Origin of the sequence: Kitasatospora sp. NPDC004669 (assembly GCF_040609455.1) — a bacterium.
In the GTDB taxonomy this organism is placed as follows: Bacteria; Actinomycetota; Actinomycetes; order Streptomycetales; family Streptomycetaceae; genus Kitasatospora.
This window is the reverse complement of the sequence record NZ_JBEXKB010000006.1, coordinates 93,573-205,405: the sequence shown is the minus strand read 5'-3', so window position 1 is coordinate 205,405 and position 111,833 is coordinate 93,573. Positions and strand designations below refer to the sequence as shown.

The 111,833-nt window shown below is 72.1% G+C and carries 107 protein-coding genes, 1 tRNA gene and 2 pseudogenes (1 of these 110 only partly in view); 59 read left to right on the top strand and 51 right to left on the bottom strand.

Going from position 1 to position 111,833, the window contains the following annotated elements; translation table 11 throughout:
* Window positions 1-99: 99 nt before the first annotated feature.
* The 3 genes and pseudogenes from ABZW30_RS07960 to ABZW30_RS07950 form a co-directional block, all read left to right on the top strand.
* On the top strand, window positions 100-1,530 hold the full coding sequence (locus tag ABZW30_RS07960; protein ID WP_355670164.1) for a CHAP domain-containing protein: 1,431 nt from the start codon (window positions 100-102) through the stop codon (window positions 1,528-1,530).
* A 187-nt stretch (window positions 1,531-1,717) separates the two neighbouring features.
* Complete coding sequence (locus ABZW30_RS07955) at window positions 1,718-3,013, top strand: transglycosylase family protein (protein WP_355670163.1); 1,296 nt, start codon at window positions 1,718-1,720, stop codon at window positions 3,011-3,013.
* 214 nt (window positions 3,014-3,227) lie between these two features.
* A pseudogene (locus ABZW30_RS07950) lies at window positions 3,228-3,389 on the top strand (dicarboxylate/amino acid:cation symporter); the annotation flags it as partial.
* A gap of 205 nt (window positions 3,390-3,594) precedes the next feature.
* Here ABZW30_RS07950 and ABZW30_RS07945 read toward each other — a convergent pair.
* On the bottom strand, window positions 3,595-3,798 hold the full coding sequence (locus tag ABZW30_RS07945) for a cold-shock protein (RefSeq protein WP_355670162.1): 204 nt from the start codon (window positions 3,796-3,798) through the stop codon (window positions 3,595-3,597).
* Window positions 3,799-4,173: 375 nt separating this feature from the next.
* Here ABZW30_RS07945 and ABZW30_RS07940 point away from each other — a divergent pair, with 375 nt between their 5' ends.
* The 7 genes from ABZW30_RS07940 to ABZW30_RS07910 all read left to right on the top strand — a co-directional run bounded on the left by ABZW30_RS07940 (window position 4,174) and on the right by ABZW30_RS07910 (window position 11,926).
* A complete protein-coding gene (locus ABZW30_RS07940) occupies window positions 4,174-5,076 on the top strand; it encodes a menaquinone biosynthesis protein (RefSeq protein WP_355670161.1) in 903 nt (300 codons plus the stop codon).
* 173 nt (window positions 5,077-5,249) lie between these two features.
* Window positions 5,250-6,947 (top strand): serine/threonine-protein kinase, encoded by a 1,698-nt coding sequence (locus ABZW30_RS07935; protein ID WP_355670160.1) that lies wholly within the window; start codon window positions 5,250-5,252, stop codon window positions 6,945-6,947.
* A 73-nt stretch (window positions 6,948-7,020) separates the two neighbouring features.
* Window positions 7,021-8,241: a cyclic dehypoxanthinyl futalosine synthase gene (mqnC, locus tag ABZW30_RS07930; RefSeq protein ID WP_355670159.1), complete on the top strand. Its 1,221-nt coding sequence runs from the start codon at window positions 7,021-7,023 to the stop codon at window positions 8,239-8,241.
* Window positions 8,242-8,251: 10 nt separating this feature from the next.
* A complete protein-coding gene (locus ABZW30_RS07925) occupies window positions 8,252-8,884 on the top strand; it encodes a hypothetical protein (RefSeq protein WP_355670158.1) in 633 nt (210 codons plus the stop codon).
* A 256-nt stretch (window positions 8,885-9,140) separates the two neighbouring features.
* Complete coding sequence (locus ABZW30_RS07920; protein ID WP_355670157.1) at window positions 9,141-9,728, top strand: hypothetical protein; 588 nt, start codon at window positions 9,141-9,143, stop codon at window positions 9,726-9,728.
* 67 nt (window positions 9,729-9,795) lie between these two features.
* Window positions 9,796-10,491, top strand: coding sequence for a demethylmenaquinone methyltransferase (locus ABZW30_RS07915; protein ID WP_355670156.1), 696 nt, complete (start codon window positions 9,796-9,798; stop codon window positions 10,489-10,491).
* A 145-nt stretch (window positions 10,492-10,636) separates the two neighbouring features.
* Window positions 10,637-11,926, top strand: coding sequence for a geranylgeranyl reductase family protein (locus ABZW30_RS07910; RefSeq protein ID WP_355670177.1), 1,290 nt, complete (start codon window positions 10,637-10,639; stop codon window positions 11,924-11,926).
* A gap of 68 nt (window positions 11,927-11,994) precedes the next feature.
* Here the strand turns inward: ABZW30_RS07910 and ABZW30_RS07905 are convergent, their stop codons facing one another.
* From ABZW30_RS07905 to ABZW30_RS07895, 3 genes are all read right to left on the bottom strand, one after another.
* Window positions 11,995-12,390, bottom strand: coding sequence for a MazG-like family protein (locus ABZW30_RS07905; protein WP_355670155.1), 396 nt, complete (start codon window positions 12,388-12,390; stop codon window positions 11,995-11,997).
* A gap of 64 nt (window positions 12,391-12,454) precedes the next feature.
* Window positions 12,455-13,165 carry a peptidylprolyl isomerase gene (locus ABZW30_RS07900; protein ID WP_355670154.1) on the bottom strand — a complete coding sequence of 237 codons (711 nt, stop codon included), beginning with the start codon at window positions 13,163-13,165 and terminating at the stop codon, window positions 12,455-12,457.
* An 84-nt stretch (window positions 13,166-13,249) separates the two neighbouring features.
* Complete coding sequence (locus ABZW30_RS07895; protein ID WP_355670153.1) at window positions 13,250-13,900, bottom strand: TetR/AcrR family transcriptional regulator; 651 nt, start codon at window positions 13,898-13,900, stop codon at window positions 13,250-13,252.
* A 94-nt stretch (window positions 13,901-13,994) separates the two neighbouring features.
* Here ABZW30_RS07895 and ABZW30_RS07890 point away from each other — a divergent pair, with 94 nt between their 5' ends.
* Complete coding sequence (locus ABZW30_RS07890) at window positions 13,995-14,660, top strand: CatB-related O-acetyltransferase (RefSeq protein ID WP_355670152.1); 666 nt, start codon at window positions 13,995-13,997, stop codon at window positions 14,658-14,660.
* A 193-nt stretch (window positions 14,661-14,853) separates the two neighbouring features.
* Window positions 14,854-15,849, top strand: coding sequence for a DMT family transporter (locus ABZW30_RS07885; protein WP_355670151.1), 996 nt, complete (start codon window positions 14,854-14,856; stop codon window positions 15,847-15,849).
* Window positions 15,850-15,862: 13 nt separating this feature from the next.
* Here ABZW30_RS07885 and ABZW30_RS07880 read toward each other — a convergent pair whose 3' ends face one another.
* Complete coding sequence (locus ABZW30_RS07880; protein ID WP_355670150.1) at window positions 15,863-16,456, bottom strand: hypothetical protein; 594 nt, start codon at window positions 16,454-16,456, stop codon at window positions 15,863-15,865.
* A 198-nt stretch (window positions 16,457-16,654) separates the two neighbouring features.
* Between ABZW30_RS07880 and ABZW30_RS07875 the strand changes: the two genes are divergently transcribed.
* The 20 genes from ABZW30_RS07875 (at window position 16,655) to ABZW30_RS07780 (ending at window position 40,689) form a co-directional block, all read left to right on the top strand.
* The gene (locus ABZW30_RS07875) at window positions 16,655-17,794 is read left to right on the top strand and encodes a histidine kinase (RefSeq protein WP_355670149.1); all 1,140 of its coding nucleotides are present in this window, start codon (window positions 16,655-16,657) and stop codon (window positions 17,792-17,794) included.
* Window positions 17,791-18,498, top strand: a complete 708-nt coding sequence (locus ABZW30_RS07870; protein WP_355670148.1) for a response regulator transcription factor — start codon at window positions 17,791-17,793, stop codon at window positions 18,496-18,498. Before ABZW30_RS07875 ends, ABZW30_RS07870 begins: the two co-directional genes overlap by 4 nt.
* Window positions 18,499-19,154: 656 nt before the next feature.
* Window positions 19,155-19,514 (top strand): NADH-quinone oxidoreductase subunit A, encoded by a 360-nt coding sequence (locus ABZW30_RS07865; RefSeq protein ID WP_030060100.1) that lies wholly within the window; start codon window positions 19,155-19,157, stop codon window positions 19,512-19,514.
* A 111-nt stretch (window positions 19,515-19,625) separates the two neighbouring features.
* Window positions 19,626-20,180, top strand: a complete 555-nt coding sequence (locus ABZW30_RS07860) for an NADH-quinone oxidoreductase subunit B (RefSeq protein ID WP_031079294.1) — start codon at window positions 19,626-19,628, stop codon at window positions 20,178-20,180.
* Window positions 20,177-20,917, top strand: coding sequence for an NADH-quinone oxidoreductase subunit C (locus tag ABZW30_RS07855; protein ID WP_355670147.1), 741 nt, complete (start codon window positions 20,177-20,179; stop codon window positions 20,915-20,917). The genes ABZW30_RS07860 and ABZW30_RS07855 overlap by 4 nt, the downstream gene beginning before the upstream one ends.
* Complete coding sequence (locus ABZW30_RS07850; protein ID WP_355670146.1) at window positions 20,917-22,281, top strand: NADH-quinone oxidoreductase subunit D; 1,365 nt, start codon at window positions 20,917-20,919, stop codon at window positions 22,279-22,281. The genes ABZW30_RS07855 and ABZW30_RS07850 overlap by 1 nt, the downstream gene beginning before the upstream one ends.
* Window positions 22,278-23,033 (top strand): NADH-quinone oxidoreductase subunit NuoE, encoded by a 756-nt coding sequence (gene nuoE / locus ABZW30_RS07845; protein WP_355670145.1) that lies wholly within the window; start codon window positions 22,278-22,280, stop codon window positions 23,031-23,033. Before ABZW30_RS07850 ends, nuoE begins: the two co-directional genes overlap by 4 nt.
* Complete coding sequence (nuoF, locus tag ABZW30_RS07840) at window positions 23,033-24,394, top strand: NADH-quinone oxidoreductase subunit NuoF (RefSeq protein ID WP_355670144.1); 1,362 nt, start codon at window positions 23,033-23,035, stop codon at window positions 24,392-24,394. Before nuoE ends, nuoF begins: the two co-directional genes overlap by 1 nt.
* Entirely contained in the window at window positions 24,391-26,895 is a 2,505-nt protein-coding gene (locus tag ABZW30_RS07835; protein ID WP_355670143.1) for an NADH-quinone oxidoreductase subunit G, read from the top strand. The genes nuoF and ABZW30_RS07835 overlap by 4 nt, the downstream gene beginning before the upstream one ends.
* Window positions 26,892-28,235, top strand: a complete 1,344-nt coding sequence (nuoH, locus tag ABZW30_RS07830) for an NADH-quinone oxidoreductase subunit NuoH (protein WP_355670142.1) — start codon at window positions 26,892-26,894, stop codon at window positions 28,233-28,235. The genes ABZW30_RS07835 and nuoH overlap by 4 nt, the downstream gene beginning before the upstream one ends.
* Window positions 28,236-28,241: 6 nt before the next feature.
* Window positions 28,242-28,844: an NADH-quinone oxidoreductase subunit NuoI gene (gene nuoI, locus ABZW30_RS07825; protein WP_355670141.1), complete on the top strand. Its 603-nt coding sequence runs from the start codon at window positions 28,242-28,244 to the stop codon at window positions 28,842-28,844.
* The gene (locus tag ABZW30_RS07820; protein WP_355670176.1) at window positions 28,844-29,782 is read left to right on the top strand and encodes an NADH-quinone oxidoreductase subunit J; all 939 of its coding nucleotides are present in this window, start codon (window positions 28,844-28,846) and stop codon (window positions 29,780-29,782) included. Before nuoI ends, ABZW30_RS07820 begins: the two co-directional genes overlap by 1 nt.
* Window positions 29,779-30,078, top strand: a complete 300-nt coding sequence (gene nuoK / locus ABZW30_RS07815) for an NADH-quinone oxidoreductase subunit NuoK (protein WP_188309222.1) — start codon at window positions 29,779-29,781, stop codon at window positions 30,076-30,078. Before ABZW30_RS07820 ends, nuoK begins: the two co-directional genes overlap by 4 nt.
* Before the next feature lie 14 nt (window positions 30,079-30,092).
* A complete protein-coding gene (gene nuoL / locus ABZW30_RS07810; RefSeq protein ID WP_355670140.1) occupies window positions 30,093-32,006 on the top strand; it encodes an NADH-quinone oxidoreductase subunit L in 1,914 nt (637 codons plus the stop codon).
* A 103-nt stretch (window positions 32,007-32,109) separates the two neighbouring features.
* Window positions 32,110-33,744 carry an NADH-quinone oxidoreductase subunit M gene (locus ABZW30_RS07805; protein ID WP_355670139.1) on the top strand — a complete coding sequence of 545 codons (1,635 nt, stop codon included), beginning with the start codon at window positions 32,110-32,112 and terminating at the stop codon, window positions 33,742-33,744.
* Window positions 33,741-35,378, top strand: a complete 1,638-nt coding sequence (gene nuoN / locus ABZW30_RS07800; protein WP_355670138.1) for an NADH-quinone oxidoreductase subunit NuoN — start codon at window positions 33,741-33,743, stop codon at window positions 35,376-35,378. The genes ABZW30_RS07805 and nuoN overlap by 4 nt, the downstream gene beginning before the upstream one ends.
* 252 nt (window positions 35,379-35,630) lie before the next feature.
* Window positions 35,631-36,641 carry a polyprenyl synthetase family protein gene (locus ABZW30_RS07795; protein WP_355670137.1) on the top strand — a complete coding sequence of 337 codons (1,011 nt, stop codon included), beginning with the start codon at window positions 35,631-35,633 and terminating at the stop codon, window positions 36,639-36,641.
* A gap of 116 nt (window positions 36,642-36,757) precedes the next feature.
* On the top strand, window positions 36,758-37,420 hold the full coding sequence (locus ABZW30_RS07790; RefSeq protein WP_355670136.1) for a response regulator transcription factor: 663 nt from the start codon (window positions 36,758-36,760) through the stop codon (window positions 37,418-37,420).
* Between the two features lie 219 nt (window positions 37,421-37,639).
* The gene (locus ABZW30_RS07785) at window positions 37,640-39,637 is read left to right on the top strand and encodes a 2-oxoacid:acceptor oxidoreductase subunit alpha (protein ID WP_355670135.1); all 1,998 of its coding nucleotides are present in this window, start codon (window positions 37,640-37,642) and stop codon (window positions 39,635-39,637) included.
* Window positions 39,634-40,689 carry a 2-oxoacid:ferredoxin oxidoreductase subunit beta gene (locus tag ABZW30_RS07780; RefSeq protein ID WP_355670134.1) on the top strand — a complete coding sequence of 352 codons (1,056 nt, stop codon included), beginning with the start codon at window positions 39,634-39,636 and terminating at the stop codon, window positions 40,687-40,689. The genes ABZW30_RS07785 and ABZW30_RS07780 overlap by 4 nt, the downstream gene beginning before the upstream one ends.
* 63 nt (window positions 40,690-40,752) lie before the next feature.
* Here the strand turns inward: ABZW30_RS07780 and ABZW30_RS07775 are convergent, their stop codons facing one another.
* From ABZW30_RS07775 to ABZW30_RS07765, 3 genes are all read right to left on the bottom strand, one after another.
* Window positions 40,753-41,133: a VOC family protein gene (locus ABZW30_RS07775; protein WP_355670133.1), complete on the bottom strand. Its 381-nt coding sequence runs from the start codon at window positions 41,131-41,133 to the stop codon at window positions 40,753-40,755.
* 156 nt (window positions 41,134-41,289) lie between these two features.
* Window positions 41,290-42,945 (bottom strand): LCP family protein, encoded by a 1,656-nt coding sequence (locus tag ABZW30_RS07770; protein ID WP_355670132.1) that lies wholly within the window; start codon window positions 42,943-42,945, stop codon window positions 41,290-41,292.
* Complete coding sequence (locus tag ABZW30_RS07765; RefSeq protein ID WP_355670131.1) at window positions 42,938-43,288, bottom strand: DUF6542 domain-containing protein; 351 nt, start codon at window positions 43,286-43,288, stop codon at window positions 42,938-42,940. The genes ABZW30_RS07770 and ABZW30_RS07765 overlap by 8 nt, the downstream gene beginning before the upstream one ends.
* 416 nt (window positions 43,289-43,704) lie before the next feature.
* Between ABZW30_RS07765 and ABZW30_RS07760 the strand changes: the two genes are divergently transcribed.
* Complete coding sequence (locus ABZW30_RS07760) at window positions 43,705-44,343, top strand: TetR/AcrR family transcriptional regulator (RefSeq protein WP_355670130.1); 639 nt, start codon at window positions 43,705-43,707, stop codon at window positions 44,341-44,343.
* Window positions 44,344-44,434: 91 nt separating this feature from the next.
* Here ABZW30_RS07760 and ABZW30_RS07755 read toward each other — a convergent pair whose 3' ends face one another.
* Window positions 44,435-45,142 (bottom strand): hypothetical protein, encoded by a 708-nt coding sequence (locus tag ABZW30_RS07755; protein ID WP_355670129.1) that lies wholly within the window; start codon window positions 45,140-45,142, stop codon window positions 44,435-44,437.
* A gap of 238 nt (window positions 45,143-45,380) precedes the next feature.
* On the opposite strand from ABZW30_RS07755, the gene ABZW30_RS07750 reads away from it, so the two are divergent.
* On the top strand, window positions 45,381-46,100 hold the full coding sequence (locus tag ABZW30_RS07750) for a nucleotidyltransferase domain-containing protein (protein WP_355670128.1): 720 nt from the start codon (window positions 45,381-45,383) through the stop codon (window positions 46,098-46,100).
* A 68-nt stretch (window positions 46,101-46,168) separates the two neighbouring features.
* Here ABZW30_RS07750 and ABZW30_RS07745 read toward each other — a convergent pair whose 3' ends face one another.
* The 3 genes from ABZW30_RS07745 to ABZW30_RS07735 all read right to left on the bottom strand — a co-directional run bounded on the left by ABZW30_RS07745 (window position 46,169) and on the right by ABZW30_RS07735 (window position 50,376).
* Window positions 46,169-46,732 (bottom strand): RICIN domain-containing protein, encoded by a 564-nt coding sequence (locus ABZW30_RS07745; protein ID WP_355670127.1) that lies wholly within the window; start codon window positions 46,730-46,732, stop codon window positions 46,169-46,171.
* A 73-nt stretch (window positions 46,733-46,805) separates the two neighbouring features.
* Complete coding sequence (locus tag ABZW30_RS07740; protein ID WP_355670126.1) at window positions 46,806-47,327, bottom strand: CAP domain-containing protein; 522 nt, start codon at window positions 47,325-47,327, stop codon at window positions 46,806-46,808.
* A gap of 118 nt (window positions 47,328-47,445) precedes the next feature.
* Window positions 47,446-50,376: a BTAD domain-containing putative transcriptional regulator gene (locus ABZW30_RS07735; protein ID WP_355670125.1), complete on the bottom strand. Its 2,931-nt coding sequence runs from the start codon at window positions 50,374-50,376 to the stop codon at window positions 47,446-47,448.
* Between the two features lie 128 nt (window positions 50,377-50,504).
* Between ABZW30_RS07735 and ABZW30_RS07730 the strand changes: the two genes are divergently transcribed.
* On the top strand, window positions 50,505-51,941 hold the full coding sequence (locus tag ABZW30_RS07730) for a BTAD domain-containing putative transcriptional regulator (protein WP_355670124.1): 1,437 nt from the start codon (window positions 50,505-50,507) through the stop codon (window positions 51,939-51,941).
* A gap of 25 nt (window positions 51,942-51,966) precedes the next feature.
* Here ABZW30_RS07730 and ABZW30_RS07725 read toward each other — a convergent pair whose 3' ends face one another.
* The 3 genes from ABZW30_RS07725 to ABZW30_RS07715 form a co-directional block, all read right to left on the bottom strand.
* The gene (locus ABZW30_RS07725; RefSeq protein WP_355670123.1) at window positions 51,967-52,449 is read right to left on the bottom strand and encodes a hypothetical protein; all 483 of its coding nucleotides are present in this window, start codon (window positions 52,447-52,449) and stop codon (window positions 51,967-51,969) included.
* A gap of 204 nt (window positions 52,450-52,653) precedes the next feature.
* Window positions 52,654-52,788 carry a hypothetical protein gene (locus tag ABZW30_RS07720; RefSeq protein ID WP_355670122.1) on the bottom strand — a complete coding sequence of 45 codons (135 nt, stop codon included), beginning with the start codon at window positions 52,786-52,788 and terminating at the stop codon, window positions 52,654-52,656.
* A gap of 47 nt (window positions 52,789-52,835) precedes the next feature.
* Entirely contained in the window at window positions 52,836-52,967 is a 132-nt protein-coding gene (locus tag ABZW30_RS07715; RefSeq protein WP_355670121.1) for a hypothetical protein, read from the bottom strand.
* Window positions 52,968-53,303: 336 nt separating this feature from the next.
* Here ABZW30_RS07715 and ABZW30_RS07710 point away from each other — a divergent pair, with 336 nt between their 5' ends.
* Together ABZW30_RS07710 and ABZW30_RS07705 are read left to right on the top strand one after the other, a co-directional pair.
* Window positions 53,304-53,759, top strand: a complete 456-nt coding sequence (locus ABZW30_RS07710) for a hypothetical protein (protein ID WP_355670120.1) — start codon at window positions 53,304-53,306, stop codon at window positions 53,757-53,759.
* A gap of 53 nt (window positions 53,760-53,812) precedes the next feature.
* Complete coding sequence (locus ABZW30_RS07705; RefSeq protein WP_355670119.1) at window positions 53,813-54,490, top strand: hypothetical protein; 678 nt, start codon at window positions 53,813-53,815, stop codon at window positions 54,488-54,490.
* Window positions 54,491-54,545: 55 nt separating this feature from the next.
* Here ABZW30_RS07705 and ABZW30_RS07700 read toward each other — a convergent pair whose 3' ends face one another.
* A complete protein-coding gene (locus ABZW30_RS07700) occupies window positions 54,546-55,217 on the bottom strand; it encodes a DsbA family oxidoreductase (RefSeq protein WP_355670118.1) in 672 nt (223 codons plus the stop codon).
* Window positions 55,218-55,390: 173 nt separating this feature from the next.
* Between ABZW30_RS07700 and ABZW30_RS07695 the strand changes: the two genes are divergently transcribed.
* Both ABZW30_RS07695 and ABZW30_RS07690 read left to right on the top strand, forming a co-directional pair.
* Window positions 55,391-55,750, top strand: a complete 360-nt coding sequence (locus tag ABZW30_RS07695) for a hypothetical protein (protein WP_355670117.1) — start codon at window positions 55,391-55,393, stop codon at window positions 55,748-55,750.
* Between the two features lie 125 nt (window positions 55,751-55,875).
* Complete coding sequence (locus tag ABZW30_RS07690; RefSeq protein ID WP_355670116.1) at window positions 55,876-57,090, top strand: serine hydrolase domain-containing protein; 1,215 nt, start codon at window positions 55,876-55,878, stop codon at window positions 57,088-57,090.
* Between the two features lie 80 nt (window positions 57,091-57,170).
* Here the strand turns inward: ABZW30_RS07690 and ABZW30_RS07685 are convergent, their stop codons facing one another.
* Together ABZW30_RS07685 and ABZW30_RS07680 are read right to left on the bottom strand one after the other, a co-directional pair.
* The gene (locus tag ABZW30_RS07685) at window positions 57,171-57,695 is read right to left on the bottom strand and encodes an ATP-binding protein (RefSeq protein ID WP_355670115.1); all 525 of its coding nucleotides are present in this window, start codon (window positions 57,693-57,695) and stop codon (window positions 57,171-57,173) included.
* A 130-nt stretch (window positions 57,696-57,825) separates the two neighbouring features.
* Complete coding sequence (locus ABZW30_RS07680) at window positions 57,826-58,548, bottom strand: chitinase (RefSeq protein ID WP_355670114.1); 723 nt, start codon at window positions 58,546-58,548, stop codon at window positions 57,826-57,828.
* A gap of 239 nt (window positions 58,549-58,787) precedes the next feature.
* On the opposite strand from ABZW30_RS07680, the gene ABZW30_RS07675 reads away from it, so the two are divergent.
* Window positions 58,788-60,710 (top strand): hypothetical protein, encoded by a 1,923-nt coding sequence (locus tag ABZW30_RS07675; protein ID WP_355670113.1) that lies wholly within the window; start codon window positions 58,788-58,790, stop codon window positions 60,708-60,710.
* A 9-nt stretch (window positions 60,711-60,719) separates the two neighbouring features.
* On the opposite strand, the gene ABZW30_RS07670 is transcribed toward ABZW30_RS07675, so the two are convergent.
* Window positions 60,720-60,914 carry a DUF6011 domain-containing protein gene (locus tag ABZW30_RS07670; RefSeq protein WP_355670112.1) on the bottom strand — a complete coding sequence of 65 codons (195 nt, stop codon included), beginning with the start codon at window positions 60,912-60,914 and terminating at the stop codon, window positions 60,720-60,722.
* A gap of 102 nt (window positions 60,915-61,016) precedes the next feature.
* Here ABZW30_RS07670 and ABZW30_RS07665 point away from each other — a divergent pair, with 102 nt between their 5' ends.
* Entirely contained in the window at window positions 61,017-61,784 is a 768-nt protein-coding gene (locus ABZW30_RS07665) for a TetR/AcrR family transcriptional regulator (protein WP_355670111.1), read from the top strand.
* Here ABZW30_RS07665 and ABZW30_RS07660 read toward each other — a convergent pair.
* Window positions 61,771-62,163: a helix-turn-helix domain-containing protein gene (locus ABZW30_RS07660; RefSeq protein ID WP_355670175.1), complete on the bottom strand. Its 393-nt coding sequence runs from the start codon at window positions 62,161-62,163 to the stop codon at window positions 61,771-61,773. The genes ABZW30_RS07665 and ABZW30_RS07660 overlap by 14 nt on opposite strands.
* 104 nt (window positions 62,164-62,267) lie before the next feature.
* On the opposite strand from ABZW30_RS07660, the gene ABZW30_RS07655 reads away from it, so the two are divergent.
* Complete coding sequence (locus ABZW30_RS07655) at window positions 62,268-63,116, top strand: NAD(P)H-binding protein (protein WP_355670110.1); 849 nt, start codon at window positions 62,268-62,270, stop codon at window positions 63,114-63,116.
* Window positions 63,117-63,294: 178 nt separating this feature from the next.
* Window positions 63,295-64,257, top strand: coding sequence for an EamA family transporter RarD (gene rarD, locus ABZW30_RS07650; protein ID WP_355670109.1), 963 nt, complete (start codon window positions 63,295-63,297; stop codon window positions 64,255-64,257).
* Window positions 64,258-64,280: 23 nt separating this feature from the next.
* Here the strand turns inward: rarD and ABZW30_RS07645 are convergent, their stop codons facing one another.
* The 3 genes from ABZW30_RS07645 to ABZW30_RS07635 form a co-directional block, all read right to left on the bottom strand.
* Window positions 64,281-65,156: an ABC transporter permease gene (locus ABZW30_RS07645; RefSeq protein WP_355670108.1), complete on the bottom strand. Its 876-nt coding sequence runs from the start codon at window positions 65,154-65,156 to the stop codon at window positions 64,281-64,283.
* Window positions 65,143-66,123, bottom strand: a complete 981-nt coding sequence (locus ABZW30_RS07640; protein WP_355670174.1) for an ABC transporter ATP-binding protein — start codon at window positions 66,121-66,123, stop codon at window positions 65,143-65,145. Before ABZW30_RS07640 ends, ABZW30_RS07645 begins: the two co-directional genes overlap by 14 nt.
* Window positions 66,124-66,186: 63 nt before the next feature.
* Entirely contained in the window at window positions 66,187-67,434 is a 1,248-nt protein-coding gene (locus ABZW30_RS07635) for a DUF2092 domain-containing protein (protein ID WP_355670107.1), read from the bottom strand.
* Window positions 67,435-67,616: 182 nt separating this feature from the next.
* Between ABZW30_RS07635 and ABZW30_RS07630 the strand changes: the two genes are divergently transcribed.
* Both ABZW30_RS07630 and ABZW30_RS07625 read left to right on the top strand, forming a co-directional pair.
* Window positions 67,617-70,223: a bifunctional FO biosynthesis protein CofGH gene (locus tag ABZW30_RS07630; protein WP_355670106.1), complete on the top strand. Its 2,607-nt coding sequence runs from the start codon at window positions 67,617-67,619 to the stop codon at window positions 70,221-70,223.
* Between the two features lie 232 nt (window positions 70,224-70,455).
* Window positions 70,456-71,571, top strand: a complete 1,116-nt coding sequence (locus tag ABZW30_RS07625; RefSeq protein WP_355670173.1) for an ADP-ribosylglycohydrolase family protein — start codon at window positions 70,456-70,458, stop codon at window positions 71,569-71,571.
* Between the two features lie 95 nt (window positions 71,572-71,666).
* Here the strand turns inward: ABZW30_RS07625 and ABZW30_RS07620 are convergent, their stop codons facing one another.
* The 3 genes from ABZW30_RS07620 to ABZW30_RS07610 all read right to left on the bottom strand — a co-directional run bounded on the left by ABZW30_RS07620 (window position 71,667) and on the right by ABZW30_RS07610 (window position 73,992).
* Window positions 71,667-71,876 (bottom strand): DUF397 domain-containing protein, encoded by a 210-nt coding sequence (locus ABZW30_RS07620; protein WP_355670105.1) that lies wholly within the window; start codon window positions 71,874-71,876, stop codon window positions 71,667-71,669.
* Entirely contained in the window at window positions 71,873-72,736 is an 864-nt protein-coding gene (locus tag ABZW30_RS07615; RefSeq protein WP_355670104.1) for a helix-turn-helix transcriptional regulator, read from the bottom strand. The genes ABZW30_RS07620 and ABZW30_RS07615 overlap by 4 nt, the downstream gene beginning before the upstream one ends.
* A 512-nt stretch (window positions 72,737-73,248) precedes the next feature.
* Entirely contained in the window at window positions 73,249-73,992 is a 744-nt protein-coding gene (locus ABZW30_RS07610; RefSeq protein WP_355670103.1) for a GPP34 family phosphoprotein, read from the bottom strand.
* 298 nt (window positions 73,993-74,290) lie between these two features.
* On the opposite strand from ABZW30_RS07610, the gene ABZW30_RS07605 reads away from it, so the two are divergent.
* Window positions 74,291-76,840 (top strand): hypothetical protein, encoded by a 2,550-nt coding sequence (locus ABZW30_RS07605; protein WP_355670102.1) that lies wholly within the window; start codon window positions 74,291-74,293, stop codon window positions 76,838-76,840.
* A 69-nt stretch (window positions 76,841-76,909) separates the two neighbouring features.
* Here ABZW30_RS07605 and ABZW30_RS07600 read toward each other — a convergent pair whose 3' ends face one another.
* Entirely contained in the window at window positions 76,910-78,460 is a 1,551-nt protein-coding gene (locus tag ABZW30_RS07600; RefSeq protein WP_355670101.1) for a glycosyltransferase family 39 protein, read from the bottom strand.
* Window positions 78,461-78,637: 177 nt separating this feature from the next.
* Between ABZW30_RS07600 and ABZW30_RS07595 the strand changes: the two genes are divergently transcribed.
* Window positions 78,638-78,710, top strand: a tRNA-Arg gene (locus ABZW30_RS07595).
* A gap of 73 nt (window positions 78,711-78,783) precedes the next feature.
* Here ABZW30_RS07595 and ABZW30_RS07590 read toward each other — a convergent pair.
* From ABZW30_RS07590 to ABZW30_RS07510, 17 genes are all read right to left on the bottom strand, one after another.
* The gene (locus tag ABZW30_RS07590; RefSeq protein ID WP_355670100.1) at window positions 78,784-79,950 is read right to left on the bottom strand and encodes a site-specific integrase; all 1,167 of its coding nucleotides are present in this window, start codon (window positions 79,948-79,950) and stop codon (window positions 78,784-78,786) included.
* Window positions 79,950-80,174 carry an excisionase family DNA-binding protein gene (locus ABZW30_RS07585; protein ID WP_355670172.1) on the bottom strand — a complete coding sequence of 75 codons (225 nt, stop codon included), beginning with the start codon at window positions 80,172-80,174 and terminating at the stop codon, window positions 79,950-79,952. The genes ABZW30_RS07590 and ABZW30_RS07585 overlap by 1 nt, the downstream gene beginning before the upstream one ends.
* Window positions 80,175-80,496: 322 nt before the next feature.
* Window positions 80,497-81,834 carry a DUF3987 domain-containing protein gene (locus ABZW30_RS07580; protein WP_355670099.1) on the bottom strand — a complete coding sequence of 446 codons (1,338 nt, stop codon included), beginning with the start codon at window positions 81,832-81,834 and terminating at the stop codon, window positions 80,497-80,499.
* A gap of 70 nt (window positions 81,835-81,904) precedes the next feature.
* A complete protein-coding gene (locus ABZW30_RS07575) occupies window positions 81,905-82,852 on the bottom strand; it encodes a bifunctional DNA primase/polymerase (RefSeq protein ID WP_355670098.1) in 948 nt (315 codons plus the stop codon).
* A 62-nt stretch (window positions 82,853-82,914) separates the two neighbouring features.
* Window positions 82,915-83,262 (bottom strand): hypothetical protein, encoded by a 348-nt coding sequence (locus ABZW30_RS07570; RefSeq protein WP_355670097.1) that lies wholly within the window; start codon window positions 83,260-83,262, stop codon window positions 82,915-82,917.
* 8 nt (window positions 83,263-83,270) lie between these two features.
* Window positions 83,271-84,143: a hypothetical protein gene (locus ABZW30_RS07565; protein ID WP_355670096.1), complete on the bottom strand. Its 873-nt coding sequence runs from the start codon at window positions 84,141-84,143 to the stop codon at window positions 83,271-83,273.
* A gap of 179 nt (window positions 84,144-84,322) precedes the next feature.
* Complete coding sequence (locus ABZW30_RS07560) at window positions 84,323-86,602, bottom strand: hypothetical protein (RefSeq protein WP_355670095.1); 2,280 nt, start codon at window positions 86,600-86,602, stop codon at window positions 84,323-84,325.
* Between the two features lie 5 nt (window positions 86,603-86,607).
* Entirely contained in the window at window positions 86,608-86,982 is a 375-nt protein-coding gene (locus tag ABZW30_RS07555) for a hypothetical protein (RefSeq protein WP_355670094.1), read from the bottom strand.
* Window position 86,983: 1 nt separating this feature from the next.
* Window positions 86,984-89,026 (bottom strand): hypothetical protein, encoded by a 2,043-nt coding sequence (locus ABZW30_RS07550; protein WP_355670093.1) that lies wholly within the window; start codon window positions 89,024-89,026, stop codon window positions 86,984-86,986.
* A 129-nt stretch (window positions 89,027-89,155) separates the two neighbouring features.
* A complete protein-coding gene (locus ABZW30_RS07545; protein WP_355670092.1) occupies window positions 89,156-89,713 on the bottom strand; it encodes a hypothetical protein in 558 nt (185 codons plus the stop codon).
* 49 nt (window positions 89,714-89,762) lie between these two features.
* The gene (locus ABZW30_RS07540; protein ID WP_355670091.1) at window positions 89,763-90,002 is read right to left on the bottom strand and encodes a hypothetical protein; all 240 of its coding nucleotides are present in this window, start codon (window positions 90,000-90,002) and stop codon (window positions 89,763-89,765) included.
* 18 nt (window positions 90,003-90,020) lie between these two features.
* Window positions 90,021-90,401, bottom strand: coding sequence for an RRQRL motif-containing zinc-binding protein (locus ABZW30_RS07535; protein ID WP_355670090.1), 381 nt, complete (start codon window positions 90,399-90,401; stop codon window positions 90,021-90,023).
* A complete protein-coding gene (locus tag ABZW30_RS07530; protein ID WP_355670089.1) occupies window positions 90,398-90,769 on the bottom strand; it encodes a hypothetical protein in 372 nt (123 codons plus the stop codon). Before ABZW30_RS07530 ends, ABZW30_RS07535 begins: the two co-directional genes overlap by 4 nt.
* Window positions 90,766-90,981 carry a hypothetical protein gene (locus tag ABZW30_RS07525; RefSeq protein ID WP_355670088.1) on the bottom strand — a complete coding sequence of 72 codons (216 nt, stop codon included), beginning with the start codon at window positions 90,979-90,981 and terminating at the stop codon, window positions 90,766-90,768. Before ABZW30_RS07525 ends, ABZW30_RS07530 begins: the two co-directional genes overlap by 4 nt.
* An 18-nt stretch (window positions 90,982-90,999) precedes the next feature.
* Window positions 91,000-92,064 carry a hypothetical protein gene (locus tag ABZW30_RS07520; protein WP_355670087.1) on the bottom strand — a complete coding sequence of 355 codons (1,065 nt, stop codon included), beginning with the start codon at window positions 92,062-92,064 and terminating at the stop codon, window positions 91,000-91,002.
* A complete protein-coding gene (locus ABZW30_RS07515; RefSeq protein ID WP_355670171.1) occupies window positions 92,061-92,441 on the bottom strand; it encodes a WhiB family transcriptional regulator in 381 nt (126 codons plus the stop codon). Before ABZW30_RS07515 ends, ABZW30_RS07520 begins: the two co-directional genes overlap by 4 nt.
* Complete coding sequence (locus tag ABZW30_RS07510) at window positions 92,441-92,707, bottom strand: hypothetical protein (RefSeq protein WP_355670086.1); 267 nt, start codon at window positions 92,705-92,707, stop codon at window positions 92,441-92,443. Before ABZW30_RS07510 ends, ABZW30_RS07515 begins: the two co-directional genes overlap by 1 nt.
* A 422-nt stretch (window positions 92,708-93,129) precedes the next feature.
* Here ABZW30_RS07510 and ABZW30_RS07505 point away from each other — a divergent pair, with 422 nt between their 5' ends.
* The gene (locus ABZW30_RS07505; protein ID WP_355670085.1) at window positions 93,130-93,975 is read left to right on the top strand and encodes a sigma factor-like helix-turn-helix DNA-binding protein; all 846 of its coding nucleotides are present in this window, start codon (window positions 93,130-93,132) and stop codon (window positions 93,973-93,975) included.
* Window positions 93,976-93,978: 3 nt separating this feature from the next.
* A complete protein-coding gene (locus ABZW30_RS07500) occupies window positions 93,979-94,788 on the top strand; it encodes a hypothetical protein (protein WP_355670084.1) in 810 nt (269 codons plus the stop codon).
* 254 nt (window positions 94,789-95,042) lie between these two features.
* Here the strand turns inward: ABZW30_RS07500 and ABZW30_RS07495 are convergent, their stop codons facing one another.
* Complete coding sequence (locus ABZW30_RS07495) at window positions 95,043-95,855, bottom strand: phosphatase PAP2 family protein (protein ID WP_355670083.1); 813 nt, start codon at window positions 95,853-95,855, stop codon at window positions 95,043-95,045.
* 433 nt (window positions 95,856-96,288) lie between these two features.
* On the opposite strand from ABZW30_RS07495, the gene ABZW30_RS07490 reads away from it, so the two are divergent.
* Complete coding sequence (locus ABZW30_RS07490) at window positions 96,289-97,260, top strand: sigma-70 family RNA polymerase sigma factor (protein ID WP_355670082.1); 972 nt, start codon at window positions 96,289-96,291, stop codon at window positions 97,258-97,260.
* A gap of 120 nt (window positions 97,261-97,380) precedes the next feature.
* Window positions 97,381-97,641, top strand: a complete 261-nt coding sequence (locus ABZW30_RS07485) for a hypothetical protein (RefSeq protein WP_355670081.1) — start codon at window positions 97,381-97,383, stop codon at window positions 97,639-97,641.
* 100 nt (window positions 97,642-97,741) lie between these two features.
* On the opposite strand, the pseudogene ABZW30_RS07480 reads toward ABZW30_RS07485, so the two are convergent.
* The 5 genes and pseudogenes from ABZW30_RS07480 to ABZW30_RS07460 all read right to left on the bottom strand — a co-directional run bounded on the left by ABZW30_RS07480 (window position 97,742) and on the right by ABZW30_RS07460 (window position 102,335).
* Window positions 97,742-98,072, bottom strand: a pseudogene (locus ABZW30_RS07480) (MscL family protein).
* A 30-nt stretch (window positions 98,073-98,102) separates the two neighbouring features.
* Window positions 98,103-98,375 carry a hypothetical protein gene (locus ABZW30_RS07475; protein WP_355670080.1) on the bottom strand — a complete coding sequence of 91 codons (273 nt, stop codon included), beginning with the start codon at window positions 98,373-98,375 and terminating at the stop codon, window positions 98,103-98,105.
* A 296-nt stretch (window positions 98,376-98,671) separates the two neighbouring features.
* A complete protein-coding gene (locus ABZW30_RS07470; RefSeq protein ID WP_355670079.1) occupies window positions 98,672-98,986 on the bottom strand; it encodes an FmdB family zinc ribbon protein in 315 nt (104 codons plus the stop codon).
* A 124-nt stretch (window positions 98,987-99,110) separates the two neighbouring features.
* Window positions 99,111-100,415 (bottom strand): MFS transporter, encoded by a 1,305-nt coding sequence (locus tag ABZW30_RS07465; RefSeq protein ID WP_355670170.1) that lies wholly within the window; start codon window positions 100,413-100,415, stop codon window positions 99,111-99,113.
* A 435-nt stretch (window positions 100,416-100,850) separates the two neighbouring features.
* On the bottom strand, window positions 100,851-102,335 hold the full coding sequence (locus tag ABZW30_RS07460; RefSeq protein WP_355670078.1) for a potassium/proton antiporter: 1,485 nt from the start codon (window positions 102,333-102,335) through the stop codon (window positions 100,851-100,853).
* A 273-nt stretch (window positions 102,336-102,608) separates the two neighbouring features.
* Here ABZW30_RS07460 and ABZW30_RS07455 point away from each other — a divergent pair, with 273 nt between their 5' ends.
* Window positions 102,609-105,329 (top strand): penicillin acylase family protein, encoded by a 2,721-nt coding sequence (locus ABZW30_RS07455; protein ID WP_355670077.1) that lies wholly within the window; start codon window positions 102,609-102,611, stop codon window positions 105,327-105,329.
* A 78-nt stretch (window positions 105,330-105,407) separates the two neighbouring features.
* On the opposite strand, the gene ABZW30_RS07450 is transcribed toward ABZW30_RS07455, so the two are convergent.
* On the bottom strand, window positions 105,408-105,983 hold the full coding sequence (locus ABZW30_RS07450) for a 5-formyltetrahydrofolate cyclo-ligase (protein WP_355670076.1): 576 nt from the start codon (window positions 105,981-105,983) through the stop codon (window positions 105,408-105,410).
* Between the two features lie 62 nt (window positions 105,984-106,045).
* On the opposite strand from ABZW30_RS07450, the gene ABZW30_RS07445 reads away from it, so the two are divergent.
* The 7 genes from ABZW30_RS07445 to ABZW30_RS07415 all read left to right on the top strand — a co-directional run.
* The gene (locus ABZW30_RS07445) at window positions 106,046-106,954 is read left to right on the top strand and encodes a diguanylate cyclase (RefSeq protein ID WP_355670075.1); all 909 of its coding nucleotides are present in this window, start codon (window positions 106,046-106,048) and stop codon (window positions 106,952-106,954) included.
* A 51-nt stretch (window positions 106,955-107,005) separates the two neighbouring features.
* Complete coding sequence (gene galU / locus ABZW30_RS07440) at window positions 107,006-107,923, top strand: UTP--glucose-1-phosphate uridylyltransferase GalU (RefSeq protein ID WP_355670074.1); 918 nt, start codon at window positions 107,006-107,008, stop codon at window positions 107,921-107,923.
* Between the two features lie 25 nt (window positions 107,924-107,948).
* A complete protein-coding gene (glp, locus tag ABZW30_RS07435; RefSeq protein ID WP_355670073.1) occupies window positions 107,949-109,286 on the top strand; it encodes a gephyrin-like molybdotransferase Glp in 1,338 nt (445 codons plus the stop codon).
* 192 nt (window positions 109,287-109,478) lie between these two features.
* The gene (gene moaC / locus ABZW30_RS07430; RefSeq protein ID WP_355670072.1) at window positions 109,479-109,979 is read left to right on the top strand and encodes a cyclic pyranopterin monophosphate synthase MoaC; all 501 of its coding nucleotides are present in this window, start codon (window positions 109,479-109,481) and stop codon (window positions 109,977-109,979) included.
* A 150-nt stretch (window positions 109,980-110,129) separates the two neighbouring features.
* On the top strand, window positions 110,130-110,633 hold the full coding sequence (locus ABZW30_RS07425) for a MogA/MoaB family molybdenum cofactor biosynthesis protein (RefSeq protein ID WP_355670071.1): 504 nt from the start codon (window positions 110,130-110,132) through the stop codon (window positions 110,631-110,633).
* Between the two features lie 14 nt (window positions 110,634-110,647).
* Complete coding sequence (locus ABZW30_RS07420; protein ID WP_355670070.1) at window positions 110,648-111,256, top strand: GNAT family protein; 609 nt, start codon at window positions 110,648-110,650, stop codon at window positions 111,254-111,256.
* Between the two features lie 149 nt (window positions 111,257-111,405).
* Window positions 111,406-111,833 carry the beginning of a hypothetical protein gene (locus ABZW30_RS07415; protein WP_355670069.1) on the top strand. Its footprint extends 574 nt past the window's final position, so the window shows 428 of its 1,002 coding nt (coding positions 1-428); its start codon is at window positions 111,406-111,408; its stop codon lies beyond the right edge, outside the window.

Genomic DNA, 111,833 nt, shown 5'->3' with positions numbered 1-111,833 from the left:
TCCTGCAGGGCAACCGTCCGATTCCGCCCGACTCATTCCTGCCGCGCATCGTGCTCGCGGCACTCACGTCCCGGCTCACACCGCCTCTGGAGATATGTCATGCCCAAGACGAACTTTCGTCGTGCCGCCGCGCTGAGCACCGCCGCCGCGTTCCTGCCCATCAGCCTCGCTCTGGGCGCCGCGCCCGCTTCCGCCAGCATCGGCTCCTCCATCGCCGTCACCGCGCAGGCCAACCTCGGCGACAAGAACTGCATGACCAACAGCGCGGGAGGGACGGGGTATTACAGCAGCTGCAACGGGGAAGCCTGGTGCGCGGACTTCGCCAAGTGGGTCTGGGCCCAGAACGGCGTCGACGTGAGCGGCCTCACCTCGGGCGCCGGCAGCTTCGGCCGCTACAACGGCGGACTGCACAGCACCCCGCACGTCGGCGACGCGATCCTCTTCAACTACAACGGCTACGACTACGCCGACCACGTCGCCCTCGTGACGGCCGTCGGCAACGGCACCGTCACCACCATCGGCGGCAACGAGCACGGCGTGCACGGCAACTGGTCCGCCACCTCCATCGTCCAGCAGTCCACCCACAGCTCGGCGATCGGCTACAGCTGGGGCGGCCAGCGCATCAGCGGCTACGTCTCGCCGATCGGCGGAACGGACTCCGGCGGAAGCGACGCCCCCGCCCCCGCCCTGCCGCCGGGCAACCACGTGTACGACAACATCCGCTTCGCCAACGGCACCTGGCAGGGCGCCGCGCTCGCCGACGGCGGCGCCGACGTCTCCCAGGTCACCACCGCCTCGCTGCCCAACGGCGACACCCACGTCCTCACCCTCGTCGGCGGCTCGGTGTACGACAACGTCCGCTTCGCCAACGGCACCTGGCAGGGCGCCGCGCTCGCCGACGGCGGCGGCCACATCGACCAGATCGCCGCGGTCGGCATGCCCAACGGCGACATGCACGTCGAGACCCTCTCCGGCGGCGTGGTCTACGACAACATCCGCTTCGCCAACGGCACCTGGCAGGGCGCCAAGATCGCCGACGGCGGCGGGTCGGTCGGCGCGGTGTCCGTCGCGGCCCTGCCCAACGGCGACATGCACCTGGTGACCCTCACCGGTGGCTCGGTGTACGACAACGTCCGCCACGCCGACGGCACCTGGCAGGGCGCCCAGGTCTTCGACAACGGTGGCTACGTCTCCTCCGTCGCCGCGGTCGGCATGCCCAACGGCGACGTGCACGTCGAGACCCTCAACAACGGCTCGGTGTACGACAACGTCCGCTTCGCCAACGGCACCTGGCAGGGCGCCCAGGTCGCCGACAACGGCGGCGGGGTCGGCGCGGTGTCCGTCGCGGCCCTGCCCAACGGCGACATGCACCTGGTGACCCTCACCGGCGGCTCGGTCTACGACAACGTCCGCCACGCCGACGGCACCTGGCAGGGCGCCGCGCTCGCCGACGGCGGCGGCCACGTCAACGCCATCTCCGCCAGCGGCATGCCCAACGGCGACATGCACCTGGAGACCCTCGCCAAGTAACGGGTCGCCGACGATCCAGAACCCGACCGCCCGGTCCCGCTCCAGGGGCCGGGCGGTCGCCCAGCCCGCACCACAGCCCTGACCGGCAACACCCCGCGGATACCGCCCGCCACCCCTTCCGGCCCGCGGCACCCGACCCGGCTGCCCACGCGACGCGCCCACCACCGCAGAATCCCAGGAGCCCACCATGCCCGCACGCACTCTCAAGGCCCCCGTCCTCCGCCGGATATCTGCCGCCGCCGTGCTGATGGCACTTTCCGTACCATTGCTCGCCCCGACGGAGGCCTCGGCCGCCTCGGTCGCCACCTGGGACAAGGTCGCGGCTTGCGAGAGCACCGGCAACTGGAGCATCAACACGAACAACGGCTACTACGGCGGCCTCCAGATCAGCCTCTACAACTGGCGCTACTACGGCGGTCTCAACTACGCCCCCCGCCCGGACCTGGCCACCAAGCAGCAGCAGATCCTCATCGCCGAGAAGCTCCTCGCCGACCAGGGCGCCCGCGCCTGGTCGTGCGCGCCGGGCACCGGCCTCGCCACCGACCACACGGACCCGTACCCCGCACCCGCCCCTGCCCCCGCGCCGAGCTGGAAGGCGCAGGTACTGGTGAACGGTGGCGGCGGAATCTTCCACGCGACCCGCGACGCGTCCGGCAACTGGTCGGGCTTCGCCAACGTCAACGCGCAGACCGGGGACATCGGCCTCGTCGGTTCGCTGGCCGACGCCGGAATCAACGGCGACACGCACGTGGTGGCGGTCGGCGGCAACGGCGACATCTACCACGTCGTCCGGTTCGCCGACGGCCAGTGGGGCGCCTTCGGCGACGTCAGCTCGCAGGCAGGGTCCCTGACGTCGGTGACCAAGGTGTCGGCGGCGTCGATCGGCCCGGAGCTGAACGTGCTGGCGGTCGCGAGCGGGCGGCTGTTCCACACCGTGCGGCACGCGGACGGGACATGGACCGCGTTCTCCGATGTCCAGTCGCAGGCGGGTCCGCTGCCGGCGGCCGTGACCAGCGCGTCCGAGGCTTCCGTGAACGGGCAGCTGCAGGTGGTGGCCGTCGCCGGCGGCCGCGTCTACCACTCGATCCGCGCCGCCGACGGCACGTGGAGTGCCTGGGGCGACGTGTACTCGATGGCCGGAGACGCGGGAGCGGCGACCGACGTCGCGATGACCGGGGCCGGTGCGGACATGCAGATCGTCATCGCGTCGAACGGGGGGACGAAGCAGTACCACGGTGCCCGGCTCGCCAGCGGCCAGTGGATGCCGCTGACCGATCTGACCCCGGTGGCGGGCTCGTTCACCACGACGTCAGTGAGCGCCGCAACGGTCGCCGGCGAGCTCCAGGCCACATTCGTCACGACGGACAACCGCATCCTGCATGCCATCCGCCACACCGACGGCACCTGGCAGAACGCCGCCGCAATCGACCTGACCGGCGTCTATGGCAACCACTACGCCGCCAGCATCACCGGGACTCTCTGAGCCTCGCCCAGTGCGTGGTGGGGTCCGCTCACGAACACTTCCCAGACGGTGAACGGCCTCGGGCTGGGAGGCAGGGAAAAGCCTGCCCCGCCGACACTCTCTCGTGCGGCACCACCACCCGGTCGGCTCCGCGGCGTGACCTGCGCTCTCAGGGGTCCTTCCGCGAAGCCCGCCGTGGAACTCCTGGGACAAGACCAGTGCAGCATCAGTTGTCAACGTCGCCGGTCAAGCGCTGGTGCCGGTGCTGGTCGCCGCGCGGGAGAAGATCCTGGACGTCGCCGCGTACAACAACCCCTCCGGTGACCTGTACGAGGAGGACGGGCCGAAGGCCGTCGTCCCGGCGCAGACCGGCGCGAAGGCTCCGGCCGCGGTCTGATCCGAGCGGTACGAAAGGGGCCGCCCTCGCACCACCTGGTGCGAGGGCGGCCCCTTCGCCGTGCTCTCCCCGAGGGGGAAAAGGCAGGGGGCCCGCCACGATGGGCAGGCCCCCTTGGGTGCTGCTCTTGTGCTCATGGTGACGGCTGTCGGGAGCCGTCGGCGGACCCGCGCGGGTCCCGAGCGATCAGAACATCAGAGGATGGTCAGACAGCGCTGACGTTCTCCGCCTGCGGACCCTTCGGGCCCTGGGTGACGTCGAAGGTGACCGCCTGGTTCTCCTCCAGCGAACGGAAGCCGTTCGCGTTGATGGCGGAGTAGTGGACGAAGACGTCGGGGCCGCCGCCATCCTGGGCGATGAATCCGAAGCCCTTCTCAGCGTTGAACCACTTGACGGTTCCCTGAGCCATGCCGTTCTCCTTGCGATGCGTGTCGGGGGCCACACCGCGTGGCACCCGGTCCGCTGCGCTGATCGCCCTGCCTCCGGACGAGTCCGAAGTTTTTCGATATTGCTGAAAAACTACAAAAAGCCCGCGGTTACATGCTCCGCAGGCTTCAAGTACTGCAAGGGGAATCAAACTGCAACTGAGGGCAACGCTAGCATGCGGTCGCTGTGACGACCAGGGGTCGCCTGAGGTGCGGACGGCGCGTGTCGTGAGGCCTGGGAGCGGGCGTGCGAAGGCCTGTTGAGGGCGCGCGTGCGCGTGTCGGGTGGCCGGTGCGACCCCTCGTGAACTGCGGGCATACGCTGCGGGGAGGCGCACGAACAGCAAGGGAGCGGCGCAGTGGCAGCGGACGTGCAAACGCGGGAGCCCCAGGAGAACACGCCGGTCAGGCCGCGGGTCGGCCATATTCAGTTCCTGAACTGCGTTCCCCTCTACTGGGGTCTCGCCAGGACCGGCAATCTGCTTGATCTCGACCTCACCAAGGACACCCCGGAGAAGCTGAGCGACCAGCTCGTCGGCGGTTCCCTGGACATCGGGCCGATCACCTGCGTGGAGTACCTGCGCAACGCCGACGACCTGCTGGTCCTGCCCGACATCGCGGTCGGCAGCGACGGCCCGGTGATGTCCTGCCTGATCGTCAGCAAGGTGCCGCTCGCCGACCTCGACGGCCGCCGGGTCGCCCTCGGCTCCACCAGCCGCACCTCGGTCCGGCTGGCCCGGCTGCTCCTGGAGGAGAGGGAGGGTGTGCGCCCCGACTACTTCAGCTGCCCGCCGGACCTCAGCGCGATGCTGGCCGAGGCCGACGCCGCCGTCCTGATCGGCGACCCGGCGCTGCGCGCCTACCTCGGGCAGGCCGCCGACCTCGGGCTGACCGTCCACGACCTGGGCGCGATGTGGAAGGAGTGGACCGGTCTGCCGTTCGTCTTCGCGGTCTGGGCCGTGCGCCGGGAGTTCGCCGAGCGCCGCCCCGAGCTGACCGCGGCCGTCCACCGGGCCTTCCTGGAGTCCCGCGACCTGTCGCTGGTGGAGGCCGCCAAGGTCGCCGAGCAGGCCGCCCGCTGGGAGGCCTTCGAGCCGGACGTGCTGGAGCGGTACTTCAGCGAGGCGCTGGACTTCTCGCTCGGCGAGCGGCAGCTGGCCGGGGTCGCCGAATTCGCCCGGCGGGTCGCGCACGACAGCGGGTTCGCGCCGGACGTGGCGGTGCGGCTGCTGGAGCCGGTGGCGCTGCCCGCCGGCCAGTAGGCCCAGGGCCCCGGGAAGTCGGCCCGGAGCCCCGGAAGTCGGCCCGGCCCGGTACGGTCTGCTCCCGAGGCGCGTCCGGCGGGTGGCCCCGCGGAGGCGCCCGGAAGCGGCGTACGCGGTCGGGCACCCGCCCGGGGGGCCGCGCGTGCGAGTGCGAGGGGAGCGTGCGGGGCATGCGGGCACTGGGGGCGGACGACCCGCGCCAGGTGGGCGCCTACCGGCTGCTGCGGCGGCTCGGTTCGGGCGGGATGGGCCGGGTCTACCTCGGCCGGACGGCCGGCGGGCGCACCGTCGCCGTCAAGGTGGTGCGCTCGGAGTTGGCGGACGACGCCGAGTTCCGCGCCCGGTTCCGGCAGGAGGTGGCCGCCGCACGGCGGGTCGGCGGCAGCTGGACGGCGCCCGTGCTGGACGCCGACACCGAGGGCGGGCAGCCCTGGGTCGCCACCGGCTACGTGGCGGGCCCCGCGCTCACCGTCGCCGTCCAGGAGTACGGGCCGCTGCCCGAGATGGCCGTCCGCGCGCTCGGGGTCGGGCTCGCCGAGGCGCTCACCCATGTGCACGGGCTCGGCCTGGTGCACCGCGACGTCAAGCCGTCCAATGTGCTGCTGACCCTGGACGGGCCGCGGCTGATCGACTTCGGGATCGCCCGGGCTCTGGACGCGACCAGCGGTTTCACTCGTTCAGGCTATGTGGTCGGCTCGCCGGGCTTCATGGCGCCCGAACAGGCGAACGGGCAGCCGGTCGGACCGGCCGGGGACGTCTTCTCGCTCGGCGCCGTGCTGGCCTTCGCCGCCACCGGCGTGCACCCCTTCGGCGAGGGGGTCAGCGCGGCCGTCCTGCTCTACCGGGTGCTGCACGAGGAGCCGGACGTCTCCGGGCTGGCCGAGCCGCTGCGGGCGATCGTCCTCGACTGCCTGGCCAAGGATCCGGGTGCCCGGCCCACCCCGCAGCAGCTGGCGGCCCGGTTGGACCCGGACGGCCTGGGCACCGCCCGGCTGTGGGGCTTCCTGCCGCCCGCGCTGGCGGCGGGGGTGGGGCGCAGCGCGGTGGAGCTGCTGAACCTGGAGGGGGAGCCGGAGGAACCGGGGGAGGCGGGGGCGGCGGCGGTTGCGGTTGCGGCGACTGCGTCCGCAGGGACGGAGGACGAGGACGGGGCCGAGGTGGTGGCGACGCCGACCATGCCCCCGTGCTACTACCCGCCAGGGGGATTCGGGCAGACCACGACGCCCGCCAAGCCGTGGTGGCGGCGGCGGGCCGGGGTCGTGACGACGGCGGTGCTGACGGCTGCGGTGCTCGGGGGTGTGGGGTACGGGCTGTACGAGCGGTTGCACCGCGACGATCCGGTGGTGCCGACGGTGCGGCCGATAGCGGTTCCGTCCGTCGACCCGAGTGACGCCATCGCCTCGCCCGGGGCCTTCGTGCCGGGCGGCACGGACACCCCGTCGGCGTCCGCGTCCGTCTCCGCGTCGGCCTCGGCGCCCGCGACGGGCGGGCCGAACGCGGTGCCGGCCGCGTTCCTGGGCACCTGGAGCGGGGACATGGTCACCGACAAGGGCCTGCCCGGCGGCACCACCACGCTCACCGTCCGCCCGGCCGCGATCGGTCAGGAGAGCACCACCAGCCGCAACGGTCTCTCAGGCCTGATCTCGATCAGCTGTGAGGGCGCCTGGACGCTCAAGTCGGTGTCCGACACCAAGCTGGTGTTCCAGTCCCGGCTGGTGCACTCCTCGATCCCCGGCGCCTGCACCGGCGGCGCCTTCGCGGAGACGCTCACCCTGCAGGCCGACGGAACGATCAAGTTCAGTTCCGCCGATCCGGCGGCCGGGAACCCGGTCGGGACGATGCGCAAGGTGAACGGGGCGGCGGGCTGAGGGTGCCCGAAAGGCCTGGCGTAGGCTGGTTCGGCCGTACCCGAGTAGCACTTGAGAGAGAGAAGGCCGCCAGGTGACCGAGCTCGCAGCGACCACCCTCGATGCGTCCAGCACCGACCTGCAGGCCGTGCTCGACCGGGCCGCCGCCGGCGGCCGGATCACTTCGGAGGAGGCGCTGGAGCTCTACCGCTCGGCGCCGCTGCACGCGCTCGGCTCCGCCGCCGACGCGGTGCGCCGCCGTCGCTACGCCGGTACCGAGCACATCGCGACGTACATCATCGAGCGCAACATCAACTACACCAACGTCTGCGTGACGGCGTGCAAGTTCTGCGCCTTCTACGTGCCGCCGAAGAGCGACAAGGGCTGGTCCCGCGAGCTCGACGAGATCCTGCGCCGCTGCGCCGAGACGGTCGAGCTGGGCGGCACCCAGATCATGTTCCAGGGCGGCCACCACCCGGACTACGGCGTGGAGTACTACGAGCGCGCGTTCTCGGCGATCAAGGCCGAGTTCCCGCAGCTGGTGATCCACTCGCTGGGCGCCTCCGAGGTCGAGCACATGTCCCGGATCTCGAGCGTCTCCGTCGAGGAGGCCATCACCCGGATCCACCGGGCCGGCCTGGACTCCTTCGCCGGCGCCGGCGCCGAGCTGCTGCCGGAGCGGCCGCGCAAGGCGATCGCCCCGCTGAAGGAGTCGGGCGAGCGCTGGCTGGAGATCATGGAGATCTCCCACGGCCTCGGCGTGGAGTCCACCTCCACCATGCTGATGGGCACCGGCGAGACCAACGCCGAGCGGATCGAGCACCTGCGGATGATCCGTGACGTGCAGGACCGCACCGGCGGCTTCCGGGCCTTCATCCCGTACACCTACCAGCCGCAGAACAACCACCTGAAGGGCTCGACCCAGGCCACCGTCTTCGAGTACCTGCGGATGATCGCGATCGCCCGCCTGTTCCTCGACAACGTCGCCCACATCCAGGGCTCCTGGCTCACCACCGGCAAGGAGGCGGGCCAGCTGTCGCTGCACTACGGCGCGGACGACCTCGGCTCGGTCATGCTGGAGGAGAACGTCGTCTCGGCGGCCGGTGCCAAGCACCGCTCCAACCTCACCGAGCTGATCCACCTGATCCGGGCCGCCGACCGCGTTCCGGCGCAGCGTTCGACCACGTACGAGCACCTGCGGGTGCTGGACGACCCGGCGAACGACCCGGTCGACCCGCGGGTCGCCTCGCACATCGCCTCCACGGCGATCGAGGGCGGCACCGCGCACCCCGAGTTGAAGATCCTGGACAACTGAGTCCGCGCCGGTGCTGACCCTGCACCGGGCGGCCCTCGTGCTGCCCGACCCGGCCGATCCCACCGCCCCGTCCTTCGCCGACGGGGCGGTGGTGGTGCGCGGCGAGCGGATCGAGGCCGTCGGGCCGTACCCGGAACTGGCGGCGGCGCACCCGGCGGCCCGGGTCCGGGACTGGGGCGCGGCCGTGCTCACGCCGGGGCTGCGCAACCCGTACGGGCAACGGGCGTTGGAGCGGGACTACCATCCGGATCCGCGGGAGGGGATCGGCGTCGATCCGCTCGTGGACGAACTGGTGGGCTGCGCCGACGAGACCCGGTGCGGGGCGAGCGCCCGGCGCGGGCTGCAGCGGATGCTCGGCTTCGGGGTGACGGCGGTGGCCGGGCCCTTCCAGCGGGCCTCGGTGCGGACGGCGGTGGCGCGTTCGGGGCTTGTGACGCTGCCGGGGCAGGCGGAGCCCGAGGCGGGGCCGCTGGACCCGCTGGCGGTGCTGCCGCTCGCGCGGGCCGTGCACGGGCGGGTGGCGGCCGGGGGTCGGGCGGACTTCGCGGTGTTCGCGGTTGAAACCGAGGGGAACTCCGGGCCGCTGCCGGGCGGCTGTCTGGCGACCGTGCTGGGCGGGCGGTTGGTGTACCGGCGGCGCTGACGCCCTCGGCGGATGCGGGCCGGTGTGACGTACTCGTCAGTAGTCGGATCGTCTTGCGGCGTACGGAACTTCCTTCGTGTGCACCCGAACTCCCGGGCCCACCCCGGGGGGTGATTGCCCCTTCGCCGTGACCTGAGGGCCCGCCAGCGGATACGATCCCGGACAGCTCACTCCGTACCCTCACCACACCACCGCCCGTGCCCGCGGGCGGCGGGGCCGTGTCCCAAGGCCCCGGAGGCAAGCCAGGACAGGAACCATGCGAACCGCGACCGTCCCCCCGCCGCGCACCCCGCGGTTGGGCCGTGGTTGGTACCTCGCCGCCGTGCTCAGCGCCGTGCTGGCCGTCGGCATGTGCCTGCTCGGTTGGCGCCAGGCCGACCAGGCCGACCGGATCGGGGCCCACCCGGTGAGAGTCGAGGGCGTCGTCACCCAGCTGCCGACCGGCGGCGGCACGTACAGCGCCGTCAGCTACAAGGTGAGCGGCCAGCCGCACACCGCGGCCGCGCTGCCGCTGGCCGACGGCGCCAAGCTCGGTGACCCGGTCTGCCTGGAGCACGCGGCCGACGACCCGGGCGCGGTGCGGATCTGCGGCGACACCTACCCCCAGCCGGTCGGCGTGGGGCTGGCCCGGTTCAGCGTGCCGGTGGCCGTGGCGCTCTTCGCGATCTGCGTGCTGCGCATCCGGCGGCACCGGCGGGCCGTCGCGGTCCGCGCAGGGCAGGGAAAGCTCGCCGCCAACCTCGCGCTGGCCACCGAGGCGCTCGCCGAGGGGATGCCCGCGATCACCCACGGCAAGCGCTCCCGGCGCCGGCGGCGCGCGGGCGGGCGGCGCGGGTCACACTGACGCCGCTGGACGGCGCCCGGTGTGCCCCGTTGGTCGGCGCGTCCGTTCCAGGGTGAAGAATGGGTTCGTGACCCGAGCCTCTCTGGACAAGCAGCCGCACGAAGTCGCCGCCATGTTCGACGACGTCGCGGCCAAGTACGACCTCACCAACGACGTGCTCTCCCTCGGCCAGGCCCGCGCCTGGCGCCGGGCGGTGGCCGAGGCGGTGGCCGCCGGACCGGGGGACCTCGTGCTCGACCTCGGGGCCGGCACCGGTACCTCCTCGCTGCCCTTCGCCGAGGCCGGGGCCAAGGTCGTCCCGTGCGACTTCTCGGTCGGCATGCTCGCCGAGGGCAAGCGCCGTCACCCCGAGCTGCCGCTCACCGCCGGCGACGCCACCCGGCTGCCGTTCGCGGACGACACCTTCGACTCGGTGACGATCTCCTTCGCGCTGCGCAACGTCCAGGAGACCGTGGCGGCGCTGCGCGAGATGCACCGGGTCACCAAGCCCGGCGGCAAGCTGGTGATCTGCGAGTTCTCCACGCCGACCTGGACGCCGTTCCGCACGGTCTACACCGAGTACCTGATGCGTGCGCTGCCGCCGGTGGCGACCGCCGTCAGCAGCAACGCGGACGCGTACGTCTACCTCGCCGAGTCCATCCGGGTCTGGCCGGACCAGCCCGCGCTGGCCACCAAGCTGCAGGAGAGCGGCTGGTCGAAGGTGGCCTGGCGCAACCTCACCGGCGGGGTCGTGGCGCTGCACCGGGGCTACAAGCTCGCGTAGCGGGTAGCGGGTAGCGGGTAGCGGGTGCGGTAGGGCGCGGGGGTCTCCGGCGGTGTGAGCGGAACTAGACTGCCGGAGACAAAAGCCGCCGTTCCCCCCGCCGCAGCTCCAGGAGTGTGTCCACGTGTCCGAGACCGCAGCCGATCTGACGAAGCCGGACAGCACGGTCGAGAGCACCGCCGACGTCATCGTGGTCGGCGCGGGCCCGGCCGGCTCCACCACCGCGTACTACCTGGCCCAGGCCGGACTGGACGTGCTGTTGCTGGAGAAGACCGCCTTCCCGCGCGAGAAGGTCTGCGGCGACGGCCTGACCCCGCGCGCCACCAAGCAACTCGTGGACATGGGCATCGACGTCTCCACCGAGAACGGCTGGCTGCACAACAAGGGCCTGCGCATCATCGGCGGCGGCGTCCGACTGGAGCTGGACTGGCCCGAGCTGTCCTCGTTCCCGGACTACGGCCTGGTCCGCAAGCGCGCCGACTTCGACGAGCTGCTGGCCCGTCAGGCAGAGAAGGCCGGCGCCCGGCTCTACGAACGCTGCAACGTCAGCGGGCCGGTCCTGGACGACCGGACCGGCCGGATCGTCGGCGTCACCGCCAAGCTCGGCGACGAGAAGCGGCCGGTCACCTTCCGTGCCCCGCTGGTGGTCGCCGCCGACGGCAACTCCACCCGGCTCTCGCTGGCCATGGGCCTGCACCGGCGCGAGGACCGCCCGATGGGCGTCGCCTACCGCACCTACTTCAACTCGCCGCGCCACGACGACGACTACCTGGAGTCCTGGCTGGAGCTGTGGGACACCCGCGGTGGCCAGCGCAAGCTGCTGCCCGGATACGGCTGGGTCTTCGGCATGGGCGACGGCACCTCCAACGTCGGCCTCGGGATCCTCAACTCCTCCTCCGCGTTCGGCGAGCTGGACTGGCGCGAGGTGCTCAAGGCCTGGTGCGCGAGCATGCCGGAGGAGTGGGGCTACACCCCCGAGAACATGACCGACCCGATCCGCGGTGCCGCGTTGCCGATGGCCTTCAACCGGCAGCCGCACTACACCCGCGGCCTGCTGCTGGTCGGCGACGCTGGCGGCATGGTCAACCCGTTCAACGGCGAGGGCATCGCCTACGCGATGGAATCCGGCCAGATCGCCGCCGGGGTCATCACCCAGGCCCTGGCCCGGGTCACGGTCGGCGGCCGGGAGCGGGCCCTGCAGGCCTACCCGCGCATCCTCAAGGACGTGTACGGCGGCTACTACACGCTGGGCCGCGCCTTCGTGAAGCTCATCGGCAACCCCAAGGTGATGCAGCTGGCCGCCCAGCACGGGCTGCCCCGGCCGCTGCTGATGCGCTTCACCCTCAAGCTGCTCGCCAACCTCACCGACCCGCAGGGCGGCGACGCGATGGACCGCGTGATCAACGGCCTGACCCGGGTCGCGCCCAACGCCTGACCCGGATCCGGTGCCCGACGAGGGTTCGGCGCCCAACGCGGGTTCGGCGTTGGGCGCGGATCCGGCGGCTAGCGCGGGTCCGGCGCTGCCGCCTCGGCAGTCTCCGTAGCCTCCGCCGCCGCAGTCTCCGCCGCCCCCAGGGTGTCGCGGGAGGCGGCGGAGCGCTGCTCGACGTAGGCGAGGCGCTCGGCGAACACCCGGGCCGCGTCCGGGGTGAGCGTCCGCAGGGCGACCAGGGCGCTGAAGACGACGTCGCAGAGCTCGTGCTGGACGTCCTCCCAGGTGTGGGTGACGCCCTTGCGCGGGTTCTGGCCGGTGGCGCCGATCACCGCCGCGCCGACCTCGCCCACCTCCTCGGAGAGCTTGAGCAGCCGCAGCAGGCGCTCCTCCTGCGGCGACTGGGTGCTGTGCTCGTCCAGCCATGCGACCAGGTGGTCGACGCTCTCCCAGATCCGGCTGTCCATGCGGTGCTGCTCCCCTGCGGTGTGGTCGGTACTGCCACCGTACGGGAGCGGTGCGACGCCGGGCTCAGCGCTTGCTGATCTTCACATGGCGGATGTTCACCGGGACGTTGGGGAAGCCGTCGCCCGGGTTGTTCTGGTCGTCCTCGCCGGCGGCGGCGATCTTCTGCAGGACGTCCAGACCCGAGGTGATCCGGCCGAACGGGGTGTAGGCGGGGGAGAGCTTGGTGTCCTTCCAGACGAAGAAGAACTGGCTGCCGTTGGTGTTCGGGCCGGCATTGGCCATGGCCACGGTGCCGGCCGGGTAGGTGGCCCCGCTGAGGTTCTCGTCCGGGAAGGAGTAGCCGGGGCCGCCGCTGCCGGTGCCGGTCGGGTCGCCGCACTGCAGGACGTAGATCCGCTGGGTGGTGAGGCGGTGGCAGTGGGTGCGGTCGAAGTAGTCGTGCTCGGCGAGGAAGCGGAACGAGAAGGAGGTGCAGGGTGCCTTGTCGGTCAGCGCCTCGAAGGTGATCGGGCCCTGGTTGGTCCGCAGCGTCGCGTGGTAAGGCTGGGACGCCTTCTTGGCGTCGAAGACCGGGATGCCCTTGAAGTTGTCGGCCGGTACGGCGGGTGTGTAGGTGCAGGTCGCGCCCGGGGCGGGGGTGGCGTCCGCGGGGGCGGCGACGGCGGTCCCGGTGCTCGCCGCGAGCGGGAGGGCGGTGGCGGCGGCGACCAGCGCCCAGTGCTTGCGCTTCACGTGACGGGCCTTCCGTGGGGTGGTGGACGGCATGCTTGTCATGGAGGCATCATCCACGGCCGGGTGGGTCTCCGGTAGGGGGCGGGACGGACGGGGCCGGTTCGGTCGCGATGTGTCGATTGTGCGTCAGTTGCCTTCCGGGTCAGCCTGGATGGTGGTGAACAGCCCGGCGCGGGCGGCCAGGGCGGCGGCGTCGGCGGCTCGTTCGGCGGTGCGGGCGTCCAGTGGCTCGCCGGTGACGAACAGCCGGAAGTAGAGCGGGGCGGTGGCCGCCCGGACCACCTCGGCGCCGTCCGTCCCGGCGGGCAGGTCACCCCGGGTGGCAGCCCGTTCGGCCACCTCGGCGGCCTGGCGGTGGCGGGCCGCGAAGAAGGCGCGCAGGGCGGCGGCGCCGACATCGGAGCGCTGGGCAGCGGAGATCAATGCGGTGGGCGTGGGGCCGAGTTCGGGGTCGGTGAAGACGTCGAACACCTCCCGGGTGATCCGGCGGAGGTCCTCCCGGAGGTCCCCGGTGTCGGGCAGCGGCCAGGGCTGGTCGGCAGAGGCGGCGAGGGCCTCCGCGACCAGGCCGTCCACCCCGCTCCAGCGGCGGTAGAGGGTCGCCTTGTGGACGCCGGAGCGGGTGGCGACCGCCTCCACGGTCAGTCCGTCGTACCCCTTCTCGGTGACCTCGGCGAGCGTGGCCGCGACCACGTCCGCTCGGACCCGGGCGCTGCGGCCGCCGGGGCGCGAGGCGGGGGTGTGGGGCGGCTGCTCGGGGTGAGTGGCTCCGGTCAAAGTCGACTCCAGTCGCATTAAGGCTTGCTGTGGGGCGGCGGTCGTGCCATGCTCATCGTAATGCGACCTAAGTCGCATTACGAGAGGAGCTTGTGTGACCGCCGCCGCCATTCCCGACCCCGCCGTGCTCCACCCGCTCGCCGGCCACGACCGGGTCGTCCTGCTGCGGCCGCTCGTCACCGACCCGCGGATCGAGGTCGGCGACTACACCTACTTCGACGACCTCGACGGCGCCACCCGCTTCGAGGAGCGCAACGTCCTCTACGCGTACGGCCCCGAGCGGCTGGTGATCGGCAAGTACTGTGCGATCGCCACCGGGACCCGCTTCCTGATGGCCGGTGCCGCCCACCCGACCATCGGCGTCTCCACCTTCCCCTTCACGATGTTCGGCGGCAGCTGGACCGAGCGGACCCTCGACATCGTCACCGGCCTGCCCAGCCGGGGCGACACCGTGATCGGCAACGACGTCTGGTTCGGCTTCGGGGCCACCGTCCTGCCCGGGGTCCGGATCGGCGACGGCGCGATCATCGCGGCCGGTGCGGTGGTCACCGCCGACGTCGAGCCCTACACGATCGTCGGCGGCAACCCCGCCCGTCCGATCCGGCGCCGCTTCGACGACGCCGACATCGAGCGCCTGCTCCGCGCCGCCTGGTGGGACTGGCCGGCTGAGCTCGTCACCGAGCACGTCCGCGTCATCATGTCCGGAACTCCGGCCGAGATCGAGGCGATCGCCGCGGTGAACGGGCTGCTCGACGGCTGACCGGACCGGCCAAGCCGACCATCCGGTGTCCGGAACGGCATTGATCGCCGACGGTTTGGTGCGCGAGGATGGCGCTCCCCCGCTCCACGCTGTGCCTCGTCCACCGCCGGGCCTTCCGCCCGGCCACTGGGTCCGTCCGACGCCGTACGGTACTCGCGCCCGCCGGTTCCGCTCGCTCGGAGGGATCTTCGTCATGCCTGCCTCCCCGTCCAAGGACTCGTCCTCGTCGGCCCTTCGTGATCTTCCGGTGCTGCTCGTGGCGGTGGTGTGGGGGTCGAGCTTCCTCGCCGTCCAGCGGGTCGCCGAGCCTGGGACGGTCGTGGCGATGCTCGTGCTGCGCTTCGGGCTGGTGCTGCCGCTGCTAGGGGCGGTCGCCTGGCGGGCCCTGCGGAGGCTGAGCCGGGCGGAGTGGCTCGGCGGCGCCGCACTGGGGCTGGTGCTCAGTGGGATCTTCCTGCTGGAGACCTTTGGTGCCGTGCACACCTCCGCGACCAACGCCGGGCTGATCATCAGCCTCGCGATGGTGCTCACCCCGCTCGGTGAGAGCGCCCTCGGCCGGACCGCGCCACCGCGGGCCTTCCTGGCGGCCGCCGCGCTGGCCGTTCTCGGCGTCGCCCTGCTCACCGGCGACGGCGGGCTGCGTGCTCCCTCGGTTGGCGACCTGCTGGTGCTGGGAGCGGCCTTCGTCCGCTCGGCGTACGTCCTCGCGATGGCCCGCACCCGGGCCGTCCGCGATACCGACATGCTCGCCGTGACCTGGGTCCAACTCGCTGTGGCCACCGGAGTATTCGCCGTCGTCGCGCTGTCCGTTGGGCCGGCGCCGTGGACCGTCGCCCGTTCGTACGGGGCCGGCCAGTGGGCCTGGTTGCTGCACCTGTCCTTGTTCTGCACGCTGTTCGCCTTCTTCGTCCAGATGTGGGCCGTGCGGGCCACCTCGCCCTCCCGAGTGAGCCTGCTGCTCGGTACCGAACCGCTGTGGGCCGCGGTGTTCGGCATCACCGTCGCCGGGAACCGGATGGGCCCGCTCGCCCTGCTCGGCGGAGCCCTGGTGCTGGTCGCGACCGAGTGGGGCCGCCGCACCGCCCCCGTGCCGCGCCCGACCGGGGGCGAGGACGGGACAGGTGCCGGGGCGGACGCGGGGACGGATACGGGGGCCGGGGAACAGCGGCGGGAGCCGGCCCCGGCGTGATCCGTCGTCGTGGTCACCGGCGCCGCCACAGCGTCCGGCGGGCGTAGTCGATGGTGACCGCGCCGAGCAGCGGGCCCCAGACGACCAGGGGCAGGTAGGCGAGGGTCATCACCAGGGCGCCGAAGCCGCGCGGCGAATCCGGCTCGGCCAGGTTGCGGGCCCAGCCGCCGAACAGGGAGAGCATTCCCACCTTGGTCAGGATGGCCGAGCCGATCAGGGCCGGGATGACAGCGGTCAACGGGCGCACCCTCCGATCTCCGATCAGTGGGATCCAGCGGGGCACCACCTGGCCCCAGGGCCGGACCAGACCGACGGTCAGGAAGGCCAGCGCCTCGGTCAGCGCGCTGAGCACCACGCAGTAGACGGTGCCCCAACCCGGCTGGTGCTCGCCGTACGCCGCAGCCGTTGCGCCGGTGAAGCCGACCGGGACGCCGAAGCCGAAGGCGATCCGCCACACCCCGGAGGAGACGGTGCTCAAGGCGGCGGCCTTGGCGGCCAGTTGGGCCCAGCGCGGTGCGGGCGGGACGTCCGGGGCGGCCGCGCTGGCCGCCCCGGACGCATGGGGACGGTGGGCGGTGGTGCGGGCGTTGATCACGAGCTTGGACACGGCGGGCTCCCTTCCGGTCCGGCCCCTCGGCCGGTGCGATGACTCAAGACTGGAGGTCCGACAGGGGGCCACGGCAGTGCCGATCGGGCTGTTCCAGCTGCTCAACCGGCCTGTGAAATATGCCGATCGGCACAGGCGTGCCTGCTGGGGCACGTCGTAATGTGACGACAGTTGAAGAGTCGAAGAGAGGCGGTGGCGATGACTCAGATCCTGTCCCTGGTTGTCCCGGCCCTGCTACTGCCGGCCTGGCGCCTTCGCGGGCGGCACGGATCGGCGGCGGCGACGACTGTGCTGGGCGCGGTGTCGGTGGCGGTCTCGATCGCCGTCTGGTTCACCGGCCACTGGACGGAGGCGGACCGCTGGACCGGGTTGGTCGGTCTGGCCGAACTGGCCGCCCTGCTGCTGGCGGTGGTCCTCAGCCTGCGCGCCGAGGACGGCCCACGGAGCGCGGCGGCCGCCTGGACGGCGTGCGGAGCGGTCGCGCTCTGGCCGTCCCGGTTCGACGGGCCGGTCGACGTGCTCACGCTCTTCGGGTTCGGATCGATACTGTCCCTGCCGACGGTGCTGATCGGGCTCTACCTGCGGGGCCTGGACGAGGGCCGGGCCCGCGCGGTGGCCGAGGCCAGACGGGTGCAGCGGCTCGAACTGGCCCACGATCTGCACGACTTCGTGGCGCATGACGTCAGCGGCATGGTCGCTCAGGCCCAGGCGGGGGCGTACCTGGCCTCCATCGACCCGGCGCGGGCGGCCGAGATGTTCGAGCGGATAGAGCAGGCTGGGCAGCGAGCCCTGGCCTCGCTGGACCGGACCGTACAGCTGCTGCGCAGCGAGGAGGCCGGTGGCCGCAGTCCGCAGCCGGGTCTCGCCGAACTGGCCCGAGTGGCCGAGCAGTTCACCGCTGCGGGGGGCATCGAGGTCCGGTTGGAGCTGCCGGAGGGGCCGGTGCCGCGCGAGGTGGAGGGCACCGTTCACCGGATCGCGGTCGAGTCCCTGACCAATGTCCGTCGGCACGCCCCGGCCGCGCGGATGGTCGAGGTCCGCGCCCGCCGCAGCGGCGGACGGCTGGAGTTGACCGTGACCGACGACGGCGGGGCGCCGGCCCCGGACGGGCGTCCACGTCGGGGCGGCGGGAGCGGGCTCCCGGGACTGGCGGCCCGGGTGGAGGCCCTCGGCGGCTCGCTGGAAGCCGGCCCGTACGAGCGGGAGGGTTGGCGGGTGACGGCGGTGCTGCCGCTGGACACGGCCGCCGGTGGGCCGGAACGATCCGGGCCGGAACGATTCGGGCCGGAACGATCGCAGAGGCCGACGCGGGTCGGTACGGGGGAGGTGCAGGGATGAGCAGTGGTACGGGGCCGGTTCGGATCCTGATCGCGGACGACCAGGCGGACGTCCGCAGTGCGTTCCGGATGATCCTGGACGTCCAACCGGACATGATGGTGGTGGCCGAGGCGGCGGACGGCGCCGTGGCGGTGGAGGAAGCACGGAGACTGCGGCCGGACGTGGTGCTCGCGGACATCCGGATGCCGAAGCTCGACGGCTTGGAGGTCACCCGGCAGTTGGCCGGCCAGTGCAAGGTGATCGTGGTGACCACCTTCGACCTGGACGAGTACGTGCATGCGGCATTGCGGCACGGTGCGGCGGGGTTCCTGTTGAAGCGCTCAGGGCCGGTGCTGCTGATCGAGGCGATCCGGGCGGCGATGGCCGGGGACGCGTTGATCAGCCCGCAGGTCACCGTACGGCTCCTGCGGCACATGGCACTTCCGGGAGCGGAGCCGAAGCCCGGGGCGGCCTCAGGGGCGGGGGGCAGTGCGGCGTCGGCGGCGCCGCTGATAGCCGGGCCGGTGGAGGAACTGACCGCGCGGGAAAGGGAGATCGCCGAGCAGGTGGCGGACGGGGCGACCAACGCCGAGATCGGTGCGGGGCTGTTCATCTCGCCGGGGACGGTGAAGAACCACCTCGCCAGCATCCAGCGCAAGCTCGGCGTCCGTAACCGGGTGGGCATCGCGGCCTGGGCGTGGGAGCAGGCGGCCAGCAACCGGTAACCGGCGCCTGGCCCGCAGGGCGAGGAGAGGCGACCCCCGGGGCGGCGGCCGCGCGAGAGCGGCCCCGACCTCGCTCCCCGGCATGCCCGCGGGCAGCGGGCAGCCGACAGCAGGCGGGCATGCCGGGCAGCGGGCAGCAGGCGGCGGCTGCGGGCGGTGGACGGCGGGTGGCGGAGAAACCGGGGGCGGGCGGGGGAGGGGGAGAGGAACCCACCGGACGACAACCTCGCGCGCTTGTGAACGAAGGGTCAAGCAGGCGTTCAAGCCCCCGCCACCCCTGCGAGTGAGTCGCCATAACACGTCAACATGACGCCAGGAAATTTGCTCAGCGCGACGCATAGTTGATATAGGAACGTGCCGCTGACCAGCTACTTCAAAGGTAAATGCGACTGGTTGTGACCATTTGACTCCTTTGCGTTGACGACTCTGGGCATGTTCACATTCGACACCATTCACATGGTGTCGTAGATCACAAAGATGACGGTGAACCGCGTGTCGCAGATCACAAGCCGACGGGCATAGGATGCGCTCACTCCAGGCCTTGTGAACTGCCTCACATGAGGTGGATCTCGGGAACTGGAGCGCGGGTTCACCTCAGCGTGACCCGCCGGTTCCGATCTGCAGTCAAGGACGACTGGACGGAGGGAGCGGGGGCTATGAATGCCTACGCGCCGATCCTCGTACTCGGTGCCATCGCGGCGGCGTTCGCGGTCGGCTCCGTCGTGATGGCCTCACTCACCGGCCCCAAGCGCTACAACCGGGCCAAGTTGGAGGCGTACGAGTGCGGCATCGAGCCGACCCCGCAGCCCGTGGGCGGCGGTCGGTTCCCGATCAAGTACTACCTGACGGCGATGCTCTTCATCGTCTTCGACATCGAGATCGTCTTCCTCTACCCCTGGGCGGTGACCTTCGACGCCCTGGGGATCTTCGGGTTGGTCGAGATGCTGCTGTTCATCGCCACCGTCTTCGTCGCGTACGCCTACGTGTGGCGCCGCGGTGGCCTGGAGTGGGACTGAGCGCGGGGTGGTAGCCACACCCGTCGGCCGGTGCGTGAACGCTTGTGAACGAGCGGACAAGCCGGAACCGGTCGACGTACCAGCGGACTTGAGGGCATTGAGAGGGATCTGATGGGAATCGAGGAGAAGCTGCCGAGCGGCTTTCTGCTCACGACCGTGGAGACGGCCGCCGGCTGGGTGCGCAAGGCGTCACTCTTCCCGGCCACCTTCGGTCTGGCCTGCTGCGCGATCGAGATGATGACCACCGGCGCCGGCCGCTACGACCTGGCCCGGTTCGGCATGGAGGTCTTCCGGGGATCCCCCCGGCAGGCCGATCTGATGATCGTCGCGGGCCGGGTGAGTCAGAAGATGGCCCCGGTGCTGCGCCAGGTGTACGACCAGATGGCCAACCCCAAGTGGGTCATCTCGATGGGCGTCTGCGCCTCCTCCGGCGGGATGTTCAACAACTACGCGATCGTCCAGGGCGTCGACCACATCGTCCCGGTGGACATCTACCTGCCCGGCTGCCCGCCCCGCCCGGAGATGCTGATGGACGCCATCCTGAAGCTGCACGACAAGATCCAGCACGAGCCGCTGGGCGTGAACCGGCGCCGCGCCGAGGAACTCGGTGAGGCCCTCGCCCTCAAGGCCACCCCGATCAGTGAGATGCGGGGGCAGCTGCGATGAGCGAACAGCTACCCGAGACCCGTCGAGACCAGCCGGTCCGCGAGCTCCCGGTCGAGGTGGTCGGCCGCCGCCAGGGCATGTTCGGCGCCCACGGCAGCGGCGACACCTCGGGCTTCGGTGGCCTGGCCGCCCCGATCGTGCTGCCCGGCCCGAGCGGACGCCCGTACGGAGGCCCACGCGGCGGAGCCGCGGGATACGGCGTTTTCGACGAGGTCGCCGACGAGCTGGAGGGGGCTCTGGAGGAACAGGGCCTGGACCCGGCCGAGGTGATCGAGAAGACCGTGGTCGACCGCGGTGAGCTCACCTTCCACATCGACCGGGACCACCTGCTGAGGACCGTCCGGATCCTGCGCGACGACCCGGCGCTGCGCTTCGAACTGTGCCTGGGCGTCAGCGGCGTGCACTACCCGGGCGACAAGGGCCGCGAGCTGCACGCGGTCTACCACCTGCGCTCGATCACCCACGGCCGGCTGATCCGGTTGGAGGTCACCGCGCCGGACGCCGACCCGCGGATCCCCTCCGTGGTGAGCGTCTACCCGACCAACGACTGGCACGAGCGCGAGGTCTACGACTTCTTCGGCCTGGTCTTCGACGGCCACCCGGCGCTCACCCGGATCATGATGCCGGACGACTGGCTGGGCCACCCGCAGCGCAAGGACTACCCGCTCGGCGGCATCCCCGTCGAGTACAAGGGCGCCCAGATCCCGGCACCCGACCAGCGGAGGTCGTACAGCTGATGAGCACTCAGCACTACGAAGAGGCCGACGAAGAGACCCGCGGCGAGACCGAGGAAGCGCAGGCCCGCGAGACCACCGAGGGCCGGGTCTTCACCGTCACCGGCGGCGACTGGGGCGAGGTGGTCGAGGCGGTCGGCCGGGCCGATGACGAACGCATCATCGTCAACATGGGCCCCCAGCACCCGTCCACCCACGGCGTGCTGCGGCTGATCCTGGAGATCGACGGCGAGACGGTGAAGGAGGCCCGCTGCGGCATCGGCTACCTCCACACCGGCATCGAGAAGAACATGGAGTTCCGCAGCTGGGTCCAGGGCACCACCTTCGTGACCCGCATGGACTACCTGACCCCGCTGTTCAACGAGACCGCCTACTGCCTGGCGGTCGAGAAACTGCTCGGCATCACCGAGGACATCCCGGAGCGGGCCGACGTCATCCGGGTGATGATGATGGAGCTCAACCGGATCTCCTCGCACCTGGTCTGCCTGGCCACCGGCGGCATGGAGATCGGCTCCACCACCCTGATGATCTACGGCTTCCGGGACCGCGAACTCATCCTGGACGTCTTCGAGCTGGTCACCGGCCTGCGCATGAACCACGCGTACGTGCGCCCCGGCGGCCTCGCCCAGGACCTGCCGCCCGGCGCCGTCGACCAGATCCGTGAGGCGGTCAAGGTCTTCCGCTCCCGGATGCACGAGTACGACAAACTCGCCACCGGCAACCCGGTGTTCAAGGCCCGACTGGTCGACGTCGGCTTCCTCGACCTGCCCGGCTGCCTGGCCCTCGGCGCCACCGGCCCGATCCTGCGCGCCACCGGCCTGCCGCACGACCTGCGCAAGACCGACCCGTACTGCGGCTACGAGAACTACGAGTTCGAGGTCGCCACGGCGGACACCGCCGACTCCTACGGCCGCTTCCTGATCCGGCTGGAGGAGATGAAGCAGTCGCTGCGGATCGTCGAGCAGTGCCTGGACCGGCTGCGGCCGGGCCCGGTCATGGTGGCCGACAAGAAGATCGCCTGGCCCGCCCAACTGGCCGTCGGCCCCGACGGGATGGGCAATTCGCTCGACCACATCCGCAAGATCATGGGCACCTCGATGGAGGCCCTGATCCACCACTTCAAGCTGGTCACCGAGGGCTTCCGGGTCCCGGTCGGCCAGGCGTACGCGGCGGTCGAGTCGCCCAAGGGCGAGCTGGGCGTGCACGTGGTCAGCGACGGCGGGACGCGCCCGTACCGGGTCCATTTCCGTGATCCGTCGTTCACCAATCTGCAGTCGATGGCGGCGATGTGCGAGGGCGGCCAGGTGGCCGACGTGATCGTCGCGGTGGCCGGGATCGACCCGGTGATGGGAGGCGTGGACCGGTGACCAACGTCGAACTCGGACTGCCGGCGCTGCCGGCCCCGCCGTACCCCGAGGAGGTGCACACCCGGCTGGCCGCCGACGCCGCCGAGCTGATCGGCCGCTACCCGCAGGCCCGCTCGGCACTGCTGCCGCTGCTGCACCTGGTGCAGGCCGAGGAGGGCTTCGTCAGCCCGACCGGGATCCGCTTCTGCGCCGAGCAGTTGGACCTCACCACCGCCGAGGTCACCGCCGTCGCCACCTTCTACACCATGTACCGGCGGCGCCCGGCCGGGACGTACCACGTCGGGGTCTGCACCAACACCCTGTGCGCGGTGCTCGGCGGCGACCAGATCTTCGCCGAGCTCCAGCAGCACCTGGGCATCCGCAACAACGAGACCACCGAGGACGGTGAGGTCTCGATCGAGCACATCGAGTGCAACGCCGCCTGCGACTACGCCCCCGTGGTGATGGTCAACTGGGAGTTCTTCGACAACCAGACCCCGGAGAGCGCCAGGCAGCTGGTCGACGACCTGCGGGCCGGCCGGGAGGTGCGGCCCACCCGCGGCGCCCGGCTGTGCGGCTTCAAGGAGACCGCCCGGATCCTGGCCGGCTTCCCTGACGAGCGCCCCGGCGCCAACGACGAGTCCGGCGCCGGCGGCGCCCCCTCGCTGGCCGGCCTGCGGCTCTCCAGGGGCGAGGCCCTGCCCGGCACCGGCGGCACCAAGGTGGTCTCCCCGCGCCACGAGGAGCCCGGCCAGGAAGGGACCGAAGCGTGATGACCTCCGCCGAGCCGGCCGAGAAGCTGCTCACCCCCGTCCTGTCCGCCTCCTGGGACGACAGCCACCCCTGGACGCTCGCCACCTACCGCCGCCACCAGGGTTACGAGGGCCTCAAGGCGGCCCTGGCGATGCCCCCGGACGACGTGATCGCCCTGGTCAAGGACGCCGGCCTGCGCGGCCGCGGCGGCGCGGGCTTCCCCACCGGGATGAAGTGGCAGTTCATCCCGCAGAACGACGGCAAGCCGCACTACCTGGTGGTCAACGCGGACGAGTCCGAGCCGGGCACCTGCAAGGACATCCCGCTGCTGTTCGCCAACCCGCACGCGCTGATCGAAGGCATGATCATCGCCTCCTACGCGATCCGCTGCGACCACGCGTTCATCTACCTGCGCGGCGAGGTCGTCCCGGTGCTGCGCCGGCTGCACGCGGCCGTCGCCGAGGCGTACCAGGCAGGGCTGCTGGGCCGGAACATCCTCGGCTCCGGCGTCGACCTCGACATCACCGTGCACGCCGGAGCCGGCGCGTACATCTGCGGCGAGGAGACGGCGCTGCTGGACTCGCTGGAGGGCCGCCGCGGACAGCCGAGGCTGCGCCCGCCGTTCCCGGCGATCGCCGGCCTGTACGCCTGTCCGACGGTGGTCAACAACGTCGAGTCGATCGCCTCGGTGCCGCCGATCCTGGCCCGGGGCAAGGAGTGGTTCAAGGGCCTGGGCACCGAGAAGTCCCCCGGCTTCACGCTGTACTCGCTCTCCGGCCACGTCACCAACCCCGGCCAGTACGAGGCCCCGCTCGGCATCACCCTGCGCCAACTGCTGGACCTCAGCGGTGGCGTCCGCCCCGGCCACCGGCTGAAGTTCTGGACCCCGGGCGGCTCCTCCACCCCGATGTTCACCGACGAGCACCTCGACGTCCCGCTGGACTACGAGGGCGTCGGTGCGGCCGGCTCGATGCTCGGCACCAAGGCGCTGCAGGTCTTCGACGAGACCACCTGCGTGGTGCGGGCGGTCACCCGCTGGACCGAGTTCTACGCCCACGAGTCCTGCGGCAAGTGCACCCCGTGCCGCGAGGGCACCTACTGGCTGGTCCAGCTGCTCAAGCGGATCGAGGCGGGCGAGGGCGTCGAGGGGGACCTGGAGAAGCTCCTCGACATCGCCGACAACATCAACGGCAAGTCCTTCTGCGCGCTGGGCGACGGCGCGGCCAGCCCGATCGTCTCCTCGCTCCAGCACTTCCGGGCCGAGTACGAGCAGCACCTCGCCGAGCGCCGCTGCCCGTTCGACCCGGCCGCCTCCACCGTCTGGGCCGACGGCCCCCGCCCCGGCCACCAGTCCGCCACCGAAAGGGAGGTGCACGCGTGACGATCACAGAGCCAACCGCCTCCGAAACCGCAGTCGAACTGGTCACGCTCACCATCGACGGCGTCGAAGTGAAGGTCCCCAAGGGCACCTTGGTGATCCGGGCCGCCGAGACCATCGGCACCCAGATCCCGCGCTTCTGCGACCACCCGCTGCTGGACCCGGCCGGCGCCTGCCGGCAGTGCATCGTCGAGGTCGAGGGCCAGCGCAAGCCGGTCGCCTCCTGCACCATCCCGGTCGCCGAGGGCATGGTGGTGCGCACCCAGCTCAGCTCGCCGGTGGCCGAGAAGGCCCAGCGCGGCGTGATGGAGCTGCTGCTGATCAACCACCCGCTGGACTGCCCGATCTGCGACAAGGGCGGCGAGTGCCCGCTGCAGAACCAGGCGATGTCCACCGGCGGCGCGGACTCCCGCTTCGAGGGTATGAAGCGCACCTACGAGAAGCCGGTGCCGATCAGCAGCCAGGTGCTGCTGGACCGGGAGCGCTGCGTGCTGTGCGCCCGCTGCACCCGCTTCTCCCAGCAGATCGCCGGGGACCCGTTCATCGACCTGGTGGAGCGCGGGGCGCTGCAGCAGGTCGGCACCGGCGAGGGGGACGACTTCGAGTCCTACTTCTCCGGGAACACCATCCAGATCTGTCCGGTGGGCGCGCTGACGTCGGCGGCTTATCGTTTCCGCTCCCGCCCCTTCGACCTGGTCTCCTCGCCGAGCGTGTGCGAGCACTGCTCGGCGGGCTGCGCCCAGCGCACCGACCATCGGCGCGGCAAGGTGCTGCGCCGGCTGGCCGGCGAGGACCCGGCGGTGAACGAGGAGTGGAACTGCGACAAGGGGCGGTTCGCCTTCCGCTACGCCCAGCTGCGGGACCGGCTGACCACCCCGCTGGTGCGGGTGGACGGCGAACTGGTGCCCGCCTCCTGGCCGGAGGCGCTGGCCCGGGCGGCCGAGGGGCTGCGCGGGGCCCGTACCGGTGTGCTGGCCGGCGGCCGGGTGACGGTCGAGGACGCGTACGCCTACGCCAAGTTCGCCCGGGTGGTGCTGGGCACCAACGACGTGGACTTCCGGGCCCGGCCGCACAGCGGCGAGGAGGCGGACTTCCTGGCCGCGGCGGTCGCCGGGCACGGGGTGGACGTGGCCGGCGACGGGGTGACGTACGAGCGGCTGGAGCACGCCCCGGCGGTGCTGCTGGCGGGCTTCGAGCCGGAGGAGGAGTCGCCGATCGTCTTCCTGCGGCTGCGGAAGGCGGCCCGCGGCCGTGACCTGAAGGTGTACTCGGTGGCGGCCTTCGCCTCCCGGGGCCTGGCCAAGCTGCGCGGCGCGCTGCTGCCGGCCGCCCCCGGCACCGAGCCGGAGTGGTTCGCGGCGCTGGCGGCGGACGAACCGCTGAACGACGAGGCCGGGCAGGTGACCGAGCTGCTGCGCCGGCCGGGTGCGGTGATCCTGGCGGGCGAGCGGCTGGCCGCGATCCCGGGCGCGCTGACGGCGCTGCTGCGGCTGGCGCACGCGACCGGGGCCGAGCTGGCCTGGGTGCCGCGCCGGGCGGGCGAGCGCGGGGCGGTGGAGGCCGGCGCGCTGCCGGGCCTGCTGCCCGGCGGCCGGCCGGTGGCCGCTGCGGCGGCCCGGGCGGAGGCGGCCGCGGTGTGGGGGGTGGCGGAGCTGCCCTCGCTGCCGGGCCGGGACACCGACCGGATCCTGACCGCGGCCGCCCAGGGCGACCTGGACGCGCTGCTGGTCGGCGGGGTGGAGCCGGACGACCTGCCGGACCCGGCGCTGGTCGACGAGGCGCTGGCGGCGGCGCCGTTCATCGTGTCGTTGGAGCTGCGGCCCTCCGCGGTGACGGCGCGGGCGGACGTGGTGCTGCCGGTGGCGGCGGTGGCCGAGAAGGCGGGCACCTTCCTGGACTGGGAGGGCCGGGTGCGGATGTTCGAGGCCGCGCTCAAGCCGGACCAGCAGATGGGCCGCCACCTCCAGTCCGACCTGCGGGTGTTGACGATGCTCGCGGACGCGCTGGGCCACCGGCTGGGCCTCGCGGACGTCCGGGCGGCCCGGCTGGAGCTGGACCGTTTCGAGCCCTGGCAGGGCGACCGCGTGGCCGACCCGGCGGTGCACCCCGGTCTGCCGCCCCGGCCGGCCACCGGCCAGGCGGTGCTGGCGGGTTGGCGCCAGCTGCTGGACAACGGCGTGCTGCAGCAGGGCGATCCGCACCTGGCGGGCACCCGGCATCGGGCCGTGGCCCGGATCTCGGCGGCCACCGCGAAGGAGATCGACGCCGGTGCGGCCGCCGCGCTGCGGCTGACCGGCCCGGCCGGCTCGCTGGTCCTCCCGTTGGAGGTCACCGACTCGATCCCGGACCGTACGGTCTGGATCCCGCTCAACTCCACACCGGGCGGAGCCCACCGCACGCTCGGCACCACCGTCGGCCACCTGGTCACGATCGCCGCGGCCTCGCTGGAGCCGGTCGCCGTCGAGGACGAGGCCCGGTCCGGCCGCGAAGGGGAGGACCGATGACTCCGCAGCCGTACGAGACGCTCCACTTCTTCGGGCAGGACCCGTGGTGGCTGGTGCTGCTGAAGGCGGTGTTCTGTTTCGCGTTCCTGGTCCTGACGGTGCTGATCGCGATCGTCTGGGAGCGCAAGGTGGTGGCCTGGATGCAGTTGCGCATCGGGCCGAACCGGCACGGTCCGTGGGGCATGCTGCAGTCGCTGGCGGACGGCGTGAAGCTGGCGCTGAAGGAAGACCTGGTGGTCAAGGGCTCGGACAAGGTGGTCTACATCCTGGCCCCGATCGTCTGTGCCATCCCGGCCTTCATGGCCTTCGCGGTGATCCCGTTCGGCCCGGCCGGCAACGAGGTGTCGATCTTCGGCACCCGGACGCCGCTGCAGCTGACCGACTTCCCGGTGGCGCTGCTGTACATCCTGGCGACGGCTTCGGTGGGCATCTACGGGATCGTGCTGGCGGGTTGGTCCTCCGGCTCGACGTACCCCCTGCTGGGCGGGCTGCGCTCCTCCGCGCAGATGATCAGCTACGAGATCGCGATGGGCCTGTCCTTCGCGGCGGTGTTCATCTACTCGGGCTCGATGTCCACCTCGGAGATCGTGGCGCGCCAGCAGCCGACCTGGTTCGCGGCGCTGCTGCCGGTGTCGTTCATCGTCTACGTCATCGCGATGGTCGGTGAGACCAACCGGGCGCCGTTCGACCTCCCGGAGGCCGAGGGCGAGCTGGTCGGCGGCTTCAACACCGAGTACTCCTCGCTGAAGTTCGCGATGTTCATGCTGGCCGAGTACGTCAACATGGTGACCGTCTCGGCGGTGGCCTCGACCCTGTTCCTGGGCGGCTGGCGGGCCCCCTGGCCGGTGTCGACCTTCTGGGAGGGCGCCAACCACGGCTGGTGGCCCATGCTGTGGATCACGCTGAAGATCCAGCTGCTGCTGTTCTTCTTCATCTGGCTGCGCGGCACGCTGCCCCGGTTCCGCTACGACCAGTTCATGAAGCTGGGCTGGAAGGTGCTGATCCCGGTCTCGCTGGTGTGGCTGGTGCTGATCGCGAGTGTGCGGGCGCTGCGCAACGAGGGCTACGGCTTCGGCGAGGTGGTGCTGTACGTGGGTGCGCCGGTCAGCGTGATCCTGCTGCTGACGCTGCTGCGGGACTTCCTGAGGAAACAGCCCGAAGAAGCCGCGACGTTCGAAGACGGGGCGCCCCCGAAGGGCGAGTTCGACCCGATGGCGGGCGGGTACCCGGTGCCGCCGCTGCCCGGGCAGGTGCTTCCGCCGGTGCCGCGCCGGCGCAGCCGCGCCCCGAAGCAACTGCAGGACGCCCTCAACGGGGCCGACCATTCCGAAGGGAGCTGATCCGAGATGTCGTCCGACCAGACGGGCAGGGCCGAGCGGGCCGACCGGCCGTCGATCCTCGGCCCGGCCGCCGGCTTCGGCGTGACCTTCAAGGCCATGTTCAAGAAGCGGCTCACCGAGCAGTACCCGGAGCAGAAGAAGCCCACCGCTCCGCGCTTCCACGGCCGCCACCAGCTGAACCGGCACCCGGACGGCCTGGAGAAGTGCGTCGGCTGCGAGCTGTGCGCGTGGGCCTGCCCGGCCGACGCGATCTACGTGGAGGGCGCGGACAACCGGGACGAGGAGCGCTATTCGCCGGGTGAGCGCTACGGCGCGGTCTACCAGATCAACTACGCCCGCTGCATCCTGTGCGGGCTGTGCATCGAGGCCTGCCCGACCCGGGCGCTGACCATGACCAACGAGTACGAGCTCGCGGACTCCTCCCGCCGGGACCTGATCTTCACCAAGGAGCAGCTGCTGGTGGGGCTCTCCGAGGGCATGGTCGACACCCCGCACGCGATCTATCCGGGCTCCGACGAGGGCGCGTACTACCGGGGCGAGATCATCGCGGCGGCGCCCGGGACGGTCCAGCAGGAGCGCACCGACCGGGAGAAGGAGGTGCAGCAGTGATCACGCATCTCGCGGCCGGGACCGGGACGACCTCCACTGGTGAGGCCGTCCAGTTCTGGGTGCTCGCGGTGATCGCGGTCGGCGGCGCGCTCGGCATGCTGCTGATGCGCAAGGCCGTGCACAGCGCGCTCTGCCTGGCGGCCACCATGCTGTCGCTGGCGGTCTGTTACATGGCGCAGGGTGCGGTGTTCCTGGGCGTGGTGCAGATCGTGGTCTACACCGGCGCGATCATGATGCTGTTCCTGTTCGTGGTGATGCTGGTGGGCGTCACCAGCGAGGACTCGCTGAAGGAGCAGCTGAAGGGCCAGCGGTTCGCGGCGGTGCTGTGCGGGCTGGGCTTCGGCGTGCTGCTGATCGCCGGGATCGCCAACGCGAAGCTGAACCACTTCACCGGGCTGACCGAGGCGAACGCCGAGGGCAACGTGCCGGGCCTGGCCCGGCTGATCTTCACCCGCTACGTCTGGGCCTTCGAGGTCACCGGCGCGCTGCTGATCACCGCGGCGATCGGCGCGATGGTGCTGACCCACCGGGAGCACGTGATGGCCCCGAAGACCCAGCGCGAGCTGGCGGAGCAGCGGGTCAAGGACAACCTCCAGTTGCCGCCGCTGCCGGCCCCGGGCGTGTACGCCCGGCACAACGCGGTGGACGTCCCGGCGCTGCTGCCGGACGGCACCGTCGCCGAGGACTCGGTGATGGCGACGCTGCGCGAGCGCGGCCAGATCCGGGACGTCAGCCAGGCGATGCTGCAGCGGATGGCGGAGCTGGAGAACACCACGGCGGACTGGCTGGGCCGTCCGTCCTCGGAGCGGCCGGCGGTGGCGCCGCCGCGCAAGTCGCTGGAGCCGGCGGGCGCCGGCAACGGCAACGGCGGCAACAACGGCAACAACGGCAACAACGCCGGCCAGGCCGGCGGGGCGGACGAGGAGGGCGTGCGGTGAACCCGGTCAACTACCTGTACCTGTCGGCCCTGTTGTTCACCATCGGCGCGTCCGGGGTGCTGATCCGGCGCAACGCGATCGTGCTGTTCATGTGCGTGGAGCTGATGCTGAACGCCTCGAACCTCGCGCTGGTGACCTTCTCCCGGCTGCACGGGACCCTGGACGGCCAGATCATCGCTTTCTTCACGATGGTGGTCGCGGCGGCCGAGGTCGTGGTCGGCCTCGCCATCATCGTCTCCATCTTCCGGACCAGGCACTCCGCTTCGGTCGACGACAGCAACCTGATGAAGCTGTAGGCGGAGGGCCTTCGGTGAACTCTCTCATTCCGCTGCTGGTGGCGGCCCCGCTGGCCGGTGCCGCCCTGCTGCTGCTCGGTGGCCGGGCGCTGGACCGGTTCGGCCACTGGCTGGCCACCGCGCTCGCCGCGCTCTCGTTCGGCTTCGGCCTGGTGCTGTTCTCGGACATGCTCGGCCGCGACGCCGAGCACCGGGCGGTGGCCGAGCACCTGTTCAGCTGGATCCCGGTGAACGGCTTCCAGGCCGACATCTCCTTCCAGCTCGACCAGTTGTCGATGACCTTCGTCCTGCTGATCACCGGCGTCGGCACGCTGATCCACCTGTACTCGGTGGGCTACATGGCGCACGATGAGCGCCGGCGCCGCTTCTTCGCGTACCTGAACCTGTTCCTGGCGGCCATGCTGCTGCTGGTGGTGGCCGACAACTACCTGCTGCTGTACTTCGGTTGGGAGGGCGTGGGCCTCGCCTCGTACCTGCTGATCGGTTTCTGGCAGCACAAGCCGAGCGCGGCGACGGCGGCGAAGAAGGCCTTCATCGTCAACCGGGTCGGCGACATGGGCCTCTCGATCGCGATCATGCTGATGTTCGCCGAGTTCGGCTCCTTCGCCTTCGGCCCGATCCTCGGTTCAGAAGGCGCAGTCGGCGGGGCGTCCCAGGCCGGCGAGGGCAAGCTGACCGCGATCGGCCTGATGCTGCTGCTGGCGGCCTGCGGCAAGTCGGCCCAGGTCCCGCTGCAGTCCTGGCTCGGGGACGCGATGGAGGGCCCGACCCCGGTCTCGGCCCTGATCCACGCGGCCACCATGGTGACCGCCGGTGTCTACCTGATCACCCGCTCCTCGGTGATCTTCAACCTGGCGCCGGACGCGCAGACCGCCGTGGTGGTGGTCGGCGCGGTCACACTGCTGTTCGGTGCGATCGTCGGTTGCGCCAAGGACGACATCAAGAAGGCGCTGGCCGGCTCGACCATGTCGCAGATCGGCTACATGGTGCTGGCGGCCGGGCTGGGCCCGATCGGCTACGCCTTCGCGATCATGCACCTGGTGACCCACGGCTTCTTCAAGGCCGGGCTGTTCCTCGGCGCCGGGTCGGTCATGCACGGCATGAACGACGAGGTGGACATGCGTCACTACGGCGGCCTGTGGAGGCACATGAAGGTCACCTTCGTCACCTTCGGCCTCGGCTACCTGGCGATCATCGGCTTCCCGGGCCTGTCCGGCTTCTTCTCCAAGGACAAGATCATCGAGGCGGCCTTCGCCAAGGGCGGCACCGAGGGCTGGATCCTCGGCCTGTGCGCGCTGGTCGGCGCGGCCGTCACCGCGTTCTACATGACCCGGGTGATGCTGCTGACCTTCTTCGGCGAGAAGCGCTGGCAGCCGGACGAGGAGGGCAACCTCCCGCACCCGCACGAGTCGCCGAAGACCATGGTCATCCCGATGGTCCTGCTGGCGGTCGGATCGGTCTTCGCGGGCGCGGTGTTCGACTTCAACAACTCCTTCCTGAAGTGGCTGGAGCCGGTCACCGGGTACAGCGAGGGCGACTCGCCGCTCGGCTCGTGGACCGTCACCGGGCTGACCACGGCCTGCATGCTGGCCGGCGTCGGCCTGTCGTACCTGATGTACGGGCGCTCTCCCGTCCCGGTGGTCCCGCCGGTCGGCTCCCCGCTCACCCGGGCCGCCCGCCGCGACCTGCTGCAGGACGACTTCAACCACGCTGTGCTGGTGCGGCCGGGTTCGGCGCTCGCCGCGACGCTGGTCTACTTCGACAGCCGCGGCCTGGACGGCGTCGTCAACGGCCTGGCCGCCGCCATCGGGGGCCTGTCCAGTCGGCTGCGGCGGGTCCAGAACGGCTTCGTCCGCTCGTACGCGCTCTCCATGTTCGGCGGCACGCTGGTGCTGGTCGCCTCGACTCTCCTGATGAGGTCCGTGTGATGACTCGTCCTGAAACGCGTCGGGAGGTCAGGCCCATGAGCGAGCGAATCGTCGAATGCCGCGTGTGGGCGAATGTCCCCGCCGAGCGAAGCGAGGTGGGCGCATGAGTGTGTTGTTGACCGCCACCTGCGCCGTCCCGGCGGCCGGTGCGGTGCTGACCGCCGCCCTGCCCGCCGGGTCGACCGAGTCCCGGCGCACCACCGCCAAGGCCGTCGCGCTGGGCGTCTCCGCCGTGACCCTGGCGCTGGCCGTCGTGGTGGCGACCCGGTTCGACGGGCACGGCGCCCGCTACCAGCTGACCGAGTCGTACAGCTGGATCCGCTCCTTCGGCATCGGCTTCTCGCTCGGGGTGGACGGCATCGGCGCCGTGCTCGCCCTGCTGACGGCCGTCCTGGTGCCGATCGTCATGCTGGCCTCCTGGTACGACGCCGACCCGGCGCCCGCGGCCCCCGACGGCGCCTTCGACCCTGACACTTTTGAGAACCGGAGGAGGACCCAGGGCTTCTTCGCCCTGATCCTGGCGGTGGAGGCGATGGTGATCGTCTCCTTCTACGCCACCGACATCTTCCTGTTCTACGTGTTCTTCGAAGCCATGCTGATCCCGATGTACTTCCTGATCGGCGGCTTCGGCGACCGGGCCGGCGGCCCCGAGTCGGCGCGCCAGCGCTCCTACGCGGCTGTCAAGTTCCTGCTGTACAACCTGCTCGGCGGCCTGGTGATGCTGGCCGCCGTGATCGGGCTGTACGTGATCGCGCAGGACCAGGGCTTCAGCACCTTCGACCTGCCGACCCTCACCAACGCGATCGCCGACGGCAAGCTGCAGCTGACCGGCACCGCCGAGAAGACGCTGTTCCTCGGCTTCTTCTTCGCCTTCGCGGTGAAGGCCCCGCTGTGGCCGCTGCACACCTGGCTGCCGAACGCGATGGGCGAGGCCACCGCCGGGACCGCCGTCCTGATCACCGCCGTGGTGGACAAGGTCGGCACCTTCGCGATGCTGCGGTTCTGCCTCGGGCTGTTCCCGGACGCCTCGAAGACCTTCGCCCCGGCGATCCTGGTCCTCTCGCTGATCGGGATCGTCTACGGCGCGCTGCTGGCGGTCGGCCAGAAGGACATCAAGCGGCTGGTCGCCTACGCCTCGATCTCGCACTTCGGCTTCATCATCATGGGCATCTTCGCCCTGACCAGCCAGGGTCAGAGCGGCGCGACCCTCTACATGGTCAACCACGGCATCTCCACCGCCGCGTGGATGCTGGTGGCCGGCTTCCTGATCTCCCGCCGCGGCTCCCGGCTGATCGCCGACTACGGCGGTGTGCAGAAGGTCGCCCCGGTGCTCGCCGGGACCTTCCTGATCGGCGGCCTGGCCACTCTGTCGCTGCCGGGGCTGGCCCCGTTCGTCAGCGAGTTCCTGGTGCTGGTGGGCACCTTCACCCGCTACCCGGCGATCGGCATCGTCGCCACCTTCGGCATCGTGCTGGCCGCGCTGTACGCCCTGCTGCTGTACCAGCGCACCATGACCGGCCCGGTGAAGGACGGGGTCCGGACGATGCCCGACCTCAAGGCCCGCGAACTCGCCGTGGTGGCGCCGTTGGTGGCGCTGACGATCCTGCTCGGCGTCTACCCCAAGCCGCTCACCGACCTGGTCAACCCCTCGGTGAACGCGACGCTCTCGCAGGTCCACCAGACCGACCCGGCGCCGGCCCACCCGGTCGCCGCCACCTCAGGAGGTGAGCAGAAGTGAGCGTCACCGCAGTGCTCGCCGCCGCCGGCGGCAACACCCCCAGCATCCCGGCGCCGCACATCGAGTACGGCCAACTCTCCCCGATGCTGGTGGTGTTCGGCGCCGCCGTGGCCGGCATCCTGGTCGAGGCCTTCGTGCCCCGGCGGCTGCGGCACTGGACCCAGGTCTCGCTCGCCCTGGTCGCCCTGATCGGCGCGTTCACCGCCGTGGTGGTGCTGGCCGCGCAGGGCCGCGGCGCGCCCCGGATCGACCTGCTGGCCATGGAGTCGGTCGCCCTGGACGGCCCGTCACTGTTCCTGCAGGGCGTGATCCTGCTGGTCGCGGTTGTCGCGGTGCTCACCTACGCCGAGCGCAGGCTGGAGCCCAAGGCCGGCGGGCTGCCCGCCGACGCCTTCGCCGCCCAGGCCGCCGCCACCCCCGGCGGCGAGCAGGAGCGGGCCGCGATCCGGTCCGGCTTCACCACCAGCGAGGTCTTCCCGCTGACCATGTTCGCGGTCGGCGGCATGCTGCTCTTCCCCGCCGCCAACGACCTGCTGACGATGTTCGTGGCGCTGGAGGTCTTCTCCCTCCCGCTCTACCTGCTGTGCGCGCTGGCCCGCCGCCGCCGGCTGCTCTCGCAGGAGGCGGCGGTCAAGTACTTCCTGCTCGGCGCCTTCGCCTCGGCCTTCTTCCTGTTCGGCACCGCGCTGCTGTACGGCTACGCGGGCAGCGTGAAGCTCGGCGACATCGCCGACGTCATCTCCGGCAAGGCGATGACCACCCCGGCGCAGCTGAGCACCACCCAGAGTGACGCGCTGCTGCTGACGGGCCTGGCGATGCTGGCGGTCGGTCTGCTGTTCAAGGTCGGCGCGGTGCCCTTCCACTCCTGGATCCCGGACGTCTACCAGGGCGCGCCGACCCCGGTGACCGGCTTCATGGCAGCGGCCACCAAGGTCGCGGCCTTCGGGGCCTTCCTGCGGCTGTTCTACGTGGCCTTCCCGGGCCTGCGGCTGGACTGGCGGCCGGTGCTGTGGGGCGTGGCGATCCTCACCATGGTGGTGGGCGCGGTGCTGGCGGTGACCCAGCAGGACGTCAAGCGGCTATTGGCGTACTCCTCGATCGCGCACGCCGGGTTCATCCTGACGGGCGTGATCGCCGTCAACAAGCAGGGCCTGTCCTCGGTGCTGTTCTACCTGTTGGCGTACTCCTTCGTGACGCTCGGCGCCTTCGCCGTGGTCACCCTGGTGCGCGACTCCAAGGGCGAGGCGACCCACCTGTCCAGCTGGGCGGGGCTGGGGCGGCGCTCGCCGCTGGTGGCGGCGGTGTTCGCGCTGTTCCTGCTGGCCTTCGCCGGGATCCCGCTGACCTCCGGCTTCACCGGGAAGTTCGCGGTGTTCCAGGCGGCGGCGGCCGGCGGGGCGACGCCGCTGGTGGTGGTCGGTGTGCTGAGCTCGGCGGTGGCCGCGTTCTTCTACATCCGGGTGATCGTGCTGATGTTCTTCTCGGACCCGAAGCCGGGCGGCCCGACGGTGGTGATCCCGAGCGCCTTCACGGCGACCGCGATCGGAGTGGGGGTGCTGGTGACGCTGGGTCTCGGCCTGTTGCCGCAGTACTTCCTGGACCTGGCGTCCAAGGCCTCGCTGTTCGCGTACTGACCGTCACCGGTCGGTTTGCTGGAGATCGGTCCGGAAGTCAGGGCCGATCTCCAGCCTTTATTTCCAGACGAATTCGCCCCCACCGCCGCAACACCCCGACAGCCGCCCTGACCAGGCCTTCCGGCCCGATCATGACAGGATCCGCACGCCCGTGCAGTGATCCACTCACGACCGGATACCCTGCCTGTATGGCCAGCGGCGGCACTCAGGGACCAGGCCGCTAGATCGACCAGGGACAGAGGAGTGGTCTTCGTGACCGTCGTGGAACCCTTCGGGCTCAGCGTGCAGGACCGCGACCTGACCCGGGACGTCCAGGCCGGACTGGAGGCGGTGGAGGCGGCGCTCGGAGAGGCCGTCAAGAGCGACGTCCCCTTCATCACCGTCACCGCCAGTCACCTCCTGGAGGCCGGCGGCAAGCGCTTCCGTCCGCTGCTCCTGCTGCTGGCCGCCCAGTTCGGCGACCCGGGCGCGCCCGGGGTGGTGCCCGCCGCGGTGGTCGTCGAGCTGACCCACCTGGCCACGCTGTACCACGACGACGTCATGGACGAGGCGCCGGTGCGCCGCGGCGCCGAGAGCGCCAACTCCCGCTGGGACAACTCTGTCGCCATCCTCACCGGCGACTTCCTCTTCTCCCGCGCCTCCCAGGTCCTGGCCGACCTCGGTCCGGAGGCCGTGCGGATGCAGGCCGAGGCCTTCGAGCGGCTGGTCACCGGCCAGATCCTGGAGACCCGCGGCCCGGGCCCGGAGGCGGACCCGCTGCTGCACTACCTGGACGTGCTGGAGGGCAAGACCGGATCGCTGATCGCCGTCTCCTGCCGGATCGGAGCGCAGATGGCCGGCGCCGAGCCCTGGCAGGTCGACACCCTGGGCGAGTTCGGCGAGCGGATCGGCATGGCCTTCCAGCTGGCCGACGACGTGCTCGACATCGCCAGCGACGGCCACGAGTCCGGCAAGACCCCCGGCACGGACCTGCGCGAGGGCGTGCCGACCCTGCCGACCCTGCTGCTGGAGCAGATGCCCGTCGACCCGGCCGACCCGGACGACGTGCGGCTGCGCGAGCTGCTCACCCAGGACCTCGCCGACGACGAGCTGCACGCCGAAGCGCTGCGCCTGCTGCGCCGCCACCCCGCCCTGGAGCGCGCCCGCCGGGAGACCCTGCGGCACGCCGAGGAGGCCCGGGCGCTGCTCGCCCCGCTGCCGGACTGTGCGGCGAAGGCGGCCCTGGAGGGGCTCTGCGACGCGGTGGCGATCCGCACCATGTGACCGGGCCCGGCCGGTCGCTCCCCCACGAACGGGGCGATCCGGACCTTGCCCTCCGGCGGCGTGCGCGGATGGGGGAGACTGACTCCCGTCAGCTCACGCCTGCCCGGAAGGTCGCCATGCGTCGCGTCGTCATAGCCGAGGACTCCGTACTGCTGCGGGAGGGCCTGACCCGGCTGCTCACCGATCGGGGCCTGGAGGTCGTGGCGGGCGTCGGGGACGGCGACGCCCTGGTGAAGACCATCCACGACCTGGCGGCGGCCGACGCCCTGCCGGACGTGGTGGTCTCCGACGTGCGGATGCCCCCGACCCACACCGACGAGGGCCTGCGCGCCTGCGTGGAGCTGCGCGGTCACTACCCGCAGCTGGGTGTGCTGGTGCTGTCGCAGTTCGTGGAGGAACGTTACGCCTCCGAGTTGCTGGCCGGTTCCACCCGGGGCGTCGGCTACCTGCTGAAGGACCGGGTCGCCGAGGTGCGCGAGTTCGCCGACGCGGTCGTCCGGGTCGCCGAGGGCGGCACCGCGCTGGACCCCGAGGTGGTGCAGCAGTTGCTCAGCCGCAGCCGCAAGGGCGACGTTCTGGCCAATCTCACCCCGCGCGAGCGCGAGGTGCTCGGCCTGATGGCGGAGGGCCGCACCAACGCGGCGGTGGCCAAGCAGCTGGTGGTCTCCGACGGCGCGGTGGAGAAGCACGTCAGCAACATCTTCCTCAAGCTCGGCCTCGCCCAGAGCCCGGAGGACCACCGCCGGGTGCTCGCGGTGCTCACCTACCTGAACTCCTGACCCGGTCCGACGAGCCTGGCGGTACCGGCCGCCGGAGCGCGGAATGATCTCCGGCGGCCGGGCGTTGTCGCTATGTGCGGTACCGGGACGGGCGGGTGAAATTCCGGCCGGAGTTCCGGTCGGGCTCAAGGTCGCACGCATAGGATGCGAGCGGTGCACCAGGCGGACGGGGCACGGGGCCGCGCCCGCGGTGGTGCGCCCACGAGGAGGTCCGCGGCAGTGACCAGTCAGGTCGATCAGTCAGAGGCAGTGGACGGATCGGGCGGCGACGAGGGTCGTACCGGCAACGGTGACGGACGCCCCGGCGCGAACGGGCCCGCCGGTCCGCAGGCCCCGGGTGGCCCGCCGTCGAAGCGCGCCAAGCCCGTTCGCAGACTCGACCGGGTGATCATCCGCTTCGCCGGTGACTCCGGTGACGGCATGCAGCTCACCGGTGACCGGTTCACGTCGGAGACGGCCGCCTTCGGCAACGACCTCTCCACGCTGCCGAACTTCCCGGCCGAGATCCGGGCCCCCGCCGGGACGCTGCCGGGCGTATCGTCCTTCCAACTGCACTTCGCCGACCACGACATCCTCACCCCGGGCGACGCCCCGAACGTGCTGGTGGCGATGAACCCGGCGGCGCTGAAGGCGAATCTGCCCGACCTGCCGCGCGGCGCGGAGATCATCGTCAACACCGACGAGTTCACCAAGCGCGCGCTGGCGAAGGTCGGCTACCCGGCCGACCCGCTGAGCGACGGTTCGCTGGACGGCTTCCACCTGCACAAGGTGCCGCTGACCACGCTGACCCTGGAGGCGCTCAAGGACAGCGGGCTGGCCCGCAAGGACGCCGAGCGCGCCAAGAACATGTTCGCGCTCGGCCTGCTGTCGTGGATGTACCACCGCCCGACCGAGGGCACCGAGCGCTTCCTGCGCGGCAAGTTCTCCAAGAAGCCGGAGATCGCCGAGGCCAACATCAGCGCCTTCCGGGCGGGCTGGAACTTCGGCGAGACCACCGAGTCCTTCGCGGTCTCCTACGAGGTGCCGCCGGCCAAGCTCCCCTCCGGGCGTTACCGCAACATCTCCGGCAACCTCGCCCTGTCCTACGGCCTGGTCGCCGCCGCGCAGCGCTCCGGCCTGCCGCTCTACCTGGGCTCGTACCCGATCACCCCGGCCTCGGACATCCTGCACGAGCTGTCCAAGCACAAGAACTTCGGGGTGCGCACCTTCCAGGCCGAGGACGAGATCGCCGGCATCGGCGCCGCGCTGGGCGCCGCCTTCGGCGGGGCGCTGGGCGTGACCACCACCTCCGGGCCCGGTGTCGCGCTCAAGTCCGAGACCATCGGCCTGGCCGTCTCGCTCGAACTCCCGCTGCTGGTCGTGGACATCCAGCGCGGCGGCCCGTCCACCGGCCTGCCGACCAAGACCGAGCAGGCCGACCTGCTGCAGGCCATGTTCGGCCGCAACGGCGAGGCCCCGGTGCCGATCGTCGCCCCGGCCACGCCCGCCGAGTGCTTCGACGCCGCACTGGAGGCGGCCCGGATCGCGGTGACCTACCGCACCCCGGTGTTCCTGCTCTCGGACGGCTACCTGGCCAACGGCTCCGAGCCCTGGCGGATCCCGGCCGCCGACGAACTGCCCGAGATCGACCCGCAGTTCGCCACCGGCCCGAACCGCGAGGACGGCGCCTTCTGGCCGTACCTGCGGGACCCGCACACCCTCGCCCGCCCCTGGGCGGTGCCCGGTACGGCCGGTCTGGAGCACCGGATCGGCGGCATCGAGAAGCAGGACGGCACCGGCAACATCTCCTACGACCCGGCCAACCACGACTTCATGGTCCGCACCCGCCAGGCCAAGGTCGACGGCATCACGGTCAAGCCGGTGGAGGTCGACGACCCGACCGGCGACGCCCGGGTCCTGGCCCTCGGCTGGGGCTCGACCTACGGCCCGATCACCGCGGCGGTGCGCCGGGTGCGCGCGGACGGCGGCGAGATCGCGCAGGCGCACCTGCGCAACCTCAACCCCTTCCCGGCCAACCTGGGTTCGGTGCTGCGCAGTTACGAGAAGGTCATCGTGCCCGAGATGAACCTCGGGCAGCTCGCGCTGCTGCTGCGGGCGAAGTACCTGGTGGACGCGGAGTCCTACAACCAGGTGCGCGGACTGCCGTTCAAGGCGGCGCAGTTGGCGGACGTGCTGTGGGCTGCGATCGGCACCCTGGACGAGGAGGACCACCGATGAGTGAGAACGGCTTCCCGTCCCTGCGGCTGGTGCCCAAGGCCGAAGGGCCGCAGAGTGCCCGGGACTTCAAGACCGACCAGGAGGTGCGCTGGTGCCCCGGCTGCGGGGACTACGCGATCCTGGCGGCGGTGCAGTCCTTCATGCCGGAGCTCGGCATCAAGCGCGAGAACACCGTGTTCGTCTCCGGCATCGGCTGCTCCTCGCGCTTCCCGTACTACATGAACACCTACGGGGTGCACTCGATCCACGGCCGGGCGCCGGCGATCGCGACCGGGCTGGCCTCCTCCCGGCGGGACCTGAGCGTCTGGGTGGTGACCGGTGACGGCGACGCGCTGTCGATCGGCGGCAACCACCTGATCCACGCCCTGCGGCGGAACGTCAACCTGAAGATCCTGCTGTTCAACAACCGGATCTACGGTCTCACCAAGGGCCAGTACTCGCCGACCAGTGAGCTCGGCAAGATCACCAAGTCCACCCCGATGGGCTCGCTGGACGCGCCGTTCAACCCGCTGTCGCTGGCGATCGGCGCGGAGGCCTCCTTCGTGGCGCGCACCATCGACTCGGACCGCCAGCACCTTCAGTCGGTACTGCGGGCGGCGGCCGAGCACGAGGGCACCGCGCTGGTGGAGATCTACCAGAACTGCAACATCTTCAACGACGGCGCCTTCGAGGTGCTGAAGGAGCCCGGCACCCGCGACGAGGCGCTGATCCGGCTGGAGCACGGGCAGCCGATCCGCTTCGGCGGCGAGGCTGCGAACGGCGTCTTCCGGGGGCCGGACGGCGAGTTGTTCGTCGCCCCGGTCACCGCGGACAACGAGGCGGAGCTGCTGGTGCACGACGCCCACGCCACCAGCCCGGCCACCGCCTTCGCGCTCTCCCGGATCGCCGACGCGGACACCCTGCACCACACGCCGATCGGTGTGCTGCGGGACGTCTCGCGGCCGGTGTACGACGAGTTGATGGAGAGTCAGATGGCCACTGCCGTGGCCCACCGGGGCCCCGGCGACCTGGCGACGCTGCTGGCGGGCAACGACACCTGGACGGTGGACTGACCGTCCCCGCTCGCGAGTCGGCGCCCCCGTCCCGTGCCGGACGGGGGCGCCTTCCCGTTGCGGTTACCGCTCGACCCACTCGACCAGCTCGACCACGACCCCGTTCGGGTCGGCGACCTGGAAGAGCTTCTCGCCCCACGGTTCCACGCGCAGCGGCAGGGTGATCTCGACCCCCTCGTCGCGAAGCCGCTTCTCCTCCGCGGCGATGTCCTCGACGTTGAACGCCAGGATCACCCCGTCCGCGGTCCGGTTCCGCTGCTCCTCGGGCAGGACCTCCAGGCCGCGGCGCAGGTAGACGACGTCGACCCCGCCGCCGGGGTGGCCGAGCGAGGCGAAGCCGTCGGCGGACACCTGCTCGGTGTAGCCGAAGTGCCGCTGGAGGAAGGCGGCGGAGGCGGTGACGTCCTCGACGGTCAGGGAGACGGCGGTGCTGGTGATCTGCATTGGCGGAGCCCTCTCGTCAGTGCGCACGGTTATCCAGTACGCAGTACACTATACATAGTACGGAGAATGGCGCCAGGGGTCGGTCCGGGAACGGCTTGAGGGAGGCCCCCGGGCGGGGGCCTCCCTCAAGTGCTGTGCTGTGCTGTGCGGGTCCGGTCAGAAGACGCAGGGGATGCCGCCGTCGGACTCGGCGTCGACGCCGGGGCCCTGGACGGGGAGGTTGGCGGCCGGGTCGCCGCTGGCGGGGGCGGAGGGCGCGGCGGGCTTGTCGGACGCGACGCCGGTGAAGGAGGTGCCCAGGGTGACCACCACGTGGTCGGCACCGGCCGAGGCGGACTCGGTGGCGGTGACGCCGTAGCGGGCGGCGATCTGGTCGGCGGAGTCCTTGGCGCCCTTGCCGTAGGTCACCGTGGTGGTCTTCTGCTTGGTGGCGGCGGGGCCGGTCCTGCCCTCCTTGAATCCCATGCCGACCAGGGCCTTGGCCTCGGCGGAGGAGGAGACACCGGCGGCCGAGGAGGCGTTGAAGACCTCCACGGTGGCCGGGGTGGCGGGCTTGGTGGCCGTCGGAGTCGGTGAGGGCTGGGTGGTGGCCGAGGGCGCGGGGGTGTCGGTGGCGCCGTCGGCCGGGGCGGCGGGCGCGGCGGCGTCGGCGTAGCCGAACAGCTGCTTGACCACCTTCTGGATCTTCGCCGGGGTGACCAGGTTGACGTCCTGGCCGTTGCGGGTGCCGAAGCCGTCGAAGGTGAGGGTGTTGAACTCGACGTTGCCGCCGGTCAGGGCCGGGGCCTGCTGGGCGAAGTCCAGGACGTTCCACTCGTTGTCGATGACCAGGTCCTTCTGGACGACACCGAACAGGTCCTTGAGCTTGCCGATGTCGCTGATGATGCCGTCCTGCTTGAGCTTGTGCACGACGGAGGAGATGAAGGCCTGCTGGCGGTGGGTGCGGGCGAAGTCGCCCGTGTTGCCCTTGCCGTCGTCCAGGTTGTGCCGCTGGCGGACGAAGGCGAGCGCCTGGGAGGCGTTGAGCTTGTTGATGCCCTTGTGGAAGTCGGCACCGGAGCCCTGGCCCTCCATGGCCGGGTCCTTGGTGTCGTGGGTGAGGCAGACCTCGATCGGCTCGACGGCCTTGGCGATGTCGTAGAAGCCCATCAGGTTGACCTCGGCGATGTGGTCCACCGGCTGGTCGACGAACTTCTGCACGGTCCGGACGGTGGCGGCCCGCCCGGCGTCGCGGCCGGCCTTCTCCAGGTCCGCGCCCTTGAGGCCCTTGGCCTTCGGGCTGCCGTCGAACTTCTCCTTGGCGATCCCGTAGGCCTCCTTGATCTTGTGCATGCCCTGCTGGGCGCCGTCCCCGTTGTAGGTCATGACGTAGTCGTCGCGGGGGATGGAGATCGCCTGCACCTTGCCGCCGCCCGCCGGTATGTGCAGCAGGATCAGCGAGTTGGTGTTGTAGCCGCCGATGTCGGAGCTGTGGCCGGCGTGCAGCTCGTCCTGGACGAACTCCGGCGGCAGGTCCGTGCCGTCCATGTTCTTGCGGCTGTCCAGGCCGATCAGCAGCAGGTTGACCGAGTTGTCCAGGTGCTTGGGCGCGTCCTTCTTGGTCTCCGCGATGGCGTTGGACGTGGTCATTCCGTCGGTCAGCGACGTGTACTCGTACCAGGCCACCCCGCTCGCGGCGAACACCGCGAAGCCGACCGTGCTGGCCACCACCCGGGCCCCGATCAGTGCCGGGGAACTCCGACGGGCGGGGGCCTCCGCGACCTTGCGGGCGGCGGCCCGGCCGCCGCTCTGCTGCTCGGGCTTCTCAGGCATCCTGCCTCCTCCGGTCCCGGACCACCCGGACCACGATCACCAGCAGGGCCGCCGCCGCGGCCTGCGCCATCACCGGGAAGCCGTTCACCACCCACTTCGCCGAGCCGGTGGCGAGCTTGCTGCCCTGGTACTTCTCACTGTCGCCCGCGAACTCGACCACGGCCGTCACGCCCAGCACGACCAGCGGGGAGGCCGCGACCACCCACCACCAGCCCCTGCGGGTGCAGAGCGCGGCGGCCAGGCCTATGCCGAGCACCGCGCACTCGTTGAAGGCCACCCCCATGCCGGGGCCGGAGAGCTCGTCGATCACCGCGCCCACCAGCGGCAGTCCGACGGCCGCCACCGCGGGCAGGGCCGGGCCGCCGGAGAAGGGGCGCTGAGGGCCGGCGGGCCTGCCGGCCGTTCGTCGCCGTGAACTCTGGTCGGACGACCGACCTCGTTGCCCTGCCACGCACTCACCCCTGGTGTTCCCGTGATTGGCGCGCCGCGGTCGGCGCCTGCGCCGGGCTGCTGTGGAGAGCGGTTGCGGCGCTGCCTGTACGGGACGCTGGTGTTCGGCCGGCCGGTTCCCGTTCGCGGTTTCCCGGTTCCGCTGGGGGCAGGCCCGTTTTCGAATTTGCTCTACAGAGGTGTAGAGATCGTACGCAGCATAGAGCACGTCCGTTCGGTGGCAAGTCCGCTTGTGAGCGAGCTTGCATACACTACACCGAGCAGTTTTCGAGAAGGTCGGCGGGTGCGCCGACGGACAAGGAGAACGCCGTGGCGACCACGGGCGGAGCGGGACGGCCGGAGAAGCGGAAGGCGATCACCCGGGCCGCGATGGCGGTGTTCGGGCGCGAAGGGTACGTCCGGGCCAGCATGGACGCGATCGCGGCCGAGGCCGGGGTGTCCAAGCGGACGGTCTACAACCACTTCGCCGACAAGGAGACCCTCTTCCTGTCGGTGGCGCTCCAGAACTCGGCGGAACTGACCGAGAAGATCCGGGAGTTGATGGCGAAGTACCTGGACCGGGTGGTGGACCTGCGCCAGGGCCTGGCCGACTTCGCGGTCGAGCGGGCGCTCGCCGTCCTCTCCGCGGGGGACCACGGGGCGCTCGGCCGGGCGATCCGCGCCGAGGTGGCCAACATCCCGGCGGACGTGCTGGAGGCCTGGCTGGAGGCCGGTCCGGTGGCCTCCCGGCGCGACCTCGCGGAGCGCTTCGCGGCGCTCGCCGGGCGCGGGCTGCTGGCGGTCGCCGAACCGGAGCTGGCCGCCGAGCACTTCACGCTGCTGACCTTCCACGGCGTCGCGGAGCGCTCCTTCTGGGGCGCCCTGCCGGTGGCCGAGGAGGAGGTCGAGCGGATCGCCGGGGCGGGCGTGGACGCGTTCCTGAAGATCTACGGCGCCCAGGCGTCGTAGGGGTCGCAGGCGTCGTCGTCGCCGGCGCCGTGGACGCGGAACGGGGGCGGCGCCCGGCGCCGCCCCCGACCTGCCGATCACTTCCGGCGGATCACTTCCAGTTGACGCCCTTGCCCAGGGTGTACGGCTCGCCCCAGTACTCGGCGCCGGCCACCTTGGTGGCCTGCGGCGCCAGCGCCAGCACGCAGGAGGTGATGGACTGGCCGTTGGTGAAGCCCTTGGGGAAGGACGGGTGCGGGCACTTGTCGAAGGTGCCGATCAGCATGACCTCGCTGGCCTCCGAACCGTCCGGGAGCGTGCCCTTCATCTGGGTCAGGCTGGAGAAGGCCAGGTCGGTGCTGCCGACGTTGGTGACCTTGAAGCGGACGTAGTACGGCACCATGCCCGCGGCCTTGTCGCCCAGCTTGAGCGGGGTGAGGTCGGCCGGGTCGCCCTTGTCGATCGAGGTGACCGCGATCGAGACGGTGCCCTTGGTGCTGCCCGAGCTGAACGGGATGGTGGCGGCGTCGCCGATCTTCACGGTGGTCCCGGGCGCCGCGGTCGAACCGGCCGGGGCCGGGGCCGCCGCCGGGTCGGACGCCGCGGCGGTCGGGGCGCCGGTCGGGGCCACCGCCGAGATGGAGGGCGCCGGGGTGGTGGGCGCGGCCGACGGCGTGGCGGGCGCCTGGGTCGCGGGCGGGGTGCTCGCGGCGGTGTCGGACGACGAGGCGTCGTCGTTGCAGGCGGTCAGGGTGAGCGCGCCGGCCGCGGCCAGGCCGACGAGGGCCAGGGTGCGGCGACTGCTGCGGATGGTCTTCATGTGACGTCCCCCGTCTTCGCGGACCACCGTGGCGGCGATCCTTCTGAGGGACGTTCATAGCGCAGTGCGGAAGCGGGGCGCCACGGCTTTGGCGCCGTCTTGACTTCGTCGTGACGACTCCCACGCGGGTCCGTGACAAGGGATGCCGAGTCGTGATCGGTTGCCGTCGAACGATCTGACGCCCCGACGGACCGGGTGCCGTGCGATTCTGTCCGCCATGTCCCAGGATGCTTCGCAGATGATCGATCAGGCCCGCAGGCTGGTGGCCGACCACTTCCCGGACGCGCTCGCCGTCGTGCTGGCCGGTTCCACCGCCGCCGGGCGCGCAACCGCCACCAGCGACCTCGACCTCGCCGTCCTGGTCGCCGACGGCAGCGAGTCCTACCGGGAGACCGTTCGGTTCGAGGGCCGCCTCGCCGAACTCTTCGTCCATACCGAGGCGGCCCTCGCGGAGCTCTTCGCGGCGGACCTCGGCGCCCGCCGGGCGACCATGCAGAGCATGTACGCCACCGGGTTGCTGCTCGTCGATCCGCACGGCGCCGGTGCCCGGCTCCGCCGACGCGCCGAGGCCGAACTGCGGCAGGGGCCTGCGGCGTTGGACCCGGGGACGGTGGAGAGCAAGCGGTACGGCCTGACGGACCAGCTGGACGACCTGGCGGACGCGGGGGACGCCGTCGAGCGCCTGGTCATCGCCGGGGGCGTACTGCGCGACGCGGCCGACCTGCTCTGCGACCACCACCGGGCCTGGGTGGGCGGCGGCAAGTGGCTCCCGCGCCGACTCCTGGCCGCGGACCGGGAGTTGGGCGCCACGCTGCTGGACGGGTACCGGCAGCTGTGCGAGACGGGCTCGGCGGAGCCGCTCGCGGCGGCGGCGCGGCGGGTGCTGGAGCTGGTCGGCGGCCCGCTGTCGGAGGGCTACCGGCGGACCTGGACGGGCGTCATCCAGCGGCTGGTGTAGCGGTCCGGTCGAGGACAGACCCGGTGTGCGCGGCGGCGCCGCCGCGCACACCGGGCCCCGAGGACCCGTCACTGGTGCCAGCGCTGCGCCGGGTCGTTGCCGTTGCAGGAGGTCACCGAGGTGTACTGGGCGATGCCGTTGGACTTCAGGCACTGCCCGGTGGCCACGTTGCGGATCAGGTACCAGCCGCGGTCCTCGTCGGTCAGGCGCCACTTCTGGTTGGCCGCCATCCAGTCCCCGGCCGGCCGGTTGAGGCCGTCCCACCCGCCGGGGGTGTCCCACAGCTGCACGGCGCCGGAGCGGGTGTCGAGGTCGAGCACCTTGCCGCTCGACGCGTGCGAGATCGCCCAGGTGCCGTCGCAGTAGCCCCAGAAGTCCCAGGTCTGCGCGGGCGACTGGTTGGCGCTCCAGACGCCGACGCGCTGGCCGTTGACCTCGTTGTTGTACGGCAGGTCGAGCGCGCCGACGGAGCCGTTGGACAGGCTCAGCGTGCTGCTCAGGGCCGGCGAGAGGTCGCAGGGGCCGGGGTCGGCGGCGTGCGCGGCCGGGGCGGCGACCAGGACGGTGGTCGCCAGGGCCGCGGCGGCGCCGAGGCCGGCGAGCAGTCGGCGGGTGCGGGTGATGGTGCTCATCGGGGTTCTCCTTCGTGTGTGGTGTTGAACCGCGTGGTGGTACGGCCGCGGTGGCGGTACGGCCGCGGTGGCGTCAGACCTGGGCGAGGGCGAGGACGTAGCGCCCCCGGGCCCCGAACCGGCCGGGCGCGTGGCCGACACCGAGGTGGTTGAAGCGCGGGTCGAGCACGGTGTCGCGGTGCTGGGGGCTGTTCATCCACAGCTGCACGGCCGCCGGCACGCTGTCGGCCGGGGCGACGATCTCGGCGGCGAAGCGGAAGGCGAAGCCGGCCGCCCGTAGCCGGCGCCACGGTGTGCTGCCGTCGGTGCCGTCGTGCTGGACGAGGCCGTGCGCGGCCAGGTCGTCGGCGTGGCGCTGGGCCGCGGCGGTCAACCGGTCGTCCAGGCGCAGGAGTCGGGCACCGGTGTGGACGCGCCGGAAGTTGAGGGAGGCCGTCATCTCGGTGTGGAAGTCGACGCCGGTGGCCGTTGTCCCCGTCGCTCCGGGCGCCGCTGCTCCCCCTGCTGCGGGCGCCGCTCCGAGCGCCGTTCCTCTCGCTGTCCCGAGCGCCGCTCCGAGCGTCAGCACCCGGCCGTTCCGCACGAGCGTGGGCATGTGGTCGCGCCTTTCCTCCGTGGTGTCGCCCCGGGCCGCGAGTGCCGTGGTCCGGGGCCGGACGAGGAAGACGGTGCCGGATCGCGGTAGACAGCCGGTCAACGTGCATGGCAGACGATCAGTCGAGACCCGCCAGCAGCCCTTCGACCTGCGTCGCGTCGTCGCCGAGCCCGAGCCGCCGGTACCCCTCCAGTGCCTCGGTCAGGAGGGCCCGGGCCTGGCGCGGACGGCCGAGGCCGGTGAGCGCGGTGCCGAGGGTGCGCAGCAGGGCGGCCTCCAGGGCGGCGCTGGTGCGGCGGGCGAGCGGGAGGACGGCTTCGGCGGCGTCGACGGCGAGCAGCCAGCGGCCGGCTTCGGCGTGGATGCGGGCGGCGAGGTCGCCGGCCGCGGCGGCGAACACGGTGACCTGGAGGGTGGTGAACTCCTCGCGGGCGCCGACGGCGTGGGCGAGCGCCGTCTCCGGGTCGCCGCACAGTCGCAGCACCCGGGCGAGGTAGTAGCGGCCGATCGCCGCGGAGACCGGCCCCGAGGCGCTCATCAGGTGGGCGCAGCGTTCGGCGGCGTCCCGGGCTTCGGCCCGGCGCCCGCTCTGAGCGGCGCTGAAGGCGAACTCGCCGAGCGCGCTGCCCTCGGCGCGCTGGGCGCCGAGGCGGTGGAACAACTCGGCGGCGCGGCCGGCGTGTTCGGCGGCCTCGGCGTAGCGGCCGTGGACGCGGGCGTTGCTGCCGAGGGTGATCAGGGCCTTGGCGAGCACGCGTTCGGTCCGCTCGTCGGTACAGAGGTCGACGGCCCGGCGGACCTCCTCCTGGGACTCGGTGTAGCGGTTGATGTGCCAGAGCATGCTGCCGCGCAGGTAACGGGCGAGGGCGTGCGGCCCGTGTTCGCCGCGGGCCTCGGCCTCCCGGGCGAGGCGCCCGGCGAGGTCGACGATGACGCCGGTCTGGGTGCGTTCCGGGATCACGGCGCCCATCCGGTCGGCGAGTTCGGCGGCGCGGTCGAGCGGCAGGCCCGGTTCGGCGCAGCTGAGCGCGATGGCGGCGGCGTTCACCTCGGCCTGGTCGCGCATCCACTGCACGGCGGCCGGGCCGTCGGCGATGGCGCGGCCGGGGGCGGCCACGGGTGTGTCGAGCAGGCTGAGTTCGGCCGGTTCCGCTTTGCGGGCGGCCTGGTCGGCGTTGCGGGCGGTGGCGAGGCAGAAGTCGAGCAGCCGGTCGGTGGCGGCGGTGTGTTCGGCGGAGTCCTCCTCGGCGGCGAGTCGGCCGCGGGCGTAGGCGCGGACGAGGTCGTGGAAGCCGTAGCGGCCGAAGCGGGGGGAGTGCAGCAGGTTGAGGTCGACGAGTTCTTCGAGGAGCCGGTCGGCCTCGTCCTCGGTGCGGTCGAGCAGGGCGGCGGCGCAGGGCAGTGGGATGTCGGGGGTGTCGGGCAGTGACAGCAGGCGGAAGGCCCGCGCGAGTTCCGGGTCCAGCCGGTGGTAGGAGAGCGCGAAGGTGGCTTCCACGGTCCGTTCGCCGTCGCTGAGTTCGGTCAGCCGGTGCTCGTGGCGCAGCCCTTCGGCGAGCGCGGCGAGGGTGAGCGCGGGGTCGGCGGCGAGCCGGGAGGCGGCGATGCGGACGGCGAGCGGCAGCAGCCCGCAGGCCCGGACGACCTCCTCGGCGGCCGCGGGTTCGGCGGCGACGCGTTCGGCGCCGACGATCCGGGTGAGCAGTTCCAGCGCCTGTTCGGGCGGCAGGGTGTCGAGGCGCATCTGGTGGGCCCCGGCGAGGCCGGTCAGCCGGTGGCGGCTGGTGATGAGGACGGCGCAGCCGGCCGAGCCGGGCAGCAGCGGTTCGACGTGGCCGGAGTCGGCGGCGTTGTCGAGTACGAGCAGGACGCGGCGCCCGGCCAGGGCCGAGCGGAAGAGCGCGCTGCGTTCGCCGGTGTCCGGCGGGATCTCGGCGGGGTCGACGCCGAGCGCGCGCAGGAAGCCGGCCAGGACGGTGCCCGGGGAGGGTGGGGTGTGGTCGGCTCCGCGCAGGTCGGCGAAGAGCTGCCCGTCGGGGAAGCGCTCGCGGGCCAGCCGGGCGACGTGCACGGCGAGGGTGGTCTTGCCGACACCGCCCATGCCGTCCAGGGCGGAGACCACGACGGCGCGTCCACCGGCTCCGGAGAGCCGGTCCGCGAGGGTGTCCACTTCCTCGACGCGCCCGGTGAAGTCGGGCAGTCCGGCCGGGAGCTGGTCGGGGGCCTGCCAGGTGTCGGTGGGGGGCTCCGCGCCGGGCCCGGGGGCGGGCCCGGCCGGGAGCAGGGTGGCGTCCTCGCGCAGGATGCGCAGCTGGAGTTCGGCCGGGGCCCGGTCGTCGGACGGCAGCGATGGACGGGCGTCCTCGTACACGGCGAGCGCCTCGGCCTTGCGGCCGGCCTGATAGAGGGCGCGCATCAGGACGGTGGTGAGCCGGGGCCGCCCGGGGTGTTCCAGGGCGAGTGCGGCGGCCTCCGCGGTCAGGTCGGCGCGGTCGCCCAGTTCGGCGTCCAGCTCCAGCTGGGTCTCCTTGGCCGAGATCCGCTGCTCGGCGAGCCGGGCCCGGACGGCCTCGGCGTGCGGCCCGGGCAGCCCGGCCAGCGACTCGCCGGCCCAGAGCCGCTGGGCGCTTCGCAGCACCTCCCGGACCTGTTGCGGTGGAGCGTCGGCCCGGCGCAGTTCCTCGGCCTCGGCCAGCAGCGCCTGCCATGCGGCCGCGTCCACCCGGGCCTCGGGCACGCGCAGCGCGTAGCCGTCGCCGACCCTCACCAGCGGCATCCGCCCCGGGTCGTCCCCGGCGTACGGCCGGAACGCGGTGCGCAGCCGGGAGACGGCGAGTTGGACGGCCTTGCGCGGGTCGGCCGGCGCGGCCCCGCCCCACACTCCCTCGACCAGCACCGGGACGGCCACCGCCCGCCCGGCGGCGTCCAGCAGCACGGCGAGCACGGCCCGCTGCTGCGGCCTGCCCAACTCCAGTTCCCGGTCCCCGTACCAGGCCCGCAGCGGGCCCAGCAGTTCGAACCGCAGCCCGGCTCCCCCCATGTCACCCATGTCCCGTCCCGAAAGTCGTCCCCGTGCCGGTATCCCGCCACTTCCGTCCGGACAGCGGCGCCCCATACCCGGGCGGCCTATGCTCTGTTACAGATTGTGCACGGATTCCGAGCTTCGAGAGGTGGGCTGTGCGGCTCGAATTCCGCGTGCTGGGGCCGCTGAGTGCCCAGTGCGACGGCCGTGAGATCGAGCTCGGCCGCCCGCAGCAGCGGGCCGTGCTGGCCGCGCTGTTGCTCGCCCGTGGGCAGCTGGTGCCGACGGACCGACTGGTCGAGGGCCTGTGGGGCGAGGACGACACCCGCTGGCCGAAGGATCCGGTGGGGCAGATCGGCACCCATGTGCACCGGCTGCGGCGGGCGCTCGGTGCTTCCGAGCTGCTGGTGGCGGCGGCGGGCGGCTACCGGTTGGCGGTGCCGCGTGAGGCGGTGGACCTCTTCCGCTACGAGGCCTCGGTGGCGGAGGCCGTCGCGCTGCGTCACCAGAAGCCGTCGCGGGCCCGGGAGTTGCTGGTGGCCGCACTCGGAGCCTGGGAGGGCAGTCGCGCGCTGGACGGCGTGCCGGGGGCGTTCGCCGAGCGGGCCCGGGAGCGGCTGGCGGCCGGGCGCTTCGCGGCGCTGAAGGCGCTGCTCGACCTGGACCTGACGCTCGGACGGCACGCCGACGCCGTGGAGCCGCTGGCCGCGCTGGCGGCGTCCCACCCGCAGGACGAGGAGGTGCACCGGCTGCAGCTGCTGGCGCTGCACCGCTGCGGCCGCACGGCGGAGGCGCTGGCGGCGTACGAGGCGCTGCGGGAGCGGCTCGACCGCGAGCTGGGGCTCGAACCGGCGGCCGCGGTGGTGGAGTTGGCCGATCGCATCCGGCGCGGACAGCCGACGGTGTCGTTGCGGAGGCTGCCCCGGCCGTGCCAGCTTCCCTCCGACATCCCCGACCTGGTGGGGCGGGCAGGGCTGGCGCGACAGGCGGAACGGGCCCTGCGGGCGGCAGCGGGTTCACCGGTGGTTTCGCCGGTGGTGGGGCTGTCCGGTCCGGCGGGCAGCGGGACGTCGGCGCTGGCGGTGCACGTCGCCCATGCCGCCCAGGACGCCTTCCCGGACGGGCAGCTGTACGCGAGCGGCGGCGAGCCGGGCGCCGTCCTGGCGGCCTTCCTGCGGGCCCTGGGGGAGCGGCCCGCAGGCGAGGCCCCGGTCGGCGAGCTCACCGAGCGCTACCGGACGGCGCTCGCCGGACGGCGGGTGCTGGTGGTGCTCGACGGGGCGGCCGACCCCACCCCGCTGCTGCCCGCGACACCGGGCTGCGCGGTGGTGGTGACGGGGGCGGACCCCGGGACGCTGCCCGGCGAGGCGGTCCGGCTGACGGTCGGACCGTTGGAGCCGCATGACGCCCACGAGCTGCTGGCTCGGATCGTGGGCGTCGAGCGGATCAGCCGGGAGCCGGACGCGGCGGCGGATTTGGCCGGGCTTTGCGGCTACCTGCCCGTCCTGCTGCGGACGGCGGCGACCCGGCTCGCCGCCCGGCCCTGGTGGTCGGTGGCGGACCTGGTCAGGTGGCTCACCGAACGGGGGTGAGGGCCGGGCGGTGGGGGCGGTCGGTTTAGTACGGGTCGGAGCTGCGGAGCGTGTCCGTGATGATGCTCCACTGGCGGGGGTCGGTGAAGACGATCTTGAGGCCGCCCTTGTCGGCGACCAGCACACCGGCGGACTGGAAGGAGTTGGTCTTGAACGAGTTGCTGGCCCAGCAAACGCGGTTGTAGGCCCCGTAGACCACGAAGTTGCCGTCGCCCTGCATGATCGCCTTGGTGCCGCAACCCAGGGTTCCCGGGGCGACCCACACCGCATTGGCCGACCCGAACGGGGGCACCCGGTAGAGGACGAGGTTGCCGTCGCCCTGCATGATCAGCTGGGTGTCTCCCTCGATGATGCGATCGCCCTGGTTGAGGACGCCGGGCTCGCCCAACCCCCCGCTGTAGATGGTGTCGGCGTGGGCGGCCCCCGCCGACACCATCGTCCCGACCAGCGCCAGCACACCGGCCGCCGTCCCGACGGCCGTGCGCCGCAGCGTCTTCGTCGCCTTCATGTCCCCGTGTTGCCTCTCTCGTGCGTTCGCGCCCGAGATCGTCGGGCGTCGTCTGGAGATGAGCATGGGCCGGGCCGGTAGACAAATGATTGACGCTCCGTTGACGGGCGGGCGGCGGGCTACCGGACGGCCCCTGAGAACGACCCCGCCCGCCCGCCGATGCGGCGAGCGGGCGGGGTTTCGGGCCGGTGGTGCGGGTGCGCGTCAGCAGCACCCGCCACTGGTGGCCATGTCGGTGTGGACGTGCTGGACGGGCGCTGCCGGGGCCGCGTCGCTCGGGGCGGTGGCGAACAGCAGTGCTGCGCCGAGGGCCAGGCCGCTGATGGCCGCGATCAGCATGGTGCGCATCGTGATGCCCCCTGCAAGTCGTGTTGACGGGGGAGGCGTCAGCAGCAGTTTCCGCCGCTGCCGCCGTCGGTGTGGACGTGCGGTGCGGGTGCCGGGGCGGCGTTGCTGGGTGTGGTGGCGAACAGGACCGCTGCGGCGAGGGCGAGGCCGCCGACGGCTGCGATCAGCATCTTGCGCATGGTGAAGTCCCCCTGTCAGTCGTGTGGTTCGGGCACTTGAGTCAAACCGTGTTGACGGCAGCCTGTCAACGATTCGGTTCCGCCCGAATCGTTGGGGCTCAACGATTCGGGCGGGGGAGGGAGGCGCGGTTCAGACGAGGTGGTCGAACTCGCCGGCCTCGGCGCCGAGGATGAAGGCGCGGAGCTTCGGGGTCGACGACTCCGACACCGGCCTCAAGCTCCACCGCCTGCTCTTCGCTCCAGCGCATCGCCTACCGTGAGGCCGCCGGCCGTAACTCCCCCTGGCTCGCCACCCGCCTCAACCCGCGTTCGCACTAGCCTGGCCGCATGGACGAGTTCGCGACCCGCCTGCACGACGCCTGGGAGTGGTGGCACGCCGCCATCGAGGATGCCCAGGAGGGTCGCTGGACCCGCACGCCTGTTGAGCGCCAGGTGATGGACGACATCGCTACCGCCACCACCGGATTCGGATACCCGGACCCGTCCGCCGAACTCTCCCTGCGTGCCCGGCTCTGCCGCATCGCCACCTGGGCGGGCGTGCTCCGCCTCGCCGCCCGGGCCGGTGGCTGGGAACTCGTACCCGTCGTCGGCGCCATCCCGCCCCGCCCGGCGGGCATGGCCGAACTGCTCTCCGCTGTCTACGCGGTCGGCGAGCAGGGTGAGGTCTGGCTGCGTTGGCTCACAACCGACGGCCCGCCGCCGCCCGGCGCGGTCGCCCGGTTCGAGGCCTTCGTCACCGGCCCCGGCTCGGTCGAGGACCTCCGCCAGTTCTTCTACGACTAGAAAGACTGGAAATCCGCAGGACAGCCCGCCCCGACCTCCGGTACGACAACCCGGTGAGACTGAGAACGAAGATCCACCGGGTCCGCCTCGGCCGGGACGAGTACCGGGTGATCACTCCGGCTCGGCAGACCGCGGGTGCCTTCCTCCACGCTAGCCCGGGCAGCTGGTTCATGGACCTGCACGTCGACCGGCGGGGCGCCGAGGACCTCGCGACGGTCTGGGCCCTGGCCGCCCGCTCCCAGCGGTCGCTGATCCACCTACCGCTACGCGCCAACACCGGCCCGACCGGTCTGCCCGACGTCCCGGCCGAGGACCGGTTGGACCTCCTGCTCGCCCATCACAGCCTCGGCTTCCCGCCGTCCCGCTGGAAGGAGGTCCGCGCCCGCCTGGGCGCCGGGATCCCGCACACCGTCGACCTCCCGGCCACCGACTTCCCGCCCGAGGAGGCGATCGACTACGAGCGCCACAACTTCACGGGCCGGCGCGACCAACTCCGCTTCGCCGGTGCCGCCCACACGCTGGTGGTCACCGGCAGCCCCACCGCCTTCCGCTGGACGGGCTCCCTGCTCCACGGGCTCAGCCGCGAGGCTCCCGGCTGGCGCATCGGCAGGCGGTCCGACGCGCACTACTGCGGCACCCTCACCCACGGGGGGTGGGGCTCGGGCCGCGCGGCCAAAGGCGTCCCGGGGGGCCTGCACGTCACCTACGCCCACCGCTGGCGCGCCCGGTGAGCCGACCGGCCCCGGAGTAGGAAGTCGGCCGGTCCGACTTCCTACTCCAAACCCCTCAGTTCGCGGGCTTGAGGGGCGTCAGCGGCACCGCCACCCGGCTCTCCCAGGCCTGTTCCAGCGCATGCAAGAACGTTTCCGCAGGCTGGGCGCCCGAGACGCCGAGCCGCCGGTCCAGGACGAAGAACGGCACCCCCGTCGCCCCCATCGCGCTCGCCGTCGCCTCGTCCTCGCGCACCGCCTCCGCGTACGCCTCCGGGTCGGCCAGTACGGCGGCGGCCGCCTCGCCGTCCAAGCCCGCCTCGACGGCCAGCTCGACCAGCCGCCCGTTCTCGAAGGCGGAGCGCTCCTCGGCGAAGTTGGCCCGGTACAGCGCGTCCAGCAGCTGCCCCTGCCGGTCGTGCTCCTCGGCGAAGTGCAGCAGGCGGTGCATGTCGAAGGAGTTCGCCGCGTCGCGCCCGTCGTCCAGGTACGGCAGCCCCTCGCCGCGCGCGTTCTCGGCGATCCGGGCCTCCGCCGCCTCGGCCTGCTCCAGGCTCATCCCGTACTTGGCGGCGAGCAGCGGGATGACCGGACGGGCCTCGCGCGGCGCGTGCGGGTCCAGTTCGAAGGAGCGGTGGACGACCTCCACCTCGTCGCGGTGCGGGAAGCGCTCCAAGGCCTTCTCGAACCGGGCCTTGCCGATGTAGCACCACGGACAGTTGATGTCGCTCCACACTTCGACGCGCACGGCGCTGTACTCCTTCCAGCCTCGCGCGGACCTCCCGCGCGAACACCAACCGGAACGCAGCCATCCGCATGAATATTTCTCGTCCTGAAATATTCAGGTGCGCCAGGCGTGGTGCCGCCGGGAGGATGGTCCGCGAAAGGGTCCGTCTCCGATGCCCGACCGGGGGAGTCGCCATGTCTTTCGAGTTCGTCCGCCGCCTGGACGGCCTGGTCTACCGCTACCGCCAGGACGGCGAGTTCAACGGCAGGCCGTCGTTCAAGCGGGTGGACCTGGACGTGTGGTGCCGCCGGCTGCCCGAGCGGGGCTGGTGCACGGTCGGCGCCGACGGGATCGCCAACGGCTGGCCGCTGCTCGGGCAGACCGGGGAGGAGCTCTTCCCGCCGCTCGGCCCTTGGCGCAGCTGGAAAGCCGGCAAGTCGTACCTCTACGATCTGCGCCGCGCCGACGAGCCGGCCTGGCCGGATGCGACCGGGCGCCGGGCGGTGGCGAGTTCGCACCTCGCGACGCTTCGGCTGGCGGGTGGTCACCCCTAGGCGGCGGTCGGGCCGATCAGGGGCGGTTCAGGGTTGATCCCGATACCGGTCGGGGCGGCGGCCGAGCAGGATCGAACGCGTCGCCAAGAGGCCGCCCGGCCGCAGACCATCCAACGGAGTGTCACATGAAGCCCCTCGCCCGTCGTGCCGCCGCCCTCGCACTGGCCTGCTCCGCCGTCGTCGGCCTCACCGCCGCGTCGGGTGCCCAGGCCTTCGCCGAAGGAGGTTCGAGCACCACGACGGCGTTCCCGTCGCTGAACCCGGCCGCGCTGGAGGCCGCGATCCAGACCCGGGCCACCGACGGCGCCGCCGGTGCGGTCGTCCGGGTCGGCGAGCCGGGCCAGCTGTGGAAGGGTTCCACCGTCGACAGCCAGACCGGCCGCAAGATCCCGGAGAACGCGCACTTCCACGCCGGCAGCATCTCCAAGGTCTTCCAGACCACCGTCACCCTCCAGCTCGCCGCCGAGGGCCGGATCGACCTCGACCAGACCGTCCAGCACTACCTGCCCGACCTGCTCCCCAAGACCTTCGACCCCATCACCGTCCGCGAGCTGATCAACTACACCAGCGGCCTGCCGGACGTGGACGAGGGCAAGCCCGCCGACAGCGCCGACGACACGATCGCCAACCGCTACACCTACCGGACCTTCGACCAGGTCATCCAGGACACCCTGCGCCCCACCCACCGCCCGTGGCCCGGCCCGCACTTCGCCCCCGGCACCAAGCAGGAGTACAACTCCCTCGCCTTCCGGATCGGTGGCAAGCTCATCGAGCAGATCACCGGCAACTCCTACAAGGACGAGGTCACCAGCCGCATCCTGAAGCCGCTGCACCTCGACCAGACCTCGGTGCCCGAGGACGACCCCGAGATGCCCCGGCCGTACCTGCACGGCTACATGACCGACAGCAGCGGCCAGGCGGTGGACGTCAGCGAGCAGGGCGGCACCCCGTCCAACATGATCTCCACCACGGCCGACCTGGACCACTTCATGGCCGCGCTGTTCCAGGGCCGCCTGCTGCCCGCCGCGCAGCAGAGCGAGCTGTTCACCCTGCCGAAGGACAACGAGGGCAAGCTCGTCCCGTTCGTCGGCGGCACCTCCTGCAACAAGGTGGCCTGCTTCGGCGCGGGACTGATGTCCACCCCGCTGCCGAACGGCACCGTGCTCTGGGGCAAGACCGGCCACGACGACGGCTATGCCAACGGCATGTTCGCCTCCCGCGACCTGTCCCTCCGAGCCGTCTACTCCATCTCCAACCTGAGCTCGGACTTCGCCGCCCCGACCCCGCTGTCCAACCGCCTTCTCGGGGCCGTCCTGAACCCGTCCGCCCCGCAGCACTGACGCGGCCCGCCGACAGCGGAGCGCCCCGGGAGCAGGAAGTCGGCCGGTCCGACGTCCCGCTCCGCGGGGTGTGCCGACCGTCAGGCGAAGGACGGCCAGCGTTCCGCCGCCCAGGCGCGCCAGTCGGGCCAGCCCGGAGGGGCCGCGTCGAGGCTCCGGCCCGCCAGCTCCGCCGCGTCCGGCTCCTCGAAGTGCGCGTGCCCGTCCAGGACGTCGGCCTCGCTCATCGGGAGGGTCTCGTCCGGCGTCGTCGCCCAGCGGTGGGCGATCCGTGCGCGCTGGGTGTCCGGGTCGACCGGGAGGTAGAGCATCCGGCAGGACGCGCCGACCGACTCCGCCAGCCAGCGGATCGCGGAGCGTTCGTCCCGGCCCCAGCAGCCGAAGTCCACCACCACGTCGGCGCCCGCTCGCAGGGCCTCCAGGGCGATCGTCAGCAGCCGCCCCTCCAGCACGTCGCGCTTGCCGTCCACCTCCATGCCGTTGAACAACGGAGTCATCCACTCGTCCGGGCTCAGCCTGATCGCCCGGTGCTCCTCGGCGAGCCGGCGGGCCTTCGTGGTCTTCCCGGCCCCGGGCAGGCCGACCATCAGGAACAGTGTCGTCACGTTCGGATGGTGGCAGCCGCGGCCCGCCCGGGGCGAACGGTTTTGCTCAGGCCGTCGGGCCCCGGAGTCCGGCGGCCTCGCCGCGGGCGAGGTGCTCGGCGTGGACGGCGACCTCTCCGAGTCGGTGGCGTCAGCAGGAGATGTTGCCGCCGCCGACGTCGGTGCCGAGCACGCCGGTGAACCTCTTGAACAGGTTGATCCGGTCGTTGCGCTCGTCCGGGTTCTTGCCGTTGCACTCCAGGTCGCCGTTGATGGTGCGGATGGTCTCGCCGAAGCCCCGGTTGTTGACGACGGCTTCGTGCGCGGTCATCGTCCCGGCGCCCTTCTGGGTGTCCCAGAACCAGAGGCCGGTCTTCCAGGCGACGGCCGGGTCCTTCTCCACCTTGTACGGGTCGTGCAGCAGGTCGATGTGCAGGGCGTCGCCCGCGGCCTTGTAGTTGAAGTTCCAGCTGAGCTGCAGCGGCCCGCGACCGTAGTACGCCGACTGCCCGGCCGGGCAGCCGTACGGTTGTGAACGGTCGCAGTAGTGGCTGTAGTTGGCGGTGTTCTGCTCGACGACGTACCTCAGCCCGCCGGTCTCGTGGCTGACGTTGGCGAGGAAGGCCGCCGCCTCGCGCTTGCGAGTGGCGGCGTCGCCGGTCGCGGCGAAGCCGGGGTAGGCGCTCAGGGCGTCGGTCAGGCCCTTGTACGTGTAGAAGGGGTTCCGGCTCGGGAACATCTGGTTGAACTGGGCCTCGCTGACCACGAAGGAGCCGGCGGCGGCGGCGGCCTGGGTGGCCGTCGGCCCGGCCAGGACGAGGGTGCTCAGGACGGCGGCCGAGGCGCCTGCGGGCAGCGCGCGGGAAAGCTTCATCGTTTCCTCAACAGGTGGCTGGTGAGCGGTGCTTCGCTCTCGAAGCACCGGAGCCATCGTGGTGTGCGGCTCCCGCGATACGACCCTTTCCAAGGTCTAAACCACTCGTAAGGGCTGTATCCGATCGAGGAGTCCGGGCGTCATCCGCCGAAGGGTGATCATCTCGCCCCCAGGCGCACCGGATAGCCTCATCCGCGCACGAGGAACAAGCGAACACGGCGCGACCGGGGGGCAAGGGCATGGTGCACACCGACGGCGAGGGCGACGAGCGGCTGGCGGCCGAGGGCGAGGTGGCCGTCGCCCGGCTGGCGATCGACTCCGGGGACCTCGCGCACGCCGCCGACCACCTCGCCGACGCGATCCTCTCCGACCCCCAACTGCCCGAACTGCACGAGGCCCTGGCCGAGTTGTGCGCGGCGGCCGGCGGCCCGGCGGCGGCGCGCGAGCTGTTCCCGCTGGACGGTGAGGTCTACCTCGGTGCCGTCGTCTGCCGCGCCCACGTGGAGGCCGCCGCCGGGGACTGGGACAACGCCGTCGGCCTGCTCGCCTCGGCGATCCAGTACGAGCCGGCCCGCCCCTGGGCGCACACTGCCTGGCTCGCCCGCGAGGACCTGCCCGCCCTCGTCGACCCGGACGCCGTCGCCCAGGCGGTGGCCCGCGCCGCCGGCGCTCTGCCCGACCGGCTGTCCGCCGAACTCGCCGACTCCGTACGGCCCTTCGACGACTTCGTGCAGGCCGTGCTGGCTCGCAACAGCGAGCACGCGCTGCTGCTGGCGATGGCCTCCGGTCTGACCCGCCGCCTCGGCGCCACTGCCCGGGCCGTCGAACTCGCCCAGCGCGCCCACCGGTCGGCCCCCGGCTACCTGCCCTCCGTGATGCTCGGCAACGCCCTGCGCTCCGACGGCCGGCCCGAGGCGGCGCTCGCCGTCTGGGAGGCCGAACTGGCCCGGGAGGCGCCGGAGAAGGACAACTCCAGCAGCTACCTCGCCGTCGACGTGGCCGAACTGTACGGCACCCTCGGCCGCCCCGCCGACGGCCTGCCCTGGTTGGACCGGGTGCTCGCCACCGCCCCCGACCACCCCAAGGCGGCCCCGGCCCGGTACGGGCTGCGCCACGCCCGCGACGGCGACCCGGTGCACCTGCTGGGCCTGGCCGACCACCACCGCGCCCACCCCGACCACGAGTACGCCCAGGACCTGCTGGAGCGGCTCAGCCACCGCGAGCCCTGGCTCGGCATGGTCTCCGGCGCCACCGAGGCGACCGTCAACGTGCTGCACCAGGTGCTCGGCGCCGAGGGCACCGGCCGTGACACCGAGATCGACTGCACCGCCTCCGCCGTGGAGCCGCCCAGCTCGGTGCTGGCCGTCCACCTCGCCCTGCCGCGCTCCACCGTCTCCTACCGGTCCGTCGGCGAGCCCGACCCCCGGCTGCCGCTGACCGAGCCCACCACCCGGATCTGGGCCTGGGACGGCACTGACCCGCGCCCGGCCGTCGCCCCGCCCGCCCCCGCGAGCGCCGAACTCGTCCGCGCCACCGCCGAGATCGTCTGGCCGACCATCCCTGCCGCCTACGACCACGCCGTCCGGCTGGCCGGGCTGCCGCTGGACGAACTGCTCGGCGTGCTGGTCCACCCGCCGCTGCCCCGCGAGGACGACCTCGGCCGCGCGCTGCTCGCCCACCAGCCCGAACTGTGGGTGCGCGCCGTCCAGGCCTTCGCCTGCCTCGGCATCGCCCACCACCGCACCGACCAGCCGTGGGAGGCCTCCGAGCGCCGCCGGGTGCTGCGCGACCTGCTGCTCGGGCCGGAGGACTGGGTGGTCGAGGCGGCCGGCTTCGCCCTGGTCGCGATCGGCTGGACGCACCCCGAGACCCGGACCGACATCGCCGAGCTGCTGCGGCAGCGGCTGGAGTACAGCGGCTGGGCGAGCCGCAGCCGGGTGGTGACGATCCTGCGCTCACTCGCCGCCCTGGCGCTCGCCGCGCCGTGGACGGAGCCGGCCGACCGCGACCTCGCCAGGCACCTGTTGGCGGAGGCGGACGGTCAGGACGGCGGGGACCTCGACAGCGGCGGGGAGGCCCGGGAGGAGTCGGTGGAGCCGGGCGCGCAGCGGCGGCCCGGGCCCCGCCCCGGCCTGATCCGCCGTCTCTTCGGCCGGAGTTAGCGCTACCCGCTACCCCACCCCCGGCAGCGGTTCCTGGTCCACCTCGAACCGCGCGACCCGCTCCGCCGGGTCGCGGCACTCCGGCCCCAGCCGCAGCATCCGCGACTCCGGGTCGTGCAGCGGCCGGTGGCAGCGACGGCAGGTGACCCGGGGCCGGAGGGCCTGGGTGGTGTCCGTGCCGGGGAGTGGCTCAGGGCTGGTCATGGGGAGACGGTAGCCGCCCACGGCTGCCCCGGCCCTGTCCTGCGGACCCGGCGGAGATCCGCAGGACAGGCCCGGGGCCTCCGCCGTGAAAGGATCCGTCCCATGGCCACGGACCGCAGCAGCGCAGGAGACCCGGCGCGCACCCTCGCCCTGCTCTGGGGGCTGACCGCCGAGGAGAAGCCCGGCCGGCGCGGCCCGAAGCAGGCCCGCTCGATCGGCGAGATCGCCGCCGAGGCCATCGCCGTGGCCGACGCCGAGGGCGTGGACGCCGTCACCATGCGCCGGATCGCCCAGGAGCTTGGGCTGTCCCCGATGGCGCTCTACACGTACGTGCCCGGCAAGGCCGAACTGCTCGACCTGATGCTGGACACCGTCTACGCCACGATGCCCCGCAGCGCCCCGGCCGACGAGGGCTGGCGGGCCGGGGTCACCGCCGTCGCCGACGACAACCGGGCACTGTTCCGCGCCCACCCCTGGGTCGCCGCCGTCTCCACCAGCCGCCCGCCGCTCGGCCCCGGTCTGATGGCCAAGTACGAGTACGAGCTGCGCGCCTTCGAGGGCACCGGCCTGCCCGACGTCGAGCTGGACGCCGCGTTGACCCACCTGCTGGGCTTCGTCCAGGCCTGCGCCCGGATGGCCGCCGACGAGCGCGCCGCCCAGCAGGACAGCGCGCTGACCGACGCCCAGTGGTGGGAGGCCAACGCCGAACTGCTCGCCCGGGTCTTCGACCCCGAGCGCTACCCGGTCGCCGCCCGTGTCGGCGCCGCCGCCGGCCAGGTGCACGGCGGCGCGTACAGCCCGGAGCACGCGTACGCCTTCGGGCTGGACCGGGTGCTGGACGGGCTGGCGGCGCTGATCAAGGAGCAGTAGGGCGCCCGTCGTACTCCTCGCGGGCGCCGGCGACGGCGCACATCCGGGACTCCACCCAGTGCGCGAGCGCCGAGACGTGCTCGGCGGCCTCGTACCCGAGCGGGGTGAGGCTGTAGTCGACCCGGGGCGGGATCACGGGATGGGCCACGCGCAGCACGAAGCCGTCCCGCTCCAGGGTCTGCAGGGTCTGGGCGAGCATCTTCTCGCTGACCCCGCAGACCCGCCGGCGCAGCTCGCTGAAGCGGTAGCCGCGTTCGCGCAGGGCGACCAGCACCAGCACCCCCCAGCGGCTGGTGACGTGCTCCAGCACTCCGCGCGAGGGGCAGTTGCGGTCGTAGACGTCCGGCACCCGATCGAGCAGCGGCAGGCTCTCCATCATTACCTCCATGTCAGTACCCTACTTCGAAGTGCGTACTATCCAGAAGTAAGTGCCCTCCCTAGGGTGAGTGTCGAAGCCGATCGAGACCAACAGGGAGCAGCAGCATGTACGTCGTCACCGGAGCCGCCGGACAGCTCGGCCGCCTGGTCGTGGAGGGCCTGCTGGCCGCCGTTCCGGCGAGCGAGATCGCGGTGGTGGTCCGCTCCGCCGCCAAGGCCGAGGAGTGGGCGAAGCGGGGCGTGCGGGTCCACGAGGCGGACTACGACCGCCCCGAGTCGCTCGCCGGGGCCTTCGCCGCGGGTGACCGGGTGCTGCTGATCTCCGGGAACGAGCTCGGCAGGCGGGTGCCCCAGCACCGCGCGGTGATCGACGCGGCCGAGGCCGCCGGGGTCGCGCTGCTCGCCTACACCAGCATCCTGGGCACGGCGACCTTCCGGATCGCCGAGGAGCACCGCGCTACCGAGGAACTGCTGCGGGCGTCCGGAGTGCCCCACGCCCTGCTGCGCAACGGCTGGTACACGGAGAACTACGTGGCGGGCGCGGCCGCGAGCGTCGCGAGCGGCGAGGTCTTCGGCAGCAGCGGCGAGGGTCGGGTGGCGAGCGCCGCGCGCCGGGACTACGCCGACGCGGCGGTGGCGGTCCTCATCGGTGAGGGGCACGAGACCAAGGTGTACGAGCTGAGCGGCGATGCCGACTGGAGCATGGGCGAGCTGGCGGCCGAGCTGGCCGCGGCCTCCGGCAGCCCGGTGGCGTACCTGGACGTCGCCGCGGAGGAGCAGGTCCGCCGACTGGTGGCCGCGGGGCTGCCGGAGGGCTTCGCCGAGCTGTTCCCGAACACCGACGCGGCCATCGCCGAGGGCGAGCTGGCCCTGCGCACCGGGGACCTGGCCCGGCTGATCGGCCGCCCGACCGTCCCGCTGGCCGAGTCCGTCCGCGCGGCGCTGGGCGCCTAGAGCATCTGGGTGCCTGGAGCGCCCGGGTGTACAAGGCAACCTCTGACCGGCGGGAACACCGGATCCGTCCGGCATTCAAACAATGTCATGACCAAAATCGGGAAACGGAGATGACAGCCTGCCCTTCCGCCCGCTACCGTCACCTCGATACATCGCGCGCGCGGGAGGGCACTCGGCCATGCCACAGACAACCCAGCAGGACAGCGGCCGAGGCCTCTGGTACGGCATGGCGGCCTACGGCATCTGGGGGCTCTTCCCACTGTTCTGGCCGTTGCTGGAGCCCGGCGCCGCCGACGACATCCTGGCCAACCGGATGGTCTGGTCCCTGGTCGCCGTGGTGCTGATGCTGGTGGCCCAGCGGCATTGGGGCTGGATACGGCCGCTGCTGCGCCAGCCCCGCCGACTCGCCATGCTGGCCGGCGCGGCCATGGTGATCTCCGTCAACTGGGGCGTCTACATCTGGGCCGTCAACAACGGGCACGTGGTGGAGACCAGCCTCGGCTACTTCATCAACCCCCTGGTCACCATCGGCTTCGGCGTCCTGGTGCTCAAGGAGCGGCTGCGCGGCGCGCAGTGGACGGCCGTCGGCATCGGCGCGGCCGCCGTCGCGGTGCTGACCGTCGCCTACGGGCAGCTGCCCTGGATCGCGCTGGTCCTGGCGCTCTCCTTCGCCACCTACGGCCTGCTGAAGAAGCAGGTCGGGCTGAGCGGGCTGGAGAGCCTGGCGGCGGAGAGCGCCTTCATGTTCCCCTTCGCCCTCGGCTACCTGATCTACCTGGAGGTCAGCGGGCACGGCACCTTCGGCCACACGGTGCCCGGCTCGTACGGCTGGGGGCACTCGGCGCTGCTGATGCTCAGCGGCGTGATCACCGCGATCCCGCTGCTGTTCTTCGGCGCGGCGGCCGTGCGGGTGCCGCTGACCGTGCTCGGGCTGCTGCAGTACCTGGCGCCGGTGTTCCAGTTCCTGATCGGCGTCGCCGTCTTCCACGAGTCGATGCCGCCCGCGCGCTGGGCCGGCTTCGCCCTGGTCTGGGCCGCGCTCGCGCTGCTCACCTGGGACGCGCTGCGCCAGGTGCGGGCCGGGCGGGCCGCGGTCGTGCCGCAGCCCGCCCCCGTACAGCGGGAAGCCGTCACGCGCTGACGCGTCTCAGGCGCTGATGCCGCTCATGCGCTGATGTCGCGGCTGGTGAACCGCGACCAGGCCGCCGAGCCGAACACGGCGACGTAGGCGGCCTGCAGACCGAGGTCCTTCCACACGCCGTCCCAGTACATCGGTTCGCGCAGCAGGTCCGAGAAGCTCATCCAGTAGTGGGTGAACAGGAACGGCCGGATCGCGTCCAGTTGCGGGAAGGCGTCCAGGATCTGCACGGTGATCACCAGGCCGACGGTCGCGGCCATCGCCGCGATGCCGCTGCCGGTGAGGGTGGAGACGAACAGCCCGATCGCCACCAGCCCGGCCAGCGAGACCGCGACCACCCCGGCCACCAGCACCGCGCGTAGCAGCGCGTCGGAGAAGCCGATGGTGTCCCCGGAGATCAGCGTGACCTCACCGAGCGGGAACAGCGCGGCACCCGTGGCCAGCGCGGACAGCGCCACCGCCGCCGTGGCGGCCAGGCAGAACACCAGCCCGGCGGTGAACTTGGCGGCCAGCAGCCTGGTCCGCCCGGCCGGGGCGACCAGCAGGTAGCGCAGCGTCCCGGTGGCGGCCTCGCCGGCGACCGAGTCCCCGGCCACCACGCCGACCGTCATCGGCAGGAAGACCGGCAGCGCCACCGCCAGCGCGGTGAACACCAGGAACAGGCCGTTCTGCGTGGTCTGCGCGATGAAGCTCGGTCCACCGCCGCCCTCGTGCGGGCTGTCGGTGTTGAGCTTGACCACCACGCCGATCAGGATCGGCAGCACCGCCAGGATGCCCAGCAGCACCTTGGTGCGCAGTCGGCGGAAGGTCAGGTGCAGCTCGTTGCGGAACAGCGCCAGGAACCCGGCCGCGGTCTGCGGTCGACGGCCGGCCGTCACCGGCACCGCCTCAGCCTGCGACATCGAAGCCCTCCCCGGTCAGCGCCACGAAGGCGTCCTCCAACGTGCCCCGCTCCAGCCCGAATCCGTGCACCCGCACCCCGGCCTCGACCAGCGCCGCGCACAGCTTGGGCAGCACCTCGTCGCCCTGGGCGCCCAACTCGCCGTCCACCCGGCCCTCGCCGGGCACCAGCGCGCCCACCCGGTGGGCGGCCAGCACCTCGGCGGCCTGCGCCACGTCGGGGGTGCGGACCACCAGCCGGCCCTGGGCCCGGGCGGCCAGCTCGGCGACGGTGCCCTGCACCAGCAGCCGGCCCCGGGACATCACCGCCGCGTGGGTGCAGACCTGCTCGATCTCGTCCAGCAGGTGCGAGGAGAGGAACACCGTGGTGCCCTCCGCCGCGACCTCCCGCACCAGCGCCCGGATCTCCCGCATGCCCTGCGGGTCCAGGCCGTTGGTCGGCTCGTCCAGCACCAGCAGCTCGCGCGGCTGCAGCAGCGCGGAGGCCAGGCCCAGGCGCTGCTTCATGCCCAGTGAGTAGGCGCGGGCCTTCTTCCCCGCCGCGGCGCTCAGGCCGACCCGCTCCAGCGCGGTGTCCACCCGCTGCCGGCGGGTGCGCGGGTCGGCGGTCGGATCGGCGGAGTCGAAGCGGATCAGGTTGTCCCGGCCGGAGAGGAAGCCGTACAGCGCCGGGCCCTCGATCAGCGCGCCCACCCGGGGCAGCACGGTGGCGACGGACTGCGGCATCGACTCACCGAGCACGGTGGCCACACCGGAGGTGGGGGCGATCAGGCCCATCAGCATCCGGATGGTGGTGGTCTTGCCGGAGCCGTTTGGGCCGAGGAAGCCGAAAACCGAGCCGCGCGGCACGGCCAGGTCCAGGCCGTCCACGGCGAGCTGGCCACCCCGGAAGCGCTTGGTCAGGCCGCGGGTTCTGATCACGTCGTCGGTGCGGGAGGGCGGAGAAGTGGGAACGGGGGCCGGGCGCAGCGCGGCGCCCGTACCCCCGGCCGACTCCGTAACGTCCCCCGTTACGGGAGTCCCGGTCATCCGTCAGTTCACCCCGGCGGCGTGCTGCAGGACCGACAGGGTCACCGCGCCGGCGAAGACCCGGCCGTCGTCGGTGAGCAGGACGTTGACGACCTTGGTGCTGATCAGCGTGCCGCCGCCGACCGGCTTGCCGAGCGACTTGACCAGCGCCTGCGGGTTCACCGGCCGGCCGTGGTGCTTGCCCTGCTTGCCGTCGCCCTTGGACGCGCCGGCGGGCGCCTCGACGCTGCTGGGCAGCTGCGCGGAGACCACGGCCGTCCAGCCCTCGCCGATCACGTTCACGCCGCCGTGGTCCTTGGCGGCCCCGCCCTTGGCGGCTTCGCTCTCGCCGGCGTGGTCCTTGACGGCCTCGTCCGCCTTCCGCTCCGTCACCTTGGCGCCCTTGGGCACCGTGAAGTCGAAGGTCTTGGCGGCGGGCTTGGCGAAGGACACGTCGGTGAAGTGGACGTCCAGCACGGTGGAGCCGTCGGTGGACTTCACCACCACCGCGAGCGGCACCCCGTTGTCGGCGGCCACCGAGATCCGCACCTCGGCGACCGTCGAGCCGGACTGGGTCGGCTTGACGCTCAGCTGGTACGCCTTCTGCCCGGCCACGGTGGCCGTCCCGGCGACGGTGACCGAGGTGGTGCCGGCGCTCGTGGTCAGGAACTGCTTGGCGGCCTCCTGCGCGGTGGTCGGCACGCCGGTCAGCGGCGCCTTGGAGTGCTGCTCGGCCGCCGGACGCCCGGTCAGGTGCACCGCGCTGTTGGTCGAGCTGTCCCAGGCCCAGCTCTGGTCGCCGTTGCGGACCAGGCTGTAGCCCGCCGTGTTCTCCATCAGGTCCACCCGCTGGCGGTCCGGCCCGTCCACCGCGACCCGCAGGGTCTGGTCCCCGCCGAGCAGGCCGAGCAGCTTGGTCTGCGGGTCCGCCGAGGAGCCCTTGCCCTGCTCGTCGCCGCCGTGCCCGGCCGCCGCGGCGAACCCGCCGGCCCCGCTCAGCAGCTGGCCGGGCAGCCCGAGGTCGGTCGAGACCGACACCGTCCCGGACAGGGTCTGCGCGTCGGAGCCGAGCACCTTGGCCACCAGCTGCTCCGCCGAGACGGTCGGCAGGTCGGGCGGGGAGTCGGCGGCCAGCGCGGGCACCAGCCCGACCCCGGTGGCGATCACCGCGGCCACCGCCAGCGGCACCCCGGCGCGTACCAGGGTGCGCCGTCGCGAACGGAACGGCACCCCGCTGTCCTGCTGGTCCCCCGCCGCCGTGTCATTGGTCATGGCGTCCTCAACTCCTCTGCGAACCTGTTCGATTGGCACTGCCCTTCCATTAGAGGTCGGTACCGCCGCCGCGTCATCGCCCTGCAGGGCCAGATCGGGGTGAACCTGGTAGGTACATCGACCCTGAGACGGCCTCAGGGTTGGCTCCTCCGGACGTACGACACCTGGCGTAGGGTCGCGCCATGGACGGAACCGCCATGGACGCAAGCAACCCCCCGACGGCGAACGCGATGCGGCGCGCCCTGCACCGCGCCCGGGACGGCGTCGCCCTCGATGTGGCCGAGGCCGCCGTGTTGCTCCAGACCAGAGGCGAGGACCTGCGCGACCTGTGCGCGAGCGCCGCCCGGGTGCGCGACGCCGGGCTGGAGGCGGTCGGCCGCCCCGGCGTCATCACCTACTCCAAGAGCGTGTTCATCCCGCTGACCCGGCTCTGCCGCGACAAGTGCCACTACTGCACCTTCGCGACCGTCCCCGGCAAGCTGCGCCGGGCCGGGCACGGGATGTTCATGTCCCCGGACGAGGTACTGGAGGTGGCCCGGCGCGGGGCCGAACTCGGCTGCAAGGAAGCCCTGATCACGCTCGGCGACAAGCCCGAGGACCGCTGGCCCGAGGCCCGCGAGTGGCTGGACACGCACGGCTACGACGACACCGTCGCCTATGTGCGGGCGATGTCCATCCGCATCCTGGAGGAGACCGGCCTGCTGCCGCACCTCAACCCCGGGGTGCTGAGCTGGACGGACTTCCAGCGGCTGAAGCCGGTCTCCGCCTCGATGGGCATGATGCTGGAGACCACCGCCACCCGGCTGTGGAGCGAGCCCGGCGGCCCGCACTTCGGCTCCCCGGACAAGGAACCGGCCGTCCGGCTGCGGGTGCTGGAGGACGCCGGTCGCAGCTCCGTCCCGTTCACCAGCGGCCTGCTGATCGGCATCGGCGAGACGTACCGGGAGCGCGCCGAGTCGCTGTTCGCGCTGCGCAAGGTCTCCCGGGCGTACCACGGCATCCAGGAACTGATCCTGCAGAACTTCCGCGCCAAGCCGGATACCGCGATGCGCGGCATGCCGGACGCCGAACTGGACGAGCTGGTCGCCACGGTGGCGGTGGCCCGCCACCTGCTGGGCCCGACCGCCTGCCTGCAGGCGCCGCCGAACCTGGTGGACGGCGAGTACGAGCGGCTGATCGCGGCCGGCATCGACGACTGGGGCGGCGTCTCCCCGCTCACCCCGGACCACGTCAACCCCGAGCGCCCCTGGCCGCAGATCGACCGCCTGGCCGAGCGCTCGGCCGCGGCCGGCTTCGAACTGCGCGAGCGCCTCGCCGTCTACCCCGAGTACGTGCTGCGCGGCGAACCCTGGCTGGACCCACGGGTGTTGCCGCATGTCCGCGCCCTGGCCGACCCGGCCACCGGCCTGGCGAACCCGGACGCCGTGGTCCAGGGCCGCCCGTGGCAGGAGCCCGAGGACCTCCCGGAGTCGTACGGGCGGACCGACCTGCACGCCACCATCGACACCGAGGGCCGCACCGGCGACCGCCGGGCCGACTTCGAGGACGTGTACGGCGACTGGGAGGTGCTGCGTGAGCAGGTGCTGGCGAAGGGCGCGCCCGAGCGCCTCGCCGGCGACCTTCGCGAGGCGCTGAAGGTGGCCGCCGACGACCCGACCAGGCTCACCGACGACCACGCGCTGGCACTGTTCCACGCGGACGGCCCGGCCCTGGACGCGCTGTGCCGGATCGCCGACGACGTCCGCCGGGACGCGGTCGGCGACGACGTCACCTACTGCGTCACCCGGAACATCAACTTCACCAACGTCTGTTACACCGGCTGTCGCTTCTGCGCCTTCGCCCAGCGCCGCACCGACGCCGACGCCTACACCCTCTCCCTGGAGCAGGTCGCCGAACGCGCCGCGCAGGCCTGGAAGGTGGGCGCCACCGAGGTGTGCATGCAGGGCGGCATCCACCCGGACCTGCCCGGCACCGCCTACTTCGACATCGCCCGCGCGGTGAAGGAGCGGGTGCCCGGCATCCACGTGCACGCCTTCTCGCCGATGGAGGTGGTCAACGGCGCGACCCGGACGGGTCTTTCGATCCGCGACTGGCTGCAGCGGGCCAAGGAGTCGGGCCTGGACACCATCCCGGGCACGGCCGCCGAGATCCTGGACGACGAGGTCCGCTGGGTGCTCACCAAGGGCAAGCTGCCGGCCGCGACCTGGGTCGAGGTGGTCACCACCGCGCACGAGCTGGGCATCCGCTCCTCCTCCACGATGATGTACGGGCACGTGGACACCCCCGAGCACTGGCTCGGCCACCTGCGGCTGCTCGCCGACATCCAGCAGCGCTCGCTCGGATTCAACGGCACCGGCGGCTTCACCGAGTTCGTCACCCTCCCGTTCGTGCACACCAACGCCCCGGTCTACCTGGCCGGCATCGCCCGGCCCGGCCCGACCGTCCGGGACAACCGCGCGGTGGTCGCGATGGCCCGGCTGCTGCTGCACCCGCACATCCCCAACATCCAGACCAGCTGGGTCAAGCTGGGCGCGGAGGGCGCGGCCGAGATGCTCCGCTCGGGCGCCAACGACCTGGGCGGCACGCTGATGGAGGAGACCATCTCGCGGATGGCCGGCTCGGCGTACGGCAGCTACAAGTCGGTGCGCGACCTCCAGGCGATCGCCGAGGCCGCGGGCCGCCCGCACCGCCAGCGCACCACCGTCTACGGCGAGGTGCCGGCCGAGCGGCAGGCGGCGGCGCTGGCCTCGGACGGGCACCTGCCGGAGCTGCTGCCGGTGCTGGACTGAGGCGGGCCACGGGACCCCGGTCGTCCCAAGGGCTCGTCTTCAAACGCCCGCCCTCCGGGCGAACGACGGGAGTTTGAAGACGAGCCCTAACCGCGGCGGCCGGGGTGGGGAACCGAAGTGCGAGGGGTGCCGTCGTTTCGCTCGCGTCTTCGCATACAGTGCCAGGGCGCGCGGCCCGGCCGTGCGTCGCGCGGACCCGCCCCCCGACCCCGACGAAAGGCGCCCCGTCGTGATGCCCCTGTGGTCACGAGCCCAGCAGCAGGACTTCCGCAGCCGGGTGCGGGGCTGCCTGCTCGGCGGTGCCATCGGTGACGCGCTCGGCGCCGGCGTCGAGTTCGAGTCGATGGAGAGGATCCGCGCCCAGCACGGCCCGCAGGGCGTCACCGGCTACCTCCCCGTGCACGGGCGCACCGGTGCCGTCACCGACGACACCCAGCTCAGCCTGTTCACCGTGGACGGCCTGATCCGGGCCCACATCCGGCGCGACACCGGCAGCTGGCACCCGCCCACCGACCTGCACCTGGCCTACCTGCGCTGGGCCGCCACCCAGCGTGACTGGGGCCCGGACGAGCGCCGTCCCGACCTCGGCTGGCTCGGCCGCGAGGAGTGGCTGTACGCCCAGCGTGCCCCCGGCCAGGGCTGCCTGACCGGCCTGACCGGGCCGGACGGCGAGCGGCTGGGTACCCTGGAGCGGCCCAAGAACCCGCACTCCAAGGCCTGCGGCACGGTGGTGCGGTCGGCGCCGTTCGGACTGCTCACCACCTGGGAGCCTGGCCTGGTGTTCCAGCTCGCGGTGGAGTGCTCGGTGCTCACCCACGGCCACCCGACCGGCTACCTGGCGGCGGGTGCGCTCGCCGTGATCGTCCAGTCGGTGGCCCGCGGCGGCACCCTGGAGGAGGGCGTCCACCTCGCGCTGGCGCTGCTCTCCGAGCGGCAGTCGCACGAGGAGACCACGGCCGCGCTGCGGGCCGCGCTGGACGCCGTCCGGGCCGGCGAGCCGTCCGCGGACCGGGTCGAGGCGCTGGGTGAGGGCTGGGTCGCCGAGGAGGCGCTGGCGATCGGGGTCTACTGCGCGCTGGTCGCCCACGACGTGCGCTCGGGCCTGCTGCTGGCGGTCAACCACTCCGGGGACAGCGACTCCACCGGCGCGGTCTGCGGCAATCTGCTCGGGGTGCTGCACGGCGACACCGCGCTGCCGCCAGGGCTGGTGGCGGGGCTGGAGGGGCGCGGTGCGATCCTCGAACTCGCCGACGACTTCGCGCTGGAGCTGATGCACGGCACCGAACTGCACGACCGGCAGACCCCGGAGGGGGCCAACTGGGCGGTCCGGTACCCGGTGGTGTACTGAACGAACCCCTCGGAAACGGCAGTTGCCCGTAGCGCCGGCCGCCGCTGAAGGCGACGGTCACCGCTACGGGCAACTGGTCCGAGCACGGATCCCGGTCAGACCTCGCCGAAGGTCCCCGCCGCCGTGGCCGCCGCGAACGCGTTCCAGGCCTCGGTGGAGAAGAGCAGCTGCGGGCCGAGCGGGTCCTTGGAGTCCCGGACCGCCACTGTCTCGGCGGTGGGTCCGGCGATCTCCACACAGGCGCCCTGGCCGCCGCTGTGACTGCTCTTGCGCCAGTGGGTTCCGTACTCGGAGGGGGTGCTCATTCGTGGTATCCCTTTTCGATGTCGGCTATCAGCGACCGGCTCTCCGCGACACCGAGTGCGGCCGCTCTCAGGTAGTCGTACAGACCGGTATAGCGGCGCACGTCCGCCTCCTTCTCCAGGTAGAGATCGCTCGTCACACCTTCGAAGTAGACAACCGTGGAATCGGCTGACTCCGGGAACTCCAGCAGGGAGAATGTCCCGGTCATGCCGGGGTGGGCGCCGTGCGAGAACGGGATCACCTGGATGGTGATGTTCGGGCGCAGGCTGAGCTCCAGCATCTGCCGCAGCTGCCGGGCCATGATCTCGCGGCTGCCGACCTCACGGCGCAGTGCGGCCTCGTCTATGACGGTCCACAGGCTGCCCAGCTGGTTCTCGCCGTGGACGCGCTCCTGGCGCTTCATCCGGACCTGCACCCGGCGCTGCACCGCGACCGCGTCGGTGTCCGGCTGGGTGCCCTCGACCACGGCCTGGGCGTACTGCTCGGTCTGCAGCAGGCCCGGGACGAAGGAGGACTCGTAGGCGCGGATCGAGGAGGCCTCGGCCTCCAGGCCGATGTAGACGCTGTACGGGGTCGGCATGTCGTTGAAGTCGTGCCACCAGCCGCGCTGGCGTGATTCCTTGGCCATCTCCATCAGGCTGTTGCGCATCTGCTCGTCGGACACCTTGTACACGTCGCAGAGGTCCCGTACGTCGCGCTGGCTGATGCTGCGGCGGCCGTTCTCCAGCCGGCTGATCTTCGACTGGGAGACCATCAGGCGGCCGGCCACCTCCTCCGCCGTCATCCCGAGGCCCTCGCGGAGTTTGCGCAGCTCCGAGCCGAGGCGCCGGCGGCGCACGGTGGGATTGATGTTCGCGGACACGTCGACCTCCGGCCGGACCTCTGGTGATCGTTGGAACGGCAGCCCTCGGAACACTTCGGACATTGGGACCAACCCCCCTGACTTGGAGCAGCATGTCACCTTGGGCCAGGTCGGCGCCGGGGAATCACAGCAGCGCAGTAGAGCAGATCATCGGAAAAGCGCTTCTGTGAGACAGCGAAAGCCCCCAGGTGGTAATGCGGCTCGACGACTCGGACCGGTAGTTGCGGAGGGCCTCGACGGGCCCCCGGGAACGGCAGAGGGGCGGTCGCCGGGCGACTTGCGTCGCGGGGCGACCGCCCCTCGGTGCTTCTGGTGGTGCCGGTGGTGCGGGGTCGCGTGCCGGGCCGCCCAGCGCCTTCGGGCGGCGCGGACGGGACGGCCCCCGCCGCTGGACGTGTCGTCGGGGTGTCGTCAGCGCGTCGGGCCGGATCGCCTCGACCGCCTCGACCGGCCTGACGGCTTCGACCGCCCAGGGCCGCCCGGGGCCGCCGTGGGTCAGCGGCCCGCGCGGATCAGCGGACGCCGACCCGGGAGGCGGGGACCCGCCCGCCCGAGGCCCGGCCCGCCGTGCGGGTGCTGCCGGGCCGGCCGGTGCCGGTCCCGGAAGCCTGGGAAGAACGGTTCTGCTGCGTCGGCAGGCCGTTCTGCACGTCCATCACGGCGTGCGCGACCATCCCGCCGAGCGGGTCGTACCGGATCAGGTCACGCAGCCGCGACCGTGAGGACCGGCCCTCGTTGCCCGGGTACAGGTGCTTGCCCAGCCCCACCGAGTGGGCGAGGGCCGCGAGCGCGGCCGTCCGAGGGTCCGGCGGCACACCGGTGCGGATCGCGGTGTCCAGCCGCTGCTTGATCGCGGCGTTGGTGCAGTCGTCGGACGCCTGGTACCGGGTCGTCGGCAGCACCCCGCACACCTGGCCGGGCACGGCGGTGACCATGCCGCAGCGCTCCAGGTGCGCCAGGTACGTCTGACGCAGCCCCAGCCGGGGTCCGCCGATCCAGTGCGCCGCGCGGACCGGGCTGCCGCGTCGGCGCAGCAACTCCAGTGCGTGGTCAAGGGTCGGGTCGCCGGTCGGCCGTGCGAGCACGACGGCGATCCGGTCTCCCTCCGGTACGATCCGTCCGGCCAGGGACAGCTCGACGAGCTGCGCCCCGGCGAGTCCGAGGTCGAGGGTCTGCGGCTGCGCCGTGGTACCCGTGGTCGGGTCCAAAGCGAGCAGCAAGAGTTCCTCGGGAACAGTTCTGCGGCTCTTGCCCATCCAAGCCTCCCCGCGTGGATGAGAGACAGGGTGACGCCTCTCACACGGGCTTGTCGAGTACGCCTCCGAATCGTGACCTTGCGGTGAAGGCGCGGAACCGGCGGCCGCGGGCCGGGCGTCTGATCGTTGAACAGGCCGCAGTGCGGCCGTGCGGCGGCAATAAGCGCCGGTCGGGCGGGGTGTGCGCGGCCGGATCGACCGTATGTGGCGGAGACTGTACAGGTACACGGGGCGGGGCGTCGGCTTCCCGAAATCGGGTCTGCCGATGCCCCGCCGGGCGTTGAGGAGGCTGGGATACGTGGGCGAGTCCCCCGACAGGGTGCTGAGGGACGGCGAGCGGGAGCGGGGCCGGGAGGGGATGCGGACCGGTGCGGCGGACGGCGCCGCGAAGGCCGCCGACGGCGGGCCTGCCGGTTCGACGGCTGCCGGGGCGTCAGCAGAGGCCGCCGCCGGAGCATCTGTGGAGGCATCTGCGGAGACCACCACGGAGACGTCCGCCGAGGCGGCTTCCGAGGCGTCCACCGGGTCGTCTTCCGCGGCGTCGGGGGCGGGGGCCAAGGGCGGCTCGACCGTGCAGATCCGCGTTCGGGATGTGGACAGCCGGACGACGATGCTGCGGCTGCCGGTGGACAACAAGACCACCGCGCTGCGGCTGCCCGAGGAGCTGCTGAAGGCCACGGGCGACGACAGTTCCGATGGTGGGGCGGAGAAGGGGGAGCCGGCCCCGACGGCTGACGCGGCGAAGGAGGCCGCCGAGCAGCCGTCCGGCACCGACCCGCGTCTCACCATGCGGACGGCTGCCGCAGCTGCCGCGGTGGCGGCCGAGGTCCCTGGGGAGGACTCCGGGAAGGCGTCGGAGAAGGCGTCCGAAGAGGGGGCTGGGAAGGGGTCGGAGAAGGCTTCCGGTGCGACCGCTCCCGAGTCCGACACGCCGGAGAAGAAGGAGTCCGCGGCCGCCTCCGCGAAGCCCGCCGACACGACGGGGAAGGCGAAGCCGGCCGAGAAGGCCGACACGCCCGAGGCCGCCGAAGCCGAAGAGCCCGCCGAGTCCGCGGAGTCCGGCGACGCCGATAAGGCCGACAAGGCCGCCGAGCCAGATAAGGCCGGCGAGTCCGACAAGGCCGGCGAGTCCGACAAGGTCGATGAGCCCGATAAGGCCGATGAGGCCGCCGAGCCAGACAAGGCCGACGAGCCCTACGACCCGACCAAGACCATGCTGCTCACCAAGCCACCGGTTCCGACCGGCAAGGCCGAGAAGCTGGAGAAGCCCGAGCCGCTGCGCGCCCCCGCCGCCGGCACCGTGCCCGAGCCCCCGGCGCCCACCCCGCTGCCCGAGCCGGCCCCCGTCCCCGAGCCGGTGCCCGAGCCGCACCCGGCACCCAAGCCCCTTCCCGAACCCGAGCCGACCCCGGGCCCCGAACCGCTGCCCGAGCCGGCCCCCGAGCCCGAGCCCGGCCCGGCCCCGGCACCCAAGCCACTGCCCGAGCCGGACCCGCGGCCGGTGCCGCCCGTCCCGCCGCTGCCCCGGCCCGAGCCGCTGCCCGCCCCGGAGCCGCTGCCCTCGCCGGAGACCACGGCCGAGGCGATGGAGGTCCTGGCCTCCCTCAACGCCCGTCCGGTCTCGCCGCTGCGCCGTGCGCTCAAGCGGATCACCATCTGGACGGCGTTCCTGGCCGTGGTGCTCGGTGCGGTCGTGGTGGCCCAGCTGCTGCGCCCGTTGCCGGACGCGAAGGTGAAGATGTCGGCTGCGGGCAGCTTCAACTTCTCCGGCGACGCGCTCGACCTCGCCTGGCCGGCCAAGGGCCAGTCCGCCGCCGAGGTGGTCGGCGTGGGCAGCCTCGGCAGTTCGGGCCAGGAGACCCCGGCCTCGATCGCCAGTGTCACCAAGGTGATGAACGCCTATCTGATCCTGCAGAAGTACCCGCTGAAGAAGGGGGAGAGCGGCCCGAAGATCGTCGTCGACAAGCAGGCCGCGCAGGAGTCCGGCAACGTCGACGAGTCGAAGGTGACGCTCACCGAGAACCAGGTGCTCACCGAGTACCAGGCGCTGGAGCTGCTGATGCTTCCGTCGGCCAACAACGTGGCCCGGCTGCTCGCCCGGTTCCACTCCGGCTCCGAGGCGGAGTTCGTCAAGCTGATGAACGACACCGCGGCCAAGTTCGGTATGACCAACACCACCTACGCCGACCCGGCGGGCTTCAACGCGGACACCAAGTCCACCGCCAAGGACCAGCTGAAGCTGGCCGAGCAGGTCATGCAGGACGAGATCTTCCGGCAGATCGTCTCCACCCCGGAGACCAACTTCAACAACGTGAAGATCCCCAACACCAACAACCTGATCAACCCGAAGACCGGCGTCATCGGCGTCAAGACCGGCTCCAGCACCCCGGCCGGCGGCTGCCTGATGTGGGCCGCCTACAAGGAGATCGGCGGCGTGAAGCGGCTGATCCTCGGCGTCACGCTCGGCCAGCAGGCCACCTCGTCCAAGGAAGGCGACGGCATCCTGCCGACCGTGTTGAAGGTCAGCGGCAAGCAGATCCAGGCCGCTCAGAACGGCCTGACCGGCCAGACCGTCGTCAAGAAGGGCGACGTCGTCGGCTCGGTGGACGACGGGCTCGGCGGCAAGGTCCCGGTCGTCGCGACCAAGGACCTCGTGGTGGCGGGCTTCCCCGGCATCAGCGGCACGATCACCCTGGACCCGGCCAAGCTCGGCCACAACGAGAAGGCCGGCAAGGAGGTCGGCACGCTGCGGGTGGGCGCGGGCGACAGCAAGGTGGAGGTCCCGGTGGCCCTCCAGTCCGACCTGAACCCGCCGTCCATCCAGTCGCGGCTGCTGCGCATGCTGTGAGCGCGCTGATCCGCTGAACGACGAAGGAGGGGGAGCCGGACCGGTCCGGCTCCCCCTCCTTCGTCCGTCTCAGGTCGTGCGGTCGAGCAGCGCGAGGGTGAGACCGCCGAGCGGCACCACCCTGTCCGGCTCGCCGTACCGCGCCTTGAGCAGCTGCGCCTGCCCCTCCGCCATGGCCGCCAGCGGGTCGGTGGTGTCCCCGAGGACCAGCAGCCAGACCCGCGGCCCGTCCCCCAGACAGGCCTCCGGCCGCGGGCAGGGCTCGGGGGTGAGGCCCTCGGCGTCCTCGGCGTCGCGCGCGACGAACACCGGGAACGGCCGGACGTCCGGGGGCAGGTAGTAGCTGACGCCCGGCCAGACCATCGCCCAGGACTGGTCGCCCATCGGGGCCGCCAATCCGTCCCCGGGGCGGTACCCGGCGGTGATCTCCTCGGCCGCCGCGCGGAACGGCTCCTTGGACCGGGTGTGCGCGTCCGCGTACCGCACCCCCGGCTGCTTCGGCAGTGCCGCCACGGCCGGGAGGGCGAGCAGCCCCACCGCGAGTAGTCCGGCCGTCGCCACGGCCGCCCGCGGCGGTACGGTCCGCCCCGGCGCCCACGGCCGTCCGCCCCGGGCCGCCACCGCGCGGTACACCGCCGTGACCCCGCCCCCGGCCAGCACCGCCCAGGCGGGCACCGTGAAGAGCAGGTACCGGTCGAGGAAGTACGAGGTGGTGCCCCGCGAGACCAGCCAGACGGCCAGCACCGGCAGCTCCGCCAGTAGCAGGAACTGGCAGGCCTCCAGCCGCCGGCCCCCCAGCAGTAGCGCGGGCAGCGCCAGCAGGGCGAAGGCCAGGGCCACCCGGTCCGCGCCGAAGAGGTGCCCGCCGAAGCCGGTGAGATCGGAGAAGGACGGCGTCTTTATCCAGCCGAGCTGCCGGTCGGACTGCCGACTGCCGAGCAGCGCCACCGGCAGCACCGGCAGTACCGCCACCATGACGGCGACCGGGTACTGCCGGAGGATCCGCCGGTGCACCCCGCCCCGGGTGCGCCACAGGTGCAGCAGCACCAGCGCGGCCTGCCCGGTGACCGTACTGAGCGAGACCAGGTGCCAGACCCCGGCCAGGGCCATCGCCACGGTGTACGGCGCCCACCGCCGCAGGCCCGGCCGCTCCAGCGCCCGCAGCAGGAAGTAGGTGGCGGCCGCGACCGAGCAGGTCGCCAGCGCGTAGGCGCGCGCCTCCTGGGCGTAGTGGGACACCTGCGGCGGCACCGTGAACAGCAGCCCCGCGCCGATCGCCGCCACCCGGCTGCCGAACAGCCGTTCGGCGGTCAGCGCCACGAAGGCGGCCGCCGCGGCCATCGCCAGCACGGAGGGTATTCGCAGCGCCACCGCCGAGTCGCCGAACACCGCCGTCCAGCCGTGCATCAGCAGGTAGTAGGCGCCGTTGCTGGCGTCTATGTGCTGGAGCAGCCGGAGCAGGTCGCCCAGCGAGCGGGTGGCCACCGTCCAGGTCGCCATCTCGTCCCGCCACAGCTCGGGCGTCCCCAGCCGGTACCCGCCGACCCCCAGCATCACCACCGCGGGCCAGAACCACACCTGCCCCAGCAACCGGACGGCCGGGCGCACAGCTGGTGTCATCAGGCCTTCGTCTCCTTCGGGCGGCGCACGGCGGCGGTTCGAACACTTCTCGGCAGGCTACTTGACCTGCTCTGACGCCTCGTCGGCGCCCGGGTCCCGGCCGTCACCCCCCGGCCACCACCCCCAGTCGACCGTCGATCCGGTACGCTGTGAACGGCCTGGTCACAGACCGGCCTCGCCTCAGTAGCTCAGGGGATAGAGCACGGCTCTCCTAAAGCCGGTGTCGCAGGTTCGATTCCTGTCTGGGGCACACCACGGAACGCAGAAAAGGCCCAGGCCAGAGGGGTAATCCCTCCGACCTGGGCCTTCATCGTTCTGGACCGCTAGTCGTCCTGTGCCACGTCCGTGCCAGATGCGTCCTGAGGGCTCCCCTTCTCCAGCTCCTTTTGGACCATCTCGCCCATCCGGTCGGCGATGACCCGGTCGCGGTCGCTGGTCATGTGCTGGTAGATCAACGCGGCCCGCGCCGTGCTGTGCCCCATGCGGGTCATGAGTTCCTTGGTGCTCGCGCCGCTCTGCGAGGCCAGGGTGTTCCCGGTGTGACGCAGATCATGGAAATGCACATCCGGCGAGATCTTCGCCTTCGTCTTCGCGGCGCTCCAGTCGTCGCGGAAGTTGCTCCGGCGCAGTTGGCCACCGCGCGGCCCGATGAACATGTGCCCGTTCGGGCCCTGCCCCGCGTAGTGCTCCAGGTGATGTCGGAGGGCGTCCACGATCGAGGCGGGGAAGGCCACCGGGCGGAACCCGGCGCGGCTCTTCGGCGCCTTGTCGTAGAGCTTCCCGCTGTACAGCTCGGCCTGGTTGCGGCGCACCCGGAGGAGCCGGGCGTCCAAGTCGACATCCCGCCGGCGGAGCGCGGCCAGCTCGCCGAACCGCAGCGTGGTGAACGCGGTGACCAGGACCAGGGCGCGCCACCGGGGCGTGATGGCGTCAGCCGCAGCGAAGACCTCGGCCACCGAGAGAACCGGCCGCTCGGGCACGTCGTACGTGTCGGCGCCCTTGATCCGGCACGGGTTGCGCTTGATCAGCTCGTCGTCGATGGCCGTATTCATGATGGCCCTCAGCATCTGGTAGGCCTTGACCACGGTCGGCTCGCCGACACCGGACTCCAACAGATGGGTCCGCCAGGTTCGCACCCGCTGCGGGGTGATCTGCACGATGAGCCTCGGGCCCAGGGTGGGCATGATGTGCAGCCGGAGCGCCGTCTCGTACCGCTCCCGGGTGGTCTCCTCCAGCTTGCGTTCCTTGAGCCACCGGGTCGCGTACTCGCCGAAGTTCACGTTCCCGGCGTCCGGGTCGGTCCACTTGTCGCGCGAGATGTCGGCTTCGAGCTGGCTCAGCCTCACCTCGGCGTCGGTCTTGGTGGTGTACGTCTTCTCGTCGGGCCTCAGTTCTCCGGTCAGCGGGTCGCGGTAGCGGACCTGCCAGCGACCGGAGGGGAGCTGGCGGACGGAGCCGAAGCGGCGGCGGCTGTTCTTCTTGCTGGCCATCAGGCGGCGTTCCTGTTCGTGGTCGTGCGGCGGACGGGGATGGGCTGGACGGTGTTCGCGGCGATGAACTCCGCGATGGCGGGCTCCGGGATGCGGACGTGGCGTCCGACCTTGACGAAGGTGATCCGGCGTTCCTCGATCAGCCGGCGGGGGAAGCGCTCGCCGCTGGTTTCCCAAGTGCCGAGGATCTCGGCGACCTCTCGAACGGTCAGCAGGCGGACCAGAGGGGGCTTCAGCCGGTCAGCCGGATCAGCGAGGGACGGTCGGCGGTTCTTGGGCGCGGTGGTGGCCAAGAGGGGTCCTTCCCAGAGCTAGGCAGGGGGTGGAAAGGGTGGAAAGGGGTGCTAAGCCCGGTGACCTGGGCTTTTGTGGAGAGGGGAGGGGGTGGAAAGGGGGTGGAAAGGGGGGTGGAAAGGGTCCGGCGTCCGGCCGGACTGGGAGGGGCGGGGGGCTTTCCACCCCTTTCCACCCCCCTTTTCACCCCTTCCGCGCCTCGCGTTTTCGCAGGTGGGAGGGCTTAGCACCCCTTTCCACCCTTTCCACCCCTCAGGTCGTGGGTGGGGCGTAGAGCAGGACGGTCGCGTGGCGGCCGGATCCGGGGACCTGGGCGCTGCCGTAGCCCTCGATCTGGAGCAGGGCGGCGACCAGGCGGTCTCGTTCGTCCTTGCTGGACTTCTTGAAGAGCCGGTAGACCTCGTCACCGGTCAGGCCACGGGCCCCGGCGGCGCGGACAGCGCCAGCGAGCTTGTCGAGCTTGCGGTCGCCGGTGGTGTGCTCGGCCATGCCGAGGACGTGCGCGGCGGACGACCGGGAGTAGTTCACGAGCGCGTGGGCGGCCCGCAGGTGGTCCTCCTCGATCTCGCGGCGGCGGTCGAGCAGGGCGTAAACCATGGCCAGGCGCAGGGTGTAGGGGGCGGCGCGGGCGGTGAACTCGGCGAGGGGGCCGTCTCCGTCCTCGTCCCCGCACAGCGCCGGGTAGATGTCCTCGCGCCAGAGCTTGCGGGCAGGTTCGGCGAGGGTGACCTCTCCGGCCTGCCGGGCGTCGGCGAGGGCGGCCCGCCAGGAGGAGGCGAGACTGTCCACAAGCTGTGGATCGGCGCCGCGCGACTCCGCCAGGATGAGGTTGCGGTGGACGAAGACTGGCAGGTAGCGGTTGTAGGTGCCGCCGGCCATCTCGGAGTCCTGCATCTTGGCTCGCAGTTCGCGGGGGCTGATGTGGCCGATGATGGCGATGTGCGGGGCGGTGGCCTTGAGCGCTTCGCGGTTCATGACGCCGAGGTCTTCGCCGTTCCAGGCCTGGCGCAGGACGCCGCCGAGGGAGGAGCCCTCGCGGCGGGCGCGGGCCATGGTGATGCCGTACTCGGACTCCACGATCCAGCGGCGCTTGTCGATGTGGCCGGGGTCGTCCTTCTTGGTCGGGTCGCCGTCGCGCACGGCTTCGATCAGACCTTCGCCGGAGGACAGGCCGGACAGGCAGTTGTCCTTGGCGAAGCCGGGGGCGGCGGCGGACAGGATGAGGCGGGCGGTGTTGGTGGCGGCGCCCTTGCGGCCGGCGGCGGTCGCGCCGATCGTCAGGCCCCAGATCAGGGCGGGGTGGCGGTCGTTGCCGATGCGCAGGTGCGGGCAGGAGTCGGCCCTGCCCGCGCCGCTGGGGCCGAGCAGGGCCCCGGCGCCGGAGAGCAGGTTGACCAGCACGCCGACCGGGTCGGCCTCCGTGGTCGGGTCCAGTTCCCGAACGGTGTGACCGGCCAGGCCCTGGAACACGGCCATGTCCGGGACCGGCCCAGGGCGGGTGGGCCGCTCCAGACCGTCGACGTCGTCGTAGAACGGGTTCTTCGCCGTCGTCTGACGGGGTTCGGCGGTCATGAGGTCGGGGGCGGTCACTCGGCCTCCTGCCTGTTCCGGTCCCCGCCGGAGAAGCGCTTCTCCTTGGGGGGCGAGGGGTGACGGTTGCTCACGCGGCCCGCCCGATGCCGCCGGCGCCCCGGGCCAGGCCCTTGGCGATGGTGCGGCGGCACTCCGCCTCACCCAGTCCGCACGCCTGCCCGGCAGTGAGCAGGGCGTCCGTGGCGTCACGCTCGGGGAGGGTTCCGGCGGCGACCAGACGGCCGAGCGCGGCGGAGGAGGCGAACAGGGTGTGGTTCCTGACGCCCTCTCCGGCGGCGGCGACCTTCTCGCTCTCGCCGCGTACGGCGGCCTGCACGTAGGCCTGGAGGCGTCCGATCCGGGCCCGTACGGCGGCGGTGTCCAGCTTGGCGACCGGTGGCGCCTTGGGCGTGAGCAGGGTTGCGAGCCAGGCGGGCAGCGGGATCGGCGGCACGTCGAGGGCGGTCGTGTAGGGGCGTCCGGCGACGGTGCTGCCGGCGGCGACGACGTAGCCGCCGTGGGCGCGGGTGTCGACCTTCCAGCCGAGCCCGTGCCCCTTGTCGCCGGTCGTGTTGCGCAGGACGATCCCGGCCGGAGCGGTGAAGTACAGGTGGGTGCCGCCCCGGCCGGTGCGCACGGTGAACGTGTCGTAGTGGACGGGCTGTCCGTGCTCCTCGCACAGGGCGGCGAACACGTCGTGCCCGTCGGTGATGCCCCGTCCGGCCCACCGTGCGGGCGGGAGGTCGCCGGGGTGCTTGGGGGTGTCGAGGTCGACCACGACCAGTCCGGAGGGGCCGCAGGCCAGTCCGATGTTGTAGGGGCCGTGGGTCCAGGCCCGGCGAATGACGTCCGGGTCGGTGGTGGCCCGGCGCTCCCATCCGAGGTGGCCGGGGGTGCAGGGGCCGGTGCGCGGGCAGCGCTCCTCGCTGTGCAGGGCGGGGTGCTTGGCGTTCGGGGCGAGCGGGAAGACGTGCCAGCCGTGGCCGGCGGCGGTCAGCGGGGCGGCGAGCGGGTCCGGGGACGGCCGATCGGTCATGCGGGGTCCTCTCGGGTACGGCGGGCCAGGACCCGGGAGCGCGGGCCCTGGCCCGTGAGGGGTCAGAGGTCGAAGAGGGCGTCCGGCTCGGCGGCCGGGGCGGCGGCCTGCCGCACGTTGGCAGCGGTGCGGTGGGTGGCGTCGTGGCAGTGCGCACACCAGGCGGCCAGTTCGCGCTTGGGCAGGGCGGCGGCCTGGTGCGCGGGCAGGAGCAGGGCGGACGGCTCGGCCGGAGCGGCGAGCAGGCGGACCCAGCTGCGGCCGTGCCGGGTCTGGTAGGTGCCGTGGACGGCGGGGCAGCGTCCGCCGTCCTTGTCGTGCGTGGTGCCGCAGGTGCCACGGCACTGGCAGCGCCCGGCTGCGGCGGCGATGACGGCCCGCCACAGTCCCGCCTCAGCGAGGGGCGGCACGCGCCCGCTCACGCGGCGGCGGCTTCGGTGAAGCAGCCGCAGCCGCCCCAGTCGTCAAAGTCGAGGCGGGGCTGGTCTTCGTGGTCCTGCTCGGCGCGACGGCGGAGTTCGGCGAGTGTCAGGGGCTTGGTTGTGCCTCCGGTGCGGTCCCGCAGGATCGTCACGTCCTTGCCGAGCTTGGTGCGCATGCGCTGCTCGTGGGCCTCGGCGCGGGCGTAGCGGTCGGGGAAGACCTCCAGGAGCCGGAGCCACTGGGCCTGGCCGCCCTTGACGCAGGCGCCGCCGCAGTTGTTGTGCTCGAAGCCGAGCCGGTAGAGGCGGGGCCGGCGGATGCCGAGCGCCTCCACTTCGGCGAGGAGGTCGCGCTTGTCGGCGTAGGGCGGCCGGGTGAGTGGGGCCTCGACGGTCCAGGGGGCCCAGCCGGTGGTGATGGCGGGGAGGCGGTGGGTTTCGGTCCAGTCGATGCCGACGTAGAGCACGGTGTCGGCCGGATCGGTGTTCGCGGTCAGCCAGGCGCGGCAAGGGTCCTGCTTGAGGGCGTGGGAGCACTGAGCGATGCGGGTGTTGCCGAGCCAGCTGGCGTCCTCGAACACCTGCCAGGGGTCGCGTTCCCGGGGGTCGGTGACCGTGGTGATCGGGAGGCCGAGTTGCTGGCTGGCCTCGGTGTTGAAGCGGTGGAGGTCGACGTCTTCGGCCTGGGTGTCGGCGAACAACAGCGTCGTGCTGGCCGTGCCGTGCAGAGCGATGACGTGGCGAGCGGTGGCCCAGCTGGTGATGCCGCCGGACCACATGACTACGTGGTGGGACCTCTGTCGCTCCGGCAGCCAGTCGGCGGCCGGTCGGGCTGCGAGCGTGGGTGTGACCTGGTCGGAGTTGGGCATGCTTGGTCCCATCTCTGATTGGGATGCACGGCCCCGCGGTAACCGGCTCTCTGCCAAGATCAGGCGGTTGTCGTGGGGCTTCGTGCTGTTCGGGAGCGGCCTGTCCGGTCCCCCGCATCACCCGGGCCCCGTCGCTGGCTGCGGCGGGGCCCGGGTGGCACGGTCGGTCGGGCAGGACGTCAGGCCTGGTTGGGCTGTCCGGAGGTGGGGAGGGGCAGGCCGTACTCGCCGGCGGCGTTCAGGTTGCGGACCAGGTCGCCCTTCTTGGTGAGTCGGCTGAGGGTGTTCTCGACGGTCTTGGGTTTGACGCCGGTCATGTCGGTGATCTGGTCGAGGTGGAGGTACATGACCTCGGCACCCATCGGGTCGCGGCGCTCGTCCAGGACGGCGAGGATCTTCTCCTCGGCGGTGGGTTCCTTGACCAGGGACGGGGCGGCGGAGGCGGGCATCCACCCCGAACCGCCGTCGGCGGTCTGGTCGGCGGCGGGGCCGACGGGGGTGGCGGCGATGGTGTCGCGGTCGCCCCAGTCGGGGAAGTCCGCCGGGACCGCGATGCGGGCGGGGTCGAAGAGCCCGGCGGCGGATTCGAGGATCCAGGCGCGCATCATCTCGGCGCGCCCGCCGGATCCGACGACGTAGCCGACGCCGAAGGTGCGGCGGGGGTCGTCCTCGGGGATGGTCGGGTCGTAGATGAGGGTCTCGTCGTCGCCCTGCCAGTAGGCGGGGATCTGGGAGGGGTCGATGCCGTCGAACGCCCTGGGGAGGTCGACGCGGTCGGCCTGAGCGCTGTCGGAGCGCAGGAGGACGAGCGCTCCGCCGTGGAAGATGTTGTCGCGGATGCTGGTGTCGGAGCCCATCTGGTTGAGGTTCATGATCTGTCCGCACAGCACGACGGGCATGCCCATCGAACGGCCCTGGGCGGCGAGGGTGGAGATGATCCAGGCGGCCTCGGCTCGGTAGGGGGACTTGTCGCCGAGGAGCTGGACCATCTCGTCCAGGATCGTGACGACGTAGGGCCGCTCCGGGGTGGCGACGAAGTTCTTGGCCCTCAGCTCCTGACTCTCGGCGACCCGGTGACGGAAGACCGCGTAGGCCACGCGCAGGGCGCCGATCGCCCCCTCGGGGCCGCAGCCGGCGTAGGCGGCCATGTCCTCGACGTCCGGGTTGGAGCTGCCCTTGGGGTCGGCGTAGATCATCGCCACGTTGTTGACGTGGTAGCTCAGCCCGATGATCTGGAGGACACCGCCCTTGCCGGAGCCGGTGACGCCCACGACGATGACGTGCCGGGCTCCGCCCTCGGGGTCGTAGAGCTGGATGCGGGAGGGCTTGCCGCTCACCCCGGTGCCGAGCTGGATGTAGCCGTTCTTGTTGGCGGCCAGGGCCTCGGGGCCGGGCAGGGGGCAGCCGTCCTCCAGCGGGGAGCGGTCCATCATGCGGAAGATGGCCTTGCGGGGGTTGGTGGTGCGCTCGACGGAGACCAACAGCGGGGTCGTGCGCAGGGCCCCGGCGATCGTGTAGAGGTCGGGGACGGTGAGGGCGTCGGTGTCCTCGTCCGCCATGACCCACGCCGCCACACCGCCCGTGGCGGGGTCCGGGGTGATGTCTTCGAGGTGGGTGCCCTGCATGCAGCCGCCCCGGCGGGCGACCCGCTTCAGCCACAGGGCTTCCAGCTCGCTGTACTGGGGACCGTCCTGCTCGGCGGGGGCGACCAGGCGCACGTGGATGCGCTTGGAGCTGTCGTGGGGGCCTTCGGTGATGTCGACCCAGGCGGCGGGGACGCGGTAGACGCCGGAGACGGTGCCCGGGGTGACGGTGACCGGCCGGCCGGGGTCGGCCTCGATGACGCCCTCCCACTCCTCGGCGCCGTGGCCGGTGAGGGTGAGGTGCTGCCCGGGGCACGCGCCGTACTCGCCGCTGATGTGGGCGAGCCACAGCTGCAGCACCTTGGCGACTGCGGGCGGCAGCGTGGGTTCGGCCGGCGCCGCCGGGGCGGCTGAAGCCTTGGACTTGGGCTTGCTGCTGCCGAGGACGCGGCGCAGGGAGAACGCGACCAGGCCGACCGTGCCCCACCAGGCGGTGGAGACCATACCCGCGAGGGAGGGCATCGTCATCCATCCGGCCAGCAGGGCGTCGATGCCGGGAAGGCCCTGCACGGTGGCGGTCGCCGCAGCGGTCGCGGTGGCGACGGCGGATAGGGCGAACGGGCGGCGGTGGGCGCGCAGGACGTCGCCGCCGGGGACGTCGTCCAGCAGCCGGTCGGACAGCAGCCCGGTCGCGTTCGCCCCGGCGACCAGGACCGGGGCGGCCAGGAACGTGGCGACGGTGCCGGCGGCCTGCGGGTCGAGGAACGGCGTCACACCGGCCGCCAGCAGCGGGGCGGCGACCTGGGCGACGGCGAACCGCTTCTCGGTGGCGGGGTTGGGAGCCTCGGTGGCGTGGGCGGTCTGAGGGGTGGTCATCTCGTCTACTCCTGGGTGTACCACTGACGGTCGGCCATGGGGACGCGGGAGGAGTCGACGGCCTGCTGGATGCCGTCGTGGTCGGTGTGGGCCTGCTGCTCGGCGGCGGCGGCGTCGCGCCCGGCCTCCTCGGCCGAGGTCGCGTAGGCGATCGCGTCGTCGGACAGGCCCTGCATGATCCGGGCGACCTCGTGGGTCTCGGCGACGGTGGCGGCGTCGACCTTGAGGGTGGCGATCTGCTCGGCGATTCGCCCGGTCTCCTTGGCTGCGTTGTCCTGGGCGGTGGCCAGGGCCCGGAACGCGGTGGTGTCGCGTCGAAGTTCGCGCGACAGCTCCCGTACCTGGCGCACCAGGTCGCGGTAGGTCAGATCGGTTGCCATGTCAGCTCCCCTGCTGGTCTCGGTAGAACTGCCGCTCGGCGGGCGACGTGAGCGGGCTGTCGAGGACCGCCCGGAAGATCGGGCCGTGGCGGGTCTCGGCGTTGGCGGCCAGCACCGCGACGGCTTCCGCGCCACGGGCGGCGGAGTGTTGGGCGCTCGCGGCGTCGCTGCTCAGGGCCTCGGCGCGTTCGGCGAGCCGACGCAGCCGGTTGACCAGCGCGACGCCGCCCTTGACGGTCACGGCGTCCTCGGCGAGCCTCTGGGCGCGCTCGGCGTGCTTGCGCGCGTGATCGGTGGCGGTCTTGCTGTCCTCGGCGATCTGCGTCAGAACGGTCTGCTTCTCGGCGAGGCGGGCCTCGAACTGTCGCAGCGTGCGGACCTCGCCGCGGCTCATGGTGTGCTGGCGGCCCTGGCCGGGACCGGCCGTGAACGTCACGGCGTCCTTGCCTGCGGAGACATCCCGCACCGCCTCCACCGGGTGCTTCTCAGCCCGGTACGGCCGGGACGGGACGTTCGGGCGGTACGGCGCGGGCGCCGTGGCCGGACCGGACCCGGCGGCCTCTGCGGCGGGAGCGGGTGGCTTCTTCGCCATGTCGGCGGTCGAGCCGTGGACCGGCTCCATCCCGGGGGCCTCCTTGCGGGGCCCGGGGGTCTTCGGATGGGGCATGGGCTTCTTCCTCTCGGGCTCGGTCGCGGCGTCCGCGCCGGCCGGGGCCTTGGCGGGCGCTGCCGGCGGCACGACGGCCTCCTGCCCGTCGGCAACGGCCACGGGCACCGCCGGGGGCGGGGTCTTCTCGGGGGCCGGGGGCTTCGCTTCCTTGCCCGGCCCGTCGGACTTGGCCAGGCCGTCGGGCTTGGGCGGGCTGGGCGGGCTGGGCTTCGCCTCCGGCTTCTCACCCCGGGCCTGGTCCTCGAAGACCTTCGCGCCGTCGAACTTGGTGTCCAGCCCCTTGTTCTCGCCCTTGGCGGTGGTACCGGGCTTCGGGGTGTCGGCCGGTTTCGGGTCAGGCTTGTTGGGCTTCTTGCCGCTCGTGGCGCCCGGCTCGGCGCCGGGGGTCTTGGCCGCGCGGTCCGGCTTCCCGGCGCCGCTTTCGTCGGGCTTCGGGGTGTCGGGGTCCTTCGGGGCGTTCCTGCTCTTGCCCTTGCCGGCCGGGGGTTCAGGCTTCGCACTGTCCGTGTCGGCGGCCTTGGCGGGGGCGGTGGTGTCCTTCGAGGTGCTGGTCTTCGCGGACCGGGTGTCGCGGTGGTTCTTGTCGTCGTCGCTGGTCTTGGTCGAGGTGTCGCTCTTGGCGGCCTTGGCGTCGGACTTGGTGTCGGCCGTCTTGGTGTCGGCGGCGGACTTGGTGTCGCGGTTGGTCTTGGACGCGTTGGAGGTGTCGGCCTTCGTGTTCTTCGTGTCGGCCGTCTTGGCGTCGGTGTCGGCCTTGGTGCGGTGGTCGCGGTTGGCGTGGTTCTTCGCGTCGTTGGTGTCGGTCTTCTTGACGTCGCGCTGGTCGCGGCCCTGGTGCTGGTGCTGGCTGGTCTTGTTGTTCAGATCGGCCGTCTTGGCGTCGCGCTGGGAACGGTGCTGGGCGGCGTGCTCGTTCTTGGCCAGCCGGTCGGACTTGTTGGTGTTGGTGGTGGTGGCCGAGTTCCCGGAGACGAGGGTCTCCTTGACGTCGTGGTTGCGCTTGATGCTGGTCGTGGTGCCGGTGCGGCGCCACCGCTCGGCCAGTGCCCGCACAAGGGCCGAGAGCGCACCCTCGCGCCCTCCGTCGGGGCCGGGCCCGCTGTCCCCGTCCTTGCTCTCGGCGCGGTTCTTGCCGGCGGGGTCGGTGGGGGTTTCGGGGGTCTGGGCCAGGGCCGTGGTGGTGCCGAGCGGCTCGGCGGGACGGGCCGGGCGGACGGGCGCGAGGATCTGGGCGAGCGTGCTCGGCGCGGCGGGGGCGGCGGCGCCTGGCCCCGTGGCGCCCCCCTCCGGAGAAGCCTCGGCGGGGGCCACGATGGGCGGTTCGGTCGGGTGCGGCGGGGGGAGCGGGGCGCCGGGAGCGGCGGGTGCGGTCATCGCGATTCCTCACTCTCTGCGATCTCCCACCCACCCCCCACCCAGCGAGAAAACGTCCTCCCGCGCCTCTGAGCGGGCGGGGGGAGCGCTTCTCCGGATGGGGGGTGGGTGGGGGGAGATCACAATCGGTTACGGGCGGGAGAACTTCCGCTTCACCCAGCCGACGGCCACGGCCGTCCCGGCGACGCCGAGAACGACCAGACCGACGCCCGGGGTCGAGTCGTTGCCGTCCCCGTCGGAGGCGACGGTGCGGGAGGTGTTGACCATCCCGGGCGCGTCCACGGCGGGGTAGGCCTTGCCGCACTCGGAGACGGCGTTGTACGCGTTGCCGGCCTTGGCGACGCACGCCTGAACCGCCTCCCGGCGGGCCTTCTGGGCCGGGGTCTCCTCCTGGCCGGTCTTCGCGAGATCGGCGGCCTGCTTCTGCTTCTCCAGCTCCAGCTTCGAGCTGTCCAGGGCGATCTGGGCCTTGCGGACTTCGGCGTCGGCCTGGGCCGAGGCGTAGTTCGAGTAGGCGACCATTCCGGCGGCGGCCAGCACGACCGCGCTGGCGCCGATGCCGGCCAGGACGCGGGGGGACAGCCGTGCGTTCGGGGCGTAGGCGCCGTGCAGCGGCGGGGTCTTCCAGGACGGCACGCTGGTGATGTCGTAGGCGGGGTCGTTGTAGACCGAATCACGGTCGGCCACGGTCGTGCTCCTCTTCGTGAACCAGGTGGGGAAGGTGGGGAGTTGGGGGTCAGAGCCGGTAGGGCTCCAGCGAGAAGAACAGGACGGACGCGCCGCCGAGCTGGGGCTCGCGCTGCTCCAGCCACTCCCGGATGCCGACGTAGGCGCGCTCGCGGGTGCTCCCGGGCGGGAGGGTGGAGCTGCCGGTGCGCGTCGCGATGGCGAAGCCGTGGTGCACCGGGTACTGCAGGGTGATCAGCCAGAAGTGGGTGGGCTCGGCGGCCGACGTGGCGGTGTCGGACAGGGGCATGGCGGTTCCCCTTCGGGTTCAGGCCGCGAGGGCGGTGTGGCCGGCGCAGGTCAGGCAGGTGCCGAGGTGCGCGGGGAGCACGTAGCCGGCGTCCCGTCGGCAGGTGGGGCAGGTGCGGCGCGCCCGGTTGGCCTTGGCCAGGGCGGCGGCCTTCGCGGGGGTCATCGGCCGCACGGGCTTGGCCCGGTCGAGGCGGTAGAGGTAGGCGACCCGGGCGCCGGTCTTGCTGCGGCGGGAGCGCCACATGATCTGAGCGGCGACGTCCTGCCCGCCGGGGCGCAGGCCCTTGGCGCGGAGCTGCCGGCGGGTGAAGTACCCGGCCGGGGCCATGCGCCACGGGTAGGTGGGCGTACCGCCGTGACGGGCCCCGTCGGGGTCCCAGTGGCGCGGGCGGCTCACCGCTCGTCGCCCGTGGCGGCCTCAGGAAGGTTGAAGTAGCCGACCAGCGTGAGCGGCGTGCCGGCGTAGGTGGTGGTGACGCTGAGCCAGGCGAAGCAGCCGGTCGTGTCGAGGTCGACTTCGGCCGGGTCGAGGCCGAGGGCCTGGCGCCACTGCTCGAAGTCGGCGAGGGCGGCGTCGCGGTGGAAGCCGAGGGTCATGCCCTCGGTGAGCGTCAGGTTGCCCGAGGCGTCGCGCTCGCCAGTGACGACACGCTCGCTGGTGATCCTCGACGCGGGCAGGTCGGGGTGGGCGGTGAAGAGCGCGAGCAGGGCGCCGGTCGCGTTGATCTGGGCGCCGGCCATGGTGGTGTCGGTGGTGGTGGTCACGACGCCTGCCCTTCGCTGAGGAGGGCGCCGATCAGCTCGGGCCGGTTGGTGGCGCCGAGCGAACGCCCGGCGAGGGTGAACAGGTGCCACCAGCGGACGGTGCCGTCGTCGTTGCTGGTCTGGGCGCACATGTAGCCGTGGAGCGGGAAGACGTCCACGACGCGGGTCTGCTCGAACTCCGGCGAAGCCGCCGGGATGTGGTCGGTGCTCATAGCGGGTTCTCCCGGTTCTCAGGCGGCGGCCGGCGCGTCGTCGGCGCCGTACTGCTCGTTGAAGCGCTTGTAGAGGCGGCTGACATAGGCCGGGGAGCGGGTGGAGCGGCGGGCGGCCTCGCGCTGGGCGACGTCGTCGCGCCAGCACTGTTCGATCACGCGGGCGGCTTCGACCTCGTCCAGCCGGACGGCGGCCGGCTCCTCCCGGTCGTCGTCCGGCGGGTCGGTGCTCGTCTCGTTGGTGTTGGCGTTCACCTCGTCGCCGGCGGTGAACGCCTCGGGCTTCGGGGTGTTCACCGGGCGCGGTCCGGCCGGGTACACCGGGCCGTCGATCACGTCGTCGGCGGCGCCCGGGGGCGGGTCAGCGGGAGCCTCGGCGGTGTCGGCCGGGGCGGGGTGAACGGGGGTGGGCGCCGGGTGAACGGGCTCGGTGTTCACCGTCTCCGCCGGACCCGCCGGAAGCGTCTCCCGGATCTCCGTGCCGAGGCTGGGCGAGAGGGTTGCGGCGGGCTGCGGGGCGGGGGTGAACGGGGTCTGCGGGAGGGTGAACAGCGGGGTGTTCACCACCTGCCGGGCGGCCTGCGGGACCGTGGCCGGGCGGGTGCGGAGCGGCGGTTGGGGCCGCTTCGCGAGGCTGCGGGCGAGGGCCCGGCGGTAGGCGGGTCCGGCCTCGGCGACGAGCAGCAGCAACAAGGGCGGGATCAAGTGGATCACCACGCCGACCAGGTCCTTTGTCAGCGCGGCGGCTCCGATGTTGAGCCACACGGTGGCCAGGCCGGTGACCCACCGGAAGAGGGCCGGCCAGCGTCCGGCGCTCACCCCGAAGCGGGCCAGCGTGCTGTCGGCCTGGAGGCTCAGGATGAAGCACCCGTCACCGGCGACCGCCATCACGGGGCCGGTGCCGTAGCCGGGTGAATGGGCGTCGATGAACGGGGCGGCGGTGGACATGCTCACCGCGACCACCGCCCCCGTCAGCACCCACGTGCCGGTGCTGATCACGAGCGACGTACGGCGGATCTGGGCCGGGGTCGGCACCTCGGTGAGCACCGGGTGAACACCCCCGCCGGAGCGGTGAACGTTCACCCGACACCCCCGGCGGCGCGCCGTTCACGGAGGGCGGCTCGCGAGCGGCGCTTGTACAGCGCGGTGCGCTCGGCGGGGGTCAGCCCGCCGGCGATGCCGTGCTTCTCGTAGCGCTCCATCGCGAGTTCCAGGCACATCGTGCGGACCGGGCATCCGGCGCAGATCATCTTGGCGCGGCGCTCGGCCCACTCGGCGGCCTCGGCCCCGATCTCCTCGGGGTCGGGGTAGAACAGCTCGGTGTCGACGCCGGCGCAGGCCGCGCCGCGCAGGTCGCTGTCCCCGTCCGGGCGGTACTCGGCGAGCACGGTGGCCGTCGGGCGTGCGGTCCGATGCGGAGTCCGGGTCGCACTGGTGGTCAGAGTGCGGGGCTGGGCCATCACGCGGCCGCCTTCCAGGTCAGCACCCGGCGACGCTCGGCCGTGCGCATCAGCGCGGACGCGAACCGGGCCGCCGGCCCGTCCAGGTCCCTCAGGACCGCCCGGGCGACGTCGAGCCGGACGATCAGGTCTTCGGCGGAGGTGTCGGCGGTGCCGTCGAACAGCTCGGTGTCGACGCCGAAGCCGAAGTCGGCGCCGGTCCCGAAGGCGAGTTCCGCGAACTCCTCGGGCGTCGCGGCCTCCTGGCCTGCAACAATCAGTTTCATGGGTTCACCTCGTCCAGTTGGGGGTGAGCCCGCAGGGCCGCCGCGCACCCGGCCAAGGACAGCGCGGCGGCCCGACTCATGCGGGCCCAGCTACTCGGTGCATCACGAGCAGCCATGACCCCCGACCCGCCACAGGCGGCACGGATCGGGGACCAAAGACACTCGTTCGTTCATCAGCACACTGTTGAGTTCTCAAAGAACGGCGCGTCATCGGCAGTCCGTAGGGCGCGCGGCCAAGCCGCCTTCCCCCGACAACTGCCGGGCGCGTTTGTGCAGGTCAGAGAAGCGAGAAGCCCGCCCCTAGTGGTGCTTAGGGGGGCTTTCCGCCTTGCCTGATACCCAAGGTAGGCAGCCGTCGCCTATGCGTCAAGCCCCCCTCGCGATACCCTTGCTTCGCCCCCCTAGGCAGTGAAGGGATCACGATGCACGAGGAGCTTGAGCGGGTGGCCAACCTGGCTGTCCCGATCGAACGGGCCAAGGCGGCGATTGCCCTGATGGCGGACTACCAGAACCGGGTGGTCGAACTGTCCCGTGTCCGCCGGGAGGCCATCGAGGAGGCCTCGGCGTCGGGCATGTCGCAGGCCGAGATTGCTGCCCTGCTCGGCGTAAGCCGTGGGCGTGTCGGTCAGCTCGCGTCGGCCGGCCCCGCGCCGGAGCGCGCGTTCTTCGGCCTGGGACCGATGACCGTGGCGCTCGGCGGCAAGTACGAGGCGGGGAAGTCCCTGGACGAGAACCCGAGTGAGGTCGTGACCAGGGAAGACCTGAACAACTACGAGCACCTGCGGAAGCTGTTCGCGGGCCTCAAGCTCGACTCCGAGTACGAGGTCATCCCGCCATCCGGCATCGTGAACCTCAACCGCGAACACCTGGTCGTCATCTGCGGGCCGCGACTGTCGCCGATCGTGGCCCAGGTGCTCGAAGGTGACGACAACCTGCGGTTCCGCAAGGACACGGCCTGGCACCTGGTGGACCTGCGCACCGAAACCGAGTACCGGTCCCCGCTCGACGTGGACGGTACGGCCGGAGACATCGGCTACCTCGCTCGGCTTCCCCGCCTCGATGGCAAGGGGACGTTCCTCTACATCGCGGGCATTCACGCGATCGGCGCGAACGGCGTCGTGCACTACCTGGAGAACCACCTGAGCGAGCTGTATCGGGAGGTTCGGACGAAGCGTTTCTCCACGCTCATCTCATGCCGTTACGACCCGAAGACTCTGGAAGTTCTGGAGAGCAGCAGGGTCACTCCGATCTACCGACACGAGGCCTGACAGATGCGCGTCTCTATCGCCACCGCTCCGGGCGGCGCGAACCCCAACGAAGACTGGGTGGCGGCCACACCCACGCTCGCCGTGGTCTTGGACGGCCTAAGCACGGCCGGACTCGATACCGGCTGTCGGCACGGCGTTCCGTGGTACGTCGCCCAGCTTGGCAGCCACCTGGTGGCCGCGCTGGCAGAGTCCGGCCGGCCACTGGCTGACGGGCTGGCTCAGGCCCTCGACCAGGTTGCCGCGCTCCATCCCGGGTGCGATCTCGGCAACCCCGGCACGCCATCGGCAACGGTCTCGGTTCTGCGGGCCGGGGCCGACAGCTTCGACTACCTGGTTCTCGCCGACTCGCCGATCGTCTTCGAGCGGGCTGACGACTACCAGGTGGTCACCGACCTGCGGGTGGATACCGTGGTGCCCGAACTCCGCGCCGAGACGGAACGCTTCGCCACCGGGACGCCCGAGCACGCCGAGAGCGTCCGCCGGATGGTCGAGGCCCAGCGGCTCACCCGGAACACGCCGGACGGCTACTGGGTGGCCGCCTCCACGAGCGAAGCTGCACACCATGCGCTCGCGGGCACGGTGCCGCTGGCCGGGGTCCGGGCGGCGGCCGTCCTGTCTGATGGCACCTCACGACTCGTCACTGAGTACCGCGCCGCATCGTGGGCAGACGCCTTCGCAATGCTCCGGGAAGCCGGCGCTGACGGCCTTATCTCGTCGGTCCGGAAGGTCGAGGCCACGGACCCGAACGGCCTTCGCTGGCCGCGCTTCAAGTCGGGTGACGATGCGACCGTCGCGTTCTGTCAGCTGCCGTAGCTGGGGAACGCCGCTCGTGCCACAGCCGTGCCAGGACGGGCGGGGAATCACGGGGAATTACGGGCGACGACGGTAAGGCTGGGGGTGGAGCCCCAGCACCGCTTCAGCGCAGGTCAGGGCACGTGAGCGACAACTGTGCTCCTAAAGCCGGTGTCGCAGGTTCGATTCCTGTCTGGGGCACAGCACGGCACCGCAACTCACAGGCCCCCCGTCCGACCTCGGACGGGGGGCCTGCGGCGTTGCTCCGGGAGCTGTCAGCGGACGGGCTCGTCCGGGTGGTCGGCGGGGGCGTCCAGCTCGGCGTCCTCGGCGCGCGACGCCCGGACGTAGGGCACGATGACCCGCTGAACCCGGGGCCGGGTACGCCAGTTGACCCGCCGTACGTCGCGGGCCAGGGCGCCCGGACGCCAGAGTTCGGTGGCGGCGGTCACGACGCCCAGTACGACGCCGGCGGCCAGCCAGCCCGCCACCACGTCGGTGGGCCAGTGCACCCCGAGGGCGACCCGGGTCCAGCCGATCGTGAGCACCGTGCCCGCGGCCACCGCACAGGCGGCGGTCCGGCCGCGGCGGTGCACCCGGTACCAGACCAGGCCGACCAGGACGGCACAGGTGATCGCCGAGGCCATGGCGTGCCCGGAGGGGAAGGCCGGGCCGTCGGCGTGCGTGACCGGGTCGCTGAAGACCGGCCGTCGACGGTCGACGGCCAGCTTCAGCGCCCACTGGGCGCCCCAGCCGAGAAGGGCCTGGGCGGCCACCCAGCCGGCCAGCACCCGGGCGCCGATCAACAGGAGCCAGACGGCTGCGACGCCGAGAAGTGCACGCATCGTGACGGGGCCGCCGATGTCGGAGAGGGTCTGCACCGCGGCGGTCCAGATCCGGTGTTCTCGTGCGTAGACGTGGAGTTCGCTGATCCAGTCCTGGTCGAACTCGTGCAGGGGGTGCCAGTGGCCCGTCACCAGCATCGCCAGGAGGCCGAACAGCGCGGCGCAACCCAGCGCGAGCGCGACGTCCCGAAGGAGACCGCGGTGACGCACGGCGACGGAGGTCGAGCTGTTGGTCAGGTGCATGTCTGACACCTTCCCAGTGCGTTGCGCCGTTCGGGAGCCGGAGTGATAGCGATTCGGCATCTTTTGTGGGGAGGACCTGCGGGCGCGGGGGCGTGAGCGCGGGCGGAAACCGGGGGTGCGCGGGAACGTGCGCGACCGTTCGCCTGTTCAACGGGTAGGCGGCGATTGCGTGCAGGGCTGGTGAAGAACGGTTCCGGGCGATCGCGCGAAGCGGGCGAATGCGGGCACGCGAGGTGCCCGGCCGATCACCGAGCGTCCAGAACCGGAGTGAAAACCGGCAGGATACTGCATCAAGGGGAAGAATCTGAGTGACTTGGGAATGTTGTCCGGATTCTGTTCGTTGGATCGTTACGTGTGAGCCCCCAGGGGCCCGCATTTCTTGCCCTCGCGGGCAGGCAGGCAGACCTCGGCAACACCAGCAAAGGGAGCAAGCATGGCCACCCGTGCCGTCGTTCGCGACAGGGCCGACCGGAGTCGCGCGGCCCGCCCGACCAACCTTGAGGCCGACCGCGACCTGGTCGGCATGTACCTCGACGAGATCGCCAGGACGCCCCTGCTCGATGCCGCCGAGGAGGTCGAGCTCTCGCTGCGGATCGAGGCCGGCGTGTACGCCCAGCACCTGCTGGACGAGGGCGAACTCCCGGGCGGCGTGACGCACGAGGAGCTGGAGGCGATAGCCGCGGACGCCGAGCGTGCCAAGGACGTCTTCATCCGCTCCAACCTCCGCCTGGTGGTCGCGGTGGCTCGCCGCTACCCGCGCAGCGGCCTTCCGCTGCTCGACCTCATCCAGGAGGGCAACGCCGGCCTGGTTCGCGCGGTGGAGAAGTTCGACTACGCCAAGGGTTTCAAGTTCTCCACCTATGCCACCTGGTGGATCCGCCAGGCGATCACCCGCTCCATCGCCGACCAGTCCCGCACCATCCGGCTGCCCGTCCACCTGGTCGAGGAGCTCGGCCGGATCCGGCGGGTGCAGCGCGAGAAGTCCAAGGAGCTGGGCCGCGAGCCCGAGCCGGCCGAGATCGCGGCCGAGCTGGACACCACCGAGGCCCGGATCAAGGACGTGCTGGACTGGGCGCGCGACCCGGTCAGCCTCAACATGTCCGTCGACGACGAGGGCGAGACCCAGTTCGGTGACCTGGTGGAGGACACCGGGGCGACGTCCCCCGAGGACGCCGTGATGGTCATGCTCCGCCGCGAGGAGCTGGACGACCTGATCGGGCGGCTGGACGACCGCACGGCCTCGATCATCCGCTCCCGCTACGGCATGGAGGACGGCCGCGAGCGCACCCTCACCGAGGTGGGCAAGCAGCACGGCCTCACCCGCGAGCGGATCCGCCAGATCGAGAAGCACGCGCTCGCCGAGCTGAAGAAGATCGCCGACCACGCGGGCTTCGAAGCCGCCTGACGGACCGGCCCCACCGGACGGGCCCTGATGCGGAGCGCTCCGCACCGGGGCCCGCGGTGTGTCACGGGGCTCATAGGCTGGAGGGACAGGACGGCCCGGGCGACCAGGGGAGTGGACAGGGTGAGCGAGCAGGAACAGGGCGGGCAGGAGCAGGTCCGCCAGGAGCAGGACGAGCAGCCGCAGCAGCGGTCGGCGGACCAGCGGCCGGCGGACCGGAAGACGCCCGCGGCCAAGGCCCGGCTGGTCTTCCGGGACCCGCTGGACCAGCAGTCCCGGGACGACACCGACACCGGCTGGGGCGAGCGCTCCGGGGCGGGGGAGAGCGGTGGACGGGGACTGGACTGGTACCTGAGCCAGCGTCCGCCGCACCACGGGGACTAGCCAGGGCCTGGCCGGCGGATCTTGCCGGGCCCGCCGACATCCGCCGGACAGGCCCTGGCTAGGGCTGCGCGACCACCGGGCCGCGACCACCGGGCCGCGACTAGCGGGCCGTGACCAGTGCGTCGCGGATCTCGGTCAGAAGTTGGACCTCCTTGGCCTCGGTCTCCGCCACCGTCTCGGCCGGGCTCTTGCGCTTGGCCGCCATCCGGTTCATCGGCATGATCGGGATGAAGTAGACGACGGCTGCCGTGATCAGGAACGAGGCAAGAACTGTAGGACCCCAGGTCCTTCGTCCCGAACACGCCGACGATCGGATTGATCACGCCCTTGACGAAGGCGTTGACGATGTTGGTGAAGGCCGCGCCGATGACCACGGCGACGGCGAGTTCGACGACGTTCCCACGCAGCAGGAATTCCTTGAAGCCTTTCAAGCCGCCTCTAACGACGAAGTCGTCACCGGGTTACGGGTGATCTTCCGGAAGCCCGGATTGACAACCCGTACGGCCCACCGCGCCCCCCGAGGGCGGCGGCAGCCCAGCCCGCGCGGGCCCGAGGGCGAGCGCCGCCACCACCGCGAGCAGCACCAGCGCGGGCACCCCGGCCCGCCGCCGGACGGCCCGGTGCAAGCGGTGCCACCCGCTGCAGCCGCGCCGGATCGGCGGGAAGCTCGGCACCTCCCGTCGGGGCGGCACGGTGGGCGCGGGCAGCGGGACGGACAGGCTCATGGTCGTCATCGACGTCACCTCCGGACTCGATCGGTCGGTCTCTGGTGACCCACACGATGCGTGCCCGTGGCGCCACCGGAAAGCCAGTTCCCACAGCCTGTGGATAAACCCGCCCCTGTGGACAACTTCGTACACCCGCGCGAGTTAGACCGATGTCCGCAAGCTGACGAAAGCCCGAACCCGGATGGCGAACCAGGCACGCCAAAGGCCCGCCGCCCCGCGTGAAGCGGGGCCGACGGGCCTATTCGAGAAGCTTTCGAGAGCTCCCGGACGCCGGTCCGGCGCGAAGCGCCGAGCGCCCGACGTCAGCTCGCGGCCGGAGCCGGGCTGCTGGACGAGCTCGACGAGCCGGAGGAGCTGGACGAACCCGACGAGGACGCCGAGGGTGACGCGGACGTCGAGGAGTCGGAGGGCGAACCGGCGCCCACCGAACTGCTGGAGGACGAGCGGCTGTCGGTCCGGTAGAAGCCCGAGCCCTTGAACACGACGCCCACGGCCGAGAAGACCTTGCGGAGCCGTCCCTGGCAGTCGGGGCACGTGGTCAGCGCCTCGTCGGTGAACTTCTGCACCGCCTCCAGGCCGTTGCCGCACTCGGTGCACTGGTACTGGTACGTGGGCACTTGTCTTCCTCCTGGCACTCTCGCCTGATGAGTGCTAACGATGGTCAATGATGCGGTATTCCGCTGGATCAGTCCAGCGACTCCGGTGTGAGATGAGCCGGTACCGAGTCACCGCCGACCGCGTTCAGCCCTTGGCCGCACCGACCAGCTGTGCCGCGCCACCGCGCTCGGCGGACGACGCCACCACGCGGCCCGCCCCGCCCGGCGCCACCATCAGGTGCCGCAACGACACCAGCGCGATCAGCCCCAGGCCGGCGCCGGCCAGCGGCACCAGGAACCCGGCGGAGGGCCCGTGGCTGTCGATCAGCCGCCCGGCCACCATCGAGCCGACCGCCAGGCCCAGACCGATGGCGCCGGTCAGCCAGGTGAACGCCTCGGTCTTGGCCCCGTCCTCGACCAGGGTCTCGACCAGGGTGTAGCCGCTGATCAGGGTCGGCGCGATGGCCAGACCGCAGACCAACCCGGCGACCGAGAGCGTGACCAGGTTGGGCATGGCCCACAGCGTCGAGCAGCCCACCACCAGCAGCGCGTAGCTGATGATCATCCGGTGCTGCACGGCGCGACGCCAGGCGATGACGCCGTACAGCACACCCGCCACCATCGAGCCGCCGGCGAAGATCCCGTACACGGTGCCGGCGGCACCGTGCTGGCCGACCGAGTCGGCGAAGGCGTTCACCGAGACCTGCATCCCGCCGAACACGGCCCCGACCCCGAGGATCACGCCGGCCAGCAGTCGGACGCCCGGCGAGGCCAGCGCGGAGGCGCGCCGCGCGCCGGGCTGCGGGGTGATCCGGGAGGGCGCGGTACGGCGCTGGGCGGCGAAGGCCAGGCCGCCGACGAAGGTCAGCGCGGCCTCCGTGATCAGAGCGGTCGCCGGGCTGACCGAGGTGGCGATCTTGGCGGCCAGGATCGGGCCGATCACGAAGGTGAACTCGTCCGTCACGGACTCGAAGGCGAACGCGGTGCTCACCTTGGCCGCGGTGGACGCGGACGCGCCGTCGGCGCCGATCGTGGCCACCCAGCGGGCTCGGACCATCGCGCCGATCTGCGGAACGCTCGCGCCGGCCGGCACGGCGGCCAGGAACAGGCTCCAGGCGGGCGCGTGGCCGAGCGCCAGCGCGATCAGCAGGCCGACCGCCGCCGCGTGCACCACGACGGTCGGGACGAGGACGGCGGCCTGGCCGTACCGGTCGGCGAGCCGCCCGGTCTGCGGGCCGATCAGGGCCTGGGCGACGGCGGCGATCGCCGTGACGGTGCCGGCGGTGCCGTAGGAGCCGTGGGTGTCCTTGACGAGCAGCAGGATGCCCATGCTGAGCATTGCGTAGGGCAGCCGCGCGATGAAGGCGGGGGCAAGGAACGTCCAGGCACCGGGCGTGCGCAGCAGCGCGCCGTACCCGACCTTGGCGGGTGCGGCGGTGGCGGTGTCCACAGTGCTGGCCGCGGTGTCCGGAGCGTTGTCCGCGGCGATGTCGACCGTTCGGCGGGCCGTCACGGTCGGTCCTTCCTGCTGCCTGGTAGCGCGGCAGGGCATGGGGTGGCCCCGACGGCGCCGAGAGTCGTCCTCTCGCGCGTCGACCGGGGTAGATACCGGGTCAGCCTGGCCTGATGGGCCGGGGGCCGGACCGCGGCCGCCGAGCGGTCGCGCCAACTCTGCGTCAGGCAGATGCTGGGGGTGGTCTAGCGGTAGTTATACGGCGTAGTCGAACCAGCATACAGTTACGCGCGTAGATTCCGCCAGGCCACCCAGTCCACGACCAGCCGGGCCGCGGGGAACGGGCCGCGGGGAACGGGCCCCCGGGGAAGGCTCGGGGCGCCGGACCCCGGGGCGCCGGGCCCCGGGGCGGCGGGCCCCGGGGCGGCGGGCTCAGCGACTGTCCAGCCACCCCGCCAGCTTGCCGCCCTTGTCGACGGCCCGCAGCCGCCGTTCGGCGGCCTCGCCGACCTCGTCCGTGGTGACCACCAGCAGCTCGTCCCCGCCGCGCAGCATCGTGGCCTTGTCCGGTACGAAGGAGTTGCCCTCGCGCACGACCAGGGTGACCGCCGCCCCCTTGGGCAGCCGCAGCTCGCTGATCTCCACGCCGGACATCCGCGAGGTCGGCGACAGCGTGACCGACAGCAGGTGCCCGTGCAGCTTCTCCAGCGGCGCGGACTCGATGCCGAGGTCCTGGCCCATCGCGCCCTCGCCGATCCGCAGCCGCTTGGCCACCCAGGGCAGGGTCGGCCCCTGGAGCAGGGTGAAGACGACGACCAGGATGAAGACGATGTTGAACACGTCCTGGGCCTCGTGTGCGCCGGAGACCACCGGGATGGTGGCCAGCACGATGGGCACCGCCCCGCGCAGCCCGGCCCAGCTCAGCAGCGCCTGCTCGCGGGCGGGCACCTTGAACGGGGTCATGGAGAGCACCACCGACAGCGGTCGGGCCAGGAAGACCAGCACCCCGCCGATCACCAGCGCGGGCAGCACCGAGTCGCCCATGCTCTCGGGTGCGGAGAGCAGTCCGAGCAGCACGAACATGCCGATCTGCCCGATCCAGGCCAGCCCGTCGGCGAAGCCGCGCACGGCCGGTCCGTGCGGCAGCTTGGAGTTGCCGAGGATCACCGCGCAGACGTAGACGGCGAGGAAGCCGGAGCCGTGCAGCAGTGCGCCGCCCGCGTAGGCGAGCACGGTCAGCGCCATCACGGCGATCGGGTACAGGCCCGAGGAGGGCAGTGCGACGTGCTTGACCCCGTACGCGCCGAGCTTGCCGACCGCCAGGCCGACCGCGGCGCCGATGGCGAGCTCGGCGGCGATCGTGCCGAGCAGGACGTACCAGGAGTCGTGCCCGCCGGTGCCGGCGAAGGCGACGACCAGGATGACCACGGGCGCGTCGTTGAAGCCGGACTCGGCCTCCAGCAGGCCGGTGAGCCGGTGCGGCAGCGGGACCATCCGCAGCACCGAGAAGACGGCGGCGGCGTCGGTGGAGGAGACGATCGCGCCGAGCAGCAGCGAGGTCTGCCAGTCCAGGCCGACCAGCCAGTGCGCGCCGGCCGCGGTCACGAACACGCTGATCCCGACGCCGAGCGTGGCCAGCACGGTGGCGGCCGGCATCACCGGTTTGACCTCGCGCCAGCTGGTCTTGAGGCCGCCCTCGGCCAGGATCACCACGAGCGCCGCGTAGCCGAGCACCTGGGTCAGCTCGGCGTTGTTGAAGGTGACGCCGATTCCGTCCTGGCCCAGTGCGACGCCGATCCCGAGATAGATCAGCAGACTCGGCAGCCCTGATCGGGTCGAGATCCGTACGGCGACCACCGCGACCAAGAGGATCACGGAGGCTTCGAGGAGGAGCTGGTTCAGGTGGGCGACGTTCACGCAGTGGCACCTCGGGCAGGCATGGGCGGGCGGGGTGTCAGGTGGTGCTGGGGTTGTTCCGTTGGTGTAGAGAGGGTGCTGTCGGGCACCGGCCCGCTAAGAAGTCGTCAATGCTCCTGTTGCGGATCGTTACTCAGTCTAACATTTTGCCATATCTTTAGTTTGGTCCCCCATTCACAGCGCTCCGCCGACTCGGCCTAATGTGGTGCCCTGTCACGGCCCCAGGCCCTGGACACGCCCGCCCGCCCCGAAGTCAGGACCGCAAGGACCCAGATGCCCCGCTCGAAGAAGTTCCGGCGCGCCCGTCTGATCGTGATCGTGCTGGTCGTGCTGCTGGTGGCCGGCGTCGGCTACGGCGGCTACCGCGGGGTCACCGCGGTCCGTGCGTCCTTCCCGGAGGTGGACGGCAGCGTCAAGGTGGCGGGCCTCAGCGCGCCGGTCGACGTCAAGCGCGACGCCAACGGCATCCCGCAGCTGTACGCGGACACCGCCGAGGACCTGTTCCGCGCCCAGGGCTACGTCCAGGCGCAGGACCGCTTCTGGGAGATGGACGTCCGCCGTCACATCACGGCCGGCCGGCTGTCCGAGATGTTCGGCGACAGCCAGGTCGACACCGACTCCTTCATCCGCACCATGGGCTGGCGACAGGTGGCGCAGAAGGAGTTCGACACCAAGCTGTCGCCCGAGACCAAGAAGTACCTGCAGGCCTACTCGGACGGCGTGAACGCCTGGCTGGCCGAGCACCCCGGCGGTGAGAAGGCCTCGCTGGAGTACGCCCTGCTCGGCGCCGTCAACAGCGGCTACAAGCCCGAGCAGTGGAGCCCGGTCGACTCGGTGGCCTGGCTCAAGGCGATGGCCTGGAACCTCTCCGGGAACCTCCAGGAGGAGATCGACCGCTCGCTGCTGGCCCAGGACTTCGGCCCGGACAAGATCGCCGAGCTCTACCCGGAGTACCCGTACTCCCGCAACGGCACCATCGTGAAGACCGGCACCGTGGCCGGCGACACCTACCGCCCGGCCGACGGCTCGGCGCAGTCCGGCGGGGCCCCCGGCGCCGCCACCACCCAGGGCGCGGCCACCACCAAGGCGCTGATGCAGGGCCTCACCGACCGGATCGACACGATGCCGCAGCTGCTCGGCCGCCCCGGCCAGGGCATCGGCTCCAACTCCTGGGTGGTCGCCGGCTCGCACACCACCACCGGCAAGCCGCTGCTGGCCAACGACCCGCACCTCGGCCCCGGCCTGCCCTCGGTCTGGTACCAGATGGGCCTGCACTGCCGGACCGCGTCGGCGGCCTGCCAGTTCGACGTCTCCGGCTTCACCTTCGCCGGCATGCCCGGAGTGGTGATCGGCCACAACAAGGACGTCGCCTGGGGCTTCACCAACCTCGGCGCCGACGTCACCGACCTCTACCTGGAGAAGGTGACCGGCCCGGACACCTACCAGGTGGACGGCAAGGACGTGAAGTTCGACCTCCGCAAGGAGACCATCAAGGTCGCCGGCGGCGAGGACCGCACCATCACCGTCCGCACCACCCAGACCGGCGCCCCGCTCATCTCCGACCAGAGCACCGAGCAGCAGAACGTCGGCAAGTACGCCCCCAACGGCACCTCCGCCCCCGACCGCGGCACCGGCGGCTACGGCGTCGCCCTGCAGTGGACGGCGCTCAGCCCCGGCAAGACCATGGACGCCGTCTTCGAGCTGGACAAGGCCCGCAACTGGGACGAGTTCCGCGGCGCCGCCAAGGACTTCGCCGTCCCCGCGCAGAACCTGATCTACGCCGACGCCAAGAACATCGGCTACCAGGCCCCGGGCGTCATCCCGGTCCGCGGCAAGGGTGACGGCTCCATGCCGGCCCCCGGCTGGGACTCCTCGTACCAGTGGAAGGCGGACCCGGTCCCCTTCACCGCGCTGCCGTGGAGCCTCAACCCGTCCGCCGGCTACATCGTCACGGCGAACCAGGCCGTGGTGGACCAGAGCTACAAGTACAACCTCACCAAGGACTGGGAGTACGGCACCCGGGCCAAGGAGATCACCGACCAGATCGAGGGCCTGCTCAAGAACAACGGCAAGATCTCGCCGGACGACATGCAGACCCTGCAGCTGGACAACACCAGCATCATGGCCAAGACGCTGGTCCCGCTGCTGCTCAAGCAGCAGATCGACGACCCGTACGTGCGTGAGGCCCAGGACCTGCTGAAGGACTGGAACTTCCACCAGGACGCCGACTCGGCCGCCGCCGCCTACTACAACGGCGTCTGGCGCAACCTGCTCAACCTCGCCTTCGGCCAGAAGTTCCCGGCCGACATCCGGGCCAAGAACAACTGCCTGCTGGTGCGCCAGCAGGACGACCCGACCAAGCCGGACAGCTCCAGCAAGATCGTCACCGAGTGCGGCACCCGCGACCCGGGCAAGGCCCAGCCGGACGGCGGCGACCGCTGGACCGAGGTGGTCCGGGCCCAGCTGGACAAGCCCGACAGCTCGTGGTGGACGTACATCGACTCCCAGCACAAGGAGCAGAAGGGCCTGGACAACCTGCTCAAGGAGGCGATGAAGAACGCCCGGCAGGACCTGACCTCGCTGCTCGGCAAGGACATCTCCACCTGGAGCTGGGGCCGCCTGCACAAGCTGGAGCTGCGCGAGCAGACCCTGGGCACCGACAACTCCTCGATCGCCTCCGGCGCCGTCCACAAGCTGCTCAACCGCGGCCCGTACCGCCTCTCCGGCGGCTCGGCGGCGGTCGACGCGGCGGGCTGGAACGCGGCGGCCGGCTACCAGGTCGACTGGATCCCGTCGATGCGCATGGTGGTCGACCTGAACGACCTGGACTCCTCGCGCTGGGTCAACGTCGGCGGCGCCTCCGGCCACGCCTTCCACCAGAACTACAACGACCAGACCGACCTCTGGCTCAAGGGCAAGCTGCTGACCTGGGCCTTCACCCCGGACGCGGTGGAGAAGGCGACCAAGCACAAGCTGGTGCTCACCACCGGCTGACGCCGGTACGACGCGCGGGCGGCCCCGTTCCCTTCCGGAGGGAGCGGGGCCGCCCGCGTCCCCGGGGCCGCCGGCGGCTCACCCGAAGATCCGCACCCCCGACGGCGTGACCGCCAAGTCCACCGGCCGGTCGTGCGACTCGGCCGGCACCCGTTCCAGCAGCTCGTGCTCGTACAGCAGCACCGCCAGCACCGGCTGCGCCCCGGCCCGCTCCAGCCGGGCCAGCACCCGGTCGTAGCTGCCGCCGCCCCGGCCCAGCCGCAGCCCGCCGCGGTCCACCGCCAGGCCCGGCAGCAGCACCAGCGAGGCGGCCGTCACCGCCTCCGGTCCCAGCCGCGGCCCGACCGGCTCCAGCAGCCCGCGCCCGGCCGGGGCGAGCGCCTCGGGCCCCGCGTACTCGGCCCAGTCCAGGTCGTTGTCGGGAAGCAGCACCGGCAGCAGGACCCGCACTCCGTCCTCGCGCAGTGCGTCCAGCAGCGGCCTGGTCCCGGGCTCCGCGCCCACCGAGACGTACGCGGCCACCGTGGCGCCCGCCGCGGCCAGCTCCCAGGCGTGTCCGGCCAGTGCGTCCGCCGCCTCCGCGCGACCCTCGGCCGAGAGGGCGCGGCGCCGCGTCAACAGCCGTGTCCTCAGGTCGGTCTTCTCGTTGTGCATCGGATCCTCCACGTCTCCAGACCGTCGACGCGCAGAGCCTGACACGCGAAAGGGCGCCCCGATTGTCCACCCCGCTGCTGGTCCAGGCCCTGGCCGCGCTGAGCGCCCCCGCGCTGGCCGGCGCCACCGTGCTCGGGCTGCGCGTGCGCCGGGAGCGGGCCGAGGCCGCCCGGGGCCGGGAGCGGCTGCGGGCGCGGGTCGCCGAACTGGAGGAGCGCTGCGCCGAGCTGGAACGCACCGCCTCCTGCGACCCGCTCACCGGCGTGTGGAACTACCGCCACCTGCAGCTCACCCTGGACCGGGAGATCGAACGGGCCCGCCGCGCCGAGCACGCCGAGCAGGCCGACGGCCCGCGCCCGCTGGCCGTGCTGCTGCTGGAGATCGCCGGCTTCGACGCGGTCATCGCCGAGCACGGCCGGGCCCGCGGCAACGCGATACTGCGCGACCTCGCCCAGCGGCTCGCGATGGAGATCCGCCGGGCCGACACCCTCGGTCGCTACAGCGGCGAGGAGTTCCTGGTGGTGCTGCCGGACACCGGCGCCGAGGGCGCCGCCCAGGTCGCCGAGCGGCTGGTCTGGTCGGTCCGCCGCCACCTGCTGCTGGACTGGTCCTCCGGCACCCGGGCGCCCCGCCCGGCCCACGGCAACGGCCTCACCGCCGCGGCCGGCATCGCGGTGCTCCCCGAGGACGGAACCCACGCCGCCGTCCTGCTGCGGGCCGCCGACGCGGCACTGGCCGAGGCCCGGGCGGCCGGCGGCGACTGCTGGCGGGCCGCCCCGGCCCCCGGGCAGCGCTCAGTCGGGCGCGGTGAGCAGGCCGCTTCCGGTACGGACGGGGCGACGACTGCCGAACGTGACCGTTCGGGAAAGGCGGGTAGTCTGTCCGCCTGTACCGGAGGGGACCCTCTTGCCCAGCCGGTCGCTTCCCATACGCCTGCCACCGTGGCCGTGCCCCGTGACGCGCTGTCCTAGCCGTCCGACGGCGCTCGGCCGGGCGAAAACGTGCCTGAGTAAGGTAAACGCATGACGACGACCCCCCGTATTCCGGTAACCAAGGCCGTGGTACCCGCGGCCGGACTGGGCACCCGCTTCCTCCCGGCGACCAAGGCCACCCCGAAGGAGATGCTGCCCGTCGTCGACAAGCCGGCGATCCAGTACGTCGTGGAGGAGGCCTCCGCGGCCGGCCTGTCCGACATACTGATGGTCACCGGCCGCAACAAGCGCGCGCTGGAGGACCACTTCGACCGCGCCTACGAGCTGGAGGAGCTGCTCGTCCGCAAGGGCGACGAGGACCGCCTGCGCCGGGTCCGCGAGTCCGTCGAGCTGGCCAACATGCACTACGTCCGCCAGGGCGACCCCAAGGGCCTCGGCCACGCCGTCTCGGTCGCCGAGCAGCACGTCGCCGGCCAGCCCTTCGCCGTCCTGCTCGGCGACGACCTGATCGACCCGCGCGACCCGCTGCTCGCCCGGATGATCGAGGTCCAGCAGGAGCTCGGCGGCTCGGTCGTCGCCCTCATGGAGGTCGACCCCTCCCAGATCCACCTGTACGGCTGCGCCGCCGTCAAGGCCAACGGCTTCGGCGACGACGTCTTCCAGGTGACCGACCTGGTCGAGAAGCCCGAGCCGGGCGAGGCCCCCTCCAACTACGCCGTCATCGGCCGCTACGTCCTCGACCCGCTGGTCTTCGACGTGCTGCGCGAGACCCCGCCCGGCCGCGGCGGCGAGATCCAGCTCACCGACGCCCTGCGCGAGCTGACCACCCGCGATGCCGCGGACGGCGGCCAGGTGCACGGCGTGCTCTTCAAGGGCCGCCGCTACGACACCGGCGACCGCGCCGACTACCTGCGCGCTATCGTCCGTCTGGCCGCCGAGCGCGAGGACCTGGGCCCGGAGTTCCGCTCCTGGCTGCGGGAGTTCGTCGGCTCCGAGCTGCAGGACTGACACCACGACAGAGAGCGAGCCGCCGATGACCGGGTCCACGGAGCACAGCACCACCCCCGCAGCCTGCTGCGACGGGTCCGCGGACCGGGCACCGGCGGCTCCTCGCTCCTGGAGCGTGGACGAGCACCTCGCCGACGTGCTCGCCGCGGTCGGCCCGCTGCCGGCGATCGAGCTCCCGCTGCTCGACGCCCAGGGCTGCCGGCTCGAGGAGGACGTGGTCGCGGACGGCGACCTGCCGCCCTTCGACAACAGCTCGATGGACGGCTACGCCGTCCGCACCGCCGACACCGAGGGCGCCACCGACACCTACCCGTCGGTGCTCCCGGTGGTCGGCGACATCGCGGCCGGCGCGGGCGAACTGCCCAAGGTCGGCCCCGGCCAGGCCGCCCGGATCATGACCGGCGCCCCCGTGCCGCCCGGCGCCCAGGCCGTCGCCCCGGTCGAGTGGACCGACGGCGGCACCGGCACCGGGGTGGCCGCCGCGGCGATGACCGCGCCGGTCGCCGACGAGGAGGTCCGGGTGCTGCGCCCGGTCGCCGAGGGCGCGCACATCCGCCGCCGCGGCAGCGACGTCGCGGCCGGCACCACCGTCCTGGAGGCCGGCACCCGGCTCGGCCCCACCCAGATCGGCCTGCTCGCCGCGATCGGCCGGGCCGCCGTGAAGGTCCGCCCGCGCCCCCGGGTGGTGGTGCTCTCCACCGGCAGCGAGCTGGTCCAGCCCGGCGAGCCGGTCGGGCCCGGGCAGATCGCCGACTCCAACAGCTTCACCCTCACCGCGGCCGCCCAGGAGGCCGGCGCCATCGCCTACCGGGTCGGCGCCGTCCCGGACGAGGCCGACCGGCTGCGCGCCGTCCTGGAGGACCAGCTCGGCCGGGCCGACCTGATCGTCACCAGCGGCGGGGTCAGCGTCGGCGCGTACGACGTGGTCAAGGAGGTCTTCGAGTCCTATGGCGGCGTCGAGTTCCGCAAGCTGCGGATGCAGCCCGGCAAGCCGCAGGGCTTCGGCCGGATCGGCGGCGCGGCCGGGGTGCCGCTGCTCGCCCTGCCCGGCAACCCGGTGAGCGCCTACATCTCCTTCGAACTCTTCGTCCGCCCGGTCATCCGCACCATGCTCGGCTCCGCCGACGTCCACCGCCCGGTGGTGCGCGCGCTCTGCCCGACCGCGCTGCGCTCCCCGGCCGGCCGCCGGCAGTTCCTGCGCGGCCGCTACTCGGCGGTGGACGGCACCGTCGAGCCGGTGGGCGGCGCCGACTCGCACCTGGTCGGCGCGCTGGCCAAGGCCGACTGCCTGATCACCGTCCCCGAGGACGTCACCGAACTGCCCGCCGGCAGCGAGGTCGACGTGGTGTTGCTGCACTCCTGAGGCCGCCCCGAGCCGAAGGGGCGCGCCGGTGCCGAAAGGGAGAAGCGACCAGCGAGGCACGAGCGCCGGAGCGCCGACCGTCGGCACCGGGTCGGAGCGCCCCGGAGGCGAGCGGGCGAGTGGCTGCCACCCCGGGGTCGGGGGAGGGGTACGGTAGCGCGGTATTCGACCTGCGCGCCCCTGGAGTTACCCGTGACGACACCGAGCCCCGGCGACCGCCTCACCCACGTCGACGAGCAGGGCGCGGCCCGGATGGTCGACGTCTCCGAGAAGGCCACCACCGCGCGCACCGCCGTGGCGGCCGGGCGGGTCAGGGTCTCCCCGAAGGTGGTCGAGCTGCTGCGCGGCGAGGGCGTGCCCAAGGGTGACGCCCTCGCGGTGGCGCGGATCGCCGGGATCATGGGCGCCAAGAGGACCCCGGACCTGATCCCGCTCTGCCACCCGATCGCGGTCTCCGGGGTCAAGGTCGACCTCACCGTCGCGGACGACGCGGTCGAGATCACCGCGACCGTGAAGACCGCCGACCGCACCGGCGTCGAGATGGAGGCGCTGACCTCGGTGACGGTGGCCGCGCTGACCGTGATCGACATGGTCAAGGCGGTGGACAAGGGCGCCAGCATCGAGTCCGTCCGGGTGCTCAGCAAGACCGGCGGCAAGAGCGGCGACTGGTTCGCGCCGGAGGTGGGCGCGTGAGCGAGCGGTGCGAGCGAACCGTCAAGAGGTGCGGGTGGGCGGATGCCCCTGCCGGGCGAAGCGAGGTGGGCGCGTGAGCGAGCGGTGCGAGCGAACCGTCAAGAGGTGCGGGTGGGCGAATGCCCCTGCCGAGCGAAGCGAGGTGGGCGCATGAGGGCTCTTGCCGTGACCGTTTCCAACCGGGCCTCGGCCGGGGTCTACGAGGACAAGGGCGGCCCGCTGCTGGTGGCCGGCCTGACCGCGATGGGCTTCACCGCCGACGGCCCCCGGGTCGTCCCGGACGGCGAGCCGGTGGAGGCCGTCCTGCGCGAGGCCGTCGCCGCCGGGTACGACGTGGTGCTGACCACCGGCGGCACCGGCATCTCGCCGATGGACCTCACCCCCGAGATGACTGCCCGGGTGATCGACCGCCAGATCCCCGGCATCGCCGAGGCCATCCGTGCCTACGGCCGCGACAAGGTGCCGACCGCGGTGCTCTCCCGCGGGCTCGCCGGGCTCGCCGGACGTACCCTGATCGTCAACCTGCCGGGCTCGACCGGCGGCGTCAAGGACGGCCTGGCCGTCCTGGAGCCGCTGCTCGCCCATGCCGTCGACCAACTCGGGGGCGGGGACCACCCCCGGCCCGACGCACCGGCCTCCGGGAGAGCGCACTGAACGCCGGCTGGCCGGTGGAACTCCACGAGGGGGAGGTCACGCTGCGCCCGATCCGGGCCCGTGATCAGCGCGAGTGGCAGGAGGTGAGCCGCCGCAACCGGGACTGGCTGCGGCGGTGGGAGGCCACCGTGCCGCCCGGCCCGGCGGGCCGGGCCGCCGGGCCCCGCCCGACGTACCGGCAGATGGTCCGCTTCCTGCGCCACGAGGCCTCGGCCGGCCGGATGCTGCCCTTCGTGGTCCTCTACAAGGGCCAGCTGGTGGGGCAGTTGACCGTCGGCGGGATCACCTGGGGTTCGATGTGCTCGGCCAACGTCGGGTACTGGATCGACGAGGCGGTGGCCGGCCGGGGCATCATGCCGACCGCCGTGGCGCTTTCCGTGAACTACTGCTTCCACGCACTCGGGCTGCACCGGATCGAGGTCTGCATCCGCCCGGAGAACGGCCCGAGCCGACGGGTGGTGGAAAAGCTGGGCTTCCGCTCGGAGGGAATCCGCCCGCGCTATCTCCACATCGACGGCGACTGGCGGGACCACTTGGTCTACGCCCTGACCGCCGAGGAGGTCCCGGAGGGGATGCTGGAGCGCTGGCGGGCGCTCAGTGCCGGGCGTCATCCAGGTAATTGAATATATGTTCGAAAGAAATATCGATATGGCATCGACGCGGTGGCGGACCGTCACAAATGCCGGCAAAATAGTCGGAGAATCAGCTTGATCACACGACACGCCGCGCCAAATTGCTGCCAGGCCTTCCCGGCGCCCGTACGGTGTGAATCGTGAGCAGTAGCGGCCTTATCTACGCCGTCATCGTAGGGGCCTGGGCCGCCTATCTGGTGCCGATGTGGCTCCGCAGGCAGGACGAACTCAACGAGGCGCGCCCGACGGAACGCTTCAGCACCGCCATCCGCCTGCTGGCCGGGCGTTCGGCGCTGGAGCGGCGGGCAGCCCGGGCCCTGGGCGACGAACCGCGTGACGACGAGCACAGCAACGACGGTCCTCCCGCACGGGACGAGGCCGCCTCCGACGACCCCGCCGTGCGGGAGCCCGAACCCCCTGCGGAGCGCCCGGCCGAACGCCCGGTGCCCGCGCGGCCGGCCGGTGCCGAGCGCCGGGCGCGGCTGCTGGCCCGCCGGCGCCGGATGGTCACCGCCCTCTTCCTCGCCTTCGCGCTCGGCGCCGTGGCCGCGGCGGTGGCCGGACTGAC

Excerpts from the sequence above, each read along its gene's own strand:
- ABZW30_RS07960 (WP_355670164.1), top strand. The coding sequence starts at position 100 with ATGCCCAAGACGAACTTTCGTCGTGCCGCCGCGCTGAGCACCGCCGCC.
- ABZW30_RS07955 (WP_355670163.1), top strand. The coding sequence starts at position 1,718 with ATGCCCGCACGCACTCTCAAGGCCCCCGTCCTCCGCCGGATATCTGCC.
- ABZW30_RS07945 (WP_355670162.1), bottom strand. The coding sequence starts at position 3,798 with ATGGCTCAGGGAACCGTCAAGTGGTTCAACGCTGAGAAGGGCTTCGGA.
- ABZW30_RS07935 (WP_355670160.1), top strand. The coding sequence starts at position 5,250 with ATGCGGGCACTGGGGGCGGACGACCCGCGCCAGGTGGGCGCCTACCGG.
- ABZW30_RS07920 (WP_355670157.1), top strand. The coding sequence starts at position 9,141 with ATGCGAACCGCGACCGTCCCCCCGCCGCGCACCCCGCGGTTGGGCCGT.
- ABZW30_RS07905 (WP_355670155.1), bottom strand. The coding sequence starts at position 12,390 with ATGGACAGCCGGATCTGGGAGAGCGTCGACCACCTGGTCGCATGGCTG.
- ABZW30_RS07900 (WP_355670154.1), bottom strand. The coding sequence starts at position 13,165 with ATGACAAGCATGCCGTCCACCACCCCACGGAAGGCCCGTCACGTGAAG.
- ABZW30_RS07885 (WP_355670151.1), top strand. The coding sequence starts at position 14,854 with ATGCCTGCCTCCCCGTCCAAGGACTCGTCCTCGTCGGCCCTTCGTGAT.
- ABZW30_RS07875 (WP_355670149.1), top strand. The coding sequence starts at position 16,655 with ATGACTCAGATCCTGTCCCTGGTTGTCCCGGCCCTGCTACTGCCGGCC.
- ABZW30_RS07870 (WP_355670148.1), top strand. The coding sequence starts at position 17,791 with ATGAGCAGTGGTACGGGGCCGGTTCGGATCCTGATCGCGGACGACCAG.
- ABZW30_RS07865 (WP_030060100.1), top strand. The coding sequence starts at position 19,155 with ATGAATGCCTACGCGCCGATCCTCGTACTCGGTGCCATCGCGGCGGCG.
- ABZW30_RS07860 (WP_031079294.1), top strand. The coding sequence starts at position 19,626 with ATGGGAATCGAGGAGAAGCTGCCGAGCGGCTTTCTGCTCACGACCGTG.
- ABZW30_RS07855 (WP_355670147.1), top strand. The coding sequence starts at position 20,177 with ATGAGCGAACAGCTACCCGAGACCCGTCGAGACCAGCCGGTCCGCGAG.
- ABZW30_RS07850 (WP_355670146.1), top strand. The coding sequence starts at position 20,917 with ATGAGCACTCAGCACTACGAAGAGGCCGACGAAGAGACCCGCGGCGAG.
- nuoF (WP_355670144.1), top strand. The coding sequence starts at position 23,033 with ATGACCTCCGCCGAGCCGGCCGAGAAGCTGCTCACCCCCGTCCTGTCC.
- nuoH (WP_355670142.1), top strand. The coding sequence starts at position 26,892 with ATGACTCCGCAGCCGTACGAGACGCTCCACTTCTTCGGGCAGGACCCG.
- nuoI (WP_355670141.1), top strand. The coding sequence starts at position 28,242 with ATGTCGTCCGACCAGACGGGCAGGGCCGAGCGGGCCGACCGGCCGTCG.
- ABZW30_RS07805 (WP_355670139.1), top strand. The coding sequence starts at position 32,110 with ATGAGTGTGTTGTTGACCGCCACCTGCGCCGTCCCGGCGGCCGGTGCG.
- ABZW30_RS07790 (WP_355670136.1), top strand. The coding sequence starts at position 36,758 with ATGCGTCGCGTCGTCATAGCCGAGGACTCCGTACTGCTGCGGGAGGGC.
- ABZW30_RS07780 (WP_355670134.1), top strand. The coding sequence starts at position 39,634 with ATGAGTGAGAACGGCTTCCCGTCCCTGCGGCTGGTGCCCAAGGCCGAA.
- ABZW30_RS07775 (WP_355670133.1), bottom strand. The coding sequence starts at position 41,133 with ATGCAGATCACCAGCACCGCCGTCTCCCTGACCGTCGAGGACGTCACC.
- ABZW30_RS07770 (WP_355670132.1), bottom strand. The coding sequence starts at position 42,945 with ATGCCTGAGAAGCCCGAGCAGCAGAGCGGCGGCCGGGCCGCCGCCCGC.
- ABZW30_RS07755 (WP_355670129.1), bottom strand. The coding sequence starts at position 45,142 with ATGAAGACCATCCGCAGCAGTCGCCGCACCCTGGCCCTCGTCGGCCTG.
- ABZW30_RS07750 (WP_355670128.1), top strand. The coding sequence starts at position 45,381 with ATGATCGATCAGGCCCGCAGGCTGGTGGCCGACCACTTCCCGGACGCG.
- ABZW30_RS07745 (WP_355670127.1), bottom strand. The coding sequence starts at position 46,732 with ATGAGCACCATCACCCGCACCCGCCGACTGCTCGCCGGCCTCGGCGCC.
- ABZW30_RS07740 (WP_355670126.1), bottom strand. The coding sequence starts at position 47,327 with ATGCCCACGCTCGTGCGGAACGGCCGGGTGCTGACGCTCGGAGCGGCG.
- ABZW30_RS07735 (WP_355670125.1), bottom strand. The coding sequence starts at position 50,376 with ATGGGTGACATGGGGGGAGCCGGGCTGCGGTTCGAACTGCTGGGCCCG.
- ABZW30_RS07725 (WP_355670123.1), bottom strand. The coding sequence starts at position 52,449 with ATGAAGGCGACGAAGACGCTGCGGCGCACGGCCGTCGGGACGGCGGCC.
- ABZW30_RS07720 (WP_355670122.1), bottom strand. The coding sequence starts at position 52,788 with ATGCTGATCGCGGCCATCAGCGGCCTGGCCCTCGGCGCAGCACTGCTG.
- ABZW30_RS07715 (WP_355670121.1), bottom strand. The coding sequence starts at position 52,967 with ATGCTGATCGCAGCCGTCGGCGGCCTCGCCCTCGCCGCAGCGGTCCTG.
- ABZW30_RS07710 (WP_355670120.1), top strand. The coding sequence starts at position 53,304 with ATGGACGAGTTCGCGACCCGCCTGCACGACGCCTGGGAGTGGTGGCAC.
- ABZW30_RS07695 (WP_355670117.1), top strand. The coding sequence starts at position 55,391 with ATGTCTTTCGAGTTCGTCCGCCGCCTGGACGGCCTGGTCTACCGCTAC.
- ABZW30_RS07690 (WP_355670116.1), top strand. The coding sequence starts at position 55,876 with ATGAAGCCCCTCGCCCGTCGTGCCGCCGCCCTCGCACTGGCCTGCTCC.
- ABZW30_RS07680 (WP_355670114.1), bottom strand. The coding sequence starts at position 58,548 with ATGAAGCTTTCCCGCGCGCTGCCCGCAGGCGCCTCGGCCGCCGTCCTG.
- ABZW30_RS07675 (WP_355670113.1), top strand. The coding sequence starts at position 58,788 with ATGGTGCACACCGACGGCGAGGGCGACGAGCGGCTGGCGGCCGAGGGC.
- ABZW30_RS07670 (WP_355670112.1), bottom strand. The coding sequence starts at position 60,914 with ATGACCAGCCCTGAGCCACTCCCCGGCACGGACACCACCCAGGCCCTC.
- ABZW30_RS07665 (WP_355670111.1), top strand. The coding sequence starts at position 61,017 with ATGGCCACGGACCGCAGCAGCGCAGGAGACCCGGCGCGCACCCTCGCC.
- ABZW30_RS07660 (WP_355670175.1), bottom strand. The coding sequence starts at position 62,163 with ATGATGGAGAGCCTGCCGCTGCTCGATCGGGTGCCGGACGTCTACGAC.
- ABZW30_RS07655 (WP_355670110.1), top strand. The coding sequence starts at position 62,268 with ATGTACGTCGTCACCGGAGCCGCCGGACAGCTCGGCCGCCTGGTCGTG.
- rarD (WP_355670109.1), top strand. The coding sequence starts at position 63,295 with ATGCCACAGACAACCCAGCAGGACAGCGGCCGAGGCCTCTGGTACGGC.
- ABZW30_RS07645 (WP_355670108.1), bottom strand. The coding sequence starts at position 65,156 with ATGTCGCAGGCTGAGGCGGTGCCGGTGACGGCCGGCCGTCGACCGCAG.
- ABZW30_RS07635 (WP_355670107.1), bottom strand. The coding sequence starts at position 67,434 with ATGACCAATGACACGGCGGCGGGGGACCAGCAGGACAGCGGGGTGCCG.
- ABZW30_RS07630 (WP_355670106.1), top strand. The coding sequence starts at position 67,617 with ATGGACGGAACCGCCATGGACGCAAGCAACCCCCCGACGGCGAACGCG.
- ABZW30_RS07625 (WP_355670173.1), top strand. The coding sequence starts at position 70,456 with ATGCCCCTGTGGTCACGAGCCCAGCAGCAGGACTTCCGCAGCCGGGTG.
- ABZW30_RS07620 (WP_355670105.1), bottom strand. The coding sequence starts at position 71,876 with ATGAGCACCCCCTCCGAGTACGGAACCCACTGGCGCAAGAGCAGTCAC.
- ABZW30_RS07610 (WP_355670103.1), bottom strand. The coding sequence starts at position 73,992 with ATGGGCAAGAGCCGCAGAACTGTTCCCGAGGAACTCTTGCTGCTCGCT.
- ABZW30_RS07600 (WP_355670101.1), bottom strand. The coding sequence starts at position 78,460 with ATGACACCAGCTGTGCGCCCGGCCGTCCGGTTGCTGGGGCAGGTGTGG.
- ABZW30_RS07590 (WP_355670100.1), bottom strand. The coding sequence starts at position 79,950 with ATGGCCAGCAAGAAGAACAGCCGCCGCCGCTTCGGCTCCGTCCGCCAG.
- ABZW30_RS07575 (WP_355670098.1), bottom strand. The coding sequence starts at position 82,852 with ATGACCGATCGGCCGTCCCCGGACCCGCTCGCCGCCCCGCTGACCGCC.
- ABZW30_RS07565 (WP_355670096.1), bottom strand. The coding sequence starts at position 84,143 with ATGCCCAACTCCGACCAGGTCACACCCACGCTCGCAGCCCGACCGGCC.
- ABZW30_RS07560 (WP_355670095.1), bottom strand. The coding sequence starts at position 86,602 with ATGACCACCCCTCAGACCGCCCACGCCACCGAGGCTCCCAACCCCGCC.
- ABZW30_RS07555 (WP_355670094.1), bottom strand. The coding sequence starts at position 86,982 with ATGGCAACCGATCTGACCTACCGCGACCTGGTGCGCCAGGTACGGGAG.
- ABZW30_RS07550 (WP_355670093.1), bottom strand. The coding sequence starts at position 89,026 with ATGACCGCACCCGCCGCTCCCGGCGCCCCGCTCCCCCCGCCGCACCCG.
- ABZW30_RS07540 (WP_355670091.1), bottom strand. The coding sequence starts at position 90,002 with ATGCCCCTGTCCGACACCGCCACGTCGGCCGCCGAGCCCACCCACTTC.
- ABZW30_RS07525 (WP_355670088.1), bottom strand. The coding sequence starts at position 90,981 with ATGAGCACCGACCACATCCCGGCGGCTTCGCCGGAGTTCGAGCAGACC.
- ABZW30_RS07515 (WP_355670171.1), bottom strand. The coding sequence starts at position 92,441 with ATGGCCCAGCCCCGCACTCTGACCACCAGTGCGACCCGGACTCCGCAT.
- ABZW30_RS07510 (WP_355670086.1), bottom strand. The coding sequence starts at position 92,707 with ATGAAACTGATTGTTGCAGGCCAGGAGGCCGCGACGCCCGAGGAGTTC.
- ABZW30_RS07505 (WP_355670085.1), top strand. The coding sequence starts at position 93,130 with ATGCACGAGGAGCTTGAGCGGGTGGCCAACCTGGCTGTCCCGATCGAA.
- ABZW30_RS07500 (WP_355670084.1), top strand. The coding sequence starts at position 93,979 with ATGCGCGTCTCTATCGCCACCGCTCCGGGCGGCGCGAACCCCAACGAA.
- ABZW30_RS07495 (WP_355670083.1), bottom strand. The coding sequence starts at position 95,855 with ATGCACCTGACCAACAGCTCGACCTCCGTCGCCGTGCGTCACCGCGGT.
- ABZW30_RS07490 (WP_355670082.1), top strand. The coding sequence starts at position 96,289 with ATGGCCACCCGTGCCGTCGTTCGCGACAGGGCCGACCGGAGTCGCGCG.
- ABZW30_RS07475 (WP_355670080.1), bottom strand. The coding sequence starts at position 98,375 with ATGACGACCATGAGCCTGTCCGTCCCGCTGCCCGCGCCCACCGTGCCG.
- ABZW30_RS07455 (WP_355670077.1), top strand. The coding sequence starts at position 102,609 with ATGCCCCGCTCGAAGAAGTTCCGGCGCGCCCGTCTGATCGTGATCGTG.
- ABZW30_RS07450 (WP_355670076.1), bottom strand. The coding sequence starts at position 105,983 with ATGCACAACGAGAAGACCGACCTGAGGACACGGCTGTTGACGCGGCGC.
- galU (WP_355670074.1), top strand. The coding sequence starts at position 107,006 with ATGACGACGACCCCCCGTATTCCGGTAACCAAGGCCGTGGTACCCGCG.
- glp (WP_355670073.1), top strand. The coding sequence starts at position 107,949 with ATGACCGGGTCCACGGAGCACAGCACCACCCCCGCAGCCTGCTGCGAC.
- ABZW30_RS07425 (WP_355670071.1), top strand. The coding sequence starts at position 110,130 with ATGAGGGCTCTTGCCGTGACCGTTTCCAACCGGGCCTCGGCCGGGGTC.